Genomic DNA, 110,250 nt, shown 5'->3' with positions numbered 1-110,250 from the left:
GTGAGCCAGGGCCATCTCGGCGGCCACGATGTCGTCGCACGACACCTGGGGGAAGTCGAGATGGGCGACGGCCGCGTTGACCAGGACCGTGGGCAGCTTGCGCTCGTGCAGCAGCGCGTAATGGGCGTGCGAGGCGTCGGCCTGCGCGTAGTGGCCCCCGGCGAAGACCACACCGCTGACCTGCTGCTGGAGCAGCAGGTCGACGTAGTCGGCCTCGGAGACGCCGCCGACCGTCCTGGTGCAGAGCACCGAGGTGAAGCCCTGCTGGGCCAGCGCGCCGCCGACCACCTCGGCGAACGCGGGGAAGATGGGGTTCTGCAGCTCGGGCAGCACCAGGCCGACCAGCCGGGCCCGGTCGCCGCGCAGCTGGGTGGGGCGCTCGTAGCCGAGGACGTCGAGCGCGGTCAGCACGGCCTCGCGGGTCGCCTCGGACACGCCGGGCTTACCGTTGAGCACGCGGCTCACGGTCGCCTCGCTCACCCCGACCTTCTTGGCCACCTCTGCGAGTCGTCGTGTCATGCGCAAACTATAAGGCCGATCACGCAAGCACTTGCAACCGCTTACGTGGATCCGACGTACGCTGCTTGCGGCCGGTCGCCGCCGATATTCAGCGCTTCTAACGCTCTGACCAGCCGTCTCGGTGGGTAGAAGCCTGCACTTGTCAGTCAATTCTTTGCGAAATGTCGTCGAAATATTGCTGCTATCTGCTGGACATCTTATGGTTCGGCCATCGTCTTCCTCGAAGGGCCATCCCCCATGAGAGCTGTCCTAGCCGCCCTTGCGTTAGTCATCGGAGTCCTGGCCGCCCCCGCGTGGGCGGCCGACACCAACCTCTCCGCCGGCAAGACCGCCACCGCGAGCAGCTTCACCGACGTCTATCCCGCCCCCAACGTCACCGACGGCAACCAGGCGACCTACTGGGAGTCGGCCAACAACGCCTTCCCGCAGTGGGTGCAGGTGGACCTCGGCTCGGCCGCCACCGTGAACCAGCTGACGCTCAAGCTTCCGAGCGGCTGGCCCAGCCGTACGCAGACGCTCACCGTGCTGGGCAGCGCGAACGGGACCAGCTTCAGCACCATCAAGGACGCGGCCACCTACACCTTCAACCCCACGGCGACGATCCCCGTCAGCGCCTCGGCCACGCGCTACGTACGCCTCCAGATCACCGCGAACAGCGCCTGGCCCGCCGGTCAGCTCTCCGAGTTCGAGGTGTACGGCCAGGCAGGCGGCCAAGATCCCGGTGACGCGACGAACCTGGCGACCGGCAAGCCGATCACCGAGTCGTCGCATACCCACACCTACGTCGCGGCCAACGCCAACGACGGCAACGTCCAGACGTACTGGGAAGGCGCCGCCTACCCCGGCACGCTGACCGTGCAGCTCGGCGCGAACGCCGACCTCACCTCCATCGTGCTCAAGCTCAACCCCGACCCCGCCTGGGCCAGGCGTACGCAGACCATCCAGGTGCTCGGCCGCGAGCAGAGCGCCGGCGGCCTGTCGAGCCTGGTGGCGCAGGCCGTCTACACCTTCGACCCGGCCACCGGGAACTCCGTGACGATCCCGGTGACTGCCAAGGTCGCGGACGTGCAGCTCAAGATCACCGCGAACTCGGGGGCGCCCGGCGGACAGATCGCCGAGTTCCAGGTCTTCGGCACCCCGTCGACCAACCCCGACCTCACGGTCAGCGGGCTGACCGCGTCGCCGGCCTCTCCGGTCGAGACCGACGCGGTCACGTTGTCGGCCACCGTGAAGAACGCCGGCACCGCCCCCTCCGCCGCGACCTCCGTCAACTTCTACCTGGGCAGCGTCAAGGCGGGCACCGCGAACGTGGGCGCCCTGGCCGCCGGGGCCTCGGCCACCGTGTCGAGCGCCATCGGCGCGCGGGACGCGGGCACCTACCAGGTGAGCGCCAAGGTCGACGAGGACGGCAAGGTCGTCGAGCTGAACGAGGGCAACAACACGGCCACCGCCTCACTGACCGTGAAGCCCGTCGACACCGCCGACCTGATCGCGGCGCCGGTGGCCTGGACACCGGGCAATCCCGGCCAGGGCGACACCGTGACGTTCTCGGTGGGGATCAAGAACCAGGGCACCATCGCCTCCAGCGGCGGCTCCCACGGCATCACGCTGACCGTCTCCGACGAGTCCGGCACCGTCGTCAAGACGCTGACCGGCGCCACCAGCGGCGCGATCGCACCGGGCGCCACCGCCGGACCGGCCGGGCTCGGCACCTGGACCGCCGCCAACGGCAAGTACACGGTCAAGGTGGTGCTGGCCGACGACGCCAACGAACTGCCGGTCAAGCGGGCCAACAACACCAGCACGCAACAGCTGTTCGTCGGGCGCGGCGCGCACATGCCGTACGACACCTATGAGGCCGAGGACGCGGCCATCGGCGGCGGCGCCACCCGGATCGGCCCGAACAGGACCGTCGGCGACCTGGCCGGCGAGGCGTCCGGCCGCCGGGCGGTGACACTGGGGACGAACGGCTCCTACGTCGAGTTCACCACCAGGGCGGCCACGAACACGCTGGTCACCCGGTTCTCCATCCCGGACGCGGCGGGCGGCGGCGGGAACAGCTCGACGCTGAACGTCTACGTCGACGGCACCTTCCTCAAGACGATCGACCTGACCTCCCGCTACGCCTGGCTCTACGGCCCCGAGTCGAGCCCCGGCAACTCCCCCGGCTCCGGGGCGCCGAGGCACATCTACGACGAGGCCAACCTGCTGCTCGGCACCACGGTCCAGGCGGGACACAAGATCAAGCTGCAGAAGGACGCGGCCAACGGCTCGGCGTACACGATCGACTTCGTCGACCTGGAGCAGGTGACGCAGATCCCGAACCCGGACCCGGCGCACTATGCCGTACCGGCCGGTTTCACCCACCAGGACGTGCAGAACGCGCTCGACAAGGCGCGCCAGGACAGCACGCTCGTCGGCGTCTACCTGCCTGCCGGCGACTACCAGACGGCCAGTAAGTTCCAGGTGTACGGCAAGGCGGTCAAGGTCGTCGGGGCCGGGCCGTGGTTCACCAGGTTCCTCTCACCGGCGGGCCAGGAGAACACCGACACCGGCTTCCGCGCGGATGCCACGGCCAACGGGTCGACGTTCGCGAACTTCGCCTCCTTCGGCAACTACACCTCGCGCAACGACGGACCCGGCAAGGTCTTCGACCTGGCCAATGTGGCGAACATGGTGATCGACAACATCTGGGTGGAGCACCAGATGTGCCTGCTCTGGGGCACCAACACCGACAACATGACGATCAAGAACTCGCGCATCCGCGACACGTTCGCGGACGGCGTCAACATGACCAACGGCAGCACCGGCAACCTGGTCACGAACATCGAGGCCCGCTCGACGGGCGACGACAGCTTCGCGCTGTTCTCGGCCATCGACATCAACAACGGCGAGCAGCGGGACAACGTCTTCGAGAACCTGACCTCGCTGCTCACCTGGCGGGCGGCTGGTGTGGCGGTCTACGGCGGGTACGCCAACACGTTCCGGAACATCTACGTCGCCGACACGCTGGTCTACTCGGGCGTCACGATCAGCTCGCTGGACTTCGGCATCCAGATGCTCGGCTTCGGGGCCAGCCCGCCCACGAGCTTCGAGAACATCTCGCTGGTCAGGGCCGGCGGCCACTTCTGGGGGCAGCAGACCTTCCCGGCGATGTGGGTGTTCTCCGCTTCCAAGGTGTTCCAGGGGATCAGGGTCAGCAACCTGGACATCGTCGATCCGACCTACCACGGGATCATGTTCCAGACGAACTACGTGGGCAACCAGCCGCAGAACCCGGTCAAGGACACGATCTTCACGAATGTGTCGATCAGTGGGGCTCAGAAGAGTGGTGATGCCTTCGACGCCAAGTCCGGCTTCGGGGTCTGGGCCAACGAGCTGCCTGAGCCGGATCAGGGGCCGGCTGTGGGGGCTGTGACGTTCAACAATCTGCGGTTCGGTAACAACGCGCAGAACATCAAGAACACGACGTCTACCTTCACGATCACGGTCAACCCCTGACAACCCGGGGGTCCGCCACGCGACCGTCTCGATCCGTGTGACGGTCGCGTGGTGGCTGGGGTCCCTTGGGAGATACCCCCTTCGGGGGAGCGGGAGAAAACGGCCCGCTGTGACGAAGTCCCCAAGGACGGACACCCCCGCCAGGGGGAGCGGAACAAGACGGCCCGTCGTGGCAGCGGCCCCTAGAGAGGGGCGCCCTCTTCGGGGAGAGGATGTCGCGCTAGATGTCGGCCCTGATGGGGAGGCCCTGCCAGTCGCTGGCGCTGGTTACCGCGGCGGCGCCCAGCAGCGTGCCGCGGTGCAGGCGCTCCGGCGGGGTCAGGCCGTCCAGGGCCGCGCTGATGTAGCCGGCCACGAAGGCGTCGGCCGCGCCCGCGGTGTCCACGATCGGCACCTGCAGGCCGGGCGCGTCGTAGCGCATGCGGTCCGCCCGTACGCTCGCGCCCTTCAGGCCGCGGTTCACCACGACCTCGCGCTCCGGCGTGAGTGCGGGCTTGACCAGGTCGAGCTCGTCCTGGCCGAGGAAGAGCAGGTGGGAGGCGCAGGCCAGCTCGCCCAGCACCTCCTCGGCCTCGCGTACCGACGGCCAGAGCTCGGGTACGTAGTCGACGGCGAAGGAGATGGCCACCTCGGCGGTCTTGGCCGCGCTCACGGCCGTACGGACCGCCTCCAGGGTGTCCCTGCCGAGCCCTGCCGTCAGGCCGGTGACGTGCAGCATCTTCGCGGCGCCGATCCGGTCGATGGGCACGTTGCCGGGCTTCAGGCTCGTACCGGCTGATCCGGTGCGGTAGTGCGTGAGGCGCTGTTCGCGGCCCACGCGCGCCTCCCGGAGCAGCAGCCCGGTGTGCGCGCCCTCGATGACCCTGACGTCCGCCGCGTCGACGCCCTCGCCCCTCAGCACGGTGAGGACCCTGGCGCCCAGCTCGTCATTGCCGACTTTGCCCAGGTAGGCGACCTTATGGCCGAGCCGGGACAGGGCGATGGCGAGGTTGAACTCCGGGCCGGTGACGTCCAACCGGGCTTCGGTCTCATGACGCACCCGGCCACTGGACACGACCCCCAGCGCCTCGCCGAGCGTGTAGACGTCCGTCATGCGGCAGACTGTAGCCGGTCAGGCGATCACAAATCGGATTTTTTGGTAACGGTACTGGTCAGGACCGTGATCAAAGATTTTCTGTAACTTTAGCGAACTTTTTCCCCATCTTGTGCCTCAAAGTAGTAGAGGAGGTTGGCTATCCCGAGCCGGCCTCAGCGAAACGGGGAACGAGAGGAATCAGCACCCTCATGAAGAACATCGCTGTAGGACTCGTCTCTGCCCTTGTGGGCGGGACACTTCTGATTTCGGGCGCCGGGGCCGCGTCGGCTACGACGAAGGCTCCGACCGTCGATATCAGGGACATCTCACCGAACCCGGTCGTGGTCAAGGCCGGTAGCGAGACGGAGGCCTTCTTCAAGGTCGACGCCAGCTCGGACGTCGAGAAGGTCCAGCTCAGTGTGGAGCCGGTCAACCCGGTCGCCCGCACCCTGCGGGCCAAGGACGTCAACAAGGTCGAGAGCTGGCGCTTCTCCGTCCCGTTCAACGAGAACGACCAGGACGGCAAGTGGAAGGCCACCGCCCAGGCGTTCAACAAGGACGGCAAGGTCGTCGACACCGACACCGCGTTCTTCGCCGTCGAGATCGAGAAGGGCAAGGCGGAGACGCGCATCTCGCGCTTCAGCGCCGACCCCTCGAAGGTCCGCAAGGGCAGGACCATCTGGTTCTCCGGTCGTCTCCAGGTCAACGACGACGACCGCTGGAAGGGCGTCCGCGGTGAGCGGGTCAGCATCTTCTACAAGGCCAACGGCTCCAGCGGCTGGAAGTGGGTCGCCTCCGACCGTACCGGCTGGAACGGCAAGTTCGAGGCCCAGACGCGCGCCTACAAGAGCGGCGTGTTCAAGGCCGTGTACGCCGGCGACGACGAGCTCGAGGGCGCCACGAGCGGCACCGACTACGTGCGGGTCGTCCCGCGCTGGTTCCGCTGAACACACTGACTCCGCTGAGCGGAAGCTCGGCTAGTCACATCTGAGCGGAAGCCCGGTCCCCGTGTGGGGGCCGGGCTTCCGTCTTGTCCGGAGCTTGACCGTTCTGCGCCGCGCCTTTCGTGAGAGACGACAGCCGACGGGTAGCTTCGAGGTATGGCTGATGATCTGTTGAAAGAGTTCGATCCGTTCGACATCTTCGACGCGGAGGCGGCCAGACTCGACCGCTTCTTCGCCGGTCTCGACGACGCCGGATGGGCGCGGCCGTCGCGCTGCGAGGGATGGTCCGTCCGCGATGTCCTGGGCCACCTGGCAGGTGAGGAGCTGTACAACCACGCCTGTCTCGACGGCAACGTGCAGGATCTGCTGGCCCGCCTCGCCAGGGAGGGCGTCAACGGCTTCCACGACTTCAACGAGTGGAGCGTACGACAGCGCCGGGACATGCCCGTCGAACAGGTGCTGGCCGAATGGCGGACCGAGAACGCCGACACCCGGCGCCGCATGCGCGAGCTCGGCCGGGACGCCTCGCTCGACACGATGGCCGGCCCGTACCCGGTGGGGTTGCAGGCCTTCCACTACGACTCCGAGTACGCCACGCACGCCGACGACGTCGGCGCGCCGGTGACGGCGGAGGAGGCCGAGAACCGGACACGCTGGCGGGTGGCCGTCGGCCGGTTCGCCCTGTCGGAGCAGGAGGCGGAGGTTCAGGTGGAGCAGACGGCTGAGCGGGTGGTGGTGCGTACGGACGGGTTGAACGCGACGCTGTCGCCGCAGGAGTTCGTCGAGGCCACGGTGGGGCGCCTGCCGACCGGTCACGATCTCGACCCGCGGATCGCCTCGGCCCTGAGGTGCCTGGCCTGAGCTCACATGTGTGTTCGCTCAGGCGGTGATGACAGCTAGCACGAGCAAGAGTACGGCGATCACCCCGAGCAGCGCGATCAGCCAGAGGTGCGCCCCGGCCCACGACTGCATGCGCTCGCGGTACGCCCCCGCGTCCGACTCGATCTTGTTGATTGCGGCTACCCGCCGCGCCATGTCGGGGTCTTCCAGCTCAAGTGCCTGCTCGATTTCCCCGAGGATGCGGCGTTCCCTTCCAGATAGGCTCATTCTGACCACCATCACTCCACGCCGGTGAAAGCCATGTACCCACTAGTAACCGGCACATGCGGGCTTCCACCGGCGGAAGTAGCGATCAGACCTTGCCGTAGCGCTGCTTGAAGCGCTCGACGCGACCGGCGGTGTCGAGGACCCGTCCGCGCCCGGTGTAGAAGGGGTGGCTCGCCGAGGAGACGTCGACGTCGACGACCGGGTAGGTGTGGCCGTCCTCCCACTCGACGGTCCTGTCACTCGTCAGGGTCGAGCGGGTGAGGAAGGCGAACCCGACGCTCGGGTCGCGGAAGACGACGGGCTGGTACGAGGGGTGCAGGTTCTTTCTCATGCCCCCTGCAACCATACGACAATGGTTTTCATTCCCTCGACTCGGGATCGAGTCCGAGTGCCGCGCGGCCGCCGTCCACCGGGAGGGTCGCGCCCGTCACGAAGGCGGCGCCGTCCGAGAGGAGGTACGCCACCGCGTCGGCCACCTCGTCCGCCCTCGCGACCCTGCCGAGGGGGTGCAACCTGGCCATCTCCGCCTCGATTCCCGCCGCCACCTCGGGCGGCTGGGCGGCCAGGAACTCGGCGTACCTCTCCGTCGCCACCGAACCGGGCGCCACCGCGTTGACCCGGATGCCGCGTCTGCCGTACTCGACGGCTAGCGCCCTGGTCAGGCCCTCGATGGCGGCCTTCGCGGTGGAGTACGGCAGGCTGCCGGGCACCGCCCTGCGCGCCTGGTGGGAGGTGATGTTGACGATGGCGCCGCCCGTACCGGACCGGAGGAAGCGCCGCACGGCGGTGGCGCAGCCGACGACGGCGAGGTCCAGGTTGACGGCGATCAGGGCGCGGATCTCCGCGGTCGTGGCGGTGTGCACGGAGGCGTCCCTGAAGACGGCGGCGTTGTTCACCCAGCCGGACAGCCGGCCCGCGCCCTGCGCGAGGTCGGCGGCCCGCTCGGTGACCGTCTCGTCCGCCGCGTCGCCGACGACCGGGATCACCCGGGGGCCCGCCCAGTCCAGCGCGGCGGAATCGCGTTCGACAGCGACCACGGTGGCCTCGTCCTTGAGCAGCCGTTCCACCACGGCCCGGCCGATGCCCCGCCCGCCACCTGTGACGACATAGCTGCGATTCATGTCACAGTGTCCATAGATTGATGAACGGGAACGAAACCATTCGTGATCGCCTCGTCTGCTCGCTTGGTCGGTGCGCTGGCGATCACCCAGACCGCCGGATACGGCATCCTTTACTACGCTTTCTCGGTCTTCATCACCCCGATGGCTCGCGATATGCACGCGGGGGTCGCCGAACTCACCGGCGCGATAACGCTGGCCGTACTCGTGTCGGCGATCGTGGCGCCGCCCATCGGCCGCTGGCTCGACCGGCACGGCGGACGGGCTCTGATGACGGCGGGCTCGGCGCTCGGCGCGCTGGCCGTGCTCGCCTGGTCCCAGGTGCACACTCTGCCCCAGCTCTACCTGGTCTGCGTGGTGCTCGGCGTCGCCTCCGGAATGGTGCTGTACGAGGCCGCGTTCGCGGTGATCGTCGCCTGGTTCGACGCGGCGCGACGCTCGCGGGCCCTGCTCGCCGTGACCGTCGTGGCCGGCTTCGCCTCCAGCATCTTCCTGCCCTTGACCGGCTTCCTCGTCGATCGGTACGGCTGGCGGCAGGCCCTGGTCATCCTGGCCGTCGGATACGCCTTGACGGCCGTACCCCTGCATTTCCTGGCGGTGCGGAGCCGTCCCTCTTCCAAGGTCGTGGACCGGGGCGTCGTCGGGGCGGCGCTTCGGGAGCGGCCGTTCTGGCTGCTGGCGGCGGCGTTCCTGACGCAGACGGGCGCCGTGTCGGTCATGGGCGTGCTGCTGGTGACGTACCTGATCGCGCTCGGCCACTCGCCCCTCTTCGCGGCGACCGTGGCGGGCCTGCTCGGCGTGCTGTCGGTGACCGGACGCCTGGTGACCACCGGCCTGCAGGGGCGGTGGCCGGTCGCGCTGATCACCGCGAGCGTGTTCGGGCTGCAGGGCGCCGCCGCGCTGCTGCTGCCGGTGGCCGGGCGGAGCGTGGCGGGCGCGGTCTGCGGGGTGGTGCTGTTCGGGCTGGGGTTCGGGGTGGCGACGATCGCCCGTCCCGCGCTGCTCACCGAGCGGTACGGCACCAGCGCGTACGCGACGCTGAGCGGGGCCCTGGCCCTGCCGATCACCGTGGCCAAGGCCGTCGCCCCGCTGCTCGCGGCGGGCGTGGCGCAGCTGGCCGGGTACCCGGCGGTGATGGTGGCGCTGGCGGCGGCCTGTGGGCTCGGCGCCCTCTCCCTGGTGGCCTACGATCGCCGTGGGCGAAAAGAGCGAACGGCCTCCGGCGAACACGTAAGGTAGCCGCATGGATACCCCCACCGAGGCTCTCCACCGCGTGTTCGGCTACGACTCGTTCCGGGCCGGGCAGCAGGAGATCATCGATCACGTCGTCGACGGCGGCGACGCGCTGGTGCTCATGCCGACCGGCGGCGGCAAGTCGCTGTGCTACCAGATCCCCGCGCTGGTCCGCGCCGGGGTCGGGGTGGTCATCTCACCGCTGATCGCGCTGATGCAGGACCAGGTCGACGCGCTGACGGCGCTCGGTGTGCGCGCGGGGTTCCTCAACTCCACCCAGGACTTCGACGAGCGACAACGGGTCGAGGCGGCCTTCCTCGCCGGCGAGCTCGACCTGCTCTATCTGGCGCCGGAGCGGCTGCGGGTCGAGGCGACGCTGCGGCTGCTGGCCAAGGGCGAGATCTCGCTGTTCGCCATCGACGAGGCGCACTGCGTGTCGCAGTGGGGACACGACTTCCGCCCCGACTACCTGGCGCTGTCGGAGCTGCACGAGCGCTGGCCGGAGGTGCCGCGCATCGCGCTGACCGCGACCGCCACCCCGGCCACCCACGCCGAGATCGCCTCGCGGCTCCGGCTGGAGCAGGCCCGGCATTTCGTGGCCAGCTTCGACCGGCCCAACATCCACTACCGCATCGCCACCAAGAGCGAGCCGAAGCGCCAGCTCCTCGACTTCCTGCGCACCGAACACGACGGCGACGCGGGCATCGTCTACTGCCTGTCGCGCTCCTCGGTCGAGAAGATCGCGGCCTTCCTGGTCGACAACGGCATCGCCGCCGTGCCCTACCACGCGGGCCTCGACAACCGCACCCGCGCCGCGCACCAGGCGCGCTTCCTGCGTGAGGATGGGCTGGTCGTGGTGGCCACGATCGCGTTCGGCATGGGCATCGACAAGCCCGACGTACGCTTCGTCGCCCATCTCGACCTGCCCAAGTCCGTCGAGGGCTACTACCAGGAGACCGGCCGGGCCGGGCGCGACGGGCTGCCCGCGTCCGCCTGGATGGCCTACGGGCTGCAGGACGTGGTCCAGCACCGGCGGCTGGCCATGGAGGGCGACGAGGCCCACCGCCGCCGCCAGGTGCTCCACCTCGACGCGATGCTGGCGCTGTGCGAGACGGTCGAGTGCCGCCGGGTGATGCTGCTCGACTACTTCGGGCAGAAGGACTCCAAGCCGTGCGGCAACTGCGACACCTGCCAGGCGCCGCCCGAGTCGTGGGACGGCACGGTCCCCGCCCAGAAGGTGCTCTCCACGGTGCTGCGGCTGCGCCGCGAGCGGGGGCAGAAGTTCGGCGTCGGGCAGATCGCCGACATCCTGCTCGGCAAGAAGACGGCCAAGGTGCTGCAGCACGGCCACGACTCGCTGAGCGTGTTCGGGGTGGGCGCCGATCTGGGCAACACCGAGTGGCACGGGGTGGTGCGCCAGTTGCTGGCGCAGGGGCTGCTGGCCGTGGAGTCCGACTACGGCGCGCTGGTGCTCACCGACGCGAGCGCCGATGTGCTGCGTGGGCAGCGCGAGGTGCGGCTGCGCCGCGACCCCGAGCGGGCCGCGCGGGCGAAGACCGCCAAGACCTCCGGCAAGGACCGTCCTGTGGTGGAGCTGCCGGCCGATGCCGCGCCGGTCTTCGAACGGCTGCGCGCGTGGCGGGCGGCGACGGCCAAGGAGCAGGGGGTGCCGGCTTACGTGATCTTCCATGACGCGACACTGCGGGAGATCGCGACACTGTCGCCGTCGACGCTGGCGGAGCTGGGGACGGTCAACGGGGTAGGCGAGAACAAACTGGCCAAGTATGGCGAACAGGTTTTGGAGACGCTCGCGTCGTGACGTGGTGCGCTCGTGACGGGGTTCGCTCGCTCGTGACGGGTGGCGGCTTGTGGCGGGGGTGACGGCTTGTGGCGGGGGTGACGGTCTGCTCGTGGGCGGCCGTTAGTGGGGGCGACGGCCGCACGAAGATCGGCCGTCGCCACCACGCTGCTCGCCCTGGTCTCGGCGCTGGGCTTCACCGCCGCGTCGACAGGGCCGCACATGCACTCATCGGTCTGGTACGGCCTGGGGTACAGGGCCGCCCTCGCACTCATGCGCCGCTATCCGTACCCGCATCTCGGCCGGATCATCCGTCGGTGAACCCCCTGATTAACGAACAGATCACCCATCAGTGCTCTGTTTCCCCACAGATGGGTGGATAGCGATGACCAGACGGTGGGGCCGACCACCCTCGGCCTGTTCGTCGTGATACTTGCTGACCAGCGCAGTCACCACTCCGGACAGCTCCTCGGCGAAGGCGGCACGGTCGGCGGCCGAGGCGAAGCGGACCTCGCCGTCGATGCCGAACGTCGCCACCCGCCTCTTGGCCTTCGTGGCACCGGTGATGAGGGCGCCCACGTCACGTACCAGGCGAGCGGCCAGGGCGAGCAGCCAGCGGGCCGAGAGCTGATCGGGGGAACGGGACGGGTCGGGCTGGACCGCCGACAGGGCCGTCGGCGAGATGACGTAGGAGGCGGCCGATGCTTGCATGACGCGTTCGGTGCAGTTGCCCTTGCGCCGCTCTTCGACGAGTTCGACCAGACCATGGCTTTCCAGGGCTCGCAGGTGGTAGTTCACCTTCTGCCTGGCCAGACCGACCTTGGCGGCCAGCATGGTGGCCGAGCCCGGCTCGGCGAGTTCGGCCAGCAGCCGGGCGCGTACCGGATCCAGCGACGCCTCGGCGGCGGCCGGGTCCTCGATCACCGCGACTTCGTACATGGCTCCACGCTGACACCGACAATTAATGCTGTCAAGCTACTTCCAGTTGTCAGTCCAGTGGGGGTCGCGGCCCAGGTAGGCGAGCAGACGATCCTGAGCCGGGGCTCGGGGGGCGACGTCCAGGGGTACGGCGAATCGGGCCGGCCGGTCGGCGTCCGTGACGAAGAGCCGGGCCAGCGGGAGGAGCTCGGCCGCCACGTCCTCCGGGATGGGACGAGGGTGGCCGCATGTTTGGGCCACATCCCAGGCGTGCACGGCCACCTCGACGGCGCCGACGGCGGACACCATCGCGGCCGTCAACGGGCAACCACCGACGGAGACCATCACGTCCTTGGACCCAGCCCAGACGCGAAGGAGGCTGGTGGTACGGTTTCGCAAGCCGCCATCGTCATCACCGTGACCGTCGCGTCCACCGTCGCCGCCATGTCCGCCGCGACCGTCGTGTCCACCGTCGCCGCCGAGGGCGTCGCCGTCGCCAAGGCCGCAGTCGCCAAGGCCGCAGTCGCCATGGCGGTCACCGCCGTCGTCGCTCAGCGGAGGGACTAGGGCGACGTGTCCTAACGCTGCGGCTTCTGTCAGTGCCGCGAACGAGTCGTTCGTGTGTGCGAACAGTGTCCGTAGGTCCCAGCCGTGGCACGGGGTTGGACGGTCCAGATCGGCGGATGTGACGAGGCGCAGGCAGGCCAGTGCGTAGTCGGCGGCCCGGCCCAGCAGGGCGACCCCACCGAGCCAGGCGTCACCGGCGGTGTCGGCGCGAGTCGTGGGTGGGAGCTTTCGCATCTTCGCCGCCTTCTCGTCGGTCCTCGTCTGTCTCGTCTGTGCAGACAAGGCAGCGAGGAGAAAATCACCGGTCTCACGAGGTGACGGTCCCTGCGGCCGTTGGTCGGCTCCGTGCGTGCGCGTGCGAGCTCGATGACCCCACTGACCTCCCGCAGGCGCCTTGGTTCCGTTAAGGCAACATCCTTCTCACCGTCAGCGACCGTGCCTTCCGCCCCAGAGCTCTACTCTGGAGGTCGAGCGGGAGGACTTCTCATGAGCGTGCTCGGCAGGCTGTTCGACAGGTTCCTCGGGCTGCCGGAGGCGGTGGTCGATGATGTGGCGGTCACTCGTGATCTGCGGGTCTCGATGCCCGACGGCGTGGTGCTGCTCGCCGATCGCTACCGGCCGCGCGGTGCCGGGCCGCTGCCCGTGGTGTTGATGCGCACCCCGTACGGAAAGCACCGGATCGACGCGAAGGCGTTCGCGAGCGTGCTGGTCAGGCGCGGGATGCAGGTCGTCGTCCAGAACACGCGGGGGTGTCTTCGGCTCCGGTGGCCGCTTCCACGCCTTTCACCAGGAGAAGGACGACGGCCTGGCCACGGCGGCCTGGTTGCGTGCGCAGCCGTGGTGTGACGGGCGGCTGGCCATGGCGGGGGCCAGCTATCTCGGGTACACGCAGTGGGCGGTCGGGCCCTACCTGGATCCGCCGCTGGAGGCGATGGGGCTCGGGATCACGACCAGCGAGTTCGTCAGCACGTTCTATCCGGGTGGCGTGATGGGCCTGCACAACACGCTGACCTGGTCGGCGCTGATCGGCACCCAGGAGGAGGCGCCCCTGGGCGGGCTGCTGCCCGACCCCCGCAAGCAGCGGCGCGTACGGCGGGCCATGGCGCACGTCCCCATCGGCACGTCCGACCTGGCAGCGATCGGCAAGCCCGTACCGTTCCTGCGCGAGGTGGCCGCGCACGCGGAGCCGGGCGACGACTTCTGGGCGGCTACCGACCACCGCGCGGCGGCGGCCGGGATGACCACGCCGACGAGCATGGTGACCGGTTGGTGGGACCTGTTCCTGCCCGCGCAGCTGCGTGACTTCGCCGCGCTGCGGGAGGCGGGGCGGCGCAGCCGGATCACGATCGGCCCATGGGGTCATGATCCGGGCGCGCTGCGTGCCGTGCTGATCGACCAGGTGTCGTGGCTGTCGGCGCACCTGCTCGGCGACACCGCCCAACTGCACCAGGCACCGGTACGCCTCTACCTGCAGAAGGCCAACCGCTGGCTGGACTTCGACCAGTGGCCGCCCGCGGAGTCCACTCCCACTCCGCTCTACCTGGGCCACGGCCGGGGGCTCGGCTGGGAGGTGCCGGACAAGAGCTCTTCCGACACGTTCGTCTACGATCCGGCGCACCCCACGCGGTCACCCGGCGGTCCGATGCTGTCCGCCCAAGAGACCGGCCAGCGTGACAACCGGGAGGTGGAGCGCCGGTCCGACGTGCTCGTCCACACCACCGCACCGCTCCCCCGCGATCTCGACCTGATCGGTCCGGTCTCGGCGGTCGTGCACGTACGCACCGACACGGGACATGCCGACCTGTTCGTACGGCTCTGCGACGTCGATCCTACGGGCGTCTCCCGGAACGTCACGGATGGCATCGTGCGCCTGCCCCAGGACTCGCAGAGTGTGACCCGGGCGGAGGTCGAACTCCACCCGACCGGCTACCGCTTCCGCAAGGGCCACCGCCTGCGGATACAGGTGGCGGGGGGCACGTTCCCGAGGTTCGCGCGCAACCATGGGACCGGAGAGCCGGCGGCTGAGGCCGTGCGGACCCGGCGTACCCGGTTCGAGATCTTTCATGGTCAGGAATATCCCTCCGCATTGATCCTTCCCATCTTCGGAAATACATAAAAGCCACAAATGCCCCTTCAGTACGGCCATGGTCAATTAGCCGGGGCGGGAAAGAAGTAGCCTCTTAGCATGGATCCAGATCGTGGTCGTCACGAATGGGGCGATCGAGGCAGAAAACGAACAGTCATCACAGGCTGCCTGGTGGTCTGCGGCATCGGCGCCATTATCTGGCTGATCGCCCTGGGCCTGATCTGGTATTTCTTTTTACGATCATAAAGCTCTCCCGGGGCCTTGGGGCGGACTGGGTGGAGGGATCTTCATGCTTACGGTGGGGCAGATGTCCCCGTGGGCGGACGTCGCTGCCCGTTATGCTCATGGACACAGGGCGACGACTGCGGGCACCCGCATGATCAGTACGGCGGCCCGGCGGAAAAGGCGCTGGGGATGCCTCAACGATGGCGACGCGAGCGGCTCACATCTCATGCATGCGGCATTTGCGCCGGAAAAGCACTGGTCCGGGGAGCGGCCTTGAAGCCGAAAACCTATGTCGCCGCTGGTTTAGCAGTGCTGTCCGCCACCTCATTAGGCCTGCTCTATCCGGCGATCGGCGAGTTCACTGGCTTCTACTGCGTTCCCCGCAAGCTTCACGACATACGGCCGCCGGCGGAAAACGCCTCTCCCGAAGACACGGTAAGGGCCTACCTGCAGGCGGTCGTGGCGAGAGACATCGACGTCGCCCGCCGCTTGTCCACCCCAGAATTCGCCGATCGTGAGGAGTCCTTCGCCGACAGTGCTTTCTGCGACTGGACCGATATCACGGCCATGACGATCTGGCCGGGGCATCCGGATTCGGATGGCACGGGCAGGTACACCACGGTAATACAGGTGTCCGTGAAACTCGAGCTAAAGAAAGCGCGGTCGAGAAGCGCCAGATGATTTCAGCTGGGGTTACTGGCTCGAAAGAGAGCCGCCCACGGAGAGATGGCGCATTTTTGAATCGGGAGAGGAATAGGACCTTGACCGCTTCCGCGAGACGAGGCGCCGGCTCCGGCCACTGATCGCGAAGGCATCCGGTGGAACGGGATGGAACGCCTCTCAGACGTAAGCCCCAACGATCGAAGCTCGGGGAGATCCTATGAAGTACCTGACCAAAAAGCTGCTGGTCGCGCTGGCTGCGACGACGCTGGCCGGTTCCGGCATCGTCGCGGGTGCCCTCGTCGCCGCTCTGCCCGCCTCCGCCGACACCTCCACCACCATCAACGCCGGGATCGGCGCGCTGTTCGACGGGTTCGGCAAGGGCATCGAGGAGGACGCCGCGCTCGCCAGCGCCGAGGCCGCCGCAAGGCAGAACGCGCTGAACCACGGGTTCACGTCGTGCGAGGTGTTCGAGTCGGTGACGTCCCAGGACGCGCGTTCGCATGTGTGGTTCGCGATCGTCACGGTCCGCTGCGAGGACGCGTCGTAGGGCGCCAGCTGAGTACAGGTGCCAGCCGACTACGGGTGCCAGCTGGGTGCGGGCGTCAGCCGAGTACGGGCGCCAGCTGGGTACGGGCCTCTCGCTCCATGGGCGGGAGGCCTGTTGGCCTTCTCCAGACCTACGCCGCGCCGAACCTGAACCAGGAACCTCTTGCCGCTCTCCGGAGTACGTGTCGTGAGTGCGAAGGAGGTTCGATGAGGCGGATGACAATCGGAGCGGTGCTCGTAGTGGTCGCGGGGTGCGCCACGAGCGGCCCAGCGACCCAGGCCCAACCGCCATCGGCGACCATGGCGCCCGCCGCCACCGGCGGGACCGGGACGCCGACCGGAGACGAGACACCGGCAGTGTCGCAGAAGCCGACGCCCGCAACCACCCGGGTGGCGTGCCATGGGACGCCGCTGATCACCCATCCGGACGGGTTTCCCGAGGTGCGCGGCGTCTCGCGGGACGCTGAGGTGTGGGGGCTGCTGTTCGCTCCGGTTCCGTTCAAGCGGGGCAAGGAGGTCAAGATCGTGTGGCGGATGACGGGTGAAGGGCCGCTGAAGGTCACGGCCGCGCTGCCCGACGGCACCCGCGCGAAGCCCACGTTCGGTCCCGAACAACACACCGGCTCGAACTGGCAGCGTCCGGGTGAGGAGTGGGGCACGGGCTTCGTCTTTCCCAAGGCCGGCTGTTACCGGGTGGACCTGACGCGGACTCGCGGATCCGGGCACCTGTGGTTGCCCGTGAAATGACCCCCGGTGCCGTCAGTGGCCGAGGACGCGGTCGATGAACGTCGTGACGTCCGTCAGGACCTCGTCCCGGTTCGTCTCGTTGAACACCTCGTGCCGGGCATCGGGATAGATCCGCTCCGTCAGGTCGTCGCCGCGGATCGTCTCGATCCCCGTACGGCTGGAGGCCAGCGGCACGAGCTGGTCGTCGGCGCCGTGGATCCAGAGCGTCGGCAGGCTGCCGAGCGAGCCGCCCTTGGCGATCGTGGCGATCGTCGTGGCGAACGCCTCCAGCGTGGGCCGCTTGAACGGTCCGTGCCAGACCAGCGGATCCTCGGCATAGGCGACGCCCACGGCCGGGTCGCGGGAGAGCGTGGCCGGGTCGATGGGGATGTCGGGCAGTTCGTCGAGGGCGAGCAGGGCGGGGATGACCTCCCATTCGCCGATGACCGGGCCCGACAGTACGAGCGCGGCCAGCCCGTCGCCGTAGCGCTGGGCGTAGCGGGCGGCGATCATGCCGCCCATCGAGTGGCCGATCAGTACGACCGGTACGCGCGGGTGATCGGCTCGGGCCTGTTCCTCCACGGCGTGTACGTCGGTCACCACGTCCTCGAAGTCGATGACGAGCACCCGGTCGCCTTCCGACTTGCCGTGGCCGACATGGTCGAGCCCGTACACCGCGGCGCCGTGCCGGACCAGGGTGTCGGCCACATACTCGTAACGGCCGATGTGCTCGCCGTACCCATGGACCAGGATGGCGACGTAGCGCGGCTGCTCGTGAGGCCATTCGCGCACCACGTTCGCGGCGCGGGTGCCGGTGAAGGTGCGTTCCCTCGACGTGGCCATGTCACTCCCTGTGCCCGAATTGCGGCGAGCGTACGCCCGATCCGGCTGATCGGTCCAGGAAGCCTGCGCCAAACCATGAAAACTTGTGCCATGCGTGACAAGCGTGGCGAAAACTGTTTTAATCCCACGCTAGGTGCCACCGGGGCGGCACAGGCCCCGAGTGACCGTTTTTCCTCGAAATCACGGCTTCGTGGGAAAGGCAGGCCCGTGGGAGCTCCAAGTGGCGAAGTCATCGTCACGGGCGGTCTCGGTTTCATCGGCTCACATCTGGTGGACGCGTATCTCGCCGCGGGCCACCGAGTAACGATCATCGACTCCAACGCGGGTGCGGTGATCGACGGCGAGGACTACGACGCCGACCCTCGCTGCACGGTCGTCCGGCAGCGGGTGGAGGACTATCTGGCGGCGGGCGGCGACTTCGCGGGGGCCGACCGCGTCATCCATGCGGCCTCGTACGTCGGCCCCGCGAGCATCCTGTCCAGGGCGGGCCGGCTCGGCCACGACATCATCGGCAGCACCGCCCCGGTCATCGACGCCTGTATCCGGGCGGACGCGCCGTTGTGCCTGTTCAGCTCGGCCGAGGTGTACGGCCGCAGCGGCGTGCTCGACGAGAAGGACGACATCGTCGTACCGACGCAGTACAACACCCGCATCGAGTACGCGATCGCCAAGACGCTGGCCGAGGCGATGGTCTCCAACAGCCGCCAGCACGGGCTGCGCGGGATGGTCATCCGGCCGTTCAACGTGGCGGGTGCGCGGCAGTCGCGGGCGGGCGGGTTCGTCATGCCCACGTTCGTCCAGCAGGCGCTGGCCGAGAAGCCGATCACCGTGTTCGCGGGCGGCGAGCAGGTCAGGGCGTTCATCGCGGCGAGCGACCTGACCGGGTTCCTCATCGACTACATGGACGCGGCGCTGAACTGCGACGACATCATCATCAACGTCGGCAACCCGGCGAACGCCGTCACCATCATGGAGCTGGCCCAGCGGGTGAAGGAGTTACTCGGCAGCCCCTCGCCGATCGTCAGCGTCGACGGCAGGACCGTGCACGGGCCGTACTACGCCGAGGCCGAGTCGTTCCACAAGATCCCGGCGCTGCGGGCGGCGACCGACCTGGGCTGGCGGCCCCGGATCGCGCTCGACGAGCTGATCCTGAGCACCGCCGAGTACTATCGCGCCCGCGAAGACCGGAGGGCAGTGAATGCGCCGCTTTGACCGAGTGCTGGTGATCTCCCCGCACGCCGACGACGAGGTACTCGGCTGCGGCGGCCTGATCGCCGCGCAGGTCGAGGCGGGGGCCGAGGTCCACGTCCTGTATCTGGCGGTCGACGGCATGCGGCACTACGGCCTCGACGGCGCCACCAGCTATCGGCAGCGGCTGGAGGAGATCGAGGCCGTACAGGCCACGCTGGGCTTCTCGTACGACATCGCGTACGGCGACATGGACCTGACCGAGCGGCTGGACACGCTGCCGCGCAGGGAGCTGGTCGACCTGTTCGAGCGGGCGCTGAACGAGCGGCGGCCCGACCTGCTCCTGCTGCCCAGCTTCGCCGACTACGACCAGGACCATCTGGCGGTGTTCGGCGCCGGGTTCGCGGCGGCCCGGCCCATCGCCCAGCAGTTCGGCAAGTGGCTGGTGCCGACCGTACTCCTGTACGAGATGTCGAAGATCCAGTGGGCGGCCGAGCCGATGCCGCGCTCGACGGCCTTCTGCGACATAAGCCACCATATGGAACGCAAACTGGAAGCATTGCGCGGCTATAAGAGCCAGCACCGGCCCTCCCCGCACATCAGGAGCGAGGAGTCGGTGACGGCACTGGCGACACTGCGCGGCGCGGAGATCGGTGTCACGCACGCCGAAGCGTTCGGGGTGCTGAGGGAGGTCTTGTGAAGACGTTCGCGTTCGCCACGGGCATGGAGTTCGCCGCACCCGCCGTGGACGTACTGGCCGCGCAGGGCACTCCCCCGTCGCTGCTCATCGGCTATCCGCCGAAGCTGCAGCACCGTTCGGGGTACGCGCCGCTGCGGGAGGCGTCCGAGAAGCACGGCATCCCGCTGCTGGAGACCGCCGACATTAACGACGGCGAGGCGTACGAGCGGGTCAAGGAGATGGACCTGTTCGTGATCGCCGGGTGGTCGCAGCTCGTACGCGAGCCGCTGCTGTCGGTCTGCCCGCTCGGCTCCATCGGCCTGCACCCCACCCGCCTGCCGGAGGGCCGGGGACGCGCCGCGCTGCCGTGGACCATCATCAAGCGGCTGACGACGAGCGCGGTGAGCCTGTTCTTCCTCGACGAGGGCGCCGACACCGGGGACCTCATCGCGCAGCGGGAGTTCACGATCAGCCGCCGCGACGACGTCACCGAGGTGTACCGCAAGGTCACCGAGATCAACATCGAGCTGCTCGCCAAGTACGTGCCGCTGCTGCTGGCGGGACAAGTGGTGGCACGACCACAGCCCCCGGGCGGCTCGTGGTGGGACAAGCGCCGTCCGGAGGACGGGGTGATCGACTGGTCCAAGCCGGCCGACGACCTCTACGACTGGATCCGCGCGCTGGCCGCGCCGTACCCGGGGGCCTTCACCTTCGTCGATGGCCGCAAGCTGTTCGTGCACAGCGCCGACCTGATCGAATACGGCGGCCAAGAACCGCCCGGCACCGTACTCGCGCCCGTCTGGTCCACCGGCGTCGCCGGGATGCTGGTGGCGTGCGGCTCGGGGCTGCTGGTCGTCCGCGAGGTCCAGTGGGACGGAGGCGACCGGCGCGACGCCCTCGACCTGCTGGAGTCGGGCGAGCTCGCGGTAGGCGCATGCCTGGGCGCGTGAAGCTGACCGGGGCTGTGATGGCGCATCCCCAGCGCAGGGAGGCGGCCATCCGGCTGGCCGGTGGCGTCTTCGACGTCGTCACCGATCCCGATCCGGCGGGGCGTCCGTCGGCGTTCCGTACCTCGCTGCTCGCCTGGTCCAGCATCCCTCCGGACGCCACGCATCATCTGCTGCTGCATGACGACATGGTGCTTTCGAGCACGTTCTTCGAACGCGCCGAAAGTGCCGCCCGCGCCATGCCGCACGCGGCGCTCGCCCTGTTCGCCTTCTGGAATTCGCGCAACGGCGCCGCCGTCCGGCAGGGCGCGCTCGCCGGGGCGCGGTGGGTGCCCGGGGCCGGCGAGTACACGCCGGTGGCGGCCCTGCTGCTGCCCAGACAGGTCGCGGGCGGGTACGTGGAATGGGCCCGCGACCGGGGCGACACCTGGCCCGACGACGTGCTCATGGGGCGGTACCTGCGCCAGGCGGGGGTGCCCGTGTTCGTGGCGGTGCCGAGCCTGGCCGAGCACGAGGACCTGGCGAGTCTGGTGGACAACGACTTCCAAGGGCTGCGGCGCTCTCCCTGCTTCTTTGCCGACGACCCGCAGGGCTTGTTCCCGGACGACCCGGACGGCTTCCCTCTCGACGACCCGCAGGCGGGCCGGTCCTCCGAGGAGAGGGTGCTCGTGGAGCTGCCGGTGATCCCGTTCTTCAAGCGTGGGGTGGCCCAGTGCGCCGTCCGCGTCCCTGGGACCGGGCGGTGGCGGGACATCCGCTGCGAGGACTACCTGGCGGGGCGGGGCATCGACGCCGAGTCGCTGCGGGCCGGGGCGGCGACCCGGCACTGGCCGCTCTGGCTCACGGCCTACACCATGGGCATCGTCCACGGCCAGACCGGTGGAGATGGTGTCCCGGATGACACTGGGGACGACGATCCGCGCGGGCTGGACCAGGCGGACGTGCGTGGCGGGTTCCGCGCTGATCCGCGCGTACTGGACCGGGCGCTCGCCACGATGGGTCCTGGCGGGCTCTGCCATGAGCTCGGGGCTCGGGAGCTCGCCCGGCTCGCGCCCGAATTGCACGAGGTGGCCCGTGCGGGCCTGGAGGCGGGCTTGACCGACCGGCCCGGACACCGTCCCCGGGCCAATGCCGACCGTCCCGTGGTGGCTCTGACGGGCGCCGGTACGTTCGTCCGCGACCACCTGGCGGGCGCGCTCGCCGACCATGGCTACCGAACAGTCGGTCCCGAGGCAAGCGCCGCCGTGGTGGTGCACGTCTGCGCACTCGGCTGGGACGAGGACGCCGACCCGGAGGAGGAGCTGCGCCTGGCGCGCGCGGCCTTCGCCGACGGACGCGGCGGCGTCCTGCTCAGCTCGTGCGCCGTCTACGGGGACGGGAAGCACGCGGCCTCCTCGCCACTCGCAGACGCTCCCGCCGCCCGATCGCCATTCACGGAGGACCCTGCCGGCCCACTGCTCGCGGACGCGTCCGCCGCCACGCCGCTGGTGCGGGCCATTCGTCAGGTGGAGGAAGCGGCAGGCGGCGCCGTGGTGTTGAGGCTCGGCGAACCCTATGGGCCCGGGATGCCGCAGCGGGGCGCGGTCGCGGAGCTGGTGCTGCGGTCCTCGCTCAACCGCCCCGCGCCCGTCACGGGCGCTCCCGTGCAGTTGGTGCACGTCCAGGACGTCGCACGCGCGGTGCTGGCGGCGCTGGCGGGGAATCCGGTGTCGCGGGTGTTCAACATCGCCAACCCGGAACGGCCAGGCATGCGGGAGTTGGCCGAGGCGGTGTCAGGGGCGGTGCGGCCGCTGAACGTCGAAACGTCCGACGGCCCGCCGAAGCCGCTGGTCGATGTCGAGCGGGCCGCCGCCGAGCTGGGCTGGCGGCCGAGCGTGACACTGGACTACGGGCTGCACACCTGCGCGCAGTGGCTGGCCTACGAAAGTGACCGTCCGTAGAAGCGGCCTCCGTGCGATCCCGGCGACACACCCGCCCAGGACCCACCCCTGCAGACGCTTGCCGCCTAACCTGCAGAAACAGAGTCGTACGAAGATCCACTGTTCGTGGGACGTGACCGGCCATCGCCGACCGACTGCAGGGAGAGACATGACCTACGAGGCCAACCTCGCCGCCCAGCAACGCTTCGCCACCGCGGTGATGGGCGGCGACTTCGCCATCTTCGACGAAGTGGTCGCGCCCGATGCCGTGGACCACGATCCCGCCCCCGGGCAGGGGCCGGGTCCCGACGGTTACAAGGCGATGTTCGGCGAGATGCGCGCCGCGTTCCCAGACCTGCGCGTCGAGGTCGAGCATCTGATCGCCACCGATGATGAGCTGGCCTTCGCCTACACCATCAGCGGCACGCACCTCGGCGACCTCATGGGCCATCCGGCCACCGGCAAGAAGGTGAGTTATCGCGGCATGCAGATCAGCCGCTTCGCCGACGGCAAGCTGGTGGAACGGTGGGGCAGCAGCGACCAGCTCGGCATGCTCCGACAACTCGGTCTCCTCTGACCCCTCTCACCGCCAGGAGAGGTCGGTCCCCGGTCCGGTGCCGATGAGTCGTCCGGCGGCGGCCGCGAGGACGGTGTGGCCTTCAGCCGGGCCCAGGTCCTGCCAGGCGGTCTCGTGCCGCTCGGCCGATCTGGTCAGGATCCGGTCGGCGGAGATGGCGAACAGGCGCCCGTTCATCGCGGTCAGGCTCACCGCGCCCCCGGCCGAGCCCGCTCGGGCCCAGTCGTGGGTGTCCAGCCGCCGGATCGGGAGGTGCCACAGCTCGCCCGCCGAGGTGACGGCGAACAGGCCCTCGTCCACGGCGGCCAGGCCGGTGGTGCCCTGTGGGGCCCGGCTCACGTCCTGCCAAGTGGACCTCGTCAGGACGGGTTCGCGGTAGCGGATCGTGCCGTCGGGTGCCACCCCATACAGGCCGGCGGGTGGGCCGCCGTGTGCCTCCCGAGGGGCCGCCAGAGCGATCACGTCGGTCTCGTCGATCATCTGCCATGGCAGGTTCTGTCCGGAGATGTCGCGGACGGCGAGTGTCCCGTCCGAGCAGGCGGCGAAGAGCCGGTTGTCGCAGGCGACAAGAGCACCAGGAGGCGGGCAGGTCGGGGCGGGGCCGATCGGGTCCCAGGAGGGTGGGTGGCTTGGGGGTTGGGACAGGCGGTCGAGGATGTTTCGGGTGATTCTGTCCAGGACGGGGTCGTGGAGGGAGTTGCCCCAGTTGATGGTGCCGGCGTTGAAGACGGTCCCCGCGCCGAGGCGGTGTACGCCCATCGTGGCCGCGCCGCCCTTCCCGTACCGGCGCCAGTGGCTCAGGTCGGCCGTGGCGAGTACGACGAACGACGGTGGTGTGCCGTCGCGGCCCGTCGCCCTTGGCACCCCGTCCACCCATTCGAGGTCGGCGGCGTCCGTCTCGTAGCCGAGCGCGCCCCTGCCGAAGGTGTCGCCGTCGGCCAGTCCGGTGCCGTCGAACACCCAGTGGCCGGAGAAGCGGGCCGTGTACGACTCGTGGGCCATCACCCGTGAGTCGACCCAGCAGCCCGCGCCGTTCCGGAAGGTGAGGCCGGTCAGGGTGTTCTCCGGGCGGTTGACGGGTTCGCTGGGCCATTCGACGGTGGCGCGGCCGGGGTCGGTGGTGGCGAGGGGGTCGATGACGGCGTCGCGGTAGCAGACCATCGTGCGGAGGTCGTCCTCGAAGCGGACCTGCCACCAGCAGGTGTTGCCAGAGAATATGGCGATATTTCCACCGGCCCGCGCGAACGCCTCCACCGCGTCCCGCATCTCCCACGACCAGTACTCGTCGTGCCCGTTGATCACCAGCAGCCGGTAACGGCTCAGCAGGTCGAGACCGTCGTGCAGGTCCAGCCCCGAGCAGTAGTCGACCGGATGGCCCGAGGGCCCGAGCCACCGCAGCAGCCCCAGCTCCCATTCCTCGATCTGCGGCCCCGCGCCCGGCCGGTCGAAGCTGACCTTGACCGCCCGGTCGGGCTGCTCGGCCTGGTAGAGCCCTTCACCGGGTACGCCGGGCCGGTTGTACGCCTCCCAGGTGGGAAAGGGAATCGCCACCACAACCGGCGAAGCGGGCACAGCCGCACGTACGACGAAATATGCGGATGTGTCGCCCAAGATGGCGCGGTAGAGGGAGCTGGGCCAGTCCGTGCCCACCTTCAGCGTCCAGGTGTCGCCCTCGGCCGTGTCCTGAAGCACGACCCGACCCGACGGCACGTCCTCGATGGTGATCGGACCGCCGCCCCCGAGCAGGTGGAACCGGAGCGACTCGCCCTGCGCGCACGATGTGGCCGCCGCGTACAGGCTCATGCGAACGCCGCCTCGACCAGCGTCGACTCCATGTCGTACAGGAAGCGTTCGATCCCCGGCGGCGCGAGCAGCCCGGTGTCGGCGTACAGCGACACCTCCATCCGCCCCGGCTCGCCGCCGACGTGCAGCCGGAAGTCGCAGATGTTGCGGTCCATGGTGTCCGTCCAGACCAGGTCGGTCCGCTCCATCGAGGCGCGTACGGCCCGTTCGTCCAGACCTGTCGCCTCGTCGCGCTGCACCAGCCGCTGGTCGTTGAAGCAGCCGAACGACCTGATCCCCGGCCCCATGCCCGACACCGCCTCCTCCATCGCGTACGGGTCGAACTGGGCCTGCCGGTAGGCCCGTAAGGCCACCTGCCAGCCCTGCCGTACCAACTGCCCGAAGTCCGGCGTATCCAGGTCGAGCAGGACGAGCCCCTCCTGCGAGATCGTGGAGACCACGTCGCGGCGCTCAGCCGCGAACCGGTTGTTGACGATCACCCGCATGCCGCAGAACCGCTGGCCCGTGAGCCGTCCGGCGAGCCGGATCGCGGCCGTGAGCAGCACCGTCGAGGAGCTCACCCGCTCGCGGGCGGCCACGGCCTGCGCCGCCGCGGCGATGGCCGCAGAGGTCATCGTGGCCTCCCAGAACCGGGGGCGGCGCGGGACGTCCGCCAGGGTCACCGGATCCATCCGCCGGTATTCGGCCGTCCAGAAGGCCAGAGCCTCGTCGGACGTGCGCTTGCCCTCGGCCGAGCGCTGCCACTCGGCCAGTTCGCGCGGCGTGGCGCTCTCCGGCGGTGGCAGCGAGTCGCGCAGCAGGAGCAGCCGGAAGTCCTTCACCAGGAGATCGGCCGCGTGCCCGTCGGCGGCCAGATGGCAGAGCACCAGCACGACATGCCGGACATAGTCGCCGGTCACGAGGAACGCCACCCGCAGCGGCCACTCCTCCCAGTAGTCGAACGGCTCACCCGACAGCCGGTCGCACACCACCTGAGCGGATTCGTCCGTCACCTCGACGTACGGCCGGGCGATCGGCGAGATTCGCTGCCGGGGGCAGTCGCGCGGCCCGCTGAGCCGGGTGCGCAGTGCCTCGTGCCGGGCGACGAGGTCGTCCAGGGCCTTGACGGCGCGTTCGACGGTGACGGGCCGCTTCGGCGCGGCGAAGATCCGGCCGATGTTGAGATAGTGCTCCTGGGGCCGCGCCGCCACCACGGCCCGCCAGATGTCCTGCTGCCCCCAGGTCAGCGGCGACTCAAGCATGGAGCCGTAAGTAGTCCACCAGCTCGTCCAGGCTGTCGGCCGAGGTCATGTCGAGCTCGATGCCGAACTCCGCCTCCACCGCGTCGATCAGCCTGAGATAGCCGAGCGAGGTGACGCCGAGATCGGCCAGCCTGGCCTCCCCGGCCAGCACCTCGGCGGCCTCGACCGCGCCGTCGGTGGCCTCGGCCACCATGTCCGCGAGGCGTCCGCGTAGATCCCCGTCCGTCTGCACCTGGCGAAGCCCTCCCGTTTCCAGGGAAATCCGGGGCGAGTGTGTCACGCGGGGCCTGACGGCGGCAAGCGTCTGGCGGTAAGGGGTTGACGCAATTGTGCATTTTTTCTAGCGTCTTGCGACATCCCGATAATAATTTTGGGGGTGGTTCAGTCGGCCCGTCCTGTCCCTGTTCTGCTGAGCTCACGAGCCGCCACCGACCCCGACCACGAGGCCCTCATCGTCGCCGGAACGGGCGGCCTGACACTCGGCGAGTGGGACGAGCGCTCTGACGCCGCCGCCCACCGCCTGCTCGACCAGGGAGTACGGCCAGGAGACAGAGTCGCGCTGGTGTTCGGCGGCCGTGACTGGCTCGACTACGCGGTGAGCTGGATGGCGGTGTTGAAGGCGGGCGCGGTCGCGGTCCCGCTGTCGGACCGCTTGGCCGAGCCCGAGTTGGCCCGCCTGATCAAGCACTGCGGGGCGACGACGATGATCCGGAGCGGCGACGAGCTCAGCGGCCCGACCGGCCCGGTCCCGGTCCAGGTCGATCCGCTCGGCTACGCCCAGATCCTCTACACCTCCGGCACCACCGGGCAGCCCAAGGGCGTGGCGGCCAGCCACGCGAACCTCACCTCCCCGCCCGTACACCCCAAACGCCGCCCGTTCGCTCACTCCAGGCATCTCGTGCACGCCTTCCCCATCGGCACGAACGCCGGCCAGGTCATGCTGCTCCACGCGCTGAGCGCCGCGCCCACCGTGGTCACGCTGCCGCTGTTCACGCCGGCCCGCTTCGCGGCGCTCATCGAGTCGTACGCGGCCGGGACCGTGTTCGTGGTGCCCGCGATGGCCATCGAACTGCTCGGCGCGCGCGTCCAGGACCGTCACGACCTGTCGAGCGTGCTGCTGCTCGGCTCGGCCGCCGCCGCGCTACCGCCGAGGGTCGCCGCCGAGCTGACCGAGGCGTTCCCGAACGCGACGGTCGCGAACTACTACACCTCGACCGAGGCGGCCCCCGCCCAGACCGTCATGATCTACGACCCCGACCGGCCGGGCGCGCTCGGGCACGCCGCCGGCAGCCTGCGGATCGTGACCGCCGACGGCGACCCGGCCCCGCCCGGCGAGACCGGCGAGGTGTGGCTGCGCGCCGCCGCGCACTCCCGCTCCTACTACCGCGAGCAGCGGCAGGACACCTTCCAGGACGGCTGGGTACGCATGGGCGACCTCGGCTACCTGGACGACGACGGCTACCTGTACCTGGTCGACCGGGAGAGCGACGTGATCAAGTCGGGCGCCTTCAAGGTCTCGACGCTCCAGGTCGAGGCCGCGCTGCACGAGCATCCGGCCGTCTCCGAGGCGGCGGCGTTCGGCGTGCCGCACCCGGTCATGGGCATGGTGGTGGCGGCGGCGGTGGTGTCCCGCGAGCCGGTGACGCTGGCCGGCGTACGCGCCTTCCTGGCCGAGCGGCTCGCCCAGCACGAGCTCCCCACCCGGCTGCTGTGCGTGAACGCGCTGCCCAGGAACGCCGCCGGAAAAGTGATCAAGCGAGAACTGCGCAGTATGGCAGAGGAGTGAGCATGGTCCTGGCCTCACAGGCCCAGCACGGGATGTGGATCACCGAGGTGCTGCACGGCACCGGCACGGCGTACCACATGCCGTTCGCCATGTGGTTCGACGGACCGCTGGAGCGGGAGGCGATGCTGGCGGCGTGCCGGGCGGTGCTCGCGCGGCACCCGGTGCTGGGCCGCGCCTTCGAGGAGCGCGACGGCGTGCTGCACCTGGTGCCCGCCAGGGAGCTTCCGCCGGTGGCGTTCGTCGTGGAGCCGGACCCGGAGGCGCTGATCGAGCGGGAGATCGCGCGGCCCTTCGAGCTGTCCGCCGGGCCGCTGGCCCGGTTCACGCTGGCGGAGGTCTCGTCGTCGCGGCATCTGCTGCTGTTCGTGGCTCATCACCTGGTCTTCGATGGCATGTCCAAGGATCTGCTCGTACGAGATCTCGCGGCCGCCTACTCCGGGGCGCCGCTTCCGCCGCTGCCCATGCCGTACGGGGCGGAGGAGAAGCCGTCGCCGGAGGCGGAGGCGTACTGGCGGGCGCGCTGGCGCGAGGTGCCGCAGGTGGTGATCAACGGGGTGACGCGATCGCCGCGGCTGGCCGAGCGCGGTGAGACCGTCCTGCTCACCCTGACCGATGACATGCCCGACTTATCCGGCCTGACGAGATTCGAGGTCTTCCTCGCCGCCGTGCACGCCCTCCTTCACCGATACGGCAACGCCGAGACGGCTGTGGCCGTGGCCATGTCGACCCGGACCGATGAGACCCGCGACGACATCGGCCTGTTCGCCACCGAGCTGCCGGTGTTCGCGTCGTTCTCGGCCGAGGGCTCCTTCCGTGAGCTGGCCCTGGGCGTCCGGAGCGAGCTGCGCGAGCTGAACGCCTTCCGCGAGGTGCCCGTGGCCAGGGCGGTGGGCGGGATCAAGCCGAGAGTGGCGCTGGCGCCGGTGTCCATCAGCTTCCGGCGGCGCGCGCCCGAACAGGTCTTCCCCGGGCTGAAGCTGTCGGTGGAGTGGAAGATGTCCAGCCATACGGTCAGGAACGCGCTCCACCTCCAGGCCGTCGACGGCGACGACGGGCTGCACCTGACGCTGCACTACAGCCCGGACGTCATTCCCCGGCGGGATGTCGAGCTGGCCGGGGACCACCTCAGGGCTGTACTGCGCGCGGTCGCCGCTGATCCGGACGTACGGCTCGCCGATCTGCTCCCGGCCGTCCCCCAGGTCATTCCCCAGATCGCTCTGGAGGCGCCGCCGGATGCCGGGCCCGCGCATGACGAGGTCGACGCGGAGTTGGTCGAGCAGGTGCGGCTGATCTGGATGGAGGTCCTGCGGATGGACCACATCGCGCCGGACGAGGACCTCTACGACCTCGGCGGGCACTCGCTGACCATCACGCAGATCAGCGCGCGGATCAGGAAACGGCTCGGGGTGGAGGTGCCGTTCGACGTGTTCCTCGACGATCCGACGATCGCCGGGGTGGCGGCGGCCATCGGCGGGCTGCGGCCATGATCTCCCTGGGCCAGGAGCGGCTCTGGTTCCTGCAGCGGCTCGATCCGTCGGACGCGGCCTATCGGGTGGCGGCGGTGCGGCGGTTGCGGGGGGCGCTCGACGTCGGGGCGCTGACCGGGGCGTTCGGGGATGTGGTGGCGCGGCATGAGTCGCTGCGTACGAGGTTTCCCGACCAGGACGGGCTGCCGATCGCGGTGATCGACCCGCCGGGGGCGGAGGTGCCGGTGGAGTTCGTGGTCCTCGATCCGGTAGTCCCCGGCAACCCCTCAGGCGTCGAGCCGGACGAGTCTGAGGTCGTGCGGTTGCTGGAGGAGCGGGTCAACACGCCCTTCGACCTGGCCGCCGCCCCGCCCTTGCGGATCACGCTGGTCCGGCTGGCGGACGACCACCACGTGCTGTGCGTGGTGCTGCACCACATCATCGGCGACGGCTGGTCCCTGAACGTGCTGTTGAGCGACCTGGCCGCCTACTACCTCGCCCGCACGGAGGGCGAACCGGCCGCGCTGCCCGACCTGCCCGTCAGCTACGCCGAGTACGCCGGCACCCAGCGGGTCTCCCACACCGACGCCGACTACTGGACGGCCAAGCTGGCCGGGGCGACGCCGCTGGAGCTGCCCACGGACCGGCCGCGTCCCGCGCAGCGCGGCAGCGCGGGCGGCGAAGTGCACTTCGACCTGCCGCCCGAACTCGCCGGCGCGCTGTCCCGGCTGGCCAGGGCCGAGCGTTCGACGGTGTTCATGGTGCTGCTGGCCGCCTACCAGGTGCTGCTGGCCCGGCATGCCGGGCAGGACGACATCGTGGTCGGCTCGCCCACCGCCGGACGCGACCGGCCGGAGCTGGAGCCGATGGTCGGGCTGTTCGCCTCCACGCTGGTGCTCCGGGGGGATCTGTCGGGGGATCCGCCGTTCAGCGAGCTGCTGCGCCGTACCCGCCGGACCGTCCTGGAGGCGATGGCGCACCGCGAGGTGCCGATCGAGCGGGTGCTGTCCGCGCTCGACATCGAGCGGGACCTGTCGCGTACGCCGCTGTTCCAGGCGATGCTGGCGCTGCACAACTCGGCTGTCGGATACGCGGAGGCGGAGTCGTTCGCCGGGATGGAGAGCCTGCCGTTCCCGCACGGGGCGCCGCCGGCCATGGTGGATGTGCGGATGGATCTCTGGCCGTCGGGCAGGGGCTGGCACGGGGCACTCTTCTACAGCGCCGAGCTGTTCGGCCGGGAGACGGTGACCCGGCTCGTGGCCCGCTTCCAGACTCTGCTCGCCTCGATCGTCGCCGCTCCCGAGGCTCGTCTGTCGGAACTGGACCTGCTACCCGCCGCCGAACGCGAGCTGCTCGACCGGACCTGGAACAGCACCGCCCTGGACGTGCCGGCCGCGACCGTGGTGGACCTGGTCATGCGGCGGGCGGAGCTGCGGCCGGACGCGATCGCCGTCTCGTGCGGCGACCGCCGCCTGTCCTACGCGGAGCTCGTCGCCCAGGCCGTACGGGTGGCGGGGGAACTGCGGGAGCGCGGCGCGGGGCCCGGATCCGTGGTCGCGGTCCGTGGACGGCGGTCGGTGGAGCTGCCCGGGACCCTGCTCGGTGTGTTGTTGGCGGGGGCCGCCTACCTGCCGATCGACCCGGCGCTGCCGGCCGACCGGGTGGCCTACATGCTGGCGGACTCGGGCGCCCGGTTCACGCTGGACAATTCCCGGCTCCCGACTGCCGACCCCGGCCCCGTCGCCGCCGGGCCCGATGGCGGGTCGGCCGCCTATGTGCTCTACACCTCCGGCTCGACCGGCCGCCCGAAAGGGGTGGTCGTGCCTCACTCGGCGCTGGTGAACCTGCTGGCCGGGATGGAGCACCTGCTCGGCTCCGGCCCGGCGGACGTGTGGCTGGGCAGCACCTCGTTGTCCTTCGACATCGCGGGCCTGGAGCTGTACCTGCCGCTGGTGACCGGCGGTCGGCTGGTGCTGGCCGACGACGAGACCGTACGGGACGGCGCCGCGCTCGCCGACCTGATCTCCGCGTCGGGCGTCACGCACGTCCAGGCCACCCCCTCGGGCTGGAACATGCTGCTCACCGCCGGGCTCGACGCCTCCGGGCTGGTGGCGCTGGCGGGCGGCGAGGCGCTGCCGCTCGCCCTGGCCAGGCGGCTGCGGCGGCGGGTGGCGCGGTTGTTCAACATGTACGGGCCGACGGAGACCACGATCTGGTCCACCGCCTGGGAGGTCCCCGCCGAGCCCGGCCGGGTGAGCATCGGGCGGCCGATCGCCAACACCCGCGTCCACGTGCTCGACGGCTCCGGCCGACCGGTGCCGATCGGCGTACCCGGTGACCTCGCGATCGGCGGGGCCGGGCTCGCGCTCGGCTACCTGGGCCGGCCGGAAGCGACCGCCGAGCGCTTCGCGGACGGGCTCTACCGGACCGGCGACCGGGTCAGGTGGCTCGGGGACGGCACCCTGGAGTTCCTGGGCCGGGGCGACGGACAGGTGAAGCTGCGCGGGCACCGGATCGAGCTGGGCGAGATCGAGGCCGCGCTGGAGTCACATCCGGGCGTACGGCGGGCGGCCGTCGTCGTCCGCGGGGACGAACTGGTCGCCTACGTGGAGACCACGCCGGACCAGGCGACCACGCCGGAGGTGGCGACCACCCCGGACCGCCCCACCGACTTGCTCGAACACGCGGCCGGGTGGTTGCCCGCCTACATGGTCCCCGGCGTCGTGGTGGTGCTGGACGCGTTGCCGATGACGCCCAACGGCAAGGTCGATCGGCTGTCGCTGCCCGAGCCGGCCGGGCCGGTGGGCGGGCGGGGCGGCCCGCCGCGTACCGCGCGGGAGCGGCAGGTGGCCAGGATCTTCGGCGACGTGCTCAGGATCGGCGACGTCGGCGCGGACGACGACTTCTTCGCCCTGGGCGGGCACTCGCTGCTGGCCACCCAGGTCATCGCCAAGCTGGCGGCGGCGGGGACGACGGTGCCGTTGCGGACGTTGTTCGGGCAGCCGACGGTGGCCGGGTTCGCGGCGACGCTGGAGGGGCTGCCGGAGGCCCCTGGCCTCTCGCTCGCCCCGCGCCCGCCCGGAACGCTGCCCCCGCTGTCGGCGGGCCAGGAACGGCTGTGGTTCCTGCACCGGCTGGATCCGGATGACGCCTCGTACAACATGTACATCGTGCGCCGGCTTCGCGGCCCCCTCGATCCCGAGGCGCTGCGGCGGGCGCTGACCGCGTTGCTCGCCCGGCACGAGTCGCTGCGCACACGCTTTCCCGAGGTGGACGGGCGCCCGGTCGCCGTCGTGGAGCACGCCGGACGGCCCGCCGACGTCGAACTGCTCGACGCGGGTGACGAGGCGGAGGCCAGCGCGCTGGTCGCCGCCCGCACCAACGCTCCCCTGGACCTCGGTGTGGCACCGCCGCTCCGGATCACGCTGATCCGCCTGGGCGGGGACGACCACGTGCTGTGCGTGGTGCTGCACCACATCATCGCCGACGGCTGGTCGATCACCGTCCTCCTGGACGACCTGGCCAGGCTGTACGCCGGGTCGGAGGGCCTGGCGCCGCTGGCCGTACAGCATGGGGACGTCGCGCGCTGGCAGCGGGAGCAGGACGGGAGCGCGGCACTGGAGTACTGGCGGGAACGCCTCGCCGACCCGCCCACGCTGGCGCTGCACACCGACCGCCCGCGCACGCCGGGGCCGGCGCGCGGCGACTTCCACCTGCTGGACATCCCCGACGACCTGGCCAAGGCGCTGGACGCGACGGCGCGGCGGCAGCGGAGCACGCTGTTCATGGTGCTGCTGGCGGCCTACCAGGTGCTGCTGGCGCGGCACACCGGGCAGACGGACATCATGGTCGGCTCGCCCACCGCCGGGCGGGATCGGGTGGAGCTGGGGCCGATCGTCGGCTACCTCAGCACCACGCTGGTGCTGCGCGGCGACCTGTCGGGCGATCCGACGCTGGACGAGCTGCTGACCAGGACGCGGCGGACGGTGCTGGAGGCGATGGCGCATCAGGACGTGCCGTTCGAGCGGCTGCTGGCGGAGCTGGACATCGAGCGGGACATCACCAGGAAGCCGATGTTCCAGACCATGCTGACGCTGAACAGCCAGCCGGCCGACGGGGAGCGGGATCGGCTCGCCGACGGTCTGGAAATGTCGTACTTCGACGATGGGTATCGGCAGGCCAAGTTCGACCTGGTGGTGGAGGCGTGGCAGGCGCCGGGGCGGCTGCGGGTGGCGTTCGGGTACGATGCGGGGCTGTTCGACGCGGAGACGGTGGCGGGGCTGGCGGAGCGGTTCGCGGTGCTGTTACGCGGGATCGCCGACCCGGACAACCGGCACGCCCCCGTGTCGGCCCTGCCGACGCTCACTGTGGCCGATTCGGCGCTGATCGCCTCGGCTGGGGGCGACGTTGGCAACGGGATGATCGAAGCGGGTGGCGAGGGGGCCATCGAGCCGGGCGTGCCGGAGATGATCGCGGCGGCCGTCGCCGCACATTCCGGTGAGACGGCCGTCGTCTGCGGGTCCGAGAGCGTGACCTACGGCGAGCTGGCCGAGCGGGTGGCCCGGCTGTCCACCGAACTGGCCCAGCGCGGCGCGGGCCCTGGCGACATAGTCGGGCTCCGTCTCGGCCGGTCGGTCGACGCGGTGGTGGCGATGCTGGCGATCTGGCGCGTGGGAGCCGCCTACCTGCCGCTCGACCCCGCCTATCCGTCCGTCCGTCTGCAGCACATGATCGCCATGAGCGGCGCCCGCCTGATCGTCCCGGACGACCTGACCACCACGAGCAGCACCGGGCCGGTCGTCTCGGACGCCCGGAGAGCCGCGGACGACCTGGCAGCCGCATACGGCCTGACCGCCGTGGACGACCCCCGCGCCCAGGCGCCGGGCCTCGCCTACGTCATCTACACCTCCGGCTCCACCGGCACCCCCAAGGGCGTGGCGGTCGAGCACGCCGGGCTGGCCGTCCGGGTCCGGTGGATGCGTGACGAGTACGGCCTGGGCCCCGGCGACCAGGTCGTCCAGCTGGCCTCCCTCAGCTTCGACACCCACGCCGAGGAGCTCTACCCCGCCCTGACCACCGGCGCCACAGTCGTGCTGGTGCCCGACGGCGGCGCCACCCTCCCCGACCTGCTCGCCGAACGGCCCGACGTCACCGTGCTCGACCTGCCGACGGCGTACTTCCACCACCTCGTGGACCTGATCGACGAGATCGCCTGGCCGACTGCCCTCCGCCTGGTCGTCATCGGCGGCGAGCAGGTGCACGCCACCGCCGTGGCCCGCTGGCGGCGGCGGTTCGGCGACCGGGTACGCCTGGTCAACACCTACGGCCCCACCGAGACCACGATCGTCGCGACCGCCGCCGACCTGACCGGCGACGAGCCGCACCCGCCGATCGGCCGCCCCATCCAGGCCACCACGGTCCGGATCCTCGACCCGCACGGCACGCCCACTCCCCCCGGCGCCCCCGGCGAGCTGTACATCGGCGGACCCGGCGTCGCCCGTGGCTACCTCGGCGCGCCCGAGCTGACGGCCCAGCGCTTCGTCCGGCTGCCCGACGGTGGCCGGTACTTCCGTACCGGAGACCGGGTGCGGCTGCGTCCCGACGGGCTGCTGGAGTTCCTCGGGCGCGTCGACGAGCAGGTCAAGGTGCGGGGCTTCCGCATCGAGCCGGGCGAGGTGGAGCACTGCCTGCGTACGCATCCGGACGTACGGCAGGCCGTGGTGGTCGCCAGGGACGGCGAGCTCGTCGCCTATGTCGTGGGCGAGACGGCCGAGCTGGCCGACCACGTGGCCGGGCGGCTCCCGCCGTACATGGTCCCCGCTCATTGGGTGGTGCTCGACGCGCTGCCGCTCACCGCGAACGGCAAGCTCGACCGGGGCGCGCTGCCGGATCCGGGCCGCGCAGCGGCCACCGACGCCACGCCACCGCGTTCGGACGCTGAAGAGCTGGTCGCCGATGTCTGGGCCGAGGTGCTCGGCGCGGACAAGGTCGGCGCGTTCGACGACTTCTTCGCGCTCGGCGGGCACTCGCTGCTCGCCATCAGGGTGGCGGCCCGGCTGCGGGCGATCGCGGGTGTGGAGTTGCCGATCCGTACGCTGTTCGCCCGCCGTACCGTCGCCGAGCTGGCGCGCGCCGTCGAGGAGGCGCTGGTGGCGGAGGTGGCCGGGCTGTCCGACGAACAGGCGCGCAGCATGCTCGACCCGGAGGACGCGTTGTGACCGAGCTGACCGAGGCCCAGCGGGCGCTGCTGACCCAGCGGTTACGGCGGCGCAAGAGCGGGCCGACGATTCCGGCGCTGCCGGACGGTCAGGCGCCGCCGCTGTCGTACGCGCAGGAGCGGCTGTGGTTCATGGAGCAGTACGCGCCGGGGAACCCCGCGCACACGGTCCCGTTCGTGCGGCGGCTGCGCGGCCCGCTCGTCGCCTCCCTGCTGGCCGGTGCGCTGAACCAGGTCGCCGCCCGGCACCAGGCGTTGCGGACCCGCTTCCCGGTCGGCGACGACGGACAGCCCACGGTGACGGTCTCGGCCTCCGACGTCCCGCTCACTGTGGCCGCCGCCGACGACGTGGACGAGGCACGGGCGTTGGTCGACAGCTTCCTCGCCGAGCCGTTCGACCTGGTGACCGGGCCGGTGATCAGGGCTCTGCTGGTACGGCTGAGCGCCGACGACCACGTGCTGGCCATCGCCGTCCACCACATCGCCGCCGACGGCTGGTCGGCGAACATCCTGCTCCGCGAGCTCCTGACCGGCTACGACCGGAACCCCCTGCCCGACCTGCCCGTCACCTACGGCGACTTCGCCGCCTGGCAGCGCGAGCGGCCCGGCGAGGCGGCCGACGTGGCCTACTGGCGGGAACGGCTGGCCGGGCTGTCGCCGCTGGAGCTGCCCACGGACTTCCCCCGACCGCCCGAGCTGACCTACCTCGGCGCGGCGCACTCGTTCACCATCGACCCCGCGCTGGTCGCGCGGCTGGAGCGGCTGGGGCGGGAGCATGGCGCCACGCCGTACATGGTGCTGCTGGCCGCCTTCGCGGCACTTCTCGGCCGGTACGCCGGGCAGGAGGACGTGGCCATCGGCTCCCCCGTGGCCGGTCGGTCGCTGCCGGAGCTGGACGGGCTGATCGGTTGCTTCATCAACATGCTCGCGATGCGGGTGGATCTGTCGGGGGATCCGTCGTTCCTGGGGTTGCTGCACCGGGTGCGTGACCTGGCCATGGACGCGTACGCGCATCAGGAGCTGCCGTTCGAGCGGCTGGTGTCGGAGCTGAACGTGCCTCGGGAGGTGTCGCGGTCGCCGCTGTTCCAGGTCCTGTTCGCGATGCAGAACTACGGCGGCGAGCCGTCGTCCGGTGGGCTGGCCGTGGAGGGGTTCTCGCCGGGGGTGTGGGCCACCCGGTTCGATCTGGAGCTGTACACCGGGGGCGATGGTTCGTTCCTGTTCGTGTACAACGTCGCGTTGTTCGGGGCCGAGCGGATCTCGCGCATGGCCGGGCATTTCGCCGCCCTGCTCGACGGGATCGTGGCCGACCCGTCGGCCCCCGTCTCCACGATCGAGCTGCTCACCGCGCCGGAGCGAGAGGAGCGGGAGCGGTGGAACGACACCGGGCTCGACCTCGGCGACCCCGGTCTCCTGCACCGCCCGTTCGAGGAGCGGGTGCCGCATTCACCCGACGCCGTCGCGGTGGCCCATCCCGGCGGCGAGATCAGCTACGCGGAGCTGGCCCGCCGGGCCGGGCTGCTGGCCGCCGAGCTGACGTCGGCGGGCGTCGGGCGCGGGGAGCTGGTCGCGGTCGTGATGGAGCGGGGGTGGGAGCAGGTCGTGGCGGTGCTGGGCATCAACATGGCCGGGGCGGCGTACCTGCCGATCGACGCCGATCTGCCGGACCAGCGGCGCTTCGAGCTGATGGCACGCGGCGAGTGCCGGGTCGCGGTGACCCAGCCGTGGCTGGACCTGACCCAGCCGGGGCTGGGCCTGACCTGGCCCGCCGACGTGACCCGCCTTTCGGTGACTCCCCTGCCTTCCCCTTCGTCGGCCCTCCTGACTCGCCCGCCTACCCCCCTGACGCTTCCCGACTGCCCGGCCGCGCCCGACGACCTCGCGTACGTGATCTTCACCTCGGGCTCGACCGGCGCCCCGAAGGGCGTGATGATCGAGCACCAGGCCGCCCTGAACACCGTCCGCGACCTCAACCACCGCTTCCACGTCGGCCCGCACGACCGGATCCTCGCCCTGTCGGCCCTCAGCTTCGACCTGTCCGTGTACGACGTCTACGGCGCCCTGGCCACCGGCGCCACCCTCGTCATGGGCGAGCCGTCGGCCGACAAGGACCCCGCCGCGTGGGCCCGCCTGGTCACCGAGCACCGCGTCACCGTCTGGAACTCGGTCCCCGCCCTCATGGAGCTCCTGGTCGACCACGCCGAGCACGAAGGCACCGACCTGAGCTCGCTGCGCCTGGTGCTGCTGTCCGGCGACTGGATCCCGCTGACGCTCCCCGACCGGATCCGCGCCCTCGCCCCGGCGGCCGAGATCATCAGCCTGGGCGGCGCCACCGAAGGCTCGATCTGGTCCATCAGCTATCCGATCGGCGAGGTGGAGCCGGGCTGGTCGTCCATCCCGTACGGCCGTCCGCTGGCCAACCAGTCCTTCCACATCCTGGACCGCGGCCGGTGTGACGTGCCCATCGGCGTACCCGGTGACCTGTACATCGGCGGCGTCGGCGTGGCCACCGGCTACTGGCGTGACCCGGAACGCACCGCCGCCGCCTTCATCAGCCACCCCCGCACCGGCGAGCGCCTCTACCGAACGGGCGACCTGGGCCGCTACACCGCGGACGGCACGATCGAGTTCCTCGGCCGCGCCGACGCGCAGGTGAAGATCCGCGGCTACCGCATCGAACTGGGCGAGATCGAGAACCACCTCGCCCGCCACCCGGACGTGACCGAGTGCGTGGTCACCACCCACGGCTCGGGCACGCAGGCGCAGCTGGTGGCGTACGTGGTGGGCCAGGCGGATCCGACCCGCCTGCGCGGCCACCTCGCCGAGACCCTGCCCGCGTACATGATCCCCACCCGTTTCGTCCCCCTCCCCCAGCTGCCCCTGACCGCCAACGGCAAGGTGGACCGGCGCCGCCTGCCCGCCCCCACGTCATCGGCGGACGGCGCGGAACCGGGCCGGCGCGTCCCCCCGGCCACAGAGGCGGAGCGCCTGGTCGCCGCGGTCTGGGCCGAGGCGCTCGACATGGCCGATCTCGGAGTGGACGACGACTTCTTCGACATGGGTGGGCACTCGCTGCTGGCGATCAAGGTGGTGGCCAGGCTGCGCAGGGCGCTGCCGCCCGGTGCCACGCCGATCGCCGTGGTGGACCTGTTCAAGCACCCGACCGTCCGCGAGCTGGCCACGCTCGTCGACGGCACCGCCACCGCCTCGCGCGGGCTCCTGCACGAGCTGACGCCGCGCCGTACCTCTCCCGCCGAGCTCACCTACGTGTGCGTGCCGTACGGCGGCGGCGCGGCGGTGGTCTACCAGCCGCTCGCCGACGCCCTGCCCGCGACCTACGCCCTGTGGTCGGTGGCCATCCCCGGGCACGATGTCGGCCTGGACGAGGAGCGGCTGCCCCTGGACGAGGTGGCGGCCCGGTGCGTGAGCGAGATCCAGGAGAAGGTACGCGGACCGGTGGCGCTGTACGGGCACTGCGGCGTGGGGTCGGCCCTGGTCGTCGAGATCGCGCGACGGCTGGAGGCGGCGGGCCGCGAGCTCGAAGCGGTGTACATCGGGGCGATCTACCCCTTCGCCCGCCCTGGTAAGGGGCCCATGGCGCTGCTGTCCAAGCTGGCCAGGCGCGAGTTCCTCCGTAGCGACCGGAGCTACGCCAACTGGCTGATGTCCATGGGGCTCGACATGGGCGACCTGGAGCCGGGGCAGGCTCGGCACATCATCAGGAACATGCGGCGCGACAGCGAGGCCGCGGAGGAGTACTTCACCGGGCTGTTCGCGAGCTCGGTGGAGCGGCTGCGGGCGCCGATCGTCAGCGTGGCGGGAGAGCACGATCCGGCGACCGAGTACTTCGAGGAGCGATACCGCGAGTGGCACTTCCTCGCGCCCACGGCCGCCGTGGTGGAGCTGGACGAGGCCGGACACTTTTTCCTGAAATATCGGGCGGCGGAGCTCGCCGAGATCGTCACCCGAACCCACGTCGCCATCGCGTCAGGCGGTGCGGAGGCAGCGAGTTCAGGCGACGCGGAGGCAGCGAGCCCGGGTGATGCGGAGGCGGTGAGCTCAGGCGGCGCGGCGGCGGTGAGTGGGGCCAGTTGGCGGGTGCGGGAGGTGTCGCGGGGCGGGGTGTCGGCCGTCGCGACCGGCCCGCAGCCGAGCATGAAGCGGTTCACGGCCGTCGCCAGTGGTCAGCTGGTGTCCCTTCTGGGGTCGGCGCTGACCGGGTTCGCCATCCCCATCTGGATCTATCTGACCACGGGCTCGCTGGCGCAGTTCGCCCTGCTGTCGGTGGTCGGGCTGGTCCCGGGGATGGTGGTGGCGCCGCTGGCGGGGGCGATCGTCGATCGCGGGAACCGGCGGGCCGTCATGCTCGGCGGTGACGCCGCCGCCGTCGGCACCCAGCTCGTCTTCGGAACACTGCTCTGGACCGGGAACCTGCAGACCTGGCACGTCTATCCGCTCCTCGCGCTGCTGTCGGTGGCGCTGACGTTCCAGCGGCTGGCCTACACCTCGGCGGTGCCGCAACTGGTCCCCAAGCGGTACCTCGGGCACGCCAACGGCATCGTCCAGATGGCCGGTGGCATGACACAGCTGCTCGTCCCCCTCGCGGCCGTCGGGCTGATGGCCGTGATCGGGCTGGAGGGGATCCTGGTGCTCGACGTGGCCAGTTACGTGTTCGCGATCGGGGTGACACTGCTGGTGCGCTTCCCCGCCGCGATGGCCTGGCGCCGGAAGGAGCCGGTCCTGGCGGAGATGGCGGCCGGGTTCCGCTACTCCTGGGGCAACCTGGGCTTCCGTCAGATGCTCCTCTACTTCGCGGTGCTGAACGTCTTCCTGTCCCCCCTGTTCCTGCTGATCTCGCCGCTGGTGCTCTCCTTCGGCACGCTGCAGGACGTGGGCCGGATCTCGTTCGTGTCCGGGCTGGGGGTCTTCCTCGGCGGTCTGACCATGACGGCCTGGGGCGGGCCGAGCCGGGGGCGGATGCGAGCGGTGCTGTGGTGCACGCTGGCGCTGGCGGCGTTCTGCCTGGTCACGGGGTTGCGGGCGGATCTGGTGACGATCGGGATCGGGGCGTTCGGGATGTCGCTGTGGCTGACGCTGCTGAACGGTGTCTACGCCACGATCGTGCAGGTGAAGGTGCCGCAGCGGTTCCACGGGCGGGTGTTCGCGCTGAACACACTGATCGCCTGGTCCACACTGCCGCTCGGCTTCGGGCTCGTGGCACCGTACGGGGCGGCGGTGTTCGACCCGCTGCTCGCCCCCCACGGCCCGCTCGCCTCCACCGTCGGCGCGCTCATCGGCACCGGCGCCGGACGTGGGGTGGGGCTGATGTACGTGCTGTTCGCCGTGGCGATGGCGGCGCTCGCGGCGGTGTCGCTGCGGTCGCGGCTGCCGGGCCTGCTCGACCGGAGCGCCGACGCGACCCCGGACGACCTGGTCGGACTACAGGCTCTCGGGCGCAGTCTCTAGGATCTCCTTCAACGCCTGCAGGAACAGGACGACGTCCCTGCCGTTGATCAGCCGGTGGTCGTAGGCCAGGCCGATCGCCGCTGCCATCCGCTCGCCGTCCGACTGCGGTGAGGTGAGGGCGATGGCGCAGGTCTGGCCGGGGAAGATGATCGGAATGGCCATGATGATGTCGGCGTCGTGGTGGAGGGTGACGACGATGTTCCCGCCGGTGAGGTGGGCCTCGGTGAAACCGCCGTGCTGGGCGAGTCCGCGGAATTCGGCCAGGCGGTCGGCGATGTCCGGTACGGCCAGACGGTCGCGGATCACCGGCACGTAGAGGCCGGCGCCCATGTCGATCGTGACGCCTACGCGTGGCTGGTCAGGGATGCGGGCAGTCCTGTCGTCGATGAGTTCGGCGAAGAACATCGGGAAGTCGGCGTGCAGCCGGGCGACGGCGGCGACGAGCAGGTCGGGCAGGCCGATCAGCTTGCGTAGCCGTCTGGTCAGGGCCCGGGCCGTCTTCTGGGCCGGGGTCACGTCTACTTTTATCGCGGTGTATCCGGCGGGGATGGTCTGGTGCGACAGGGTCACGGTCCTGGCGACTGCGCGCTGGTGGTTGGAGAGCGTGTGGGCCTGGCCGCTTTTGGGAGGTGCTGCCGCGAGCCGTTCCACGTCGGCTCGGCGTACCACCTTGACCTCCAGCCCGGCCACCAGCGCGGGGTCGAGGCCGAGTTCGTCCAGCAGCGCGCGGGCCGGTGCCGTGATGATCGGCCCGCCTTCGACGGCGGGCACCGGCTCCTCCGCCTCGGGCAGGGTCGGCTTCGGGCCGATTCGGGCGATCAGCTGGCCGGGGGCGCATGACGCGCCGGCCCCTACGAGTTGGGTGAGCACCCCGTCCTGCTCGCTGACCAGCTCCTCCACCGCCTTGGACGTCTCCAGCGTCACCAGCGGGTCATTTCGCCACACCCGCGCGCCGTCGGCCGCCAGCCACTCCAGCAGCGTGTACTCCGAGTCGTTGTTGTTCAGTTTCGGGACCCGGATCTCATCCATCGAGCGCCTCCAGTACGGCCCTGCTGATCGTGCTGTCCTGCAGTACCACGGCACGCTCCAGGTGCGAGGCGGTGGGGATCACGCTGTCGGCCGAGCTGACCAGGCGGATCGGCCGCCGGAGCGAGCCCCACAGCCTGGTGTGCAGGTCGGCGGCCAGGTGGCTGCCCCAGGTGCCGCCCGCGCTGCCGTCCTCCGCCACACAGACCAGCCCCACCTGTCCGAGCAGCGGCAGCACGGCGGTGGGGTCGAACGGGTACAGGCGCGACGGGACGAGCAGCGCCCCGGCGAGGTCGTGGGAGAGCAGCAGCGTACGCATGGCGGCGATGGCCCGGTGCGCCACGCCGCCGGGGGCGATCACCGCGTAGTCGAGGTCGCCGTCGAATCGCACCACGGCCACGTCCTCGACCAGGTCCCAGGAGAACAGCTCGTCCACCTCGTACATCCGGCGGGTGTAGAGGACCTTGTCCTCGAAGAGCAGGCAGGGCTCTTCCAGGGCGAGCATGCGGTCGAGAACGGCGCGGTTGTCGTGGAACGGCGACATCTCGAACAGCGAGAGGCCGGGCACGCCGATGAAGTGCTTCTGGAGGTTCTGGCTGTGGGTGGGACCGTAGCCGCGGTTGCCGCCCGAGGGGCAGCGGATGACCAGCGGCAGCGGGACGCGGTGGCCGTACATGGAGACCGATTTGCCGGCGAAGTTCACGATCTGGTCGAAGGCGAGCGCGGCGAAGTCGCCGAACATCATCTCGACGACGGCCTTCTCCCCCGCCAGCGCGAGGCCGGAGGCGGCGCCGACGATCGCGCCCTCGCTCAGCGGCGTCGTCAGGACGCGGTCGGGGAAGCGGGTGGACAGGCCACGGGTGATCTTGAAGGCGCCGCCGTAGGGGTCCAGAAGGTCCTCGCCAAGCATGTAGACGGCGGGGTCGTCGCCGAGCAGACCGTGCAGGGCCTGGTTGAGGTTCTCACCGACCCTCACGCGGACGTCCAGACGGCTGGGGGTCTGGCAGCCACTTCGTCGGCGATCACGTCGATGCGGGCGCGGGCCGCCGCTTCGAGGCGGGCCGACTGGTCGGCGTGTTCGGTCTGGTAGGCGGCGTACCAGTCGGGGCGTACGGCGTCCGGCGGGCGGGTGTCGTCGCCCTTGCTGTGCGGTCCGAGGCGGTGCGTGGCGAACTCCACCACCAACGGTGCACCACCCCTGACCGTCTCCACCAACGGTGCTAGATGACGCCTTATTTCGGAAATATCCAAGCTAGTCACCCGGGTGTGCTCGATCCCGAAGGCCGCCGCCCGCCCCGCGATGGTTCCCGCCATCTGGAGCTCCGTCGGCGTGGACTGGGCGATGCCGTTGTGCTCGACCACCACGAGCAGCGGCAGCCGCCAGAGCTGCGCCATGTTCAGCGCCTCGTACACCGCCCCCTCGCCCCACGTACCGTCACCGATGTAGACGCAGGCGAGCCCGCCGGGCTCGCGCCGCTTCAGGTGCAGGGCGACCCCGGTGGCCACCGGCATGCTCTGCCCCTGTACGCCGGTCGACAGGTAGCGGTCGCGGCGCAGATGCTGGCTGCCGCCCACCCCATCGCACACGGCGCCCTTCCGGCCCATGATCTCGGCCAGCAGCCCTTCGGGATCCTCGAACCGGGCCAGATAGTGGCCGTGACCGCGATGGTTGCTGAAGACCCAGTCACCGTCACGGAGCAACGGGCGCAGGGAGACGGGGACGTACTCCTGCCCGAGGCAGGTGTGGGTGGTGCCGTTGAGCTCGCCCCGCTCGAAGAGCGCGAGCAGCTTCCGTTCGAAGGACCGGATCAGCAGCAGCAGCGCCAAGTCCTCGTCAGCCAGCCTGTTCATAGGCCCCTTGAGTCCCGGGAGAACCTCCAGAAAGGCTATACAACACCGACATATCACGTCTACGGCTACTCAGTGGCGAACCGAAAGGCCGTAGACGTCAAAGCTCGGGCATATCCCCGATGACGGCGGCCGGCGCGCCCTGGGCCGCCAGGCCGGCCCGACCGCAGCCACACCACCTAGCGGGCTGGGGCGTACTCCGGCAGAGGCCGGGCGTTCCTGGCCTGCACCCGGCGCTCCACCGCGCCGATCGCCTTCATCAACGGCAGGCGGGCGACGACGTCGCGGACGCACCGGCCGCCTTCGGTCTTGGGCACCATGAGGCGGACGTTAGGACCGATCTGCTGCTTCTTGACGACCAGCGGACGGTGGGCGAGGTCGTAGCGGGTGAAGGCGATGCGGTGGTCGCCGCCTGCGGCGGCGAGTTCTCCGGCGAGGCGGTAGGCACCGACCAGAGCCAGTTCCGCGCCCGCGCCCGAGGCGGGGGACGCGCACCAGGCGGCGTCGCCGACGAGCGTGATGCGGCCGCTGGACCAGGAGTCCATCCGCACCTGGCCAAGGGCGTCGAAGTAGAAGTCGGGGTCGGCCAGGGCCGTGTCGAGCAGTTCCGCGGCCCGCCAGGACGGGTCGTCCCCGAACGCCTCGCCGATCAGTCGCTTGTGCTCGGCGACGTCCCGGTGGTCGAACTTCAGCGGCGCGGAGCGGAAGATGAAGTACGCCTTGGCCTGAGCGTGGTTGCCGGATCGGTAGATTCCGGTCATCTTGCCCGGCGTGTTGAACATCGTCACCCAGCGGTCCTCACCGAGCGAGGCGTCGGCATCGGCGAAGGCGAAGTAGTGGTCCTTGAACTGGACGAACTGCTCTTCGGTGCCGAAGGCGAGACGGCGGACGTTGGAGTGCATGCCGTCGGCGCCGACGACCAGGTCGAAGCGGCGGGCAGGCGCGTGCTCGAAGGTGACCGTCACCCCGTCGTCGTCCTGCCGCAGGCCGAGGATGGAGTCGCCGAACAAGTACTCGGCGTCGGTCACCTCGTGCAGCAGGGCCACCAGGTCACCGCGCATGATCTCGACGGAGGCCGGGTCCCGGGTGTCGATCCGGGCGACGGCCCGGTCGTCGGCGTCGACGAACTTCATGCCGTGTACATCGGTGGCGAGCTCGCGGACCCGTGACAGGAGTCCCATCCGCTCGATCACCTCGACGGCGTTGTCGCGCACGTCCACCCCGTTGCCGCCGGAACGCAGCGCCGGGGCGCGCTCGACCACGGTGGGCTTGAAGCCGTGCCGGGCCAGCCAGTGGGCCAGGGTCAGGCCGGCGATGCTCGCGCCGGAGATCAGGATCCGCTCGTTCATGGGGACTCCTTCGCGCTACGATAACTGAAATGGACGTTCCAGTTGATTATGTGAAATGAGCATTCCAGTTGTCAACATCCGCTGAACCCCCGCGCCGGGCCGACGCCGTTCGCAATCGCCGGCTCGCCCTGGACGCGGCCACCGCGCTACTGACCGAGCCGGGCGTATCCCTTACTGTCGAGGCCATCGCCAAGAAGGCGGGCCTGGGGGCGGCGACTGTCGTGCGCGCCTTCGGCGGCAAGGACGCACTCCTGGACGCCGCTGTGTCCCGGCTCCTTGAACCGGTGGTGCAGCATGCCCGCGACCTCCTCGCCGAGACCACGCCCACGCAGGCCCTGCGGATCTTCCTCCGCGAGCTGATCGCCTTCCAGGCCGCGCACTACGCCATCAACGACCAGCTAGGCGGCCTGGACCTACCCGCCACCACGGCCCTGCGCGCCGACCTCGTCCGCGCCGTCGAGGAGATGATCGACGGGGCACGCCGCGACGGCGCGGTCCGCACCGACATCGACCCCGCCATCATCACGACTCTGATCGGCCAGACCGCCCTAGCGGTCGCTCGTATTCAGCCGCCGTCCCGGGAACTCACCGACGCCTACCTCACCGTCCTGCTGGACGGACTCCGCCCTTGACGGCCTCGCCCTCACCGTTCACGACCGCCATCATCAACAGCGCCGTGAACGCGAGCGTTTGAGACGAGCCACCGCCAGCGCGGCAGCTCCAGCACCACGGTTACCACGGCCAGCACGGACACCAGCACGGCGGCGAACACGTGCCAGGCGGCCCACGCCGCCACCACGGCGGCCACGACCTGCAGAACGACCAGCGCGATCGTCACCGCCCCAGGCACCGCGACGATCACATTCCGCTTGTCACCCGGAGTGGAGAACAGCGTCGGCAACCCGATCAGCACCACCACCGACAGCACGGCCAGCGGCACGGAATGGGCGGCCAGGGCCCACGGAGTCGCGACCCAGGCGACCAGCTCGGTGGCGAATCGGAAGGCGGATGCGACGCGGTCGTCCGGACGCGGTGTGGAGAGCACGCGCGTAACATACCGTCCCCGTCCATGCCTGCGAACGTGCGGGCATCGGTATGCCCAAAGGTCCGAAAACCGCTGACTTTCTGGCTGGTGGCGGTGTTGTAGAGAGTATGAGCATCTACACAACGATCGACAGCCCACTGGGCGAGATCCTGCTCGTAGGCGACCCCGTACTGACCCGTGTGGCGTTCGGTGGTGCCGTGCGCCCCGAGTGGCGGCGGGACCCTGGCGCGTTCGCCGAGGCCGAGCGTCAGCTCCGCGAGTACTTCGCGGGCGAGCGGACGGCCTTCGACCTGGACCGCGTCTCGGGCGGCACCGCCTTCCAGGAGCGGGTCTGGGCCGCCGTGGACGCCGTCCCGTACGGGACCACCACGACGTACGGCGAGCTCGCCGCGAGCATCGGCGTGGCACGCGACCGGATCCGCGCGGTCGGCGCGGCCATCGGCGCGAACCCGCTGCTCGTCATCCGCGCCTGCCACCGCGTCGTCGGCGCGAACGGCTCCCTGACCGGCTACGCGGCCGGCGTCGAACGCAAGCACGCGCTGCTCACGCTCGAAGGCGCGCTGCAGCCGCAGCTCATCTGATGGAGGACATCATGAAGGCCGACTGGACGGCCCTGACCGAGGAGGTCAACGCGTACGGCTGCGCGCTGACGCCGCCGGTCCTCTCTCCGGCCGACTGCAAGGAGATCGCGAACCTGTACGGCGAGGTCGGCCGGTTCCGTTCCACGATCGACATGGAGCGCTACCGGTTCGGCCGCGGGCAGTACCGCTACTTCCGCGAGCCCTTCCCGCCGCTGGTGGCGGAGCTGCGGGCGGCGTTCTACCCGCACCTGCTGCCCATCGCCCGCGACTGGGCCGCCCGCCTGGGGCAGCCCGCGCCCTGGCCGGACGACTTCGCCGAGTGGCTGGACATGTGCCACGAAGCCGGGCAGACCAAGCCGACGCCCATCCTGCTGCGTTACCAGGAGGGCGACTGGAACGCCCTGCACCGCGACCTGTACGGGGACCTGGTGTTCCCGCTGCAGGTGGTCATCGGGCTCGACAAGCCGGGCGACGACTACACCGGGGGCGAGTTCCTGCTGGTGGAACAGCGCCCTCGGGCGCAGTCGCGCGGGACGGTGACCCTGCTGCCGCAGGGGCACGGGCTGATCTTCACCACCCGGGACCGGCCCGTGCGGTCCTCGCGCGGGTGGTCGGCGTCGCCGGTGCGGCACGGGGTCAGCACGGTCCGCTCGGGGTTGCGGCACACGCTGGGCCTCGTCTTCCACGACGCCTCGTGACGTACACGCTGATCGGGGCCGACGGCTGGCCGTACGTCAGCGTGCTGCCCGGGACACTGGGCGGGCATCGGCGGGCACGGCTGTACGGGCGGCTGGACTGCCCGTCGGCCCGGCGGGCGATCTCGCGTGGGGGGTATGTGCGGGAACGGGTGTTCTTCGCGGACGAGGTGACGGCCATCGCGGCTGGATACCGGCCGTGCGCGGTGTGTTTGCCGCAGGCGTACCAGATATGGAAGACGGAACAGGCGGCGGCCGAACGGGCGATGGCTGGGCATACGGCGGCTGAGCTGGGCGGACTGCTCGGCCTGCTGGCCGCGGCCCGGCCGCGCGTGACGGCTGTCGTGATCGGTCACGGCCGCGACGCCGCCCTCTCCGCGAAGGCGTTCGCCGCCGCGTGGGAAAGCGGCCCTCAGGCGGACAGCGCGTGGGAAGGGATTGTGCTGGGCGTTGTCGACTGGCCGGAGGAGGCGGCGTCGTGGCTCCGGCAGGCCAGGCGGTTCGTGGCGGGCCCGCCGGACGCGTGGGTGGTGGCGGGGGCGCCACTGGGCTGGGCCCGGATGAGCGAACGCCTCCGGCAGAGCACCGACTGGGACCCCGGCCGTACGTTCGGCTTCGCCTCCACCGCGCAAGCCGTCGCCCTGGCCCCGCCTGGAACACTGGAGGGCATGCGCGGAGCGGACATCGACGGCACCACCTGGCGAATCAGCCGCAACCTGATCCATCGGGACCCGGCATGATCCCACTCCCGACACGAGAGATCGCTCCAGGCGCCGTGCACGCGCCGAGCTGGCTGACGCTCGACGAGCAGCGTCATCTGGTACGGGCGTGCCGCGAGTGGGCGGCGGGCCCGGTGCCGATCCGGCACACCGTACTGCCCCGAGGCGGCGTCATGTCAGTGCAGACGGTGTGCGTCGGCTGGCACTGGCACCAGTACTGGACACTTACCCGCGTGTAGTCTACCACGCAAGATCCGTCAGCGGGAAGATCCACGTTGCCACCCGCGAGGGCGGAAGCCCAGCTCAGGTCATGTGACGAAGGTCACAGCCCGGAAACCCGGCGGGATCTGGGATCCGCCGGGGGATATACACATAGGGAAGGGGAAAGAGGGAGCAGCGCAGATACCAAGCGTGCTCTCCTCCCTTCCCCCCCGTGGGGGGACTACAAGGGGGTACTTACCTACTCCTTAAAGAGGCCCCCTTAAAGGGGCCTACTTACTTAGTTACCCCTTACTACTGGTCGGGCCTTGAAGCCCGACCTAGGGAGTTCTTTCTTCTTCATCACCTCCAGTTCTGAGTCCGATCTCCTGGAGGTGATCTCCCTGCCACGAGCACCCTCCAAGTGCCTTGAGAAGGGCTGCCGGAAGGCAGCCACCAAGAAGGGTCGATGTGAAGCCTGTTACCAGCCATGGGCTCACCAGAGTCCACGGAACAGGGACCGGCCATCCAACGCCGCGACGCTAGTACGTCGTGTCAGACGGCGAGACAGAGACCGGTGCTACCTCTGCGGATCCCACGGCCAGATCGTTGACCACATCCGCTCAGTCGCCGAAGGCGGCTCCTGGGACCTTTCCAACCTGGCCTGCATCTGCGGGCCATGCCACCACGAGAAGACCCAGGGGGAGGCAGCGCGAGGGAGGGCGCGACGCACATGACCTATGACAACTTCACCGAGAGCTGTAGCCCAGGAAGCTGGTGTGGCTCATGTCCCACTCCTTGCTTCCTTGACGGTGAAGGCGACACCGCCTTCGACACCCTTGCCGATCGCGGCCCAGACCCCGAGCCCGAGTACCCGGACCTCGCCGAGGCCGTCGGCGACACCGACACCTTCGCCCTCGGCTGTGGCCGATGGGACGACTCGGCCGCCCCGTGCAACTCATGCGCCGGCAACTACTTCTGCTTCTACTCCTTCCAAGCATCGGCCTAAGCCGAGGAAGGATCCCGTCAACTCGTCGGCTACGGCTACTGGGCCTGAGGGCCCATCTCGGGACGCCAGCAACGATCCGGCTAAGGGCTGGGGGGCTGGCAGGCATGCGGACGGTGGGGGCCCATGCCAACCTCTTTACTTCTTTCTTCTACATGGAGGGTGATGCACATGGCAGCTCCGAGGCGTACGCCGGCCAAGGCTGGCAAGCCCGTCGAGACCAAGCCGACCACCAAGGCTGCACAGAAGCCTGGCGCCAAGGGTGCCAAGCCGGTCCCTCCGGGCCAGGACAACCCCCAGCGCGGTGCCCGCGCTCGTAACTCCCGAGGTAAGTGAGCGTGGCGGGACGAGGTCCCGCCCCCAAGGAGAACGCCGTCCGTCGCAACGCGGTGGACTTAAGCCACCTTGAGGGCGACGAGGACGTACCAGACAAGCTGAAGAAGCTGTTCAAGAGGGACTCCTACAGCGTGGCCACCCTTCGCTGGTGGGACACCTGGGCTGAGTCCGAGCAGTCGGAGAGCTTCAAGGCGACCGACTGGCAGCGCTTGCAGATGCTGGCCCCGCTCGTCGAGGCGTACTACCGCCGGCCAGGCCACAACGCCCTGGCCGAGATCAGACAGAACGAGAGCCTCCTCGGTGCCACCGTCACTGACCGCATGCGCCTGCGGATGGGCAAGCCCGAGAAGAAGGGCGATGACAAGCCCGATTCGCAGCCTGAGAACGTCGCCGACTTCGAGCTGTACCGGCAGCTAGGGGGCGCGTGACCCCGGAATTCTTACCGACCCGCGTGGTACTCGGTCGAGTGATCTTCGGACCCGCAAAGCTGGCATGCCCAAGCAAAACGACCAATGAGGTAAGGGTTCACGGGCTTGTCGGGTTTATCGGGTTTGTCCGATATCGCATTCACCCAGATGGCCGAGATGATGTTGAACAGCAATAGCCAGACCCAGGAGCCATCGGGCAAGTGTGGCAGTAGGAATCCGGTGCCCTTGAAGCCCCACAGGCACAGTTCGATGAGTCCCCAGATCCAGGCCAAGATGCTTATAAGCATGAAGATGATGCCGACGGTCGCTCTGAGACATCCCATGATGGCGCCTCTCCATCGCAGCATCTGACCGCCTCCGCAGCCAACCGATGGCGCGGTAACCCACGCACAAGCGTCTTTACCCAGCGCATAGATCCTTACGACCTTCAACTTCATAACGCCAGGGGTGATGCCTGTGCAAACAGGCAAGCTCTGTTGCGACATGGAGCTGTGGAGACAACTCGGGGGCGCGTGAGCGGCCAAGCAGTCACCAAATCCAGATGTCGAACGCCTTGGCAACCATAGCTCCGGCCACTGCACCGAATAGCACTCCCAGCAGCCACAGCAATGCCTTCCACCCTGGCTGACGAAGCCCCACGACAAGCGATCGATGATGCTTCCCGCGCACGATCGGGCGTCGGAGTACCTCCCCGCCGAGAACCACAAAGCGTGTAAGCGCGCAAGCTGCGCAGACAAAAAAGAAGCCCGCCAGCCAACTATCAATTTGCGGTACAATTGGCCCTGTCATTGAGACGGTGCCACAGGTGGCCGCCCCGACGCCCCACATGCCGGTGAAAGCCCAGAGCTCCGCTCGCCTTCTCCTGCGCGTTTCCATGCGGCTCACGCATTCGCGCTCGTCATCGCGCTCGGCCTGGTCCGCGCTCGGGAGCGCTATGACGCCTACTCCAGGAATCACAACTTAATCGTAGCTCCCCAGGGGGCCGGGAGGTGATGCCGCATGCAAACCGGCAACCTCCCCGAGGGAGTCCCCCACCCGACACGGAGCCTGGGCTACCAGATCCTGCGCTGGGGTGAGCGCTACCTGGTCCAGCCGGACGGCGAGAACGCCGGCCAGCCGTGGCAGTTCAGCGTCGAGCAGAAGCGCTTCATCCTGTGGCTCTACGCCATCGACGACAAGGGCAAGTGGCTCTACGACACGGCAGCCCTCAGGCGGTCGAAGGGCTGGGGCAAGACCCCCGTCCTCGCTGCCCTGGCCATCATCGAGTTCATCGGCCCCTGTCGATTCAGCCACTTCGACGAGGCAGGCTTCCCCGTCGGCAAGGCCGTTGGCCTGCCGCTGGTGCAGATCGCTGCCACCTCGATCGACCAGACCGCGAACACGCGAGACATGATCCGCGGAATGCTGGCGAACTCGCCGGCAGAGGTCGAGTTCGATCTGGAGCTCGGCAAGGAGCGGATCCAGTTCCGCTCCGGTCGACCCGGTCGTATCGAGCCCGTCACGAGCTCCAGCCGTGGCTTGGAGGGCGCGAGGCCCACATTCGTGGTGGCCGACGAGACGCACCACTGGGTGCCGAACAACGGCGGCACCGCCGTGTTCGAGGTACTGGACCGCAACATCCGCAAGACAGCCGGCGCGGGCTCTCGCTTTGTCGAGAGCACGAATGCGTTCAATCCGAACGAAGACAGCGTGGCTCAGCGGACCTACGAGGCGTACCAGAAGAAGCCCAACGGCAAGCTGCTCTACGACTGCGTAGAGGCCGACTCCGATGAGATCGACCTCAAGGACGAGGACGCCGTCAGGCTCGGCCTGAAGCAGGCGTACGGCGACTCGCACTGGGTGGACATTGAGGGCCTGATCGAAGCGATTCAGGACCCGCGTACGAGCGTGGCCCAGGCGTACCGCTTCTACCTGAACAAGATCCAAGAATCGGCGGAGAACTGGATTGCCAAGCCCATCTGGGACGGGCTCCGGAACGATGATGACCCGATCAAGGCCGGCGATCAGATCGCGATTGGCTTCGACGGCTCGCTCTACAGCGACGCCACGGCGATCGTGGGCTGCCGTCTCCGTGACGGCAAGCTGTTCATCATCCACCTGGACGAGGACCCCAACGATCCTCTCCGTGAGTGGCAGGTGGACACGCTCCTGGTGGACAAGAGGATGCGCCAGGCGCGGGAGACCTTCAAAGTCGAGTGGGTCTACGCGGACCCCTCCTACTGGCAAAACGTCGTCGGCACCTGGGCCTTGGACTTCAAGGAGGCCGACCGCGACGGCCGGGACATCGTCTACGAGTTCTCACCGCAGCGAGCCCGCCAGATGGTCGAGGCCATCGAGCGCTTCCACTCTGCGGCTCATCTGGCCGAGGAGATCTGCCACGACGGCAACCCCGACCTCGGCCGACACATCACCAACGCGGTGACCTACGAGGTCCCTCAGGGGCTCCTGATCCGCAAGGAGTCGAAGAAGTCCCGGAAGAAGATCGACGCCGCGATTGCGGCAGTCCTGGCCTACGAAGCCCGAGGCGAGGCCATAGCTGACGGGCGCATGAAGGTTCGCCGACGCGCACGCATCCGCACCTACTAAGGGCGTAGATCGGCTCATCTCTCTTTTTTTGCCCAGATTCATGAGGTTGGCAATTAACTGCCCGCTTCTCTCTTTTTTTGCCTCGATATAAGAGGCTGGCAGTCAGGAGGATGGCAGTGCCAGGACGGCTTGGAGGCCGACCCCAGAGTCCGCTGGAATGGATCAACTACCTCGAAGGCAAGCTGAGCTCACAGCGCTCTGACGTGCGGAAGTACTCGACGTACTACGACTCCGAGAACAAGATCCTGAGCTATGCCCAGAAGAAGTTCTCCGAGATCTTCGGTGATCTCTTCGTCGGCTGGCGGGACAACTTCTGCCCGCTGGTCGTGGACAGCGTCAGCGAGCGTCTCCGCATCCAGGGCTTCCGCATGGAGGCCGAGGAGCCTGCGGACAAAGACGCCAACGAGATCTGGCAGCGGAACTACCTCGACGCCGAGAGCAACGGGGCCCACATCGACGCCCTGATGGGCGGCTCGGCCTACCTGACGGTGTGGGGTGACGACGAGGACAAGGCGCTCATCGTGCCTGAGTCCGCCGAGGAAGTCACCGTTCAGTACGAGCCTGGCTCGCGCCGCAAGCGCGCGGCTGCGCTGAAGTGGTACATCGACGACTGGGGCACCGAGCACTCCACGCTCTGGCTGCCTGACGGCGTCTGGAGATCCAATCGCGAAGGTGACGGTGAGGGCCGCTTCTGGACTGAGCCTGTAGGCGAGTCCAACCCCCTCGGCGTAGTCCCGGTCATCCCGCTGCTCAACAGGACCCGGCTGAAGCTGACTCCGTTCTCGGAGCTTGCGGCGATCATCCCGGTGCAGGACGCCATCAACAAGGTCGCCGCGGATGCCCTTGTGGCGAGTGAGTTCGCTGCCTTCCCACAGAGGGTCCTGAGCGGCGTCGAGCCGCTTCCGGAGAACCCCACGGCTGACGAGATTGAGGGCGCCCGCCAGGAAGCGATCAAGGCTTACATCGACCGCATCCTGACCTTGGACAACCCTGACGCCAAGTGGGGGCAGTTCGAGGCAGCGGACCTGTCGAACTACGTAGTGCTCATCGACATGCTGGTCCAGCACATGGCCAGCCAGTCGAGGGTGCCATTTCATTACTTCTTGTTGAACGGCGGTCAAGCGCCGTCCGGCGAGAGCATCACCGCAGCCGAGGCCGGCCTAGTGGCCAAGGCTCGCGAGCGGATGCTGCACTTCGGAGAGTCCTGGGAAGAGGCTCTGCGACTGGCTTTCCTGGTTGAGGGCGACACGTCCAAGGCCGAGGCGTACAGCGCAGAGGTCATCTGGGAGGACCCCGAGTACCGCAGCAAGGCGCAGCTAGCCGACTCCCTGCTGAAGATGAAGGAACTGGGCGTTCCTGACAAGCAGCTCCAGGAGGAGTACGGCTACACCCCCACGCAGATCGAGCGTTTCGACTCGATGCGTGAGGAGCAGATGAAGCGTCAGAAGGAGCTGGACGACAAGTACGGCCCTAAGGACGTGGACCCTCTCACCGGTAAGCCCATTCAACCGGGCTCGGCCGGCAGCAAGCCTCCCGCTCGTGGCGAGGCCAAGGCACCGACCGCTCAGGACAAGAGCGCCTCGGTCGAGCGCCAGAAGCGCGCCGCGTAATACCCGCACCACCCGAGCCCTAGCCGACATGGCGGGGGCTTCTTTTATGCCCCCGATCCGACATGGAGAAGGAACCTGATGGACACGAACACCCCTGCCAACGACCAGACCACTCCCCCGGCCGACGCCAATCCGCCTGTCCAAATTCAGGAGGATGGCAACTCGGGCGACCTCGACTACTGGAAGTCCGAGGCCGAGAAGTGGAAGGGATTCTCCCGCAAGCACGAGAGCAACTGGGAGAAGGCCACCAGGGAGTTGGACGGCCTTCGCAAGGCCGGTATGACCGACGCTGAGCGAGCCATTGAAGAGGCTCGTGAGCAGGGTCGTCAGGAAGTTCGCACGTCCAGCGTTACCGAGCGAGCGCAGCTCAAGCTGGAGGCCGCGGCAGCCCGAGCTGGCGTGGATCTCACGCCTGTTCAGGCGCTGCTCGACACCTCCAAGTTCATCGCGAACGGCGATGTGAACGACGCCGCGATCAACGAGTTCGTCACCGGTTATGCCGGCGGCCAGCCGAAGGCCCCCAAGTTCGCTCAGGGGCTCGGCATCGGTCCGCAGAGCGACTCGCGCACACCGGGCCAGCTCACCCGGGAGGAGTTCGCGCGGCTGAGCCCCCGTGAGCGTGTCCAGGCCCGCAAGGACGGCCGAGCGGACGCGCTGCTTCGCGGCGAAATCTGACACCCCCGCATACCAGGCCCTTGGCACTCGCCGAGGGCCTTTCGTATGTCCATAACGAAGGACTTCTCCATTGGCTACCACCTTCACTAACGGCCTCTACAAGGACTCCGGCGCACGTCTGACCGCCAACGTCCAGGGCACCTTCATCCCCGAGATGTGGTCTGCCCAGCTCCTGGTGGACACCGAGGACCAGCTTGTCCTCGGCAACCTCTTCGGGACGAGCGTCTACGAGGGCGAGTTCAAGAAGGAGGGGGACACCATCAGGATCCCCCACTTCGTTGACACCGTGACGGACAAGGGTGTCGTGCCGGCGTACGGCACTGTCGGCACGCGCGACCGCGCGCAGCTCGACTTCATCAAGATGCAGGTCGCGAAGGGTTCGAGCTTCAACTTCGAGGTTGACTCGCTCCACCAGATGCAGACCAAGCAGGGCATCAGCCTGATGGACGAGCTGGTCCGTCAGCGCGCCCGCAAGACCGCTCTGGCCCTCGACGCCCTGGTGGCTACGGCCATCGTTCAGGGTTCGATCGAGACCGCCGCGAACTCTGGCCTGGGCAAGGACGCCAACAGCGACGGCGGCACCGCGGCGCTGCATGGCCTGGTCGAGCGCGTCCCCCTGGTTGCCGGCGCGGCTGGTCGCTACAACCAGATCGTGGACATGATCGCCCTTCTGGACGACATCAACTCGGAGAAGGAGCGCTTCCTGGTCATCGGCACCTCGCTTCGTAGCGAGCTGCTGAAGATGAAGGAGTTCATCGACGCGTCTCACTGGGGTGGGTCGCCGATCATGGTGTCCGGCTTCATCGGCTCCGTTGCTGGTGTCCCGGTCATCGTGTCCAACACGGTCGGTCCGCGCGTGACCCGGCGAGGCAAGCAGGCGCTGGTGGGCCCGACCCACACCGCCGCGACGTCCATCGACATGGTCCTCGGTACTCGGGGTTCGGTGGCCGCGGTCATCCCGAACATCGACATGAAGACCTACGAGCCGGAGGACAGCTTCACCGAGGCCGTCAAGGCGCGTATCCACTACGACGCCAAGGTGATCGCCCCGCAGGAGATCGTCGTCGGCACGCCCGCTACCCCCTGATCCTCGCTCACCCGGTGAGCCCCCGGCTTCGGCCGGGGGCTTTGCCCTGCTCGAAAGGAGTCTGCGTGATCCTCACGGTCGCGGACATCGAGGCTCGTACAGGGCAGGTGTACGAGGACACACAACTGGATCAGGTCAACGCCTTCATCACTGACGTGACAGCGCTGGTGGAGGACTTCCTGGGGCGCGTGTTCACCCCTACCAGCCCTGCGCCCGCAGGTGTGCGGGGTATCACTGCTCGCGAGGTCATCCGCTATCTCAACGAGGACCCGGGTGTCGCTGCCGACCGAGTCGGTGACCTGTCCACCAGCTACGCCCACCAGGGCGCTGTGGTGGTGCTGTCGGCCGATACGGTGACCCAGCTTCGTCGCTATAAGCGCCGCAGCGGCATCGGTTCTATCCAGCTCGTCAGCCGCTACATCCCCGATACCACTGTGGACGACGGGAGTGGTGCCTGATGCTCCTGGACAGAGCCCCCGAGGTCGTCAAGATCTTCGACACCAAGTGGGTGGATGACGGCTACGGCGCGGGGCAATCGCCCGTGGCGGCCGAGACCGCCAAGGAGTACAAGGCGTTCATCCTGCCAACCGGTTTTGCCGGTGCCGGCTGGGCGATCAACATGAGGTTCGCTGGTCAGGGCTGGGCGGATGCCGCCCGAATCACCGTGATCATCAAGTGGACCCCCGCGCTGGATGAGGTTCGGCAGTGGACTCGGCTTGAGGCCCAGGGCCAGACCTGGACGGTGGTCCAGGCCCCACGGCAATGGAGGACTCGGCGAATCCGCTACGTCTGGCTCCTGGCCGAGCTGAAGGGGGACGCCGAGTGAGTGTCTGGGTGAATCCTGACGTCGAGGAGATCGTGGCTGGTCTGGAGGGTGTCACCGCTGAGGTGGTCAAGACCGCCAACCGAGGCGCACGCAAGCTGAAGGCCAACATCGCCAAGCGAACCGGCCGGATGGCCGGCAGCGTGTCTGCCGAACGTGTGGGATCCAAGGACGCCTTCTTCGGCATCTCCGACGAGGGAGCGCTGGGTTACAACTACGGCCACCACAACAGCTGGGCGGACGAGCAAGTTCAGGGCTCCTACGTGATCGAGCAGACCGTCAGGGAAATGTGATGATCCCTGATCCGGAGAAGGCGATCATGGCGGCCCTGACTCACTACATGCCCGAGCTGGTCACCAACGGCCGGTCTCGCATCTACAGCCAGGCGCCGCAGGGCTGGGACAGGCTGGACTTCCTGGTCGTGCGGGCAACTCCTGGTGGGGCTTCTCGACATCCGAACCTCTACAGCGTCTGCTTCTTCGAGATCGAGGCGTTTGCCTCCACTCGTGGCGATGCATCGACGCTGGGCCGGCGTGCAGCCGCGGCCATGACCACGGCGGGCCGTGAGAACTACCGCTACATCAGCGACAACGAAGCCGGATACCTGTTCGGCTTCCGCGAGGTGAACGCCCCCTCGCTGGTCTACGACGGCTTGAGCAGCAAGCACGGCGACACCTTCATGTTCCAGGGGACCTACCAGATCTCCGTGCGAGGGCTGCGCTAACTCCCCTCCCCTGTGACCTCCCTTCCTTTCCGCATGCCCTCAATCAAGAGGTTGGTAGCAATGGCTCCTACGTATCTGACCAAGGACCCGGTGCTGGTCCCGAACACCGGCTATGTCTTTTGCGCGCCCGAAGGCACGCCCAAGCCCACCCTGCCGCTGGACATCCGCAACCTGCGCACCCTGCGCGAGAGCGTCGGCTTCCCGTGGGAGTCGATCGGCAACACCTCGCTGGAGAACGGCATCGCCCACGAGAGTGAAGGCGACGACCCGGAGGTGTTGGGTACCTGGCAAAACCCGTCCCTGCGGACGACCAACCCGCCGAAGGTCTACACGGTCACGCTGAACCTGGCGGACTTCACGGTGGAGACCTACAAGCTCTACTACGGCGGTGGCCAGGTCGCCGCGGATGGCTCCTTCGTCATCCCGAACGTGCCGGCCGCGAGCACCAAGGCGATGCTCATCGTCGCCGTGGACGGCGACCGCCATGTGGTCGAGTACTACGAGCGAGTGGCTCTGATCGGTGCTGAGGGCGTCACCTACGACCCGTCGGCGCTGACGGAGATGCCGGTCAAGGCCACCGTCCTGGGCGGTGTGGCCGGTCTCGGTGAGATCTCGCCCGTCATGTGGGGCAAGGCCGTGGTCGTCACCCCGCCGACCGTGACCGCGATCAACCCCGCCTCCAGCGCCCCGGGCACTCGGGTCACGCTGACCGGTACCAACCTCCATGCTCCGGTGACCATCTGGTTCGGCATCTACGAGGGGACCGAGGTGACCACCACGCCGACCGGCACGCAGGTCACCGTCACCGTCCCCACGCCCGTGGAGACGGGCGACCTGTCCGTCCAGGTCAAGGCGGAGACCAACTTCGGCGAGAGCACGGGCCAGGCGTTCACGATCGACCAGGCCCCCTGATCCTTCTTCCTTCTTTCTCCAGCTCAGGCGTGGTGTCGAAGCCCGCCTGAGCACCGAGCCCTGCCGTGCGTCTGGGGATGGCCGCGCGGCGGGGCTTCGCCATCCCTACATCCCCAGAAGAAAGAAGAAAGGAAGCCTCATGGCTCTCAACTATGCGGACCTGGTCGCCGAGGCCGAGCTGGAGATGGCTGAGAAGTCTCTGGAGTTCATCGCCAAGGACGGCAAGACGGTCATGCTTCGCCCGCTGCTTCTGCTCAGCAAGGACGAGCTGAAGACCGTGCAGGTGCTGCTGAAGAAGGTGGCTGACCAGGAGGCGGACTCCCTCGATCGCCTGGCCGCGATCGACAACATCCTCGTGGCGGTCTCTGACCGGAAGGACTCGCTGAAGAAGTCCTTGGCCGACCTGCCCCCCGCCATGCACGCTCGCGTCTTCAACGAGTGGAACGCGGCTGGTAGCCCGGGGGAAGCCTCTGCCTGATCGAGCTCCTAGACAGCCACGGGGACGAGCTGGTCGCCGACTTCCGTCGGATCTACCAGATCGACTTGTGCGACCTGGCCCGCGGCCGGCTCTCCCCCAAGCTCGTCCTGGCGCTCATCAGGCAACTACCCCCAGAGTCCGCGTACATCTCGGCAGTGCGAGGCCCCGAGTACGCCGGCTGGGACCGTCACGCCTACATGGTCGCGGACCTCTTCGACGCCGTACAGCGACTCACCTTCCTCTTCGCGGCCTCCAAGGCGAAGGACCCGAAGAAGCTCAAGCCGCCTCCTCCGTACCCGAGGCCCGGCGTGGAGACCAAGCCCGAACCCACGAAGACCACACCACTGCTTTCCCGTCTACGGGGTGAGGGTGCTCCTGCGCACCTCGGACCAGGGTCGGCTATCCCTCTGCCTCCTCCTCGCCCCATTGAGCGGGCCTAGGAGGATCTCATGGCGGCCAGTCCCGCACGCAAGGAAGTCGCACGAGTTGGCGTCAAGGTCGTCCCGGACACCTCCGGGTTCGGCTCCGATCTCAAGTCGGAGCTGGCCCGGTACGCCAACGAGTCACTGGACATCAAGATCGAGGCGGACTTCGCGAAGTTCGAGGCCGATCTCAAGCGGATCACCTCGGGCAAGCACTCGGTCAACATCGAGGTCAATGCCGACGTTGCCGCCGCCGAGGCGGCCATCGCTCGCGCAGCTCAGGATCGGACCGCGAAGCTGCGGCTCGATGTCGAAACCAGCGCTATCGACGGTGCCATTGCCAAGGCGCAGGAGCGGCTTGCCGGCCTGAACGGGCGCAAGCTCACGATCAATGTGGATCTGGACGCCGCGGCGGCCGAGGCCAAGCTGAAGCTGCTGACGCGGACCGAGACCAAGAAGATCAAGGTCGATATCGACGTCAGCTCCTTCGATAAGGCCAAGCAGGTACTCGGTGACTTCGGGGCTCTGCTTACCAACGCACTGTCGGGGGCTACCTCGATGCTGTCGGGGCTGACTAGCGCGTTCAGCGCGGTTGGCAGTGCGGCCGGAAGTGCGGCCTCCAGTGTCTCCACGGCTGGGTCAGGGATGTCCTCGGTGCTCAGCAGCGTTGGCTCCACAGCCCTGTCTGTCGTCGGCACCGTCGCCCAACTGGGCGGCACGGCAATCGTGATCACCGGCTTGGTCGCTCTGCTGGGTTCTGTGGTAGTCGCGGCTGGCGCAGCCGCCATCGCGATCGGTGGTGTGGCCGTTGCGGCACTGGCGCTGATCGCGCTGCCGGCCATCTTCGCAGGGCTGGTCTACAGCTTCATGCAGTCCTCGAAGGAGCTGCGTGAGGAGTGGGACGCCACCGTCAGCGCGTTCACGGATCGCTTCCGTGAGTCCCTTCAGCCGATGCTGGAGAAGTTCGCCGAAATGGCCACGAAGGCAGCCGACGCGATGCGCGAAGGCCAGCCCTTCTACGACGCCTTCGTCCTGGCGCTCCAAGCATCCGCAGAGGCCATTGAGCCCCTGGCCAAGGCCATGGCCGACTTCGCTACAAATGCGTTGGTCGGCATGGCCAACGCCATGGAGGACCTGGCGGCCTCCGGGTTCTGGGATCAGATCCAGTCCGGGATGGCGACCCTCGGTCAGGCGATAGGCGACTTCTTCACCAGCATGTCGGCCTGGGCGCCAGAGATCGGCGCGGGGTTCCAGGCCATCGCCGATGCGGCACTCCTTCTGCTGCCCTCGATCGGCAACCTGGCGGGAGCGTTTTCCTCTTTTGCTCCTGACGTGATCATGGGCATCGCTGAGGCGTTCAAGAGCCTTTTCGATGCTTTCGCCGCCAACAAGGAGATCTACGGCACCGCGGCCAAGGCACTCGCCGACGGCCTGGCGGCCATGGCCCCCGCCCTGGAGCAGGTCGCAGCCGCCTTCGCCCAGATGGCACCGGCAGTGATCACCGCATTCGCTTCAGGGGTAGACCAGCTCGCCAAGGCGCTCTCTGACCCCGGCACGATCGAGGGGCTGACCAACTTCGCCGTGGCCCTCGTTGACCTGGGCACGAAGGCCGCCGAGGTGGCCGTGTCGATGACGTCGAGCATCGGCAACGCGGTGGAGAACACCGTCAACTTCATGGACCTGCTGAGCGGCAAGATCACCGACTCAGTCACCGTCTCCAATGAGCACCTGAAGGGGCTCATGGACCAGGCCGACAACACGGCCGAGAAGGCGTCCAACCTGGCCAAGCAGCTCTCAGCATCACTGGCGGCTGCGGTCGGTGAGGCCGCAAGCCAGATGACTCAGATCAAGCAGGCGTGGTCCTCCGGCCTCGACCAGATGATTGCCGACGGCGACAGCAAGGGAGCCCAGCTCAGCCAGGGTTTCTACACCCGGTTCCTTGAGCTGAAGAACACGATTTCCGTGGAAGGCGGACAAATCTCGCAGTCCTGGGTCGATCAGATGCAGAAGCTGATCGACGAGACCAGGACTGCCGGCGGCGGATTGAACACCGCCATGGCCGACAACATGCAGAAGGTCCTCAGCGCGGTCACGTCAGCCGGCCCTAAGAACATCGAGCAGATCAGGGCCATGCTCCAGGGCATGGAGAACCAGGTCCAGGCGTCTCAGATCGCCTCGATGCTGGGCATCAAGATGGACGAATCCGCCTCCAAGGTTTCCACCAGCGGTCAGGCGATCCAGTCCAGCTTCGCAGCGGTGATGAACGCGCTGCCGGAGATGGTCCGCAACGCCAAGACCCCTGAGGAGCTCCAGACCAAGCTCGACCAGATGTCCACCATCGTCTCGGCGGCGGCCCCAAAGATGGGCGAGGCGTTCACCCAGCTCGGGCAGAGCATGACCAAGGGTCTCGAAAGCGCCGACGTGTCCAAGTCGGTCACCACGCTGATGACGGCCATCGCCACGGCGGTGACAGCCGGCGTGCCGGCCATCGTGACAGCTTTCCAGCAACTCCCCACACAGCTCGCGTCAGCGATGGCCACCGGATCGACCGGGGTGACAGCCGCCGTCACCACCCAGATGACCAACATCGCTCAGGCAGTGACGACGGGCGTGACCAACGCGGTCACCGCGTACAAGAAGCTCCCGACCGACATGGCCGCGGCCTCCGACTTCTCGGGCACGACCAAGAAGGTCGAAGAGGCCATGAAGGACGCGCAGCAGAAGGTCACCGACGGCTGCAAGAAGATGATCGACGAGTTCAACAAGCTCCCGCCGGCCGCTGAGAAGGCCGGCAAGCTCGGTGGATTCGCCGCGAACATCAAGTCGGAGATGAACGAGGCCGAGCAGGCGGTTTCTGGCGCGGTATCGCGCATCATCAGCCAGCTTGAGCAGCTCGACCGGACATTCACGACGAACATCGTGGTGAACATCCAGGAGAACCATTCGAGCGACGGCGAGGGTGACGGCGGCGGCAACTTCGGCCCTGAGCCGTCGCTGATGAGTGCGGAGACGGCCGAGCCCATGGCGCTGGTCACTCCCTTCGAGCAACAGGCCGAGGCCGCCGAGGCGATCAGGTCCTACGCGCGGGCGCTCGGAGGCAGGCCGGCGTCTGTGGAGGCCGGCGGCTCTGAGCCCCAGCGGGTCTACCACATCACCATCAACGCGGCTCCGAACGTCCCGACCGAGGAGCAGCTTCGGCGACAGCTCGCCTACGCCGACGCCCTCTACGAGTAATCCGCCCTTCGAGCTAGGCCCCGGCCCTTTGGTCGGGGCCTTCTTGCTGTGCCCCAAGGAGTGTGAGTGGAGATCTTCAAGCCCACAGTCGTACAACTACGCGGCGTGGACGGCCGGCTCTACACCTTGGCTGGCGAGGGTGCGACCTCGGCAGCGGTGCTACTCCAGCCGGGCGCGAAGGGCCTCGACGCCCCCAGCTACACCATCTACGCCGACGAGTATCCCGCCATCGACGGCGGCTTCGTGAGATCCGCCCGAGCAGGCATCCGCGAAGTGTTCCTCCCCCTCAAGATCATCGCACCCACCAGGCCCGCGATGATGAAGCTCAAGCGGGAGCTCATCACCTCCCTCAACCCCACCAAGGGCTTCGTCCAGCTCCTCGTGACCGAATACGGGCAGCCGGCCTCTGGAGGTCCACTCGAAGCCGAGCCCACCAAGCAGCTCACCTGCTACTACGTCTCAGGCGTGGAAGGTGGCGATGGATCTTCACAGGGCGTGACCTGGTCAAGCTACGGCCTCATTCTGCGGGCCCCCGACCCGTACTTCCGCAGCCTGTTCCGGACCGAGGCATCCTTCGTCCAGTACGACGTGCTGCGCCCGTTCATCCCAGCCGAGGGAGCCAACCCCTTCCTCAGTGTCGATGGAGTGGCCCCGGGCCAGGGCCTGACGCTCTCGTCCAATCCTGAGTGGATCACTACCCAGCTCCTGTCCAGCGTCGGCGACGCTGCGGTCCAGCCTCGCTGGACGATCCAGGGCCCTCTGAACTCAACCTTCAGCCTTCGCCTCCATGACGCAGACGGCGAAGTGGTCAAGAGCCTGCGCTTCAACAGGGCCGTCAGCTTGCCCCATGGCCAGACCCTCACCATCGAGACGACCCGCGGCGAGCCCGACATCTACCAGCAGGCCAGTGACGGCACCGGCCCCCGCACCCCGATGTGGAGCCGCTTCGACATCACATCCGACATGTGGGCGCTTGAGCCCGGCCCGAACCAGATCTCGTTGCAGATCGATCAGCCTGCCGGCCTCACTCCTGAGGAGTTGGAGGCATGGCTTGCCGACAACAGGCCCGTGATTGGCCTGTCTTACCTTCCGGCCTACCTAGGGATCTGATCCGTGGACAGCTTCAGAATCTTCATCCGCGAGTCACCCTTTCCGCAGAACAGCCTGATCGAGCCGCTGGCCATCCTCGGAGAGGTGACCGCCTTCACCAACTTCGAGGCCATCGTCAGGCACAACGAGGTCGGGTCCTGGACGCTGGACGTTCCAGCTCAGCATCCGCAGGCCCGGCTACTTCAGCCGGGCCGTGGGTTCGTCGTGTTCCGCGACGACAGCGAGGTACCAGTCACGTCTGGCCCCATTCAGAAGATCGTCCGCAAGTGGAGCGCCACCGCGGACTCCGGGGCCGGAACGATCACAGTGACCGGCGTTGACGACAACAACATCCTTGCCGAGCGCCTTGCCTGGACCCGGCCGGATGCCGACATCCGGCTCCAGGGCGCAACGACCTACTGGCCGGCAGACCGAGCGTGGAAGAACGCGGGAGAGCTGCTGCACCACCTGATCACGCAGAATACGCAGTACGCCGGTCCGCGGCGCCTGCCGTACCTGTTCGTCGCCCCGCCATCACCGGACCTGCGGCCCGACGACTCAGCGCATGGCGCTCGACTCAAGTTCGACCGCATTGACGAGCTGACCAGGCTGCTGGCTTCCGTCCATGGTCTAGTCGTGCGCTGCCTGTGGCACCCCAACCCGGCCAGCGTGGGCAGCAACGGTGACCCCGAGGCGAGCGGCCCCGGCCTACTCGTGACCTTCGCACCGGCCCGTGACCGCAGTGACGCGGTCCACTTCTCCGTGGAGTCCGGCAACCTCCAGAGCTACGACTACACGCTGGCAGCGCCGGACGCTACGCGCCTGGTGATCGGCACCCAGAACCGCACCTGGCAGGAGCTTGAGCACCGCGACACCTTTGACGATCTGGGCAACGTGAATGGCTTCACCCGAGACTTCGTCGAGAAGCAGGGCCCAGAGCGCTGGTTCGGCCTCTACAGCAACCGCTCCCGCGACCCCTGGTGGTGGGGTAATGAGGCCACGACCCCCGCTGAGTTCGCCTACACGATTCCGCTCGCCCAGCAGGGCCTGAGCTCTATCGAAGTCGAATGGGGCAGTACCCGCGAAGCATTCAAGGATCGCCGAGACATCCCGTGGCAGTGGGCTCAGGACACCATCCAGCCCGCCGGCTGGCAGCTCGACCCACCCAGTTGGTCGGCTTACTACCGGGCCCTGGCCGACGAGGTGGACTCTTTCAACCGCACAGCCGGACCCAAGGCAGCGATCACCATTGATCCGGTGGAGTCTCCGAGGCTGCGCTACCACACCCACTATCAGGTGGGCGACTTCATCAGCGCCCACATCGATGGTGCGACCCGCCGAGAGCTGGTGAGCGAAGTCCGTCTGTCGCTGACCGTCAGCGACGGCCCCAAGGTCACACCGACCCTGGGCTCCTACGGAACCTCGGAATCGCCGTACCTCTACAAGGCGGTCAAGGGCCTGTGGGACAGAGTCAACACCTTGTCCTCTCGTGAGATGCCGGAGATCTCGGCTGATGAGGTCCCCACGGTTCCTTTCGTCTTGAGAAAGGCGGCGTAAGTATGTCGATCAGCATCAAGAACGTCGAGTTCTTGAACGCCTGCGCGATCTTGCAGGATCTGGACACCGGACTGAACTACCCGATCCCCTCCGGGGATTGCTGGATCGACTACTCGGCTTCCGGAACGGCGCACAACACGAGGGTGCATCTGGACGGTGTCGCCATCACAGTCAGCGACCCCATAGACGCGGACACCCCGGCGGGTGAACGGCTCTACTGGATTCCCAACGACGGCCTCAAGCACACGGTCACCGTCATCGACGACGGCACCAAGGGAACGACGGCTGCCCGCTCAACCGAGACGATCGTCCCGATCATCCCCTGTGATGGGCTTCTGGCCTTCGACGTGCTGGGTGAGTCCACGCATCCGATCACGCGGGAGAAGTACGTCCACGTCTCGGTGACTCACACGCAGATGGCCAACAAGCCACTGTGGGTGGAGTTCTACCGCACGCTGGACTACTCCTCGGGCCCGCAGGTCGAGATCATGGACTTTTGGATCTCTCCGGGTGAGCGCAGGATCGTCAAGGTTGTCATTCCGGCAGACGCCAAGAGGCACGCCGTCTATACCAAGTTCCGGTTCGGCAACAGCTACGACGGCCAGGGCCTTTGGTACACCACACAGGCCAACTACCCGCCGCCGCCCGTTGAGGACCCCAGCAAGATTCCGGCTGTCTTCCTGCCCGGCGAGACGATCGTCGTGGATAGCTCCCCGACAGGGACGCCGCTGGCGACGGACGGCTCGGAGTGGGTCATGCTGGAGATCTCGTCCCGGGACGCCGACACCTGGACCCCGGTAGGTACCGAGGGCGGGTTCATCACTCCGCAGCAGGACGGCACCTGGACGGCGTCCATCCCTACCGACTCCGTGACCTTCCCGAAGGGCTCGAAGTGGGATCTGCGAGCCCGGCGATTCCGGGAGTTCCGTCCATCGGAAGAGGTCATCCGCCAGTTCGACATAGACACCTCGGACGTACCCACTCCGCCACCGCCGGCCAGGCCGCTGATTCTCGGCGAATCCGACCTTCCCAAGCTGGGGACGTGGCTGAATCTCGTCGGCACGGGAACGCCCAGCTCGGTCATCGAGTTCGAGGCCGTCTCCACCGATCCTGGCGGTAGCGAGGCTCAAATCTCCGTTCCGCCATCAACCACCGTGGGCCCGGACGGCACGTGGAAGACACGCATCCGGCAGTCAACGCCGACCAACTCGCTGGGTTCAGCGCCAGTTGCATACCGTGCGCGAGCCAGGCTCAACGGCGCGACCTCGGAGTGGTCCCCGGCATACGGGGTTACCTGGCAGAACGCCGACTGGTGAACATAAGGAGAGACAGACTTGGCCACCTACGATCTTGCACCCAACCCATCTGAGCATGGCTGGCCGTTCGCCACTGGCCCCGGCCAGGTCGTCACTCAGGGCCACTGGCAGACCATGACCAAGACCTGGCAGTCCAACGGCGTAATCGCCATGCCGGAGCAAGGTCCGCCCTCGGCCGGCAACGCCGGCCTGACGGCAGTCCGGGCTTCCGAGGCGGTTGTCACCGTCCAGCCCGGCTCTGCCACCATCAACGGCTTTTACTACGACCTCAAGAGCCCGAAGGACTTCTCACTCGACATCACCGGCGCCGACTTCACAGATGACGGCACAGGCAAGATGATCCGCCGGGACCTGGTTGTGCTCAAGGTGGACGCCGGCCTCGGCGAATTCCGGTTCGTGCAGATCAAGAACGGGGTGAACAACCTCTCAGGCTCGTGGAGGGTCAACCTCACCGACCCGGGAACCGAGATCCCGCTTGTCCAGGTGGACATCGAGCAGGGCGTAGGAGTCGCCCAAGTGGTGGATCGGCGCTGGTTCATCAGCCGGAGCGTCAAGCCGCTCAAGTTCGAGCAGCCGGGCTATGAGCCCGTTCCCCGCGATGGGGAGCTGGGCGTGGACGTCACCGGCTCCCGGCTGGTCATCGGCAAGAACGGCGCATGGGTGTCGGCCCGTGAGGTGTTCACCAACGACATCCCCACCGAGCTGACCACTCGCCTGAGCACCGTGGAGACCACGGTTGCCAGCCATACCACGCAGCTCTCTACGATCACGACCAACTACACCAGCGCTGACACCGCGATCAAGGCCAAGCTCACCAGTACGCCCGTAACTCTGGCCGCTCCGGTGGACAACTCCTGGATCAACACCGGAACGACCGCGTACGTGTTCGGCCCCACCCTCTACATCAACCTCGTGATCACTAGGAAGAACTCCGACTTTGCCGGCAACTCAAGCGCAGGCACGAAGCTGGCCACGTTCTCGGACTTCTTCACCCTGCCCAGCGGGCTGACCATCGCAGCGGACACCTACGCACACGCCTACGTGTCCACCGTCGTGACCGTCGCCAACCAGCACGACATCTGGGTCAGGCTGGACACCCTCAAAGAGCTTGTGCTGTGGAAGTGCCCGCCCGGTATCAAGCTCAACGGTGTCCTGCGAGCGTCGCTGGCAGTTCCTCTCGCCGGATTCACCTGGTGAGCACAGATAACCCACACGGAGGGGGAGGCACTGCACGAATGAGCGACAAGACCGACCCCAACCTCGGCGGAGTCTTCATCAGCACTGGCCAGATCTACAGCCTCCTGCTGGAGCTGAAGTACGACGTGAGGGACATGGCAGTGAAGATCGATCGCTCGGCCGAGGCCAGCGATGACCACGAGACCCGCATCAGGGGTCTGGAGAAGTGGAAGTACGCCATCTCAGCGTCGGTCATCTCCTCGATCGCCGCTCTCATCATGGCGGCGATCAAGGTGTTCAGCCCTTGAGCAAGAAGTAAGAAGTCCATCCCCTCGGGGCCCTGCCGTAAGGCGGGGCCCTTTCCTTTGGGAGGTCCTTTGACGACCCCTACACGGGTAATTGCCGAAGCCACTGCCGATCTGGGCATGCGCGAGAACCCTTCCGGCTCCAACGTCACGCCCATCACCAAGGAGTTCGGGAAGATCCCCGGCTACCCCCACGGCGGCTACGGGTACCCCTGGTGCGCAGCCTCCACCTCCGTCTGGCTCAAGGCCGCCGGCCTACGGCCCGGGACCGACTACCCGCACACCGCCTCGACCATCACCCAGTACAACTGGGCCAAGTCCAAGGGTCGCTGGTACAAGACGCCCAAGGTCGGGGACCTGGTGCTCTACAGCTCCAACAGCACCAGCGGCGGCATCTACCACGTCGAGCTCGTCACCAAGGTCAGCGTCACCTCGATCTCCACCATCGGCGGCAACACTTCCGGCTCGGACAAGAACGGCATCCAGGGCAACGGCGACGGCTGTTACAAGAAGACGATCAGCCGCGGTACCAGCCGAATCTACGGCTACGTCAGGCCGAAGTACTCGGGGACCTCCGACGAGCCTGAGAAGCCTTGGGACGGTAAGTCCTACCCGGGCCACCTGATCCGGCTCGGGGACCACGGTCCCGAGGTCAAGAAGGTCCAGCAGATGCTCCGAGCCTTCGGCTGGGACATCGCCGCGGATGCGGACTTCGGACCCTCGACCCACCACGCGGTCATGGTGTTCCAGCAGAACCGCGGCCTGGAGAACGATGGCGTCGTTGGCAAGGACACCTGGGCCAAGCTCGTCGCCCCCAAGCCCCCCGCCGCGCCGCCCAAGGCGGCCACCAAGCCCGCCGCCCGAGCGATGAAGCTCGGGGACGAGGGAGCCGACGTCAAGCGCCTTCGAGACCGGCTAATCGCCAAGGGCTACACCTACCTCAAGCCCGGCTCGAAGTGGGGCTCGTACATGACGGTCGCCGTCATGGACACCCAGGCCCGCCACAAGCTCAAGGTCGATGGCGTGGCCGGTGAAGACACCCTCAAGGCCCTCGGCCTGTAAGGAGCCATCCCTTGGACACCTCCGAGTTCGCCGCATCCTTCCAGCGGCTGATGGACGAGCAGAGCAAGCCGTCCACCCCAGATCCCCAGCAGGACGTGCTGCTGGTATCGGCTCCCCCGGAGCCTGAGCCCGACCCGTTCTTCGACCGGTACTTCGTGCCCGAGAACCGCACAGCCGACCTTCCCACCTACACCCCCGAACCCGAGGACCCGTACGGGGTCTTCGACGATCACCTGCTCGACGAGACAGAGGAGACCAAAGACGTGGCTGTTACCAACCCCGCCAACGCCAAGTACCGCGCCACCCGCACCGGCTACCAGGGCCTGATCGCGTCCGTGCTGATCGCCGTCGGTGGAGTCCTGGCCTCGCTGACCGTTGGCGCGGCCATTGACTGGCGCCTGCTCGGCCTGTCCGTGGGCCAGGCGGTCCTGACCGCTGTCGTGTCCTACCTCCACAACGACAAGAGCGCCGAGACCAGCGAGTAACCGTCCCAGCAGCAAGAGACAACCGGCCCCCGCTTCGGCGGGGGCCTTCTCACGTCCGAGGGAGTATGGATGGCAGGCGTCTACCGCTTGAAGATCGACCAGGGCACGACCGTACGCCGCGGCTTCCGGTGGCTGCGCAACACCACACCTGTGGACCTCACGGGCTGCCGAGCCCGGATGGAGATCCGTACCGCCGTCGGCGGAGCGCTCATACACCGCCTCGACACCGACGAGGGAGACGGCCTGACCATCGACGGCCCCGCAGGCATGATCACCCTTTCCATCCCGCCATCGGTCTCCTCGGCCTGGACCTCCCTCACGGGGGTCTACGACCTGGAGGTGGTCTTCCCCGACGGCACGGTGACGCGGCTCGTCCAGGGTCCGATCTCGGTCTCTGCGGAGGTGACCACGGGTGAGTGACACCATCGAGATCACAGCAGACGGCAGCGTCGTCCAGATCAACGAAGACGCCGCAGTTGTCTCGATCGCTGAGGCCAGCGATGTCGAGGTCATCGAGGCCGGCTACCTAACCGGAGGAGAGTCTGGAGGGCCTGGCCCTCAGGGTCCGCGTGGTTACAGCGCCTACGAGGTGGCCGTCCAGGCGGGATACCCGGGCACCGAGGCGCAGTGGCTTGCCTCCCTGACCGGACTTCAAGGCCCTAAGGGCGACACGGGCAGCGCTGGACCTCCTGGCGCTACCGGCGCCACCGGTCCGAAGGGCGACCAGGGGCCAACCGGTCCCAAGGGTGATACCGGCGCGTCAGGTCCTACTGGCGCCCAAGGCCCCAAGGGAGATCCCGGTGCCGTGGGTCCCGCTGGTGAGACTGGCCCGCAGGGCGTGCAGGGTGTCCCGGGAACCAATGGCGCAAACGGTGCTAGCGCCTACGAGCGGGCCGTTGCTGGTGGGTTCGTGGGGACCGAGCCTCAGTGGCTCGCATCCCTAGTCGGCCCTAAAGGGCCACGAGGTCCGGAAGGTCCTCAGGGTCCGCAGGGCCTACAGGGCTCACCCGGCACGCCCGGCAATACTGGACCCGAGGGTCTCCAAGGCATTCAGGGAGTGCAGGGGCCTCAAGGCCCGAAGGGTGACCAGGGTATTCAGGGGCCTGCCGGAAACCCAGGCGGCACCGGCCCTACCGGACCCATGGGGCCCGGCACCCTGCCGTACTCCATCGGTGGCAATGTGACTGTGGGCGTCGGGACGTTCCGCATCTACAACGACACGGCTACCGCGTGGACCATTACCGGGGTCCGAGCGACCGTTGGCACGGCACCCACAGGCGCGGCTCTAACAATCGACGTGAACAAGAGCGGAACCACGATCTTCGGCACGCAGGCCAACCGCCCGTCGATCCCTGCCGGACAGAACACGTCGGGCAGGGCAACCGGCATGACGGTTACGAGCGTCGCGCCTGGCGAGTACCTCACGGTTGATGTGGACACGATCGGCTCGACCGTTGCGGGAGCAAATCTGACCGTCCAAATCACGATTGCCTAGGCGGGTCTGATGCTCTCGATTCATCCATCGACGCCGGCCATGGTCATGGCAGCCAATGTGCCCGACGCGACTACAGCCCCCTTCTCACCCCCTGCTGGTTCCCTGCTGGTGGCATGCACCGGGCGAGACACTACAGACACGTTCTCCATGCGTAGTAACGTTGCCGGACTCATCTGGACAGAGCAGGCCATCAACTGGAATGAGAGCAGCGGTGCTGCTCTGGGAACTGCTGCGATCTTCACGACATACCTCGCCACGGCACAAACCGACATGACGGTCAACGCCCGGTCCGGATATTTCGATAGTGGCGGCTTGCAGGTGTACGTAGTCACCGGAGCCGATCCGACAACACCTGTGGGGAAGGTGGCCACAGGCAGTACCCAGCAGACCGGCACCACAGTTCACAACGCGTTCACGACAACCAAGGCCGGGACGCTCACAATTGGCGTGGTGAATGACTGGAACGCCCGGAGCACGCCAGCCGTAGATAGCTCGGCGACGAGCTCCCCGTGGTTCATGCAGCTCAAGGACTCCGGATCGGCGTTCTACAAGAACGCGCTTGCGGCAGCTCCTAACCAAGCGATCAGCTTTGAGCTGACGACCGGCGCAAACCCTGCGCACCTGCGTTGGGCCGCGGTTGAAATTCTGCCAGGCCCTGACGTTCTCCCGTTCTCCGGATGGGGTATCCCCATCTTCTGACGCGACGACGTAGAGAGATGTAAGAAGCCCCCGCCTCACGGTGGGGGCTTTTTTTGTGCCTCTACGGCCGGCTCAACGACGGCGTACTCGCCGCCGCAGCCAGCGCAGGCCGTTGGAAAGAGGCTCGGTGCATAAGACCCCTGCGACGATGGCCAGCAGGGAGCCGACGATGAAGCTCCCCCAGATCAGCACTTGTGCACCCATGAAGTCTCCAGATAGTGGATGGGCCCCGCACCAAGTTTCCCTCCAAGGTGCGAGGCCCGGTGGTGCCCGGCGCGCTGTTATAACACCGGGACTTGAGGGCCCGGCTTCCGCGACCAATGCCGAGGGAAGTGGAAGCCGGGCTGTCTATGGGGCCCGCTCGGGCCGCAGATCCCGCACGTGGACGATGAGAGCCCTGGCGAGGGTGTACTCCAGCGTGAATGGGTCGTTCAGCTGGACGTCCTGGCGAGTCGGCTGGCTGCCAGGGGAGAGGACGATCCCTTTTACGCCCCACGGCTCGTAGCCGCCCGAGGAGTACACGCGGGCGTCCTGCTGGAGATGCGGGCACGAGGCTAGAGCCTCCGGGATGCACCTCAGGCACGTCGGCGGCTTGCTGACCCGGCCGGATGCGGCGGGTTGCTCCTCGTGGAACACCCAGGAGATGCGCCCGGTGCCGGGGTTCAGCGCGGGACCCTCGCACACCTGGCAGAGCCGGTGCAGCATGCACTTCCGCTGCCGGAGGGTGTGCATCTCCTTGTAGCTGACCTTCCCGCGCCGATCGCACTTCTGCCGGGCCCACAGCACGCCCATAACCCAGTCACTCGCCACGGGGTCGGTGTAGGACAGCCGACGCCCGCTCAGCGCCCACACGTCATGGATGGTGGCAAGGTTGAGCGCGACGGTTTCGACCTCGTAGGCGACGACGTACGGCACCCGGACGGCGGTCGTGGTCACGTCGGCTCCCCCGTCCGGAACGGCAGCTCCCTCGGGGACGTGATCCATGGCAGAGGCAGCGGCTTCGGTCTGCTGCTGTGCCGCTGAGCCTCATCTCCGTCCTCCACCGCCCCTACCAGCCCTGCATGGTCAGTCCGCACTTGTCGCATGTCGAGATGGTGACGCCGTTGACGATCTTTTGGGTGAATGGGCCGCACGGCGGACAGTCGTCCGGCGGTGGGTCTTCTGGCACGGCTCTCCTTACGGTCGAGGGCCGGGGTCCCGTGCGGTGGATACGGGCCCCGGCCAGTCCCTGCCGGTCCGGAACGGGCAGGGACGCATCCGGCAACGAGCCATGCGGTCCAGGCGGGCCCGCTGTACCGGAAGCCTTGATGGTGGTCCCGCGCCGTCCCTCCGACCGCCGCCATCTGGGCTGCGGACCAATGAGTCGCGGGACCACCCACCCGGCGCACCGTGACAGAGGCGACGCGGCAGGCCGGGGAGTTCTTAAGCTCGATCGTCATCAGAGTGCCGCCCCGGATGTGTGCAACGAGTAAAGGATGCGCACCTTCAGGGCCTCGATGTACTCCAGGCGCCTGAGACTCGGGGCAGTGATCACCCGGCCGCTGTCGTGGACGGCGATCCAAATCCCGTCATCGCGCTGGCGGATGTCGTGGAACTCAGCGATCTCGACAGGACCAGAGACACGTCGGGGAGGCGGGGGCAGGTGGTCGGCCTGCCGACGCCGCGTCACGTCGCCGTCGGCAGACCTGCTCGTGGCGCCCGAGACGGGCGATGGTGTGGGGGCTGCGGACCCGTGACTGTCCATGCCCAGGACGGTAAAGACGACCGATCTACATGGGAAGCAAATTGCTCAATATTTCTTCAAGATCGTTAGCTCAAAGTTGCGGCTAGGTCGCTCAAAGCCTTTGTGATGATCTGCCTGGCGTCGCTGCCGTAGTGAGCAACTCCTGAGACGGCGTCAAAAACGCGCCGATAATGCTCGATCTCGTCCGGCTGGGTGAGATGCAACTCGGCGGTCACCGTCTCCGCCGTGGCGAGCCGGTCATCGTAGATCCAGAACCCATGCTTCGGGCTGATCGGCAGAACCGTGGTGAAGGGGATGATGCCCACCTTCAACGTCTGCGACAGCGACAAGGCGATCAGCCGTTCGAGCTGGCCAGCCATCACCTGCGGGGGGCACAGCAGTGTCCGCAGTGCCGCCTCCGACAGGACGAAATAGAACCGGCGGCTGGAGTCGTAGAGGATCTCCTGTCGGCGCATACGCTGCCGTACACCCTCGTCCAGATCGTTGACGCCGCCCCATAGCTCGATGTTCTCGGCCAGGCGGACCCGCGCATAATCTGGCGTCTGTAGCAGGCCAGGGATCAGCAGCGACTCGAAGACCCGCAGCGTGCGGGTACTCGCCTCGATCTCCTGGTAGGTCTGCTGCCGCTTGCCGGTGCCGGCGCGGAGGATCCGTTGCCATTCGGCGTACAGCGTTTCCAGGTTGCCGAGCAGGCTCAGCAGTTCGCTCGGGCTATCCTCTGCGCCGCAGGCCCGCGCCCAGGCAGTGATGTCCTCGGCAGTCGGGGTCTGCTTTCCGTGCTCGATCTTGGAGACCTTCGACGATGGCCAGCCCAACGACTCCGCGAGACTCTTTCCGGACAAACCGGCGCCGGTACGGAGACCGCGGAGTCGTTGGCCTAGGGCTGTACGGACCTGGTGGACGTCGGACACGTGCTGCTTTCTATCGGATGTAGTCGTCATACGGAGTGGCATGCTGCCACGCCGTCACCTGCCACTGCATGTGCTGCTCCACAATGTCAGGGTCTTCCACCAGTTCAGCGCCCAGCAACGCGTCTTCGTCGTCGAAGTGCAACCAGGCGACGAGCCTTTCGTCGAACAGCCAGAAGTCGTGCTCCGGCAGACCGAGCGAGACCGCCCGGTCGCGCCCCATGTAGCGGATGTCTTCCCCGCCGTCGATGTTGATGCGGGCTCCGGCCAGCGCGTATCGGCTGTAGTCGCCGAGCGGTTCGGTCACTACACGGACCCGTTGGACACGTTTGCCGCCTGCGGTGGCGTCACGGATCATCTGCCACCAAGGGGCGGCCAGCCGTGAGGCAACATCGTAGCCTTCCCCTGCGAGGAACTTCCTGAGCCGCTCCCGCTCATCAGGCGCGTAGTACCTGTCCCGGCCCTCCAACCGGAACGCCGAACGCTTGAACTCGGCGAACAGGGCGTGGAAGTCGGATCCCGTGACGAGATTCATGCTCCGCTCTCGCCAGGCGTCGCGAAGCGGAGTAGCTCTTTCGGGATCTCCACGAAGCTTTCGCCCGGGAGCACATTGCGCAGCTCGGCCAGCGCCTCCGGGTCGGTGACCTCGTCCCCCTGGACAACGAATGTGCCGCGATCGGTTTCGTACAGCGTCGGGCATGCGCCGCCGTCCGAGGTACTGCCGAGGAAACGTAGCTTCATTTGCTTGATCCCTTCGGAAAATTTCTTGGATTTCTCGATGGTCTGCCGGATGTGGGGCTTTGGTCAAGGGGGGATGAAGAAGAAAGAAGCCCCCAGCCTTCGCCGGCTGGGGGCTTCTCGTCGTTTCTGAGGTCAGCCGTACGCCAGGTGCTCGAAGCACTTCGTGGCCGTACGACGGTTCGGGAAGTACCGGGTTCGATGAGGCTCCGGGCTGGAGCCGAAGTGAGACCTCTGGACGAACCATCGGCCGGCACCGCCGGCCACAGTGAAAGTCACGTCCCCGGCCCCCTCGATGAAGCGGTCGGCCTGCTCGTAGTGGCGGACTCGGGCACCCCTGCGGTCCTTCGGGATGTCCCGCTTCCAGGCCAGGCCGTCGGGCACGTACTCGCTCAATCGAGCCGGTACTTCGTGGTGTCCACGACGCCCGCGTCCACCCACCCGTTGTAGGTGTAGATCAGGAAGTCGATGAGCTGTGTCAGCTCCTCGGGGGCGACCTCCACCGAGGCCACCGACGTGATCCCGGGCGCCGTCTTACGCATCACGAGCTCGACGTACTTGGAGAAGCCGAAGACCGTCAAAGCGGTCGCCACCTCGACGCCCGTGTCCTGCGTTCGGATGGTGTGCATCTTCCTCCTTGCAGAGAGAAGGGCCCGTGGGGACATCCCACGGACCCCAGGCCGGCCGACCCAGCTAGGCCAGGTCCACCTCCGTACCGATGGGCACGACCAACCAGGCCCACTCGACTTCTTCGGACTTGATTCGGACCTCGCCGTCCTTCTCGCGAACATCGATCTCGCGCACCTTGACGTCGTTGCTGCCCCAGAGACTGGACCACAGCGTGATCCACGTACCGGGTCCCAGCTTCTCGGCCTCCATCAGCCGTTCCTCCGAACCGCGATCTCACGGGTAGCGATGGGGTTCTCGACGCCGGTCTCCTCGCCGTGCGGCGTCACCAGAACGTCGCCGCTCACACCGCCGCCGAGTGTGTGCGAGTCCACCCATGCCCACATGCCCTTAGGCTCTGGGACACCCCAGAGCGGGCAACTCTCAGCAAAGATCCACTTCCCGTTCCAGCCCTCGGGCATCGGCTCGTCTGCCGACTCTCGGGGGACAACCGTCAGCGTGTAGCGATCCAGACCCTCGTACAGATCGAAGGAGAACCCCAGGGCCGTGCCGTCCACAAGGTAAGGAACGCCGTTGGGGGTGTCGTAGTCGTAGTTGTGCCAGCGCACGTGGACGGTCTCGTCGTCGTGCTCGTTGGCCTCCAGCCCGACCAATACCAGGTCGGTGGAGCCTGCCTCCTTGATGTAGAACTCCGTACCGGACCAGTCGGCGAACTCAGGGTCGAGCCGACCTTCGGCGATGCCCCGATGAACGCTGATGAAGTTCTTCACCCAGTGGTCGTAGTCGTGGACGCTCATCCCGTTCTCGTAGACCTCGACGACCGCGCGCCCCTTCAGGCCACACCCGGACATGTGTCTCCTTCTCAGATGGAAGCCCCGGCCGAGGCCGGCCGGGGCGGAGTCCTACGGCTGGGTCAGGCGTTGACGACGTTCTTCTTGAAGTCCTCCCAGACGTCCATCGGGATGGATACGGTCACCTGCTCGAACAGACCATCGGCGTAGCCTTCGAACTCGATCTCGTAGCTGTCCGAGACCTTGAACGGCTCGGGGATCGAAGTATCGTCCTGATCGATGTACACGCGCTCTCCTTGGGGATGGCCAGGTCCTCCAGACGGAGGCCCCACCCACCGGACAGAGCCCGGTGAGCAGAGTCAGCGTCAGGCGGCGATGTCGGCCAGCTCGTCCTCGGAGACCTCGTCCGAGGCGCTCTCAACCCAGACGTAGAGCGTCGCCGGGCGCCCACCCTCGGACCGCATACGACGGGCCTGGATCGATGGGCAGCTATCAACGATCGCCTTGACCTCGGCCGCAGGCGTCCGCTGGAACTTCCGCTTGACCTCGGACGAGGTCACACCCTCGTCTCCGGCTTCCTGGATGAACGCGATGACCCGGGCGGGGATGTCGTTGCCGGTGGCCTCGGCCTCGGGCAATGTGTAGGTGACCGTCTCGACCATGTACTGCACCAGGGCCAGAGCGGCATCGAAGTCCTGGACCTTGAGGACCTCGCGCTTGTCCGCGAGGCAGTACAACCCCGCGATCCGGATCATGTACGCCATGGCCCTCTCGGTGTACTGGCCGAGTTCCTCCGAGCCAGTGGTCAACGCATCACAGATCTCGCGGTGCTTGGCCTCGAAGATCTTGGCTACGTCATCCGGGACCGTGAGGTCCGAAACCTCGCTGGCGTAGTTGACGATCTGCCGGAGGCGGTTGCCCAGCTTCTCGATCAGCTCGCTGGGGTCTACCAGGGCAAAGACGGGCAGCTTCTTCGACTGCTCGACCCAGACCGGGAAGAAACGGTTGTACGTGCCGCCCGTGGCGTCCTTAGATCCGCTGATGGCCCCCCAGTTCTTGGGCTGGATGTGGCCGACGATGGCCACGTGGGGCTTCTTGACCATGAGGTCCGTCTGGCTGGTGCGGTGGCTGATGTTCGCGCCATCCCATGCCTTGCGGAGGTAGACACCTACCTTGGTGTCCCTCTTCGCATTGGTGACGAAGGTGTCCATCTCCTCTTCGACGAACATCGTCGGCAAGGCCACGCCGCGGACGCTCCGCTCGTGCAACTCGTTGGCGAAACCCAGGCCAGTGGCGGGCAGCCCGTAGACCAAGCTGTGCTCAGCGAAGTCCCCAAGCCCAGACTCAATGACCTTCATGGCAATCGCCGTGGCGGTGCCCTTACGGCCCCGGCCGGTAGCCCCGACGAGCACCGGCCAGAAGCTCATAGGCATCTTCCTGGTGCCCGTGCCAACGCGCGGCAAGGTGCCTACCGCTGCCGAGAGGCCAGCGAACAGTGTCACCAGGACACCGACCTTCGAGCCCTCGGTGTACTGGTCCAGCTCGTCAACCATCTTGCCGATCGGGCCGGTGAACATCACCGGATCGGCGACCGGTGCCCGGTTACTCATGACTTCAGACATGGTGAATAGACCTCCGTGCTTGTATGAAGAAGAAAGAAGTAGAAGCTCGGCAGAGGGCCCCGAAGGGCCCCGAACCCAACCGCTACCTAGCCGAGTTCTGAATGGTCGAGCTGGTGAAAGTGCATCTCCTCCTTGATCTTCCGCTTGAACTCAGGCGCCGCATCGAGGATGTCCCAGACCTTGACCTCGTCTCTGCGCTGGATGTATTCGATTCGGTGAGTAGTGCGCGGTACGTTGTGCTCGCGGGCGAGCCGGATCTGATCCACAGTCCAGTACTCATACGAGCCGTAGTAGAGGCTGTTCGCGATGATGTACGGGTAGTCCTGGCGGTCCTTCTCAGTGATAGTCATGCGCCCCTCATCCATCTCGGCGATCGTTGGGTAAACCGGCTCGTCATACGAGGCGTACGTCCCGTCATCGAGATCTCGTTGGATCACAGCTCTCTCTCCTCCTCGACGCCGGAATCGGCGCACAGCGCAGGGCAGGCGAAATCCTCGTCGTGCAGGTCGTCCTCGGTGGCCGCTGTACCGGACCAGGGACACCAGTCCCCGATGTCGTTGCTGTGCTCGTTGATCTTGATGCTGAAGGGCATACCTCTCCCTTGGTCGCCGGCTGATTTGTAGAAGCTCGGTAAGGCCCTCCGAAGAGGGCCAGGCCCAACCGCTACTGGGTCCGCATGTCATTCCAGTGGTAGCCGCAGTTTTCAGGCGGTAGGCCCATCAAGAGCTCCTCGACCACGAGGTTCTCCAATTCCTCTTCCTGACTGTCCGCGTGAATCTCCTTGGCCTTGCACAGGGCCTGCCAAGGCGTCTCCGCACTCACGGCCCAGACGTAAGGCGCTTCTCCGTCTTCACGCTCGGACCCGGAAACCGTCACCGTGAACGTCTTGAGCTCACCCTGCATTGCGATCTCCTATTCGCTCTCAGGCCACGAGGGCATCGACGTACGCGGGGATGTCGATATCCACGCCCTCGTCTACGTCCAAGTGCAGGTCGTCCGCCTCATCGGCTATCACGTGGCCCTCAAGCCACGTGATAGCCGCATCCCGATACCCGGCAGCCACAAGCACTGCCGCCAGGGAGTCAGCCTCATTGCAGGTGAAGCGACAGCCGGTGTCGTGGGCGACGTGGACGTTACCGAATACGTTGGCCAGGCCCGCCAGGGCCGAGGGGAGCTCGTTCAGGTTGGTGGTGGTGATGGTCATGTCGCACATTCCCTTTCCGTCACAGCGGTTGTTGTCATCAGCCTTGGAGCACTTACTGAACCCGCAGTAGTCGCAGGTGCCGGGGCAGTCCGTCTTGTCGCAGCATTCGATGTCGAGGAAGTCAGGCTCGTCGAATGGGTAGCCTTCGATCATGCCGCCACCACGTAGTCGGACCAGAATTCGATAGCGACCGTCTTGGTGTTGTCGAGGAGCTCGTACAGTTCACGACACTCGGCCAGCACGGCGCGGATGTACTCGTCCTCCTGGTTCAGGCTCTCCAGGTGATTGATACGCGCCTTCAGAGCCAGGCTCAGCGAGATCTTCTGGTTAACCGTGAGTTCCATTCAGACAGCCTTTCCAGGGGTGTAATTGAGGTCAAAGTCGGCAACGTACAACTCGGAGGCGCAATCCTCGGCAAAGAGAGCTTGGCCGTTCTTGCCGACGCGAACGGCCTCGCGGGCTACGTCGTACACGTAGATGCGGAAACCGCACTCGTGAAGGTCCTCGGTGAAGTGCTCGAACCAGCGGTAAAGGTTGTCGAGGGAGTCGAATCCGCAGCGCTCCCAGGAGAAGATCGTGTATTGCAGGAGCGGGTCATTTTGGGGCCCAGAATGGCTGCTGCCCGCGTGGAGGTCATACATCCACTCCAGACGCTTCACGATGTCCGCGCCGAGAATGGCGTAGCGCCTGACGTACGGACCGGCGGGAAGCTTCCCGTTCATGTGCGTCTTGTGCGCCACTCTGTAAATGTGCATGGTGAGTCCTTGGAGATGTAGAAGGAAGTAACTAGCCAGGCTCGATAGGACGGGCAGACGAGCTGCCCGCCGTATCCAAACGGACTAGCTGCTGAATACGTGGCCGTTATCAGAGCGCCAGTGGTCGCACTCCCATGCGACGGTGTCGATTTCAACCCTGAAGCCCGGAGGCACCTTCGCAAGGTCGGGATATGCGTCCTCGGCGTAATCCCAGGCGTAATCCTCGATGGAATCCCACCGCCCGCAGTAGTGGTCATCGAAATCCCGCATAGCCTGGTCTAGATAATCCAGACCGCCGTAGTAAGCGAGATAGTCACCGAATGCCTCACGATTGTTCTCGCCGATTTCGGAGAGCATCTGATGCGCATACCAGATATCAGCAAGGCTCATGAACTGGGGAATTTTGATCCCGAAATCCGACTCCTGCTCGGAGACCATCACCTCCTCGGCGTTCAGCGTGACCTTGTCCACTTGCTGAGTGAATTCGTCGTAGTCGGCGCATGCGTCCAGGTCAACCCAGTCGCCAACCAGGCGTCCGTTGACGTACGCCGCGAGGTTCCAGAAGTGAACCGTGAGAGTGGATTCCTTGAGAATGGTCGCAGTGGTCATTCATAGCCCCTTCTCGTGCGAGCAGAATTGCTCGGTAAGACACCCCGAAGGGCGCCAAGCCCAACCTTTCCGATCAGAAAATGTCTCCGGCTGCGAGTGCCTCTAGCACGGCTTTCGCTAGTTTCTCGCTCTTGAATGAGTTGGTGATGCAGACGTTTCCGCTCGGGTGGCTCCGACGCAGGAAGTAATACGCCGCCTTCTCAATCTCGAATAATGGGAGCGCCTCAACGGTGTACGTACGCAGAGAGTATGTGTAGTCGCCGTTCCGGCTCCGTCCGAGCTCGTCGATTGCGATCGACGGGTTCTGATCTCCGTCGATCCATTCGATTTTCGCCAGCTTCATTTCGACTCCGCGCACTTGTGATCGAACGCCTTTGCGACCATGCATTCAAGCCAGTCTTGGTCCTCGATTTCGTAGAGCACCGCGCTGCATATGGCGCAGCGCATTTCGTTTCCGCAGGCGTATGTGCTGCATTCCTCACGGAATACGACGTCTTGAATGCGGTTGAGCACCAGACAAAGCGCCTCGTCGGGGAATTGCTTAATGAGAATCCTGGCGATACGCGAGATAAGTTTGCGCATTTTCACTTCACTCCGATCATGCTCTTGAGCTCGGCCTTGATTTCCTTGGCACGTGGGCCACGGAAAGTGGCCGCGTTGGACAGGAAATAGCGGATGATGGAATCCGCATCGTCGGCGTAGTACATATCCGTGACCTCCTTCAGCTCCGACATGGCGTCCAGGTAGGGCGCCGCGCCGAAGTAGACCTTTTTCCACTCGGCCCGAATGTCCGACGCGATCTCGTAAATGGGGCGTACGGTGGTGGTAGCCATTTCAGTTCTCCCTGCTTTCGATCCAGGTAACCCAGGTCACGGCCTGTATCTCTTGCGGGAGATACCCGACCCAATCGGCGGCCTTGCGATAAACGCTCGCGAGCATGGCGTAGCGGTTGCGCGAGGAAAGGCCACGGGCGCTGTCCCCATACCGCATACCAACCGCGATGTCATGGGCGTGCCGGTCAATGCAAACCGCCCACGAATCACGCGGATTGGCGATGCACTTGAAGAACTGGCCAGTCTTGATATCCATCGGGAGAACCGATTCCGGATCCTCACCGGCCATGATGCGATCGGCCTTATCAAGCGCATCGTTGAAGTGCCCCGACGGCTTACCCGATTCGAATGCCCTCGTGGCCAGAGCCACATTCGTGGACCAGCGCTTATTCGCGCTGAGTGCGGCGATGACACCTGCACCCTTACGGACGTGACCGTCTGAGATCATGTAAGCGAGTTGGTTCGCTGAGCGATACCAGTGCAAGCCTTGGTTGAGCTGTTCCGAAGTCGCAGAATCCCAGACCGCGACCACATTGCGTACGTATCGCTGGAAGGTCTCAGGATCAGGGTTGATGGAAATGAGCACGGCAACGCCGCCTTTCGTGCTGTGAATGTGGAGACGAATGCGAGTGCCCCTAGTCGCGTTTGAAGCGCTACTCCCCTGTCAAAGCGGGCTAGGAGCTACCAACCTCTTGAATCTGGGCAGCGTTAAGCCGTCACAGCGGCGAAGATGATTCCCCGAGTGATGTCGTCGGTGTCGTGGATACGGACCGTGGTCTCCAGTTCGGTGTTCTCGTAGGGGTGCTCGTACCGGCCCGTGAGCCAGTCCCATTCCCTTACGTGAGTTGACACGGGGTGAATGGACGACTCGAAGCTCTCCATTCGCCGCAAGTGCTGAATGGCGTCGATCATCCCTCGGTCGTCATCCACGAGCGTGAAGTCTGGGACGCACTCTTCCTCGATCAGACGGGAATCCCCGTCCATCCATTCGCCGTTCTCGTCGTAGTAGCTGATGGTGCGCTTGTTGGCCTCGATCAGCATGGCTAGACCCTCTCGCTCAGTAGCTCGCAGAAGATGCACTCTGTGTCCCATGGACGGCCGGTGCAGAAGCATTCCGATTCGCATCGGAAGCAGTCGTAGAGCCGACCAGCCTCGTGTGGGTAGTCGGCGTGGGGAATCTCGTCCAGCGGCGTACCGTTCAGCATGTCCGTACCTCTCAGACGGTCCACGAGATGAGGTAGTCGGACGCGAGAGCCCTGGACTTGAAGCCGGGGAGCCACTCGATGTCCCCGGCCGGGGACATCTCCCAACCGTCCTCACCCTTGGCCACGGATCCGATGTGCTCCCATCGGATGACCTTGCGGCTCTCGCCACTACGCACGGCCTGCTGGACCTCGTACAGGCCCGAGTCGATGTGCTGGTAGCGGATGTTGCTGTGGTCGAAGAGGCAGCCCTTGGGCTTGATACCGAGCATGGATGTCTCCTTGTGCTTGTGGTTGTTGGTGAATCCGCGGTGGGTGCCCCTAGGTTCCTTCGATGGGTACGGACACAGCTCGTGGAGCTGTACCGGCCTAGAGGCTGGTGGTGTTAGAGGCCCAGCCCGTCAAGCTCAGCCAGGATGAACAGGGCTTCCGTGATCGTGTGGACCTCGTACCGGGCGGGGATCTCCAACGGCTGGCCCAGGTCCTCACGCCAGCGCCTGTCAATCTCGGCGCACAGCTCGGGGAGGTCTGCGGGCAGGTACCTCGTGATCATCAGATCGAGCGTCCTCGTGGAGATCTGGAACAGACCCCGGTTCGGGATCTGAGCCTTCAGGACGACGTCTGTACTCGTACCGATCATTGCCAACCTCCTAGATGTGGGCAGCCTAAACCGCGTGACGACGGGCCATGATCTTGCTGACTGCCTGCTTGTTCGTGTCGAACGTCCCGATGCCCGTCCAGTTCTTGCCCTTGACCTTGTACGCCGCGTAGTAACGCCCAGCCTTCACCGTGAACCCGATGATGACCTCGCCCTCGGTGATGGTCGTCCCACGCATGGCGTTGCTACCGAACCCGATCACGCCTACCCCTTTCAGTTACCAACCTCATGGATGAGGGCACACCTCACCCATGGGCGCCGGCCGATTGACCCGGTTGCGATCCAAGGGCTCGCCAGATGCGAACCCCAGGACCACCGCCGAAGCGGTGTCCTACCTAGCTCTTGATCTCTCCGCACTCACGCCAGCGCTTGAACGCGATGGGAATGCTGACCCGGCAGTGGTGCTTTTCGGTGGCGAAGTTCAGAGCGTGCTCCCAGTACGCCAGTCCGAAGAGCCATGACTCGTTAGTGTCCTGAGCCTCACCTGCACCGTCCTGGAAGCCCCAGACGTAGGTGGTCGCACCTTCCCAGAGCTGCTCTACCGCGTGCTTGGATGCCTGGGGCAGCGCCTGGTGGACCTTGTCCAGCTCCACATAGCTGATCACCTTGGCCTTAGCGTTGTCCATCGAACCTCCCGTTGCGATCAAGGGGCCACACCCACGTGTGACCCTGTGACCACCGCCGGGCGGCGGTGTTACCAACCTCATTAATCTGGTCAGGCGAACGCCTTGTAGTAGTTCTCCTGCGAGTCGTACCAGCGCTCGATCAGGGAGAACGCGGCCCACTTGTCCTCGGCGTTGCCCACGAACTTGTACTCGTCGCCGAGGATCGCAAAGGCTACGTGCGACCCTTCGATCACCACGGTCTTGCCTCGCATTGAACCCAGCCCGTCGAGCATCAGCAGCCCTTCACCATCTGGGTATGCGTTGTAGCTGAAGTCGAGCATGTGTACCTCCAGTTGTGACCCAGGGGCCCGCCCACTTGCGGGCCCCAAGGCCACCGCCTGGTGGCGGTGTTGGTGCTCTACCGGTTGCAGAGCTTGTCGTACTTCGTGTCGGCCGAACCGCCCCAGTAGTAGCCCAGCTTGCGATGAGCCTTGGCGTACTTCGCGATCTTGTAGACCGCCTCGGACTTGTCGCCCTTCTTGACGCAGATGATCACGTGGGGGTGGTTGTAGCTCTTGGCCCAGAACGCCTCTTGCTTGACCTTGCCATGAGCGGCGTAGGCCACCTTGAGACTGCCAACCTCTTGAATCTGGGCAGTCGAATCCGCAGATGACTTATCCGCGTGGCCCCCGAACAGCAGGCCCGCAAACCCCAGCACCATGACAGCCATCGTCTTGCGCATACCTACCTCCTTGGTTGTGACCCAAGGACCACGTTCCCGTGATCCCAGAGCCACCGCCGAAGCGGTGGTGTGTCCATTTCGAGATCTCTTGCCATTAGCTGGGGGTAGCATCCCCCATATCCCCTCTTGCTCGGACCTAAGGCGACGTATCTTTCAGCGCAGCCGTACCCGGCCCAAGGTGAGATCCATGCTGGGCAGGTCGCAAGTACCCCCAGACCTTGATCAGGATCCCACCGGCCTTTTTGTGTTGCCGGGCTTGGCCTCTCTCGGTTTCCGAACCGTTGAGTCAGGCTCAATCTCCACTATTGAGTTCTCAAGCAACGCTGACGAGCGGCCTCTGTGTCGAGGGCCTACCGTCGCCCCCTCCCGTCGCATTCGGGTGAGGCCGTGAGGGTCACCGGCGGGCAACTCTCGCCCGCCTGCCCCCCGTGAGGAGGGTCTTGGGTGGTGCTCCCCGCCCGGTTGTGCTGGGCGGTCCGTGCTGTGCTCCAGCCTGCCACACTCTTATGAGGTTGGCAATTTCCGCTTGTCGGGAACTTTGGGCCACTCCCCCACACTCTGGCAGGTTCGTCGTAGTCCGCCCCGGTGCTGCGGTGTTGCCAGCCCACAGGAGGTTGGCAGCTCTCGCAACGCCCCCCGCTCGGTTGGCCCGGTAGTGCGGCCCCTCTTGCGGTGCGTCCCCGCTGGTCGGGCCCCCCGTACTGGCGGTCCGTCCTGCGGTGTGCCACCAGTAGAACACGAGGTTGGCAGCTACGTCAAACACGAGGTTGGCAGAGACTGTAAATGGCGCTCTGAACTGGGCTTATGGCCCACTGGCACTACCCCTCACTGCCCTGCCAGATCGGGCAAGGACTGGTCTGCGTTAGTGCAGGTCAGGATAGGTAGGCACACACAACAGTGCTGGTCACAGGGCTAGGGCCTAGGGCACAGAGTGAGGCACAGTGCTGAGGCATTAGTGCAGGTCAAAGGCACAATGACTGGTGTTAGTGCAGGTCAAGGGCATGATGAGTGAGAGCGCGCGACATGTGCTGTGTAGTGAGAAAGAAGTAAGAACCCCCTGTGAGCTGGGCTTTCTTACTTCTTGCATTGGTGGCTCACATTTGGCCTGGTCACGGGCGTTTGCCCAGGTCAGGCAGGGGTGGGGGGATGCATACATGTGCCTGCGCGCGAGCCCGGGGGGTCTGGCTCCTCCGAGTAAGTACGAGTCTGAGACACCGTTAAGAGCCCTTCTAAGCCTATCGCGACCAGGTTGGCAGTTCCGGTCTTAGACGCCAAAAACCCCGCTCACAGGGCCCCTCTGGGGCCCCGGAACGGGGTCATGTGACGCTCCAGCCGGGGTCTTCACCGCGGACCCCGAAATTGCCCTCGAATTTTCAGCAGATCAGGCGACGAGAGAGCTTCGGCCAGCCCACTCAGTCGGCACCCAGACGCTGATGAAACTGATATTGCCCTCTTCATAGGCCCTGAGAACCCTTGCGCTGACGAATGGCGCGTCAGCCTGGATCCCTGATAGCCCCACGACGGCCCCTCTGGGCAGCCTGTACTCGTAGATGTAGCCGTCGGCGTACTGCTGACGCACCAACTCGATCCCTGGCGCGGGATCAGTCAAGGTTTCGATCTCCCCAAGAGGGTTGAGAGGGTCTTGTGGCCCGTGATGCTGCGGGCCACCCAAGGGGCTCATAGGCATACTTAGGAAGTTACAACGTTCCACCGACAGGATGAGCGAATCGCGTAGGTTTCTTCCCATTTTCTGCACAATTACCCCGGGAATGGACGGGTCAGCGCTCGACGGGGGCGTACTGGCTGCTATTGGAGACCCAGAACTTGCTCAGGAAGGCCGTGCCCGAGGACTCGATCGAGACAATCGGCGCCGTTCTGGTGGGCGTCAGAGAGGGAACCAGGAAGAAGCTCGGCCATGGGAAGCCAAGCTGTAGCTCGACGAGGTATACCCAGCCGCTGGAGTAACGCTCTCGGGCGACTCGTACGTGTGCATCCTCGTGGAGCACCTCAAGGTCGCCCGTTGGGCCGGCGTCGTACTCGAAATCAGGTAAGCCTACGGCCTTCTGGTATGCCTTCTCGTACACGCCGGCCTCCCTGTTGGGTACCCAGACAGCGATGAAGGTGAAGTCACCCTCTTCATAGGTCCTGAGGATTTTCGCAGTGGCGAATGGGATGGTGTGCTGCTCCCGAGGATCCAGTTCGAGGCCCTTGGGCATCATGTACTCGTAGATGTATCCATCCGAGTACTCCTGACGAATCACGTGAACGCCCGAGGAGGGGTGCGTCAGGACCTCAAGGTCTCCGGTGGGTCGGAGGGGGTCCCCTGGGCCGTGCTTTGACGGACCCTTCGGCATGTGCTTGGGGGTTTTGGTCATGTCCGTTTTTATACCTGGTTTAACACCTATCCCATATATCAGTTCGATCACAGATCGTTGGTGACCGATCACGCTGAGCGGCGACTCAGGATACGGGCGGCGCCTGCGGGTCCTCCAGGACGTTGGGACGTCCGGCGTTCTTCCACTCCAGCTCGATGTTGAACGGCACCCGGCCACCCGTGGCCACTTTGTACCCCTGCTGCTTGGCCCAAGCTTTGATGATCTGCTGCTCGCTCGGGCCGGCCTTGGCCTTGACCCTGACCGAGGGCCTCTTGCGAGGAGCCCTCGTGGAGATCTCTTCGACCTCGACTGGCCTGGAACCCCGCTCGACGGCTTCCCAAGCCGCGAGGAACTTCCTCTGGTGGTCGTCACAGAGGTCGTTCTTCCGACGCTTGCCGAGGTGGTTGGTCCACTCGTTGTGGTTGCCGGCCTCGACATCCTTACCGTCGTGCCAATCGCAGACGGTGATCACCTTCTCGGCCATCCAAGATCCCCTTTCGTGCCCCGGTGGAGTGTAACAACCACGCCGTGCAGCAGAAAGAAGAGAAAGCCCCCGCCACGAGGGCGGGGGCTTTCTCTTTTTACGAGGTGTAGAGGACGGTCACGGGGCCAGCCGCGTGGAGCAGCTCGCGCCAGGTGTAGTCCTGGAAGGTCGAGTCGATGCCGTCCCAGCCGTCTTCGCGGCTCTGCCACGCCTCCTTGTCGCGATCCAGAACGACGCTCTCCAAGGGAGGCTCTGCCGGGAAGGTCTCCTGCTTGCACGTGGGGCAGGTGCCCAGGGCAGTCGCGATTGCCATGCTCAGACCTCCTGGTCTTCGTCGAGGCCGGGGTAAATGAGCCTGAGAGGGCTCAGGCTCGGGTCAGAGACAAGGTCGTCCCAGACCCAGGCGCTCCCGTTATCTCCGTCGATGGCGCAGTGCCACGTGTCGCCGTCACCGCGCGCCCAGATGTCCCCCATGGAGTCGAGGACGACGGCCCTACTTCTCCGGCAAGCACCGGGTGCACGGCATGAACGTGCAGGTCATCGCTTCCCCGGACGGCACCATCCTGTGGACATCCGGAGCCTTGCCCGGCAAAGCCCATGATCTGAGTGCCGCCCGCATCTGGGGCATCCTGCGGGCGTTGGAGCAGGTGGGCATCGTCACCTTGGCGGATAAGGCGTATCAAGGGGCCGGTTCTCACCCCCCGTACAAGGGCAAGGACAAGCCCGAGTCCCAGAAGCGGGCCCACCGCGCCCACGCCAAGCTTCGCGGACCCGGCGAACGCGCGAACGCCCAGCTGAAGGACTGGAAGATTCTCCGCAAGCTACGCTGCAGCCCGTCCAAGGCCGGCCACCTCTGTAAGGCCATTGCCGTCCTTCAGAACCATCGCATCGTCCAGCCCGCACGAGGCTACATTGAGTTAGCAATACCGTACGGTATTGTTAACTCGAGTTTTGCACCAGTTGCACCTTTTTGCACCTTTTTTTCAACCGTTATGGGGCGTTTTTAGCCAACTGCGACCTTTGCGGTATTGGCCATCCCGGTTCCGACCTGTGAGGCTTTGAACTCGCAGCGCGCGCTAACCCAGAATCTCGCTCGTTCACTCGCTGACCTGCTGGTTCACGCAATCCTTCAGGCAGCCTCAACCGGGGCTTGCATCCATAGTTGGGCTCAGCTCTATGGTCGAGCCTCCTGAACGGCATGGATCTCAACGGAGGTAGAAGATGGGCGCGCTGATTGCAGGGCTGGCGGTTGCTGTGGGGCTCATCGCAGCCCTGGTTACGGGAATCGTGCTGGACCTGCTGGGGGCCGATGGGGTAACGGTCTTCTCCGCCAGCAGCCTTGCGCTGTTCAGCGCAGGAGGTGCCGTGATCGGCCTCGTTCAGTTCGTGAGGGAATTCGGGAAGAAGTCCTAGCCCAAGACGGGCAAGTAGCCGTCATCCACCTTGGGACTGATCGAGCGGCATGGGCCGCGGGAGAGGCTGTAGAAGTAGAGATTCACATTTCTCCTGGTTGCGGGCATGAAAAAGCCTCCGGCTAGCGGAGGCTCTGATTGGCGACTCAGGATTTCCAGGGATCGCCCAGCTTGACGACTCGGATGTCTTTCCATCCGGCAGCCTCGGCGGCCTTAGCACATACTCTGCTGGTGCAGATGACCTCCCATAAGGGAGCCTCACTGCCGCCGAGTGCTTCCGGAGTCCTGTTGCCGTAGTGCGGGTACTGGGCGAACTCCCGGGTGGTGTCTAACCAGCTCTGCTGGTAGTCCAGGACGTGGTCCCAGGTCTTGAAGTAGGCTGCGTGCGCCTCTCCGCAGCTAGCGGAGTACACCGTCTTCGACGGCTGATCCTGGCACTCGTAGCCCTCACTCTTCAGCGCCTCGATGAAGTCCTGCGCGCTAGACGGAGTAGAGGGCCAGGCGATGAACACAGCCACCCCGAGGACCAGCAGCGCGATTGCGCTGCCGGCCAGGGAGAGAAGCTTCTTCCGGGACATTTGACACCTTTCACGGAGTTTGTCCAAGAAAGGTACCGATCGTCCTGTCCGGAGTACAACTCCGGTCAGAAGACTGTCCTCAAGAAGAAAGCAATGCCGGCGACGAGGCCCGCAGTAATGAGGAGGAAGATGAGGAGGAGGGCGACCAGGGCTCCGACGGCCTTCGAGACTTTCTCCATGCGGCTGAACTCCTTCTCGTTGAAGAGGCTGGGGTACTGAGGAGGCTTCAAGTGGGGCCTTTCAGACTTCGAGCAGGGCTTCCAGCGCCTTGATGCGCTGGTCCATCACGGCCGCGGAGCTCCGGTCTCCCTTCCCCTCCGCCTGGAGGAGCTTCTTGCGGTAACGCTCCAGGTGACGCTTGGCCTTGGCATGGAGATCCCGCCTGTTGGTCAGTGCCGCCCTCGACTTCAGCTCTGCGTTCTCCAAATCCAGGGTCCTCACCTGGTTGACCAAGAGATCGAGGTGACCCTTGGCCTCGGCGGCGTTCTTCTTGGCCAGCTCAGCAGCCGTCGTCGGCTCCAACATGGGGCGGTATCCGTAGTAGGTCTGCACGAAGGGCTCCTCCTCGACGATGACGTATTTGGGGTATTCCGAGAGCAGCTCAAGCAGCGGCACGCCTGATCTCCTCGTTGCCGATCGGCTCGCGGTCGAAGTCCTGGAAGGAGAAGGGGGCCAGGGACTTGAGCCAGTTGAGCAGCTCGTGCGCCAGCTCCTGGATCTCGGCATCGGCCGCCACGTGATGGCGCTTGGCGATGATCTCTCGCCACGTTCGCATGTTGCCGGTGACGATCATGTCAACCGGCTGGGAGTTGAGCAGGAAGGCCCTGGCCGCTTCACGGGCCTTCTTACGGGGCATACCTTGCTCGGCCAGGTCGTTGCGCACCTGGACGTACAGCTCCTCGGCCTGTCTGTGGAAGTCCTCCAGGGCCTGTCGGTGGACGGTTCCCCGCAGGGCGGGCGGGATGACTACCTCGCGCCCCTCCTGGTGCACATAGCGCTGACTCTGAACGGAGCGGGACAAGAGCCGGTGAGTGTTCAACTCGGTCAGAAGTGTCCGGCTGACACCTCTAATGAGGAAGGTCGCACTCGCGTGCTCCAGCACGGAGTAGTGCTGGTGGTCGATGATGTTGGCCAGGTAGCCCTGGTTGGTGGACGTGGCCGGGTTTCTCCGCCCCCATGCTTCGTAACACTGACGGCCTGCGGCCTCAGCTAGGGCGTCCACGGACGTGGCCGCGGCCTCGGTCTGGAAGCCGGTCAGCCACTCGAACAGCTTGTCGTTGAACTTGGTGTACGCGATGAGATGGACGTCCAAGCGATTCTCCTAGTAGTCCGCCCCGTACAGAGAGCCCCATGAGCGGCCTCCGACTTCGGGGTCCGTGGGGATGTCCAGACCGTTGATGGTCTGGGTCATGAGCCGGCCTGCCTCATGGGCCAGCCTGTGCGCTTCCTTCTCGGGGAAGCTGAAGAGGATCTCGTCGTGGATGGGGAGTCGCATCGACGGTGTGAATCCGGCCTTGTCGAGCCGGATCATGGCGGCCCCTGTGATGTCCCGGGAGCTGCTCTGCACCACGTAGTTGAGCGCCGAGTAGGGGCGCTCCTTGTCCACGTAGAGCCGCCGGCCGGTGGCCGTCTCGATGTAGCCCCGCTCACGGGCCTGCTTCTGGAGCTTCTTCGAGAATTTCGTGACGCCCTTGTAGGTGTCGTCGAATGCCTTGACCACCGCTTCCGCGGCCTTCTGAGGGAGCCCGAACTGCTCGACGATGGCGTTTACTCCCCCGCCGAATGCCTTGGCAAAGTTGGCCCCCTTGCCGTACTTCCTCTCCTTGTCGTCCTTCGTAATGTGGCTGCCGAAGGCGGCCTGGGCCGTGAGGAGGTGGAGATCCAGACCCCGCTTGAATGCGTCGATCATGACCGGGTCGGGGGCCAGGGCCCCCATGACGCGGAGTTCCATGTTCGAGTAGTCCACGCTGGCGTTGACCTCGCCCTCGTCGGCGAGGAAGCATCTGCGGATCATCCAGTCCGAGGACGGGAGGGTCTGTGCTGGGATTCCGGTGATGCTCATGCGAGCCGTTCGGGCTTGCATGGTGTTGATCACAGCGTGGCAGCGGCCGTCCTCGTCGGCGTTGGCCAGGAACGCTTCAGGCCAGGTGGAGGACCACTTGATCGCCTTCTTGTACTCCTTGATGCCCCGGGCGAAGTCCATGCCCTTGTCGGCCAGGTACTCCAGGAGGGCATCGTCCACCTTGTCCTTGCCCGAGGGGGTCTTCTTGAACTCGGTGTGGCCTAGCCTGCGAAGGACCTCGGCCACCTGGTCATTCGAGCTGGGATTGAAGTCGTCGGGGTCGAGATCGAGAGCTTCGACCTCTGCCTCGATCGTCTGGAGAGCCTCCTCGGCATCGAGGCTCAGGTTGAAAATCAGCTCCTTGGTGTACTCCCTGTCCAGCAGGAAGCCCTTCTTGCTGATCTCCGTGCAGATGCGTGCCAGCTCGTGCTCGTAGCGGATGAGCTTGCGTGCAGAGCTGGGAATCTTCTTGTCGAGCGTCTTGGCCAGGACCCAGCCCAGTACCGGGTCCATGAGCGAGTACATCTGGAAGATCTCGTCGTCGAGTGAGACCTTCTCGAAGTACTCGGCCTTCTTGAGCTTGAGGTCCTTGCACTGCTGGCGGACCGAGCCCTTGATCTGCTCGGCCGCGACAGGGTCGATGTAGATCTCGACCAGCTCCTCCAGGGTGTGACCTGTCCCGCCCTCGCGGCGGGCCCTGGAGTCCACGAGCCGGCTCAAGACGCCGGTGTCGGTGGTCTTGGGGAACGTCTCCCCGAGGGGGACCCCAAGGCAGCGGTCAGCTACCTGGAGGTCGAACGGCGCGTTGTGGATGTAGAGCCTGTCGGCCCAGCGGAGCGTCTTTTCGGCGTACCAGGCAAACCGCGGATGCCTCTCCACCGGGAGGAACCAGCTCTCGGCTCCCGCCGAGAACTGGCTGACCCGGAGCCGGAAGCCCGGCTTATAGATGTCGAGACTCGTGGTCTCGTTATCGAAGCCGAACTCCTTGTGCTGGCTCGCCCAGTCGGCGAAGGCAGGCAGGTCCGCCTCAGTCTCGACGACGTGGCCAGTGACCTGCCTACCGGCGAGCTTCATGTGACGGACCTGCACTACCAACCTCCTGTATCAGGGCATGGCAAAGGGAGTAGAGGTCACTTCACCCAGACCGGCTTGCAGGCATTCGGGTCGCCCTTGTCCAGGGAGCAGAAGTACGCCTGCCACGGGCCCTTCTGGCTGTTGCCGGTGCGGTAGACCATCTCGCCGTGAGCGCAGGACTTGCTGGCAACGCCGGGCGGGGTGGGCTGCTGCTGGCGCTGGCCCCCGCCGTTGCCGTTGCTCCGCTGCCCAGCCGGCGCGGGGCCCGAGTCGAGCGTCTTGGCGTACTTGGCGACCTTCGCGGTCAGCTCCAGCAGGTCCTTGGCCTCGTTCAGCGTGTTCTTGGCGTCCTCGACGGAGTCCGAGTGGATCACGGTCCAAGGGGCGTCAAAGCCCGCGCCGTACTTGATGGTGGTGACGACCTTGCCCTCGGTGCCGTTGCTCACGTTGCTGGTCTCCTTCTTCGGGGGGGTGTTGGGGGTGTGGGTCTGGGCCTCATCGGCATCGGCCCAACCATGGGCGGTGTCGCGAGGGTCTTCCCGGCGGTTGTCGCCGATGTTGTCCACGGCCCAGGGGTCGTTGGAGTAGGGATCAGCCATGAGTTACCATCCTCTTGAATATGGGCATGAAGAAGTAAGAAGGGTCAGCGGATGGGGCAGGCGCCCGAGGCGCAGTCCTCATCGATACCGTCCTCGACATGAACCAGGCCGGTGGCCTTGACCCAGTCCTCGTAGTCCTGCTGGGTGATCCGCTCATAGGGTGCGAGCGCGTAGCCCCTTTCCGGGAAGATCGTGCTGCCCTTGAGCCGGGGCAGGTAATCCGCCAGGCCGTCAGCCAAGCTCCTGAAGTCGTAGAGGCTCGGGTCGATGTTCGCGGTGAAGGACACCGCGTTGTCGGCGAACTCCTCCTGGACCATGGCCTGGAAGTTCAGGAGCTGCTCCAGCGAGAGCTCATCGGCGGACTCCACGATGTCGGTTGACCAGCCGGCCGCCTCGACTCGCTCGACTACGGCTTCTTTCGTGGGGATCTCCACAACCCAGGTGTTGGCGGCCTGGGGATCAGGGACGGCGTTGTACCCCGCCTGCATGTAGGCGTCGATCTGCATGGCCTGGGCTGGATCAACGGTGGAGAACCTGATCCTCCTGATGTAGTAGCGGGCGAAGATCGGGTGGATGCCCTCCGTGGTGCCTGGGAGCTTGGCGATCGTCCCGGTGGGTGCCACGGTGGTCACCTTGACGGGCTCCGGGATCCTGAGCTGGAAGGCGTACTCCCGCGCCTCATCCCGGATGACCTCCTTCAGCTTGCGGAGGATGTCTCGGACGAAGGGCATGTCCGGGGCCAAGCTGTAGGGGATGCCGAGGAGGGCCAGGGCCTCCTGGACCCCGAACAGCCCGACGCCGATCCTCCTGTTCTTGGCGAGAATCGCGGCCTGCTTGGGGTCGTTGACGTCGCCGAAGGTTGCCCTGATCAGGAATCTGGTCATCAACCGCGCGGCCTTCTCCGCTTCGGCGTACATGAACTTGCGGTCGGAGTTGACGAAGCTCGCCAGGTTGAGGTGGCCGAGGTTGCAGTTCTCGAAGGGCTCCAGGGCGATCTCACCGCAGGGGTTCGTCGCGAAGACCTCTCCCACCTCGCCTACCTGGGACAGGCTCTGGTTCCAGACGCCGGGCTCCCCGTTGGCGAGCATGCCCTTGGCGATCAGCTCCAGGAGGTCCCACGCGATCTTGTGCATGGCGCCCGTGCGATGACCGTTCAGGGCTCTGATGAACTCGTCGTCGATGATGACCGAGATGTTGGTCGTCCAGTGATCATCCTCGGCCTTGCACTGGATGAAGTCCTGGATGAAGGGGTCATTCCAGGGCAGCATCGCCATCCTGGCCGAGCGCCGGTTGCCGCCGGCCACCACGCACTGGGCGATGGCGTGGTCAATCGCCATGGCGTCCAGCGGAGTGAGCCAGGCGTCACCATCCACGGGGTTGCCTGCCGACCGCCGCTTGTTCAGGACCTCGGCGACCTGCTGGAGCATTCGGGCCAACGGCGCCGGCCCTGAGGCCGTGCCCCCGAAAGTCTTCAACCGGCTGCCAGCGCAGCGCACGTTGGAGACGTCGAAGACGCGGTCGGCGTGTGCCGTGTCCAGGCGCTGGTAGGCGTCGAGTAGGTCCGAAAGGGCGTCGGCCCAGCCCTCCCGGGAATCGTCCACGACGAGGGGCCAGTCCCACTCATGGCTGAACTCCTCGGACAGGAGGCCCTCGGCCTTCATCGTCTCGTAGTCCGGGTGGCTTGGGTCGCACACGATGTGGACGGCCAGCTTGTGCTTCACCGGCCCGTACTGCCAGAGGTTCTCGGAGGCATAGTTCGAGCCAACTCCCCCGCCCTCCATGAGGCGGAGGAACGTGAACTCGAAGTGCTCGCTGAAGCGCTCCGTCCAGCCCGAGGTGTGGCAGTTGAAGAGGTACTGCCGCCCCTTCACACCCGAGGCCCAGAGGTGCCGGCCTGCCGGGAGGATGGAAAGGTTTCCCATCAGCTCGGTCAGCCCGTATAGCTCGCTGAGGTAGGCGTGGTGGTCTCGATCCTCCCACGGGATGAGGTTGAGGTTCCCTGCCACCACCCGATCTACGGTCTCGGACCAGACCTCCTTGGTGCCGTCGGCCTTGGTGCGGCTGTACGTGCGCTCGTACACGGTCTGGCCAGTGGGTCCGAAGGTGAAGTCGGTCAAGTCAGTGCCCCTCGTTCTTGATGGACTGGGAAGTGCTGTTGGTCATGGCTCGACGAGAGCCGGGGCCCTCGTTCGCGGACCGGCCTCGGTTGAGGTGGCGGTTGAGCTGCTCGGTTACCTTGTCCACCGCCTCGCCGACGCGGCGGTGATCGGGCTCAGGGAGTCCCAGGTCTTCCGGGCCGAAGGCGGCGAGGATGATGTCGTGGACCTTCGGCTTGACCTTGCTCAGGGCGTCCTTGAGGTCGCGCAGGTTCACCCAGACGCTCTTGGCCTCGACGCCCGTGCCGAAGTTTTCGTCCTTGCTGGGGGTCTCGTACGCCTCGGGGTTGTAGTAGAACTCCTTCAGCAATGCCCGGACTTCCATGGGCGTGTAGACGACCTCGGAGCTGGTGATCATGTAGGCGTAGCTCTCGCGTTCGCAGTACTCACTGGCCCTCTCAGAAAGAAGGAAGTGGAGTACGTCGTACTCGCTGCGGCCATGATCGGGCGCCTGGTCGAGCTTCTTGTTGAAGTGCTCCCAGCGCTCCATGGCCTTGGCGGTGACCTCGGATGCGAGGTTCTCCGCATCCACGACGGCGTAGGTCCGGGCGAACTTCTTGCCGACCGCCGCAGCGGCCTCCATCAGGAGGTCGATGCGCTCGGGCGTGATATCGATGTCGTTCACTACCATCCTCATAGATCTGGGCATGCTTAAGCCGTCGGGGCGAACTTGCCGTTCGGCCCTCGCTTGATGACGCCGTGCGTCTGCCCCTCAACCACGAAGGAGCCGTCCGGCCAGACATCGATGGCGACAGGGCTGACCATGTACTTGTCCACGTACAAGAGCCCGAAGCCCTGCTGCCAGTTGGCTACGCCGCCGGGGCCGAGGTACTGGGTCTGCTTGTTGTCCATGAGGCAGCCAACCTCGAAGCCCCAGCGCCTGGTGGGCTTACCCCCGATGTACTGGGAGGTGTGCCGCCTGATCCCGAGTCGATGGGTGTGTCCCATGACCACGTTGGTGCCCGCCTTCATGGCGTGGTTGAAGGCACTGGTGCCGGCGATCTGGGACATGCCCTTGATCTCGTGGCCGTGGATTAGGACGGTCTCCGGACCGATCTGGTGGAAGGGCTTGATGTGCTCGACGCCGAATCCGTCGAAGTCCAGCAGCTTCGAGAAGTGGAAGTCGTCCGAGAACTCGGCCAGGGCCGGGGCATTCTGCGCGAGGTAGACCCGCGGCCTCTCGTCGTGATTTCCCTCCAGGATGCCGATGGGCCCGCTGTAGACAGCTCGGAGGGGTTCAAGGAAGTTCTTCTTCCCGTACTCGGAGTGCTTCGTGACGAGCTGCTCGAACTCAAAGCGAGTGCCCCTGGACCACCTCGATGGCGTCGGGTAGTCCATGAGGTCGCCGATCTGGTAGACGGCGTCCGGCTGGTACTCACCGATGAACTGGATGACGTTCTTGAGGGCTCGCTTGTCCTCGAACGGCAGTTGCACGTCCGATATCACGCATATTCGTTGTGTCAGTCCCACAGGCCCTCCTTGGCCAGCTTGTCCACGGTGTCCACGTACATGAAGGTCCAGCCCCCGATGTGCGTAGCCCAGTGGGTCTCGGCCGTCTTCTGACGGTGGAAGGGGCAGCCCTTCTCGCACCACAAGCCGTGGCGCTGCCTCTTCTTGTGGAGCCTGAGCAGCGCCTGCTTGAGCTGAGGTGACAGGGTGGTGCTCATGCCGCCACGGATCCTTCGTCGTCCAGGGCGTCGTCATCCCAGACGAAGCCGATGTTCAGAAACAGGTCGTAGGAGTTGGGGAGCTCGGGGTCTTTCCAGACCATGAGGCGCCCGCCCTGGATGCCGATGGCCTCGCCATCGTCCAGAACTTCCGCGACCAGCCGAGTGAGAATGACCTCGATCTCTCCCTCGGTAGGGACCGTCAGCCCCCTGTCGGTGTGGTACTTCCAGCCTTTGGCCTCGAAGAGGCCGGACAGTTCCTCCGGGGTCAGGGCGAACTCGCCGGTGATCCTCACTTGAATGCCTTCCGGTTGGTGTGCATCAGGGCAATTCCGACGAGCTTGATGGCCTGGTCCTCGTCGAAGCCGAGGCCCCTCAGTTCGGAGAAGGCATCCCAGACGTCCTGGGCACTCTCAGCGATGTCGAGGTTCTTGATGATCAACGAAGCCCCCTGGCGGCGTCACGGATCGAGGTCCAGTCCGTAGGCGCGAAGTAGTCCGCGGGGGCGTTGGCTACAGGCGGGTCCACGAGAACCTGCTCAGGCTTGGAGTGCCGGCCTGCGTCCTGCTCGTATCCGGTGAAGGCCGCGTTCAGGGCCTTCTCCATGAGCCCGAGCTTGTAGCGCAGCATCACGTTGTAGGCGATGCCGTCCTCGACCTCCTCCCGGGCGTACTGGATCAGCTCCCGGAAGGACATCCGCTCGAACTTCTGCTCCGAGCCCTGGTCGTACTGCTCCTTGCCGACGCCCAGGATGCGGCTCTGGACCGCGACCACGGCTGCCATAACTTCCTTGGCGAGGTCCTCGCTGGTCATGCAGTTACCATCCTCTTGTATGTGGGCATGGCTAGGCCCCGAGCTTTGCTCGGAGTCCATCTCTGCCATGCAGGCTGAAGTAAGAAGTAACGTCCCCGCCCGTCATCGGGATCGGGCGGACATTGTCCAGGCCGCTGTTGGCGACCTTGGCCACCAGCTCGCGGCCGGCCTCGTCGTCATCGTGCAGGATGAAGACGGCGTCGAACTGAACGACGAGCCGGCGCCAGATCGGGTCCCAGGCGTTGGCACCGGGGATGCCTACGGCTGGTAGGCCGCACTGGATCGCCATGGCCCGATCGAACTCGCCTTCCGTGATGACGATGTTGCGTGTGCCCCACTCCAAGGCGTCCGTTCCGTACGGCCGGGGGATGTCCCCCGCGACGGATAGGTACTTGGGTCCGTTACCGTCCCCGAGCCTGCGGAAGCGGATGCTGATGCACTCTCCCGACGGGGTGAGATACGGGATCGAGAGATAGCCCCTCAGGTGCTCATGGCCGGGTTCAGGAGAACGGACGACGCCGAACCGGTGGCTTGCGATCGTCTCCTCGGTGAGGAGCCTCTCGGGCCCCGTCAGATACGCCAAAGCCTCGTCGTCGAGCTGGTCGGCGTACAGCCGTGATGTCATCTCCGTAAACGTCCTGGAGGACAGACTGGGGACTATCGCCTTCATCGAGATCTACCCTCCTTACCAGGGTGATTGCATTGCCCTTGACGCCGCACCCGTTGCAGTTGAACGCGCCGTAGCAGACCGAGGCCGATGCGTGTGAGTCGTCATGGAAAGGGGCAGCGCATCTTGCGCCACCTGCCGTTCTCCTCGACGTGGGGGACGTCCCCGCCGAAGTGCTCCAGGAGCGGGGTGATGGGGATCTCTTCCAGCGCTGCCAACCTCCTGTATTTGGGCGTGCGAAATCAACGCCTCTTCCTGCGCTGACGAGAGTTGTTGTTCGCCTCCTCCGATGCGTAGCGCCTGCCAATGGCGGTGATGGCGGGAGGATTCTCCAGGTAGTCGGCGGCCCGACGAAGGATGTCTGGGTTGTCCCGGGCAGCCGTTAGGAGCCTGGAGTTGCAGAGACGACACAGCAGGCCGCGGACGACGCTGTCTCGGTGGTCGTGATCGACGCTGAGGCGCTGACGCCGTGTGCCCTCGCAGATGGCACAGGCACCGGCCTGGTACGAGAAGAGGGTGTCGTACTCGCCAGGCAGCAGGCCGTACGTCTTGCCAACCCGCCTGCGGTGGGTGGCGTCGCTACGGGACTTCTTGCTACAGGTGGTGCAGATCTTCCCGCGAGGCCCGGAGAAGAACTTGGCCTGGCGCCTCTTCCCGCACTTACTGCATGGTCTCGACGAAGTCGCGCTGGAAGTCGTCCCAGACGTCATCAGATACTCCATAGGTTGACGCCGGCATCGGCTTCTCATCAAGATCGGTGATCAGCATGCGGTCCAGGTCAGCCTGGAGAGTGACGCTCAGGCCGCCCGAGGCGTCCGCTCTACCCGAGCGGTTCTTCAGCACGTAGGCCCCGAGGGGTCGTCCCGTGGTGAGGTAATCGTCGGTGTAGGCCAGCCCAATCACGAGCGTCTGGAGCTTGGTGATCTTTCCCCGGGTGTCCTTCAGCTTAAGTGGCTGATCACCGCTCTCTGCGTCCCCCACGACGTGGTGGAGGACTGTCACCTGAGCCTCTGTCTTCCTGGCCATATCGACCAGGAAGCTCATGGTGTTCTCCTGACCAGCGAAGCCCTCTCCCCCGCTCTCGTCGAAGACGTTGACCAGGTTGTCCAGAACGAGGATTTCCGGCCACTCTCCGTACATGTATGCGTACGCAAGTACCTCCTCCTCAATGTGCTGGAGGCTCGGCGAAGCGTCGAAGTCGAACCATACGTTGGTGAATTCACGCAGCGCGCGGTCGTACTTCTCGCCCTTTCCGGCCTTGTAGGCGTTCTCGATTTCCGCCACTGGGTCGCCAGTCAGGATGGCCGCAGCGCGGAATGCCTGCGTGACCTCGTCGCTGTCGGCGCTCATGTAGATGCCCTTGGCTCCAGAGCGGATGGCCAGGTTCAGCGTGAAGGCGCTCTTACCGACGCCCGGGGCGGCGACCACCATGGCGACCTGGCTGCGTCTGAAGTGGACGCCTAGGTCGGCCAGGGACTGCCAGACCGTGGGAATAGGCACGCCCGCGTCCTTGGCCTTACGCTTTGCGTGGCTAAGCAGCAGCAGAGCGGCCACCTCCCGTCAGCGGGCAGTAGGGAGACACGCCGCAGGTGCGGCAGGCGTCCCCAGGGTTGGGTAGGAAGTGCCTCCGCTCCTCCATCTCGACTGCTCGACGGAACCACCGACCAATCCACACCAGATCGAGAGTGGTTAGGTCGATGGGACTCGTCGGCTTGGCTTCCTTCGTCATGAAGAAGTCGCCCCAGGTGACGTCCTCACCGAAGATCTCGTTCACCGCCTGGCGGTAGACGATCAACTGGAAGGGAACCTGTGGCGCCTTGCTGCCGGTCTTGATGTCCCGTACGAGAATCTGGCCGGTCTCGACGTCTCTCAGGACCAGATCGATGTAGCCCCGGACGGTAACGCCCTCGAACTCGATCTCGAAGCCGACCTCGGCGGCCGGTGAGCCGTCGGGCAGTTCGTAGGGCACCAGGCGCTTGTCCAGCAGGTTGTGCCTGATGTAGTCGGCGACCTGTCCGATGCCTCCTTCGTAACGGTCCTCCAGGTCCTTCTGAACCTTCTTTCGACCTCCCACGAGCCACCTGGTGCGGTCGGGGAACTTCTCGTCGGCCTTGGCGATCTCGTGCCGCCAGCTCTCCTTGAAGACCTCGACGGCGTCCATGACGCCCATGGTCCGTCCGGACTTCTCCCAGGCATCGGCCGCCTCATGGACCGCGATGCCTCCGATGGTCCAGCCGGCCGGGAGGGAAGGGAGCTTCTCGATCCTCTCCAGCTCGAAGGCCGTTCCACATCGAGCGATGCTCGTGAGCCTCGACACGGATGTTCGTCTCACGTTGCCAACCTCCTATATGTAGGCATGCGTCAAGCCGCTTCCTTCCAGATGTTGATGTAGCAGTTCTCCTCGTCCTCGTCACCGAGGAAGACGTCCCTGAGCCGGGCGTCTTCCGGCAGGCGCTGGAGGGCTTTGATCAGTCCGGCCACGGTAGCCCGGCCCTGGTTGGCCTGAATCTCGTAGTAGTCCCCGTCCTGGTGGTTGGCCTGCGAGATGGTGATGTCCTCCGAGCCCCAGAGGGTCCTGGGCTCGCCGAGGGTGAGAAGGTTAGGGCCGATCAGCATGCAGTTACCATCCTCATGTTGAAGGGGATAGAAAAAGCGGCCTCCCCATTGAGGCCGCCACCAGGTACTACTTGTTGTTCTGTAGAGCCACTCGAACTTCCGCGAGAACCATGCCGATGTGCGAATCGCCATCGGCCGGCTTCTCGAAGAAGCCTTTGTCTCGGTCGTAGTCGATGTCTAGGTTGGCTTCGTCGAGGCGGGTGGCCCATCGCAGCGCAGTGTTGAGCTTGGCAAGCGGGATCGACTGGCCTTGGACGACCTTGGAGAGGTTCCTCAGGGCCGTGATGGGCCCCGTCTGGGAGTGCTCTCTCAGGACGGTCCATGGGACGTACTTCTTGTGGCTGAGGGTCTTCTTCTGCAAGCCGATCGCCTCGACGGCCTGCTGCACACCACCCACGGAGACTCTGAAGTGCGTCGCGATCGCTTGGTAGGTCTCGCCTGCCTCGATCATCTGCCTCAGGACCTGTCGATCGATCTGCCTATCCGCCATTTCATCTCCTCCATGCAGGTGAACAGAGTTAGCTAGTCAGCTTACCAACCTAGTATAACTTTCACTGCCACATACTGCAACGGATCCGGTGCTCGCGCCAGTACGTGGGCTACCACACTCCATGTACTCGAACAGAACCGGATCCCATGTGAGGTTCCAACCCAGTGCCGGTCTTGCCTGCGGGTGCAGGCCCACGGTTTTCGGTTGCATGTTCCACAGAACCTTGGGACGTGTTGACTGGGGCGCGGCGAATGACAGCCGTCTTTATATCTCCACCTCACGAGGACTAGACTCTCCCACCTTTCGATGAGAGCTACCTGCCCCGGACCGTTCTTCTGGCGACGGTGCCCACAGTTATCTGAAGTTACGTGCGCGTCTCCACCCTGAGTCCCGGGCTAGCCGTTCCTCGGTGGTGCGCTTACAGTTTACCATCCTCTTACGAGGATGGTAATTCAGTTCCTTCGGAGGCTGCGATGCCCCTCAGGGGGCTTACAACCGTCCGTCCCTCCCCGAATACCCAAGGAGGGACGTTCGTCCGTCTCCGTCGATCTCAGCCCCTTCTAGAGGCGTCCCTCGGTGGCGACATGGAAGAGACTACCAGACTCATGGACGAGCTGCCAACCTAGTACAAGCGACTACTTTCTGTGATCGAACGCAAGACAGCCCCCGGCCTGGGGGCGACCGGGGGCTATGGCGGCGAGATCAGGTGTGTGACTAGCTCTCGCTAGCTTGCTCGTCCACGAGGGCCGAGAGCTCCTTCGCCGGGATTCCCATGGCTTTGCTCACCAGCTCGGGCAAGATGCCGAGGTGAAGATGGAAGAAGGATTCGCCTTCCCTGCTGCGCGTGGGCGGGGGGTTCGCCGGCGGCTCGTACCGGACGATGGGAAGCCTGTTTGGATCTGAGGCGTCCACCCAGGCGCGACCGCCCGGCAGGACCTTGACGAACCGAGCGACGACCCCGGAGTCCCGGAGGAAGGCATTCCTCTCCACAACTTCCAGGCTGTCCCAGTACTCCCGCCACGTCTCGCCCGTGGGCACCCATTCGGTACGCGTGGGCAGTATGGGAAGTTGTTCGAGCTCTGCGATGCGCTCGTCCAACGCCTCCAGGCTGCGCTGGGCCGCCGTTCTGGCTGCACTTGACCGTGCGGTAGCCAGTTGGGCCGAGACAGCTTCGTAGTTGGCTTGGAGGTCCTTTAGCTCCTCGGTGTGATCCTCACCAGGGAGCCGCCTTTCTACCAAGCGTGGAAAATCCTCAAGCACTCCTAGCAGTTGGTCGATGACCAGGGGTTCGGCCTCTCGCGCCTTGACCATCCGGTTTCCGCAGGCCCGTGTTTGGATGGAGCCACACTTGTAATAGCTCACTCCACTGGAGTTGGCGTTCTCGTACATGGGTTGGCCACATATCGCGCAGAACAGCACCCTGAGCAGTAGGGAGGCGTTGGATCTGCTGCCGGACCTCTTCATTGAGCGACCGTCTAGAGCCTCCTGAAGCTGGTCCCAGTCGGACTGGGAGACAAGGGGCTGAGCTCGTCTGACCGGTAGGCCGTCTGCGCCTCTCACGACCTCCTCGGGACCTCTCCCGTCGCCTCCCTTGAAGACCTGCTGTCCCAGAAGATTCCGGGACCGGAGAATCTCGGTTAGGCCCGCAGGGTTCCAGGGGCGGAATGCCATTGGCGGGTGCCATTTGCCGTTCCGCATCCGGAGGAGGTCTTTGGAAGTGGGAACTCCCTGCATGGTGAGGTCGCGCGCTTGTGAGCGGATTGAGTGCCCTGCTAACACTCGACGGACAACACTCTGAATGATCGGAGCGTATACAGGATCGTGGGTCAGCCACCAGCCGGTGGGTGTCTCCACTGCCATGTAGCCAAAGGGTACGGGGCCGCCTGGATGGCGGCCGAGTTGGCGCATGTACTTCTTGGCCTCGGAGGTTCGATCGGAGATGGATTGCGCCTCCATCTGCGCAGCGAAGGCGAAGATCATCATGATCAGCTCCGACACGATGTCGGACGACAGATCGAAGGTGACTGGCCCGCCGCCAGGCCCCTCTACGAATGCCAGTACTTTGCGGTTCTGCTTGGCCCATTTCGCCAGTTCGGCCATGTCCGCCATGGAGCGGACAGCCCTGTCTTGCTTGGGCCAGAGGACGACGTCGAACTCGTGGGACCTCTCGTTGAGCCACGCGCCGAGGACCGGCCGCTCGAACGGACTGGTCTTGGTCGCAGATACGTCTAGGTCGATGGCCTCGCCTACGACGGTCCAACCTCGGCGTTCGGCCTCGATCCGGTCGGCGAGGAGTTGTCGTTCTGGGCTGGTCGTCTCGTCGGTGAGCACCGACAGGCGGACGGCGAGCAGCGCACGCATTGAACTACCCTTCGTAACAGGCTGCCTCGCAGGCAGCGTCCTATGCTACGGGTATCTGTCAAGTACTGGCAGCCGTACAAGTACACGCGCGTGGCGGGCGACGTGAACGGCCTCCCGGTCGCCGACTTCCCCGACTGGATGGTCGCCCTGGGCCGCCGCGCCTTCACAGCGGCGTACGGCGAGCCCGGCGACGACTACACACCCGACACGGCGTTGATCAACTTCTATGACGACCAGGCCAGAATGGGCATGCACCAGGACAAGGACGAACGATCCGCCGCCCCGGTGGTGTCGTTGAGCATCGGCGACGACTGCCTGTTCCGCTTCGGCAACACGGAGACGCGCGGCAGGCCGTACACCGACGTGCGACTCGGCAGCGGCGACCTGTTCGTCTTCGGCGGCCCTTCCCGCTTCGCCTACCACGGCGTCCCCAAGGTCTACCCGGGCACCGGAGACCCCGCCACCGGCCTGACCTCGGGCCGCCTCAACATCACCATGCGGGTGACCGGTCTGTGACGTAGTGTCGCCATAACCCGTCAGCGTCCTGTCAGTGGCAGCGCATGTCGAACCCGGCTTCGTGATATCCGTCGAAGAACTCCACGATGACGCCCTTATACCCGTCCCGCCATGATCCGCTCGGGTTGACGTACACGGTGCCGGAGAGCTCGCGACCCTCGACACCCTCGACCACAGCGGACTCGTAGTAGCGCGCGATCTCGGCGTCCGGCAGCTTGGTGAGCAGAGACATGCGGACCAGATAGTCGCAATGATTGCTGTTGCCGGACTGAATACCCACTGTGCCCTGCACGCTGGGATCGCCTTGCTCCGTGTCTGTTGGGAGCGGGAGCATGCTCACCCGCTCCTCCAGCCGGGCCAGCCTCTCGTCGTTGCGCCACTCGGGGACCTTGAACACCAGGGCGTAGGCGACGACGGAGGCGAGGAGCGCCAGGCACACGAAGAACGGCCACCTGCTTCGCTGTTTCGGTAACGCCTCTGGGGCCGCCTCGATCAGCACCATGCCATCCTCCAGAACGCTCGTCGGGTGATCACCATTCAACAACCCGCACCGGTGGTTGCGCGGATGCCGCAAGGACACGGCCGAGCCGGGGCGCCTGCCGACCACTGTCAATGAGTTCAACGGCGACGGCGAGCCGATCGAGACCGAGGAGCCCTGCGGCCAGCGACCCCAACCCGGCTATCGCCTGGCCGGGGTGCCGGACAGCCCGGCGGCGTAGTCGGGATGTCGTCGAGAAGCGCGCGATGAGCCGCTGAACCGAGCCTGAGCTGGGCTTTCGGAAGGGCTGAACCTGCTGGTCATCCAGGCCGACCTAAGCGCGTGCGTACCGGGGCGGCACGGGCGCGTACGGGTTCAAAGGGCGATGGGGCCGAGGTCACGGGCGGTCTCGGCGAAGTCCCTGATCAGGGTGGTCTCGGTGGCGGTGCGCCAGATGAGTGCCCAGCGGGCCAGGGGGGCGTCGCGGATGGGCACGTAGATGTGGTCGGGCCGGGCGTAGTAGCGAATGGAGTGTGCGAAACACGGTGAGACGGCCTCGCCGTTCGAGAGGAGGGGGATCATCTCGGCAGAGGTGGTGACGGTGGGGCCGACCCGAATCGGACGCCCACTGGGCGTGTGGGTGGGGACAAGCCAGTCGCGCCAGTAGTCCGGCCGGGCTCCGCCGAAGACGATCTCGTCGCCGAGGTCTTCGTACGACACCGATTCCCGCTCGGCCAGCCGGTGGCCGGGGCCGACCACGAGCACGACCGGTTCGGTGCAGACGACGGGGCCTACGGTGAGGTCGCTCTCCCGGACGGGTAACCAGGCGATCAGCAGGTCGATGTCTCCGGAGCGCAGCAGTCTGAAGGGATCGGCGAAGCCGGCGTAGCGGAGTTGGAGGTCGCATTCGGGGTTGCGGCTCTTGAAGGCGTCGAACAGCGGGCGCAGGTCCTGGGGGTTTTCGTTGACCATGCCCAGGCACAGCACGTTCGACTTGCCGCGGGCGGTCAGGGCGGCGCGTTCGATGCCGTCTAGCAGCCCGCGGTACATCGGCTTGATGTCGTCGAAGAGCTGCTGTCCGATGGGGGTGAGCGCCACGCGGCGGTTGTCGCGTTCGAACAGGGCGGCGCCGACGCGGCGTTCCTGCTTCTTGATCGCCTGGCTCACGCGGGCCGGCGTCACGTGCAACCGTTCCGCCGTACGGCCGAAGTGCAGCTCTTCGCAGAGGGTCAGGAAGATCTCGATATCGCGAAGTTCCACACGGCCCCGTTCGTTGTTTAGTGAGAGGTTAAGGCACGGTACCGAATCCGGCGTTGTCGTCGCGGATGGCCTGGCGGCACGCTGGTCGCGTGAACATCATCGCTTCCGCGGTGACGCTGAACGTTGACGACGTGGCGGCGTCCAGTGCTTTCTTCACCGCCCACCTGGGCTTTCACGAGTCGGTGGCGAATGGGGCATATGCCTGTCTTGTCCGGCCGGACACCACCGCCGACATCGTGCTGCAACTGCGAGAAGCCGGAGAGCGGCCCGCGACCGGGGTCGTGGTGACCTTCACCGTCACCGACGTCGCCGCCGAGCACGACCGGCTCGTGCGTGAGGGGGCCGCCGTCAGCGTGCCGCTGCGCAAGGAGCCCTGGGCGGAGCGGCTGTTCGAGTTGACCGACCCCAACGGCATCGTGGTCCGGCTCGTCGAATGGACGGCGCCGGCCGGCGCCTGAGCGCCATGGCCAGGCATGCGGCAGAGCCCGGCAAGACCAGTAGAGCAATCCACACCGGACTGAGTGCCATGTGCGCAGAGCAAGAACACATACCCGAAAGGACGTTGAGACATGTCAAAGATCGCCAGCTGGGACATGAAAGGCAACTGGCAAAGCACGGGCGCTTGGGAGACCCAGGGACGCTGGGAAGAGCACCAGCGCGCCCAGCTGTCCAAGGCGGGGCTGCAACGGATGCGTGAGGTGCTGAGCGGCCACGTCGCGTCCGGCGCGGTTCCCGGCCTGGTCGCGCTGGTCAGCCTCGGAGACGACACGCACATCGAGGCGATGGGCACGATGCACGTGGGCGGCGCCGAGCCGATGCGGCGGGACACGCTCTTCCGGATGGCGTCGCTGACCAAGCCGGTCACGGCCACGGCGGTGATGATCCTCGTCGAGGAATGCCGGCTGCGGCTGGACGACCCGGTCGACGAGTGGCTGCCCGAGCTCGCGAACCGCCAGGTGCTCGCCCGGATCGACGCCCCGCTGGACGAGACGGTGCCCGTGGCCCGGCCGATCACCGTACGCGATCTGCTGACCTTCACCTTCGGCTTCGGGGTCGTGCTGGCGCCGCCGGACACGTACCCGATCCAGACCGCGATCCGCGAGCTCGGCCTGGACACCACCTCGCCGGACTTCGGGCCGGAGGAGTGGATCCGGCGGCTCGGGACACTGCCGCTGATGCGTCAGCCGGGCGAGCTGTGGCAGTACCACGTCGGGTCCGACGTGCTCGGCGTGCTCGTCGGCAGGGTGACCGGGCAGTCATTGGAGGAGTTCGCGCGCGAGCGGCTGTTCGGGCCGCTCGGTATGAAGGACACCGGCTTCCATGTGCCCGCCGACCAGATCCACCGGCTGCCCACCAGCTACGCGCACGACCCCGAGACCGGCGAACCGGTGGTCTGGGACGAGGCCGCAGGCGGGAAGTACAGCCGCCCGCCGGTTTTCCAGGCCGGCGGCGACGGGCTGGTGTCGACCGTCGAGGATTACCACGCGCTTTACCGGATGCTGCTCAACAAGGGGACCTTGAACGGCGAGCGGATCCTTTCCCCGGCCTCGGTCGCGCTCATGACGATGGACCACCTGACGCCGGAACAGAAGGCTGAGAAGGACGCCTTCGGCGACCACTTCGGCCGGCACGGCGGCTTCGGCTTCGGCATGGCGGTCCGCACCCACCGCCGCGACCTGGCCTCGCCGGGCCAGTTCGGCTGGGACGGCGGCCTCGGCACCACCGCGTACGCCGACCCTGCCGAGGACCTCGTCGGCATCCTGCTGACGCAGAGCGCGATGGACTCCGTCCACACGCCCCGCCTCCACCGCGACTTCTGGACCACCGCCTACCAGACAACCGGGTAAAGCCCCGAATGTGATTCAGGTCATGGAATGAGTGTGCACTTCGGCCAGGAGCGTTATCGGCACGGTTCCTATCGTTGGTCCATCAGAGCAGTCATGACCATCGAAAAGGAAAACGTCATGTCGATTAAGCGCCGGATGTTAATCCTGGCCGCAGGCGCTGCCGCCGCCGGTACGATTCTCGCCGGATCTGCCACCGCCGCCAATGCCGCACCCTCGCACACCATTAAAACGTTGGCGAACATCTGCGTCAGCGCTCCCGTCATCGGGACCACGTGCGCCCCTCTCAGCCCGCCGCCGGTCAATGTGCTGGACTCCGGCCGACCCACTGCGGTCAATGTGCTCCAAGTAACGTCCGGCGCGTTCACCGGAAAGATCGAGCTCAAGGCCCAGATCGACGCGGCAGGCGTCGTCCGCCATCAGCTCGTTTCCGCGCGGCTGCTCCAGAACGGCAGCCTGGTGGCCAGCCCGCTCTCCACCTCGCCTACGATCGTCCAGCCCATCGGCGGCCCCACCAACCTTGCCGGAGGGACCATCAGCGGGTCGGGAGGCAGCATGGTTTTCGGGGCCAGCACCGAGATCCTCAATTGAAGCCCAGCCATACCGGCTGACGCAAAGGCTTGTCGGACGCGGTTCGACCCTCGCCGTCTGACCCTGGAAACGCCCGTGCGTCAGCGGGCGGCGAAGTCCTGCGTCCAGTAGAGCTGTCCCTGCGCGTCCTTGGCCGCGCCCACCCCGATGAGGGTGTACGAGCAGTTCATGATGTTCTGCCGGTGGCCAGCGCTGTTCATCCAGGTTTTGACCACCTCGGCCGCCGATCGCTGACCCATGGCGATGTTCTCGGCCCAGGCCGAGCCGGTGAAGCCGGTCGCGCGCATGCGGTCGACCATGTCGCGGCCGTCCTGAGAGTCGTGGTCGAAGTAGTCGTTCTTCGCCATGTCGGCTGAGTGCCCGAACGCGGCCTTGCGCAGCCGCGCGTCATGCTTGAGGGGGTGGCAGCCGCCCTTGGCCCGCTCGGCGTTGGCCAGCCGGACGACGTCGTTCTCCAGTGCCGTGCCGACGGACGTGATGGACGCCTTCCTCTCAGGAACCGTCGGCGCCTTCGTCTCCCGCGTTGCGCGGCTGGGGGTGACGCACGTCAGCCGTACGGCCTTGGACCTGGCGGTGCCGCCCCGGTAGTCCGTGGCGACCGCGTAGTACGTGCCCGGCGCGCAGGGCAGTTGCAGGGCGATGCGGCCCTTCCTGGTGGCGCCGCTCTTGACCACCGGATCGGCGCCGGGGACGGCGCGCATGACTCGGATGCGCAACAGCGCCGGGTGCACACAGCCTTGGCGGGTGGCCGAGGTCCGGATCCTGAGCGCGGAGACGTCCGGCCTGACCGCGTTCACGTGGCACTCGTCCGATCCAGGGGTCGGCCGGGGAGCCGGCTGTGCCGGCGTCGACGCCGGTGCCGCGCCGTCCGCAGGCGCGGTCGCCTCGGGCACCGCTCCGGCCGCTCCGCCCGGCGGCAGGTCGGCGGACGGGGTGCAGGCGGCGAGGCTGGCGACGGCGGCGAGTACCCCCAGGGGTCTCAGCATGGGTTCCTCCAGTGGCGGAGCGGCTGGTGGTCCCGCATTCTGTCGCCCCATTACCGGAC

The 110,250-nt window shown here is 66.6% G+C and carries 129 protein-coding genes and 1 pseudogene (1 of these 130 cut by a window edge); 58 read left to right on the top strand and 72 right to left on the bottom strand.

Annotation, left to right across the window (positions count from 1 at the left end):
- A protein-coding gene (locus tag AB0B64_RS15385; protein ID WP_357942400.1) for a LacI family DNA-binding transcriptional regulator crosses the window boundary here: on the bottom strand, positions 1-519 show its 5' portion. Its footprint begins 468 nt before the window's first position; the window shows 519 of its 987 coding nt (coding positions 1-519); the start codon lies at positions 517-519; its stop codon lies off the left edge, out of view.
- Positions 520-756: 237 nt separating this feature from the next.
- On the opposite strand from AB0B64_RS15385, the gene AB0B64_RS15380 reads away from it, so the two are divergent.
- Positions 757-4,020, top strand: coding sequence for a discoidin domain-containing protein (locus AB0B64_RS15380; protein WP_358177868.1), 3,264 nt, complete (start codon positions 757-759; stop codon positions 4,018-4,020).
- Between the two features lie 220 nt (positions 4,021-4,240).
- Here the strand turns inward: AB0B64_RS15380 and AB0B64_RS15375 are convergent, their stop codons facing one another.
- Positions 4,241-5,113, bottom strand: a complete 873-nt coding sequence (locus AB0B64_RS15375) for a sugar kinase (protein ID WP_357942396.1) — start codon at positions 5,111-5,113, stop codon at positions 4,241-4,243.
- A gap of 191 nt (positions 5,114-5,304) precedes the next feature.
- On the opposite strand from AB0B64_RS15375, the gene AB0B64_RS15370 reads away from it, so the two are divergent.
- Together AB0B64_RS15370 and AB0B64_RS15365 are read left to right on the top strand one after the other, a co-directional pair.
- A complete protein-coding gene (locus tag AB0B64_RS15370) occupies positions 5,305-6,042 on the top strand; it encodes a hypothetical protein (protein WP_357942394.1) in 738 nt (245 codons plus the stop codon).
- A gap of 153 nt (positions 6,043-6,195) precedes the next feature.
- Positions 6,196-6,900: a maleylpyruvate isomerase family mycothiol-dependent enzyme gene (locus tag AB0B64_RS15365; protein ID WP_357942392.1), complete on the top strand. Its 705-nt coding sequence runs from the start codon at positions 6,196-6,198 to the stop codon at positions 6,898-6,900.
- A gap of 18 nt (positions 6,901-6,918) precedes the next feature.
- On the opposite strand, the gene AB0B64_RS15360 is transcribed toward AB0B64_RS15365, so the two are convergent.
- From AB0B64_RS15360 to AB0B64_RS15350, 3 genes are all read right to left on the bottom strand, one after another.
- The gene (locus AB0B64_RS15360) at positions 6,919-7,146 is read right to left on the bottom strand and encodes a DUF3040 domain-containing protein (RefSeq protein WP_357942390.1); all 228 of its coding nucleotides are present in this window, start codon (positions 7,144-7,146) and stop codon (positions 6,919-6,921) included.
- Between the two features lie 85 nt (positions 7,147-7,231).
- A complete protein-coding gene (locus AB0B64_RS15355; protein ID WP_219526926.1) occupies positions 7,232-7,477 on the bottom strand; it encodes a type B 50S ribosomal protein L31 in 246 nt (81 codons plus the stop codon).
- A gap of 28 nt (positions 7,478-7,505) precedes the next feature.
- Entirely contained in the window at positions 7,506-8,267 is a 762-nt protein-coding gene (locus tag AB0B64_RS15350; RefSeq protein WP_358177863.1) for an SDR family oxidoreductase, read from the bottom strand.
- 42 nt (positions 8,268-8,309) lie between these two features.
- Here AB0B64_RS15350 and AB0B64_RS15345 point away from each other — a divergent pair, with 42 nt between their 5' ends.
- The 3 genes from AB0B64_RS15345 to AB0B64_RS15335 all read left to right on the top strand — a co-directional run bounded on the left by AB0B64_RS15345 (position 8,310) and on the right by AB0B64_RS15335 (position 11,616).
- On the top strand, positions 8,310-9,503 hold the full coding sequence (locus tag AB0B64_RS15345) for an MFS transporter (RefSeq protein ID WP_358177860.1): 1,194 nt from the start codon (positions 8,310-8,312) through the stop codon (positions 9,501-9,503).
- Between the two features lie 4 nt (positions 9,504-9,507).
- Entirely contained in the window at positions 9,508-11,316 is a 1,809-nt protein-coding gene (gene recQ / locus AB0B64_RS15340) for a DNA helicase RecQ (RefSeq protein WP_358177857.1), read from the top strand.
- 105 nt (positions 11,317-11,421) lie between these two features.
- Positions 11,422-11,616: a hypothetical protein gene (locus tag AB0B64_RS15335; RefSeq protein WP_357942382.1), complete on the top strand. Its 195-nt coding sequence runs from the start codon at positions 11,422-11,424 to the stop codon at positions 11,614-11,616.
- Positions 11,617-11,637: 21 nt separating this feature from the next.
- Here AB0B64_RS15335 and AB0B64_RS15330 read toward each other — a convergent pair whose 3' ends face one another.
- Complete coding sequence (locus AB0B64_RS15330) at positions 11,638-12,234, bottom strand: helix-turn-helix domain-containing protein (RefSeq protein WP_357942381.1); 597 nt, start codon at positions 12,232-12,234, stop codon at positions 11,638-11,640.
- 36 nt (positions 12,235-12,270) lie between these two features.
- On the bottom strand, positions 12,271-13,014 hold the full coding sequence (locus AB0B64_RS15325) for a maleylpyruvate isomerase N-terminal domain-containing protein (protein WP_358177854.1): 744 nt from the start codon (positions 13,012-13,014) through the stop codon (positions 12,271-12,273).
- 252 nt (positions 13,015-13,266) lie between these two features.
- On the opposite strand from AB0B64_RS15325, the gene AB0B64_RS15320 reads away from it, so the two are divergent.
- The 6 genes from AB0B64_RS15320 (at position 13,267) to AB0B64_RS15295 (ending at position 17,047) form a co-directional block, all read left to right on the top strand.
- Positions 13,267-13,626 carry a CocE/NonD family hydrolase gene (locus AB0B64_RS15320; RefSeq protein WP_358177851.1) on the top strand — a complete coding sequence of 120 codons (360 nt, stop codon included), beginning with the start codon at positions 13,267-13,269 and terminating at the stop codon, positions 13,624-13,626.
- Positions 13,586-14,896 carry a CocE/NonD family hydrolase gene (locus AB0B64_RS15315; RefSeq protein ID WP_358178030.1) on the top strand — a complete coding sequence of 437 codons (1,311 nt, stop codon included), beginning with the start codon at positions 13,586-13,588 and terminating at the stop codon, positions 14,894-14,896. The genes AB0B64_RS15320 and AB0B64_RS15315 overlap by 41 nt, the downstream gene beginning before the upstream one ends.
- A gap of 69 nt (positions 14,897-14,965) precedes the next feature.
- Complete coding sequence (locus tag AB0B64_RS15310) at positions 14,966-15,112, top strand: hypothetical protein (protein ID WP_357942377.1); 147 nt, start codon at positions 14,966-14,968, stop codon at positions 15,110-15,112.
- 252 nt (positions 15,113-15,364) lie between these two features.
- Positions 15,365-15,772: a hypothetical protein gene (locus tag AB0B64_RS15305; RefSeq protein ID WP_358177848.1), complete on the top strand. Its 408-nt coding sequence runs from the start codon at positions 15,365-15,367 to the stop codon at positions 15,770-15,772.
- Between the two features lie 199 nt (positions 15,773-15,971).
- Entirely contained in the window at positions 15,972-16,301 is a 330-nt protein-coding gene (locus tag AB0B64_RS15300; protein WP_357942373.1) for a hypothetical protein, read from the top strand.
- A 206-nt stretch (positions 16,302-16,507) separates the two neighbouring features.
- Positions 16,508-17,047: a hypothetical protein gene (locus AB0B64_RS15295; RefSeq protein WP_357942371.1), complete on the top strand. Its 540-nt coding sequence runs from the start codon at positions 16,508-16,510 to the stop codon at positions 17,045-17,047.
- Positions 17,048-17,059: 12 nt separating this feature from the next.
- Here AB0B64_RS15295 and AB0B64_RS15290 read toward each other — a convergent pair whose 3' ends face one another.
- A complete protein-coding gene (locus AB0B64_RS15290; RefSeq protein ID WP_358177845.1) occupies positions 17,060-17,869 on the bottom strand; it encodes a lysophospholipase in 810 nt (269 codons plus the stop codon).
- A gap of 207 nt (positions 17,870-18,076) precedes the next feature.
- On the opposite strand from AB0B64_RS15290, the gene AB0B64_RS15285 reads away from it, so the two are divergent.
- The 5 genes from AB0B64_RS15285 to AB0B64_RS15265 all read left to right on the top strand — a co-directional run bounded on the left by AB0B64_RS15285 (position 18,077) and on the right by AB0B64_RS15265 (position 23,179).
- Positions 18,077-19,081 (top strand): NAD-dependent epimerase/dehydratase family protein, encoded by a 1,005-nt coding sequence (locus AB0B64_RS15285; RefSeq protein WP_358177842.1) that lies wholly within the window; start codon positions 18,077-18,079, stop codon positions 19,079-19,081.
- Positions 19,068-19,757, top strand: coding sequence for a PIG-L family deacetylase (locus tag AB0B64_RS15280; RefSeq protein ID WP_358177839.1), 690 nt, complete (start codon positions 19,068-19,070; stop codon positions 19,755-19,757). The genes AB0B64_RS15285 and AB0B64_RS15280 overlap by 14 nt, the downstream gene beginning before the upstream one ends.
- Positions 19,754-20,686 carry a methionyl-tRNA formyltransferase gene (locus AB0B64_RS15275; protein ID WP_357942363.1) on the top strand — a complete coding sequence of 311 codons (933 nt, stop codon included), beginning with the start codon at positions 19,754-19,756 and terminating at the stop codon, positions 20,684-20,686. Before AB0B64_RS15280 ends, AB0B64_RS15275 begins: the two co-directional genes overlap by 4 nt.
- On the top strand, positions 20,671-22,623 hold the full coding sequence (locus AB0B64_RS15270) for an NAD(P)-dependent oxidoreductase (RefSeq protein ID WP_357942361.1): 1,953 nt from the start codon (positions 20,671-20,673) through the stop codon (positions 22,621-22,623). Before AB0B64_RS15275 ends, AB0B64_RS15270 begins: the two co-directional genes overlap by 16 nt.
- A 148-nt stretch (positions 22,624-22,771) precedes the next feature.
- On the top strand, positions 22,772-23,179 hold the full coding sequence (locus AB0B64_RS15265; RefSeq protein WP_357942358.1) for an ester cyclase: 408 nt from the start codon (positions 22,772-22,774) through the stop codon (positions 23,177-23,179).
- Between the two features lie 6 nt (positions 23,180-23,185).
- Here the strand turns inward: AB0B64_RS15265 and AB0B64_RS15260 are convergent, their stop codons facing one another.
- From AB0B64_RS15260 to AB0B64_RS15250, 3 genes are read right to left on the bottom strand one after another with little or no spacing between them, the layout of a single operon-like run.
- Positions 23,186-24,982, bottom strand: coding sequence for a N,N-dimethylformamidase beta subunit family domain-containing protein (locus AB0B64_RS15260; protein WP_358177836.1), 1,797 nt, complete (start codon positions 24,980-24,982; stop codon positions 23,186-23,188).
- Entirely contained in the window at positions 24,979-26,223 is a 1,245-nt protein-coding gene (locus AB0B64_RS15255; RefSeq protein ID WP_358177834.1) for a condensation domain-containing protein, read from the bottom strand. The genes AB0B64_RS15260 and AB0B64_RS15255 overlap by 4 nt, the downstream gene beginning before the upstream one ends.
- Entirely contained in the window at positions 26,216-26,455 is a 240-nt protein-coding gene (locus AB0B64_RS15250; protein WP_357942352.1) for an acyl carrier protein, read from the bottom strand. The genes AB0B64_RS15255 and AB0B64_RS15250 overlap by 8 nt, the downstream gene beginning before the upstream one ends.
- 144 nt (positions 26,456-26,599) lie before the next feature.
- On the opposite strand from AB0B64_RS15250, the gene AB0B64_RS15245 reads away from it, so the two are divergent.
- From AB0B64_RS15245 to AB0B64_RS15230, 4 genes are read left to right on the top strand one after another with little or no spacing between them, the layout of a single operon-like run.
- Complete coding sequence (locus AB0B64_RS15245; RefSeq protein WP_358177831.1) at positions 26,600-28,009, top strand: AMP-binding protein; 1,410 nt, start codon at positions 26,600-26,602, stop codon at positions 28,007-28,009.
- Positions 28,010-28,011: 2 nt separating this feature from the next.
- Entirely contained in the window at positions 28,012-29,496 is a 1,485-nt protein-coding gene (locus AB0B64_RS15240; protein WP_358177828.1) for a condensation domain-containing protein, read from the top strand.
- Entirely contained in the window at positions 29,493-35,693 is a 6,201-nt protein-coding gene (locus AB0B64_RS15235) for an amino acid adenylation domain-containing protein (protein WP_358177825.1), read from the top strand. Before AB0B64_RS15240 ends, AB0B64_RS15235 begins: the two co-directional genes overlap by 4 nt.
- Complete coding sequence (locus AB0B64_RS15230; RefSeq protein ID WP_358177822.1) at positions 35,690-41,158, top strand: amino acid adenylation domain-containing protein; 5,469 nt, start codon at positions 35,690-35,692, stop codon at positions 41,156-41,158. The genes AB0B64_RS15235 and AB0B64_RS15230 overlap by 4 nt, the downstream gene beginning before the upstream one ends.
- Here AB0B64_RS15230 and AB0B64_RS15225 read toward each other — a convergent pair.
- The 4 genes from AB0B64_RS15225 to AB0B64_RS15210 all read right to left on the bottom strand — a co-directional run bounded on the left by AB0B64_RS15225 (position 41,132) and on the right by AB0B64_RS15210 (position 45,381).
- A complete protein-coding gene (locus AB0B64_RS15225; protein WP_358177819.1) occupies positions 41,132-42,187 on the bottom strand; it encodes a 2-oxo acid dehydrogenase subunit E2 in 1,056 nt (351 codons plus the stop codon). The genes AB0B64_RS15230 and AB0B64_RS15225 overlap by 27 nt on opposite strands.
- Positions 42,180-43,160: a transketolase C-terminal domain-containing protein gene (locus AB0B64_RS15220; RefSeq protein WP_358177816.1), complete on the bottom strand. Its 981-nt coding sequence runs from the start codon at positions 43,158-43,160 to the stop codon at positions 42,180-42,182. The genes AB0B64_RS15225 and AB0B64_RS15220 overlap by 8 nt, the downstream gene beginning before the upstream one ends.
- Entirely contained in the window at positions 43,157-44,035 is an 879-nt protein-coding gene (locus AB0B64_RS15215) for a thiamine pyrophosphate-dependent dehydrogenase E1 component subunit alpha (RefSeq protein ID WP_358177813.1), read from the bottom strand. Before AB0B64_RS15215 ends, AB0B64_RS15220 begins: the two co-directional genes overlap by 4 nt.
- A gap of 176 nt (positions 44,036-44,211) precedes the next feature.
- Positions 44,212-45,381, bottom strand: a complete 1,170-nt coding sequence (locus tag AB0B64_RS15210; RefSeq protein ID WP_358177810.1) for an FAD-dependent monooxygenase — start codon at positions 45,379-45,381, stop codon at positions 44,212-44,214.
- A 68-nt stretch (positions 45,382-45,449) separates the two neighbouring features.
- Between AB0B64_RS15210 and AB0B64_RS15205 the strand changes: the two genes are divergently transcribed.
- Positions 45,450-46,013: a TetR/AcrR family transcriptional regulator gene (locus AB0B64_RS15205; protein ID WP_357942333.1), complete on the top strand. Its 564-nt coding sequence runs from the start codon at positions 45,450-45,452 to the stop codon at positions 46,011-46,013.
- An 11-nt stretch (positions 46,014-46,024) separates the two neighbouring features.
- Here the strand turns inward: AB0B64_RS15205 and AB0B64_RS15200 are convergent, their stop codons facing one another.
- Positions 46,025-46,426, bottom strand: coding sequence for a hypothetical protein (locus AB0B64_RS15200; RefSeq protein ID WP_357942331.1), 402 nt, complete (start codon positions 46,424-46,426; stop codon positions 46,025-46,027).
- A 107-nt stretch (positions 46,427-46,533) separates the two neighbouring features.
- Here AB0B64_RS15200 and AB0B64_RS15195 point away from each other — a divergent pair, with 107 nt between their 5' ends.
- From AB0B64_RS15195 to AB0B64_RS15165, 7 genes are all read left to right on the top strand, one after another.
- On the top strand, positions 46,534-47,007 hold the full coding sequence (locus tag AB0B64_RS15195) for a methylated-DNA--[protein]-cysteine S-methyltransferase (protein ID WP_357942329.1): 474 nt from the start codon (positions 46,534-46,536) through the stop codon (positions 47,005-47,007).
- 11 nt (positions 47,008-47,018) lie between these two features.
- Positions 47,019-47,705, top strand: a complete 687-nt coding sequence (locus AB0B64_RS15190) for a 2OG-Fe(II) oxygenase (protein ID WP_358177807.1) — start codon at positions 47,019-47,021, stop codon at positions 47,703-47,705.
- Positions 47,702-48,442, top strand: a complete 741-nt coding sequence (locus AB0B64_RS15185; protein ID WP_358177804.1) for an Ada metal-binding domain-containing protein — start codon at positions 47,702-47,704, stop codon at positions 48,440-48,442. Before AB0B64_RS15190 ends, AB0B64_RS15185 begins: the two co-directional genes overlap by 4 nt.
- A complete protein-coding gene (locus AB0B64_RS15180) occupies positions 48,439-48,660 on the top strand; it encodes a hypothetical protein (protein WP_358177801.1) in 222 nt (73 codons plus the stop codon). The genes AB0B64_RS15185 and AB0B64_RS15180 overlap by 4 nt, the downstream gene beginning before the upstream one ends.
- Positions 48,661-49,014: 354 nt before the next feature.
- Positions 49,015-49,356 carry an HNH endonuclease signature motif containing protein gene (locus AB0B64_RS15175; protein WP_358178027.1) on the top strand — a complete coding sequence of 114 codons (342 nt, stop codon included), beginning with the start codon at positions 49,015-49,017 and terminating at the stop codon, positions 49,354-49,356.
- A complete protein-coding gene (locus AB0B64_RS15170; protein ID WP_358177798.1) occupies positions 49,353-49,628 on the top strand; it encodes a hypothetical protein in 276 nt (91 codons plus the stop codon). The genes AB0B64_RS15175 and AB0B64_RS15170 overlap by 4 nt, the downstream gene beginning before the upstream one ends.
- A 335-nt stretch (positions 49,629-49,963) precedes the next feature.
- Positions 49,964-50,389 (top strand): hypothetical protein, encoded by a 426-nt coding sequence (locus tag AB0B64_RS15165; protein WP_358177796.1) that lies wholly within the window; start codon positions 49,964-49,966, stop codon positions 50,387-50,389.
- Between the two features lie 11 nt (positions 50,390-50,400).
- Here AB0B64_RS15165 and AB0B64_RS15160 read toward each other — a convergent pair whose 3' ends face one another.
- A complete protein-coding gene (locus tag AB0B64_RS15160; protein WP_358177793.1) occupies positions 50,401-50,826 on the bottom strand; it encodes a hypothetical protein in 426 nt (141 codons plus the stop codon).
- 562 nt (positions 50,827-51,388) lie between these two features.
- Between AB0B64_RS15160 and AB0B64_RS15155 the strand changes: the two genes are divergently transcribed.
- From AB0B64_RS15155 to AB0B64_RS15050, 22 genes are all read left to right on the top strand, one after another.
- The gene (locus AB0B64_RS15155) at positions 51,389-52,975 is read left to right on the top strand and encodes a hypothetical protein (RefSeq protein WP_358177790.1); all 1,587 of its coding nucleotides are present in this window, start codon (positions 51,389-51,391) and stop codon (positions 52,973-52,975) included.
- 110 nt (positions 52,976-53,085) lie between these two features.
- Positions 53,086-54,585: a phage portal protein gene (locus AB0B64_RS15150; RefSeq protein WP_358178024.1), complete on the top strand. Its 1,500-nt coding sequence runs from the start codon at positions 53,086-53,088 to the stop codon at positions 54,583-54,585.
- A 78-nt stretch (positions 54,586-54,663) separates the two neighbouring features.
- Positions 54,664-55,260 (top strand): hypothetical protein, encoded by a 597-nt coding sequence (locus AB0B64_RS15145; protein ID WP_358177787.1) that lies wholly within the window; start codon positions 54,664-54,666, stop codon positions 55,258-55,260.
- A 70-nt stretch (positions 55,261-55,330) separates the two neighbouring features.
- Positions 55,331-56,347 (top strand): hypothetical protein, encoded by a 1,017-nt coding sequence (locus AB0B64_RS15140; RefSeq protein WP_358177784.1) that lies wholly within the window; start codon positions 55,331-55,333, stop codon positions 56,345-56,347.
- A 65-nt stretch (positions 56,348-56,412) separates the two neighbouring features.
- Positions 56,413-56,805 (top strand): hypothetical protein, encoded by a 393-nt coding sequence (locus AB0B64_RS15135; RefSeq protein WP_358177782.1) that lies wholly within the window; start codon positions 56,413-56,415, stop codon positions 56,803-56,805.
- Positions 56,805-57,173 (top strand): hypothetical protein, encoded by a 369-nt coding sequence (locus AB0B64_RS15130; RefSeq protein WP_358177779.1) that lies wholly within the window; start codon positions 56,805-56,807, stop codon positions 57,171-57,173. Before AB0B64_RS15135 ends, AB0B64_RS15130 begins: the two co-directional genes overlap by 1 nt.
- The gene (locus AB0B64_RS15125; protein WP_358177777.1) at positions 57,170-57,463 is read left to right on the top strand and encodes a DUF5403 family protein; all 294 of its coding nucleotides are present in this window, start codon (positions 57,170-57,172) and stop codon (positions 57,461-57,463) included. Before AB0B64_RS15130 ends, AB0B64_RS15125 begins: the two co-directional genes overlap by 4 nt.
- Entirely contained in the window at positions 57,463-57,894 is a 432-nt protein-coding gene (locus AB0B64_RS15120; RefSeq protein ID WP_358177774.1) for a hypothetical protein, read from the top strand. Before AB0B64_RS15125 ends, AB0B64_RS15120 begins: the two co-directional genes overlap by 1 nt.
- A gap of 60 nt (positions 57,895-57,954) precedes the next feature.
- Positions 57,955-58,806, top strand: coding sequence for an IPT/TIG domain-containing protein (locus tag AB0B64_RS15115; protein ID WP_358177771.1), 852 nt, complete (start codon positions 57,955-57,957; stop codon positions 58,804-58,806).
- Positions 58,807-58,945: 139 nt separating this feature from the next.
- Positions 58,946-59,284 (top strand): hypothetical protein, encoded by a 339-nt coding sequence (locus AB0B64_RS15110; protein ID WP_358177768.1) that lies wholly within the window; start codon positions 58,946-58,948, stop codon positions 59,282-59,284.
- A 65-nt stretch (positions 59,285-59,349) separates the two neighbouring features.
- Complete coding sequence (locus AB0B64_RS15105) at positions 59,350-59,724, top strand: hypothetical protein (protein ID WP_358177763.1); 375 nt, start codon at positions 59,350-59,352, stop codon at positions 59,722-59,724.
- 9 nt (positions 59,725-59,733) lie between these two features.
- Entirely contained in the window at positions 59,734-62,940 is a 3,207-nt protein-coding gene (locus tag AB0B64_RS15100) for a hypothetical protein (RefSeq protein ID WP_358177760.1), read from the top strand.
- Between the two features lie 105 nt (positions 62,941-63,045).
- Positions 63,046-64,050, top strand: a complete 1,005-nt coding sequence (locus tag AB0B64_RS15095) for a hypothetical protein (protein ID WP_358177757.1) — start codon at positions 63,046-63,048, stop codon at positions 64,048-64,050.
- Positions 64,051-64,053: 3 nt separating this feature from the next.
- The gene (locus AB0B64_RS15090) at positions 64,054-65,586 is read left to right on the top strand and encodes a hypothetical protein (RefSeq protein WP_358177754.1); all 1,533 of its coding nucleotides are present in this window, start codon (positions 64,054-64,056) and stop codon (positions 65,584-65,586) included.
- 2 nt (positions 65,587-65,588) lie between these two features.
- On the top strand, positions 65,589-66,902 hold the full coding sequence (locus tag AB0B64_RS15085) for a hypothetical protein (RefSeq protein WP_358177751.1): 1,314 nt from the start codon (positions 65,589-65,591) through the stop codon (positions 66,900-66,902).
- A gap of 18 nt (positions 66,903-66,920) precedes the next feature.
- Positions 66,921-68,099, top strand: a complete 1,179-nt coding sequence (locus tag AB0B64_RS15080; protein WP_358177748.1) for a hypothetical protein — start codon at positions 66,921-66,923, stop codon at positions 68,097-68,099.
- A gap of 38 nt (positions 68,100-68,137) precedes the next feature.
- On the top strand, positions 68,138-68,386 hold the full coding sequence (locus AB0B64_RS15075; protein ID WP_358177745.1) for a hypothetical protein: 249 nt from the start codon (positions 68,138-68,140) through the stop codon (positions 68,384-68,386).
- 117 nt (positions 68,387-68,503) lie between these two features.
- Positions 68,504-69,445 carry a peptidoglycan-binding protein gene (locus tag AB0B64_RS15070; protein WP_358177742.1) on the top strand — a complete coding sequence of 314 codons (942 nt, stop codon included), beginning with the start codon at positions 68,504-68,506 and terminating at the stop codon, positions 69,443-69,445.
- An 11-nt stretch (positions 69,446-69,456) separates the two neighbouring features.
- Positions 69,457-69,930, top strand: a complete 474-nt coding sequence (locus AB0B64_RS15065) for a hypothetical protein (RefSeq protein WP_358177739.1) — start codon at positions 69,457-69,459, stop codon at positions 69,928-69,930.
- Between the two features lie 69 nt (positions 69,931-69,999).
- The gene (locus AB0B64_RS15060; protein WP_358177736.1) at positions 70,000-70,350 is read left to right on the top strand and encodes a hypothetical protein; all 351 of its coding nucleotides are present in this window, start codon (positions 70,000-70,002) and stop codon (positions 70,348-70,350) included.
- A gap of 721 nt (positions 70,351-71,071) precedes the next feature.
- Entirely contained in the window at positions 71,072-71,425 is a 354-nt protein-coding gene (locus tag AB0B64_RS15055; protein WP_358177733.1) for a hypothetical protein, read from the top strand.
- A 147-nt stretch (positions 71,426-71,572) separates the two neighbouring features.
- Positions 71,573-72,124, top strand: a complete 552-nt coding sequence (locus AB0B64_RS15050; RefSeq protein WP_358177731.1) for a hypothetical protein — start codon at positions 71,573-71,575, stop codon at positions 72,122-72,124.
- A gap of 72 nt (positions 72,125-72,196) precedes the next feature.
- Here the strand turns inward: AB0B64_RS15050 and AB0B64_RS15045 are convergent, their stop codons facing one another.
- The 33 genes from AB0B64_RS15045 to AB0B64_RS14885 form a co-directional block, all read right to left on the bottom strand.
- Positions 72,197-72,328 (bottom strand): hypothetical protein, encoded by a 132-nt coding sequence (locus tag AB0B64_RS15045; RefSeq protein ID WP_358177728.1) that lies wholly within the window; start codon positions 72,326-72,328, stop codon positions 72,197-72,199.
- Between the two features lie 144 nt (positions 72,329-72,472).
- Complete coding sequence (locus AB0B64_RS15040) at positions 72,473-73,060, bottom strand: hypothetical protein (protein WP_358177725.1); 588 nt, start codon at positions 73,058-73,060, stop codon at positions 72,473-72,475.
- A gap of 502 nt (positions 73,061-73,562) precedes the next feature.
- Positions 73,563-73,868, bottom strand: a complete 306-nt coding sequence (locus tag AB0B64_RS15035) for a hypothetical protein (RefSeq protein ID WP_358177722.1) — start codon at positions 73,866-73,868, stop codon at positions 73,563-73,565.
- A gap of 65 nt (positions 73,869-73,933) precedes the next feature.
- Entirely contained in the window at positions 73,934-74,779 is an 846-nt protein-coding gene (locus tag AB0B64_RS15030; RefSeq protein WP_358177719.1) for a helix-turn-helix transcriptional regulator, read from the bottom strand.
- Between the two features lie 10 nt (positions 74,780-74,789).
- Positions 74,790-75,311, bottom strand: a complete 522-nt coding sequence (locus tag AB0B64_RS15025) for a DUF6879 family protein (RefSeq protein WP_358177716.1) — start codon at positions 75,309-75,311, stop codon at positions 74,790-74,792.
- Positions 75,308-75,517, bottom strand: coding sequence for a hypothetical protein (locus AB0B64_RS15020; protein WP_358177713.1), 210 nt, complete (start codon positions 75,515-75,517; stop codon positions 75,308-75,310). The genes AB0B64_RS15025 and AB0B64_RS15020 overlap by 4 nt, the downstream gene beginning before the upstream one ends.
- Before the next feature lie 132 nt (positions 75,518-75,649).
- Positions 75,650-75,910, bottom strand: a complete 261-nt coding sequence (locus tag AB0B64_RS15015; RefSeq protein ID WP_358177710.1) for a hypothetical protein — start codon at positions 75,908-75,910, stop codon at positions 75,650-75,652.
- Positions 75,907-76,143, bottom strand: a complete 237-nt coding sequence (locus AB0B64_RS15010) for a hypothetical protein (RefSeq protein ID WP_358177707.1) — start codon at positions 76,141-76,143, stop codon at positions 75,907-75,909. The genes AB0B64_RS15015 and AB0B64_RS15010 overlap by 4 nt, the downstream gene beginning before the upstream one ends.
- A 64-nt stretch (positions 76,144-76,207) precedes the next feature.
- Positions 76,208-76,393, bottom strand: a complete 186-nt coding sequence (locus AB0B64_RS15005; RefSeq protein ID WP_358177704.1) for a hypothetical protein — start codon at positions 76,391-76,393, stop codon at positions 76,208-76,210.
- On the bottom strand, positions 76,393-76,992 hold the full coding sequence (locus AB0B64_RS15000) for a hypothetical protein (RefSeq protein ID WP_358177702.1): 600 nt from the start codon (positions 76,990-76,992) through the stop codon (positions 76,393-76,395). Before AB0B64_RS15000 ends, AB0B64_RS15005 begins: the two co-directional genes overlap by 1 nt.
- 62 nt (positions 76,993-77,054) lie before the next feature.
- Entirely contained in the window at positions 77,055-77,219 is a 165-nt protein-coding gene (locus AB0B64_RS14995; RefSeq protein WP_358177700.1) for a hypothetical protein, read from the bottom strand.
- 78 nt (positions 77,220-77,297) lie between these two features.
- Positions 77,298-78,542: a DUF3987 domain-containing protein gene (locus AB0B64_RS14990; RefSeq protein WP_358177697.1), complete on the bottom strand. Its 1,245-nt coding sequence runs from the start codon at positions 78,540-78,542 to the stop codon at positions 77,298-77,300.
- A gap of 98 nt (positions 78,543-78,640) precedes the next feature.
- Positions 78,641-78,904 (bottom strand): hypothetical protein, encoded by a 264-nt coding sequence (locus AB0B64_RS14985; protein ID WP_358177694.1) that lies wholly within the window; start codon positions 78,902-78,904, stop codon positions 78,641-78,643.
- Between the two features lie 83 nt (positions 78,905-78,987).
- Positions 78,988-79,146, bottom strand: coding sequence for a hypothetical protein (locus tag AB0B64_RS14980; RefSeq protein ID WP_358177691.1), 159 nt, complete (start codon positions 79,144-79,146; stop codon positions 78,988-78,990).
- Between the two features lie 71 nt (positions 79,147-79,217).
- Positions 79,218-79,457, bottom strand: coding sequence for a hypothetical protein (locus AB0B64_RS14975; RefSeq protein WP_358177688.1), 240 nt, complete (start codon positions 79,455-79,457; stop codon positions 79,218-79,220).
- A gap of 19 nt (positions 79,458-79,476) precedes the next feature.
- Positions 79,477-79,911 (bottom strand): hypothetical protein, encoded by a 435-nt coding sequence (locus tag AB0B64_RS14970; protein WP_358177686.1) that lies wholly within the window; start codon positions 79,909-79,911, stop codon positions 79,477-79,479.
- Positions 79,908-80,102: a hypothetical protein gene (locus AB0B64_RS14965; RefSeq protein ID WP_358177683.1), complete on the bottom strand. Its 195-nt coding sequence runs from the start codon at positions 80,100-80,102 to the stop codon at positions 79,908-79,910. Before AB0B64_RS14965 ends, AB0B64_RS14970 begins: the two co-directional genes overlap by 4 nt.
- On the bottom strand, positions 80,103-80,513 hold the full coding sequence (locus AB0B64_RS14960) for a hypothetical protein (RefSeq protein WP_358177680.1): 411 nt from the start codon (positions 80,511-80,513) through the stop codon (positions 80,103-80,105).
- Positions 80,514-80,597: 84 nt separating this feature from the next.
- A complete protein-coding gene (locus tag AB0B64_RS14955) occupies positions 80,598-81,122 on the bottom strand; it encodes an antirestriction protein ArdA (protein ID WP_358177677.1) in 525 nt (174 codons plus the stop codon).
- A gap of 73 nt (positions 81,123-81,195) precedes the next feature.
- Positions 81,196-81,465, bottom strand: a complete 270-nt coding sequence (locus AB0B64_RS14950) for a hypothetical protein (RefSeq protein WP_358177674.1) — start codon at positions 81,463-81,465, stop codon at positions 81,196-81,198.
- On the bottom strand, positions 81,462-81,704 hold the full coding sequence (locus AB0B64_RS14945; RefSeq protein WP_358177672.1) for a hypothetical protein: 243 nt from the start codon (positions 81,702-81,704) through the stop codon (positions 81,462-81,464). The genes AB0B64_RS14950 and AB0B64_RS14945 overlap by 4 nt, the downstream gene beginning before the upstream one ends.
- Before the next feature lie 2 nt (positions 81,705-81,706).
- On the bottom strand, positions 81,707-81,955 hold the full coding sequence (locus AB0B64_RS14940; RefSeq protein ID WP_358177669.1) for a hypothetical protein: 249 nt from the start codon (positions 81,953-81,955) through the stop codon (positions 81,707-81,709).
- A gap of 1 nt (position 81,956) precedes the next feature.
- Entirely contained in the window at positions 81,957-82,541 is a 585-nt protein-coding gene (locus tag AB0B64_RS14935) for a hypothetical protein (RefSeq protein WP_358177666.1), read from the bottom strand.
- A 122-nt stretch (positions 82,542-82,663) separates the two neighbouring features.
- The gene (locus AB0B64_RS14930; RefSeq protein WP_358177663.1) at positions 82,664-82,996 is read right to left on the bottom strand and encodes a hypothetical protein; all 333 of its coding nucleotides are present in this window, start codon (positions 82,994-82,996) and stop codon (positions 82,664-82,666) included.
- Between the two features lie 175 nt (positions 82,997-83,171).
- Entirely contained in the window at positions 83,172-83,429 is a 258-nt protein-coding gene (locus AB0B64_RS14925) for a hypothetical protein (protein WP_358177661.1), read from the bottom strand.
- A gap of 113 nt (positions 83,430-83,542) precedes the next feature.
- Positions 83,543-83,797, bottom strand: coding sequence for a hypothetical protein (locus AB0B64_RS14920; RefSeq protein WP_358177658.1), 255 nt, complete (start codon positions 83,795-83,797; stop codon positions 83,543-83,545).
- A gap of 25 nt (positions 83,798-83,822) precedes the next feature.
- On the bottom strand, positions 83,823-84,017 hold the full coding sequence (locus tag AB0B64_RS14915) for a hypothetical protein (protein ID WP_358177655.1): 195 nt from the start codon (positions 84,015-84,017) through the stop codon (positions 83,823-83,825).
- A gap of 133 nt (positions 84,018-84,150) precedes the next feature.
- On the bottom strand, positions 84,151-84,441 hold the full coding sequence (locus AB0B64_RS14910) for a hypothetical protein (RefSeq protein WP_358177652.1): 291 nt from the start codon (positions 84,439-84,441) through the stop codon (positions 84,151-84,153).
- A gap of 89 nt (positions 84,442-84,530) precedes the next feature.
- On the bottom strand, positions 84,531-84,761 hold the full coding sequence (locus AB0B64_RS14905; protein WP_358177649.1) for a hypothetical protein: 231 nt from the start codon (positions 84,759-84,761) through the stop codon (positions 84,531-84,533).
- Between the two features lie 77 nt (positions 84,762-84,838).
- Positions 84,839-85,162: a hypothetical protein gene (locus AB0B64_RS14900; protein ID WP_358177646.1), complete on the bottom strand. Its 324-nt coding sequence runs from the start codon at positions 85,160-85,162 to the stop codon at positions 84,839-84,841.
- A 1,778-nt stretch (positions 85,163-86,940) separates the two neighbouring features.
- Positions 86,941-87,588, bottom strand: coding sequence for a hypothetical protein (locus AB0B64_RS14895; RefSeq protein WP_358177643.1), 648 nt, complete (start codon positions 87,586-87,588; stop codon positions 86,941-86,943).
- A 34-nt stretch (positions 87,589-87,622) separates the two neighbouring features.
- Positions 87,623-88,021, bottom strand: a complete 399-nt coding sequence (locus AB0B64_RS14890; RefSeq protein ID WP_358177641.1) for a histone-like nucleoid-structuring protein Lsr2 — start codon at positions 88,019-88,021, stop codon at positions 87,623-87,625.
- A gap of 97 nt (positions 88,022-88,118) precedes the next feature.
- Entirely contained in the window at positions 88,119-88,334 is a 216-nt protein-coding gene (locus AB0B64_RS14885) for a hypothetical protein (protein WP_358177638.1), read from the bottom strand.
- 175 nt (positions 88,335-88,509) lie between these two features.
- On the opposite strand from AB0B64_RS14885, the pseudogene AB0B64_RS14880 reads away from it, so the two are divergent.
- Both AB0B64_RS14880 and AB0B64_RS14875 read left to right on the top strand, forming a co-directional pair.
- Positions 88,510-88,905 (top strand): annotated as a pseudogene (locus tag AB0B64_RS14880) (transposase family protein); the annotation flags it as partial.
- 337 nt (positions 88,906-89,242) lie between these two features.
- Complete coding sequence (locus AB0B64_RS14875; RefSeq protein ID WP_358177635.1) at positions 89,243-89,434, top strand: hypothetical protein; 192 nt, start codon at positions 89,243-89,245, stop codon at positions 89,432-89,434.
- A gap of 145 nt (positions 89,435-89,579) precedes the next feature.
- On the opposite strand, the gene AB0B64_RS14870 is transcribed toward AB0B64_RS14875, so the two are convergent.
- From AB0B64_RS14870 to AB0B64_RS14780, 19 genes are all read right to left on the bottom strand, one after another.
- Positions 89,580-90,011 (bottom strand): hypothetical protein, encoded by a 432-nt coding sequence (locus tag AB0B64_RS14870; RefSeq protein ID WP_358177632.1) that lies wholly within the window; start codon positions 90,009-90,011, stop codon positions 89,580-89,582.
- 240 nt (positions 90,012-90,251) lie between these two features.
- Positions 90,252-90,626 (bottom strand): hypothetical protein, encoded by a 375-nt coding sequence (locus tag AB0B64_RS14865; protein ID WP_358177629.1) that lies wholly within the window; start codon positions 90,624-90,626, stop codon positions 90,252-90,254.
- Positions 90,613-91,323 carry an FAD-dependent thymidylate synthase gene (gene thyX / locus AB0B64_RS14860; protein ID WP_358177626.1) on the bottom strand — a complete coding sequence of 237 codons (711 nt, stop codon included), beginning with the start codon at positions 91,321-91,323 and terminating at the stop codon, positions 90,613-90,615. Before thyX ends, AB0B64_RS14865 begins: the two co-directional genes overlap by 14 nt.
- A 9-nt stretch (positions 91,324-91,332) precedes the next feature.
- Positions 91,333-93,147 carry a DNA polymerase gene (locus AB0B64_RS14855; protein WP_358177625.1) on the bottom strand — a complete coding sequence of 605 codons (1,815 nt, stop codon included), beginning with the start codon at positions 93,145-93,147 and terminating at the stop codon, positions 91,333-91,335.
- A 56-nt stretch (positions 93,148-93,203) separates the two neighbouring features.
- Positions 93,204-93,746, bottom strand: a complete 543-nt coding sequence (locus AB0B64_RS14850) for a hypothetical protein (RefSeq protein ID WP_358177623.1) — start codon at positions 93,744-93,746, stop codon at positions 93,204-93,206.
- 44 nt (positions 93,747-93,790) lie between these two features.
- Positions 93,791-95,863: a ribonucleoside-triphosphate reductase, adenosylcobalamin-dependent gene (gene nrdJ, locus AB0B64_RS14845; protein WP_358177620.1), complete on the bottom strand. Its 2,073-nt coding sequence runs from the start codon at positions 95,861-95,863 to the stop codon at positions 93,791-93,793.
- A gap of 1 nt (position 95,864) precedes the next feature.
- Complete coding sequence (locus AB0B64_RS14840) at positions 95,865-96,527, bottom strand: hypothetical protein (RefSeq protein WP_358177617.1); 663 nt, start codon at positions 96,525-96,527, stop codon at positions 95,865-95,867.
- Positions 96,528-96,553: 26 nt separating this feature from the next.
- The gene (locus AB0B64_RS14835) at positions 96,554-97,348 is read right to left on the bottom strand and encodes a metallophosphoesterase (RefSeq protein WP_358177614.1); all 795 of its coding nucleotides are present in this window, start codon (positions 97,346-97,348) and stop codon (positions 96,554-96,556) included.
- A 14-nt stretch (positions 97,349-97,362) separates the two neighbouring features.
- The gene (locus AB0B64_RS14830; protein WP_358177611.1) at positions 97,363-97,569 is read right to left on the bottom strand and encodes a hypothetical protein; all 207 of its coding nucleotides are present in this window, start codon (positions 97,567-97,569) and stop codon (positions 97,363-97,365) included.
- Positions 97,566-97,865 carry a hypothetical protein gene (locus tag AB0B64_RS14825; protein WP_358177608.1) on the bottom strand — a complete coding sequence of 100 codons (300 nt, stop codon included), beginning with the start codon at positions 97,863-97,865 and terminating at the stop codon, positions 97,566-97,568. The genes AB0B64_RS14830 and AB0B64_RS14825 overlap by 4 nt, the downstream gene beginning before the upstream one ends.
- The gene (locus tag AB0B64_RS14820; RefSeq protein WP_358177605.1) at positions 97,862-98,011 is read right to left on the bottom strand and encodes a hypothetical protein; all 150 of its coding nucleotides are present in this window, start codon (positions 98,009-98,011) and stop codon (positions 97,862-97,864) included. Before AB0B64_RS14820 ends, AB0B64_RS14825 begins: the two co-directional genes overlap by 4 nt.
- Positions 98,008-98,382, bottom strand: coding sequence for a hypothetical protein (locus AB0B64_RS14815; protein WP_358177602.1), 375 nt, complete (start codon positions 98,380-98,382; stop codon positions 98,008-98,010). Before AB0B64_RS14815 ends, AB0B64_RS14820 begins: the two co-directional genes overlap by 4 nt.
- Before the next feature lie 31 nt (positions 98,383-98,413).
- Positions 98,414-99,052, bottom strand: a complete 639-nt coding sequence (locus AB0B64_RS14810; protein WP_358177599.1) for a hypothetical protein — start codon at positions 99,050-99,052, stop codon at positions 98,414-98,416.
- Between the two features lie 239 nt (positions 99,053-99,291).
- The gene (locus AB0B64_RS14805; protein WP_358177596.1) at positions 99,292-99,759 is read right to left on the bottom strand and encodes an endonuclease VII domain-containing protein; all 468 of its coding nucleotides are present in this window, start codon (positions 99,757-99,759) and stop codon (positions 99,292-99,294) included.
- Positions 99,710-100,603: a hypothetical protein gene (locus AB0B64_RS14800; RefSeq protein ID WP_358177593.1), complete on the bottom strand. Its 894-nt coding sequence runs from the start codon at positions 100,601-100,603 to the stop codon at positions 99,710-99,712. Before AB0B64_RS14800 ends, AB0B64_RS14805 begins: the two co-directional genes overlap by 50 nt.
- Positions 100,581-101,381: a PD-(D/E)XK nuclease family protein gene (locus AB0B64_RS14795; protein ID WP_358177590.1), complete on the bottom strand. Its 801-nt coding sequence runs from the start codon at positions 101,379-101,381 to the stop codon at positions 100,581-100,583. The genes AB0B64_RS14800 and AB0B64_RS14795 overlap by 23 nt, the downstream gene beginning before the upstream one ends.
- Before the next feature lie 29 nt (positions 101,382-101,410).
- On the bottom strand, positions 101,411-101,665 hold the full coding sequence (locus tag AB0B64_RS14790) for a hypothetical protein (protein ID WP_358177588.1): 255 nt from the start codon (positions 101,663-101,665) through the stop codon (positions 101,411-101,413).
- Between the two features lie 67 nt (positions 101,666-101,732).
- On the bottom strand, positions 101,733-102,155 hold the full coding sequence (locus tag AB0B64_RS14785) for a hypothetical protein (protein ID WP_358177585.1): 423 nt from the start codon (positions 102,153-102,155) through the stop codon (positions 101,733-101,735).
- 714 nt (positions 102,156-102,869) lie between these two features.
- Positions 102,870-104,516, bottom strand: a complete 1,647-nt coding sequence (locus tag AB0B64_RS14780) for a recombinase family protein (RefSeq protein ID WP_358177582.1) — start codon at positions 104,514-104,516, stop codon at positions 102,870-102,872.
- A gap of 42 nt (positions 104,517-104,558) precedes the next feature.
- Between AB0B64_RS14780 and AB0B64_RS14775 the strand changes: the two genes are divergently transcribed.
- On the top strand, positions 104,559-105,032 hold the full coding sequence (locus AB0B64_RS14775; protein ID WP_358177579.1) for an alpha-ketoglutarate-dependent dioxygenase AlkB: 474 nt from the start codon (positions 104,559-104,561) through the stop codon (positions 105,030-105,032).
- Between the two features lie 31 nt (positions 105,033-105,063).
- On the opposite strand, the gene AB0B64_RS14770 is transcribed toward AB0B64_RS14775, so the two are convergent.
- Positions 105,064-105,534 carry a hypothetical protein gene (locus AB0B64_RS14770; RefSeq protein ID WP_357942322.1) on the bottom strand — a complete coding sequence of 157 codons (471 nt, stop codon included), beginning with the start codon at positions 105,532-105,534 and terminating at the stop codon, positions 105,064-105,066.
- A gap of 55 nt (positions 105,535-105,589) precedes the next feature.
- On the opposite strand from AB0B64_RS14770, the gene AB0B64_RS14765 reads away from it, so the two are divergent.
- Positions 105,590-105,751 (top strand): hypothetical protein, encoded by a 162-nt coding sequence (locus AB0B64_RS14765; RefSeq protein ID WP_357942320.1) that lies wholly within the window; start codon positions 105,590-105,592, stop codon positions 105,749-105,751.
- A gap of 134 nt (positions 105,752-105,885) precedes the next feature.
- On the opposite strand, the gene AB0B64_RS14760 is transcribed toward AB0B64_RS14765, so the two are convergent.
- Positions 105,886-106,770, bottom strand: coding sequence for a LysR family transcriptional regulator (locus tag AB0B64_RS14760; protein WP_358177576.1), 885 nt, complete (start codon positions 106,768-106,770; stop codon positions 105,886-105,888).
- Between the two features lie 89 nt (positions 106,771-106,859).
- On the opposite strand from AB0B64_RS14760, the gene AB0B64_RS14755 reads away from it, so the two are divergent.
- From AB0B64_RS14755 to AB0B64_RS14745, 3 genes are all read left to right on the top strand, one after another.
- Positions 106,860-107,228, top strand: coding sequence for a VOC family protein (locus AB0B64_RS14755; protein ID WP_358177573.1), 369 nt, complete (start codon positions 106,860-106,862; stop codon positions 107,226-107,228).
- Between the two features lie 111 nt (positions 107,229-107,339).
- Entirely contained in the window at positions 107,340-108,617 is a 1,278-nt protein-coding gene (locus AB0B64_RS14750) for a serine hydrolase domain-containing protein (protein WP_357942316.1), read from the top strand.
- Positions 108,618-108,710: 93 nt separating this feature from the next.
- Positions 108,711-109,205 (top strand): hypothetical protein, encoded by a 495-nt coding sequence (locus AB0B64_RS14745; protein ID WP_357942314.1) that lies wholly within the window; start codon positions 108,711-108,713, stop codon positions 109,203-109,205.
- Between the two features lie 80 nt (positions 109,206-109,285).
- Here AB0B64_RS14745 and AB0B64_RS14740 read toward each other — a convergent pair whose 3' ends face one another.
- Complete coding sequence (locus AB0B64_RS14740) at positions 109,286-110,191, bottom strand: CAP domain-containing protein (protein WP_358177570.1); 906 nt, start codon at positions 110,189-110,191, stop codon at positions 109,286-109,288.
- Positions 110,192-110,250: the final 59 nt, after the last annotated feature.

This window comes from Nonomuraea sp. NPDC049129, assembly GCF_040648495.1.
Taxonomy (GTDB): Bacteria; Actinomycetota; Actinomycetes; order Streptosporangiales; family Streptosporangiaceae; genus Nonomuraea.
The sequence above is the reverse complement of the archived record's forward strand: the minus strand, read 5'-3'. Positions and strand labels throughout refer to the sequence as shown.

Coding starts and splice junctions, on each gene's coding strand:
- AB0B64_RS15005 (WP_358177704.1), bottom strand. CDS start 76,393: ATGGAGGCCGAGAAGCTGGGACCCGGTACGTGGATCACGCTGTGGTCC.
- AB0B64_RS15155 (WP_358177790.1), top strand. CDS start 51,389: ATGCAAACCGGCAACCTCCCCGAGGGAGTCCCCCACCCGACACGGAGC.
- AB0B64_RS15360 (WP_357942390.1), bottom strand. CDS start 7,146: ATGAGCCTATCTGGAAGGGAACGCCGCATCCTCGGGGAAATCGAGCAG.
- AB0B64_RS15270 (WP_357942361.1), top strand. CDS start 20,671: ATGCCTGGGCGCGTGAAGCTGACCGGGGCTGTGATGGCGCATCCCCAG.
- AB0B64_RS15265 (WP_357942358.1), top strand. CDS start 22,772: ATGACCTACGAGGCCAACCTCGCCGCCCAGCAACGCTTCGCCACCGCG.
- AB0B64_RS14810 (WP_358177599.1), bottom strand. CDS start 99,052: ATGAAGGCGATAGTCCCCAGTCTGTCCTCCAGGACGTTTACGGAGATG.
- AB0B64_RS15235 (WP_358177825.1), top strand. CDS start 29,493: ATGATCTCCCTGGGCCAGGAGCGGCTCTGGTTCCTGCAGCGGCTCGAT.
- AB0B64_RS15025 (WP_358177716.1), bottom strand. CDS start 75,311: ATGAATCTCGTCACGGGATCCGACTTCCACGCCCTGTTCGCCGAGTTC.
- AB0B64_RS14960 (WP_358177680.1), bottom strand. CDS start 80,513: ATGCACATTTACAGAGTGGCGCACAAGACGCACATGAACGGGAAGCTT.
- AB0B64_RS14990 (WP_358177697.1), bottom strand. CDS start 78,542: ATGAGTAACCGGGCACCGGTCGCCGATCCGGTGATGTTCACCGGCCCG.
- AB0B64_RS14815 (WP_358177602.1), bottom strand. CDS start 98,382: ATGACCAGCGAGGACCTCGCCAAGGAAGTTATGGCAGCCGTGGTCGCG.
- AB0B64_RS15180 (WP_358177801.1), top strand. CDS start 48,439: ATGATCCCACTCCCGACACGAGAGATCGCTCCAGGCGCCGTGCACGCG.
- AB0B64_RS14780 (WP_358177582.1), bottom strand. CDS start 104,516: ATGCGTGCGCTGCTCGCCGTCCGCCTGTCGGTGCTCACCGACGAGACG.
- AB0B64_RS15295 (WP_357942371.1), top strand. CDS start 16,508: ATGAGGCGGATGACAATCGGAGCGGTGCTCGTAGTGGTCGCGGGGTGC.
- AB0B64_RS15255 (WP_358177834.1), bottom strand. CDS start 26,223: ATGCTTGAGTCGCCGCTGACCTGGGGGCAGCAGGACATCTGGCGGGCC.
- AB0B64_RS15085 (WP_358177751.1), top strand. CDS start 65,589: ATGTCGATCAGCATCAAGAACGTCGAGTTCTTGAACGCCTGCGCGATC.
- AB0B64_RS14870 (WP_358177632.1), bottom strand. CDS start 90,011: ATGTCCCGGAAGAAGCTTCTCTCCCTGGCCGGCAGCGCAATCGCGCTG.
- AB0B64_RS14855 (WP_358177625.1), bottom strand. CDS start 93,147: ATGAAGCTCGCCGGTAGGCAGGTCACTGGCCACGTCGTCGAGACTGAG.
- AB0B64_RS15100 (WP_358177760.1), top strand. CDS start 59,734: ATGGCGGCCAGTCCCGCACGCAAGGAAGTCGCACGAGTTGGCGTCAAG.
- AB0B64_RS15370 (WP_357942394.1), top strand. CDS start 5,305: ATGAAGAACATCGCTGTAGGACTCGTCTCTGCCCTTGTGGGCGGGACA.
- AB0B64_RS15010 (WP_358177707.1), bottom strand. CDS start 76,143: ATGCACACCATCCGAACGCAGGACACGGGCGTCGAGGTGGCGACCGCT.
- AB0B64_RS14955 (WP_358177677.1), bottom strand. CDS start 81,122: ATGACCACTGCGACCATTCTCAAGGAATCCACTCTCACGGTTCACTTC.
- AB0B64_RS15120 (WP_358177774.1), top strand. CDS start 57,463: ATGATCCCTGATCCGGAGAAGGCGATCATGGCGGCCCTGACTCACTAC.
- AB0B64_RS14775 (WP_358177579.1), top strand. CDS start 104,559: ATGCTACGGGTATCTGTCAAGTACTGGCAGCCGTACAAGTACACGCGC.
- AB0B64_RS14920 (WP_358177658.1), bottom strand. CDS start 83,797: ATGATCGGTACGAGTACAGACGTCGTCCTGAAGGCTCAGATCCCGAAC.
- AB0B64_RS15350 (WP_358177863.1), bottom strand. CDS start 8,267: ATGAATCGCAGCTATGTCGTCACAGGTGGCGGGCGGGGCATCGGCCGG.
- AB0B64_RS14980 (WP_358177691.1), bottom strand. CDS start 79,146: ATGCCCTTCAGCATCAAGATCAACGAGCACAGCAACGACATCGGGGAC.
- AB0B64_RS15260 (WP_358177836.1), bottom strand. CDS start 24,982: ATGAGCCTGTACGCGGCGGCCACATCGTGCGCGCAGGGCGAGTCGCTC.
- AB0B64_RS15320 (WP_358177851.1), top strand. CDS start 13,267: ATGAGCGTGCTCGGCAGGCTGTTCGACAGGTTCCTCGGGCTGCCGGAG.
- AB0B64_RS14985 (WP_358177694.1), bottom strand. CDS start 78,904: ATGACTATCACTGAGAAGGACCGCCAGGACTACCCGTACATCATCGCG.
- AB0B64_RS15115 (WP_358177771.1), top strand. CDS start 57,955: ATGGCTCCTACGTATCTGACCAAGGACCCGGTGCTGGTCCCGAACACC.
- AB0B64_RS14930 (WP_358177663.1), bottom strand. CDS start 82,996: ATGCTGATCGAGGCCAACAAGCGCACCATCAGCTACTACGACGAGAAC.
- AB0B64_RS15325 (WP_358177854.1), bottom strand. CDS start 13,014: ATGCGAAAGCTCCCACCCACGACTCGCGCCGACACCGCCGGTGACGCC.
- AB0B64_RS14940 (WP_358177669.1), bottom strand. CDS start 81,955: ATGGCTACCACCACCGTACGCCCCATTTACGAGATCGCGTCGGACATT.
- AB0B64_RS14970 (WP_358177686.1), bottom strand. CDS start 79,911: ATGATCGAAGGCTACCCATTCGACGAGCCTGACTTCCTCGACATCGAA.
- AB0B64_RS15000 (WP_358177702.1), bottom strand. CDS start 76,992: ATGTCCGGGTGTGGCCTGAAGGGGCGCGCGGTCGTCGAGGTCTACGAG.
- AB0B64_RS14905 (WP_358177649.1), bottom strand. CDS start 84,761: ATGCTCGACTTCAGCTACAACGCATACCCAGATGGTGAAGGGCTGCTG.
- AB0B64_RS15045 (WP_358177728.1), bottom strand. CDS start 72,328: ATGGGTGCACAAGTGCTGATCTGGGGGAGCTTCATCGTCGGCTCCCTG.
- recQ (WP_358177857.1), top strand. CDS start 9,508: ATGGATACCCCCACCGAGGCTCTCCACCGCGTGTTCGGCTACGACTCG.
- AB0B64_RS15195 (WP_357942329.1), top strand. CDS start 46,534: ATGAGCATCTACACAACGATCGACAGCCCACTGGGCGAGATCCTGCTC.
- AB0B64_RS14950 (WP_358177674.1), bottom strand. CDS start 81,465: ATGAAGCTGGCGAAAATCGAATGGATCGACGGAGATCAGAACCCGTCG.
- AB0B64_RS15355 (WP_219526926.1), bottom strand. CDS start 7,477: ATGAGAAAGAACCTGCACCCCTCGTACCAGCCCGTCGTCTTCCGCGAC.
- AB0B64_RS15020 (WP_358177713.1), bottom strand. CDS start 75,517: ATGAAGCTACGTTTCCTCGGCAGTACCTCGGACGGCGGCGCATGCCCG.
- AB0B64_RS15130 (WP_358177779.1), top strand. CDS start 56,805: ATGCTCCTGGACAGAGCCCCCGAGGTCGTCAAGATCTTCGACACCAAG.
- AB0B64_RS15150 (WP_358178024.1), top strand. CDS start 53,086: ATGGCAGTGCCAGGACGGCTTGGAGGCCGACCCCAGAGTCCGCTGGAA.
- AB0B64_RS15210 (WP_358177810.1), bottom strand. CDS start 45,381: ATGAACGAGCGGATCCTGATCTCCGGCGCGAGCATCGCCGGCCTGACC.
- AB0B64_RS15035 (WP_358177722.1), bottom strand. CDS start 73,868: ATGGACAGTCACGGGTCCGCAGCCCCCACACCATCGCCCGTCTCGGGC.
- AB0B64_RS15380 (WP_358177868.1), top strand. CDS start 757: ATGAGAGCTGTCCTAGCCGCCCTTGCGTTAGTCATCGGAGTCCTGGCC.
- AB0B64_RS14830 (WP_358177611.1), bottom strand. CDS start 97,569: ATGAGCACCACCCTGTCACCTCAGCTCAAGCAGGCGCTGCTCAGGCTC.
- AB0B64_RS15070 (WP_358177742.1), top strand. CDS start 68,504: ATGCGCGAGAACCCTTCCGGCTCCAACGTCACGCCCATCACCAAGGAG.
- AB0B64_RS14850 (WP_358177623.1), bottom strand. CDS start 93,746: ATGGCTGATCCCTACTCCAACGACCCCTGGGCCGTGGACAACATCGGC.
- AB0B64_RS15075 (WP_358177745.1), top strand. CDS start 68,138: ATGAGCGACAAGACCGACCCCAACCTCGGCGGAGTCTTCATCAGCACT.
- AB0B64_RS14885 (WP_358177638.1), bottom strand. CDS start 88,334: ATGGCAATCGCGACTGCCCTGGGCACCTGCCCCACGTGCAAGCAGGAG.
- AB0B64_RS15110 (WP_358177768.1), top strand. CDS start 58,946: ATGGCTCTCAACTATGCGGACCTGGTCGCCGAGGCCGAGCTGGAGATG.
- AB0B64_RS15050 (WP_358177731.1), top strand. CDS start 71,573: ATGCGTAGTAACGTTGCCGGACTCATCTGGACAGAGCAGGCCATCAAC.
- AB0B64_RS14745 (WP_357942314.1), top strand. CDS start 108,711: ATGACCATCGAAAAGGAAAACGTCATGTCGATTAAGCGCCGGATGTTA.
- AB0B64_RS14890 (WP_358177641.1), bottom strand. CDS start 88,021: ATGGCCGAGAAGGTGATCACCGTCTGCGATTGGCACGACGGTAAGGAT.
- AB0B64_RS14785 (WP_358177585.1), bottom strand. CDS start 102,155: ATGGCGGATAGGCAGATCGATCGACAGGTCCTGAGGCAGATGATCGAG.
- AB0B64_RS14945 (WP_358177672.1), bottom strand. CDS start 81,704: ATGCGCAAACTTATCTCGCGTATCGCCAGGATTCTCATTAAGCAATTC.
- AB0B64_RS15145 (WP_358177787.1), top strand. CDS start 54,664: ATGGACACGAACACCCCTGCCAACGACCAGACCACTCCCCCGGCCGAC.
- AB0B64_RS14965 (WP_358177683.1), bottom strand. CDS start 80,102: ATGGAACTCACGGTTAACCAGAAGATCTCGCTGAGCCTGGCTCTGAAG.
- AB0B64_RS15240 (WP_358177828.1), top strand. CDS start 28,012: ATGGTCCTGGCCTCACAGGCCCAGCACGGGATGTGGATCACCGAGGTG.
- AB0B64_RS15280 (WP_358177839.1), top strand. CDS start 19,068: ATGCGCCGCTTTGACCGAGTGCTGGTGATCTCCCCGCACGCCGACGAC.
- AB0B64_RS15170 (WP_358177798.1), top strand. CDS start 49,353: ATGACCTATGACAACTTCACCGAGAGCTGTAGCCCAGGAAGCTGGTGT.
- AB0B64_RS15330 (WP_357942381.1), bottom strand. CDS start 12,234: ATGTACGAAGTCGCGGTGATCGAGGACCCGGCCGCCGCCGAGGCGTCG.
- AB0B64_RS15375 (WP_357942396.1), bottom strand. CDS start 5,113: ATGACGGACGTCTACACGCTCGGCGAGGCGCTGGGGGTCGTGTCCAGT.
- AB0B64_RS15190 (WP_358177807.1), top strand. CDS start 47,019: ATGAAGGCCGACTGGACGGCCCTGACCGAGGAGGTCAACGCGTACGGC.
- AB0B64_RS15300 (WP_357942373.1), top strand. CDS start 15,972: ATGAAGTACCTGACCAAAAAGCTGCTGGTCGCGCTGGCTGCGACGACG.
- AB0B64_RS15055 (WP_358177733.1), top strand. CDS start 71,072: ATGGGGCCCGGCACCCTGCCGTACTCCATCGGTGGCAATGTGACTGTG.
- AB0B64_RS14770 (WP_357942322.1), bottom strand. CDS start 105,534: ATGGTGCTGATCGAGGCGGCCCCAGAGGCGTTACCGAAACAGCGAAGC.
- AB0B64_RS15310 (WP_357942377.1), top strand. CDS start 14,966: ATGGATCCAGATCGTGGTCGTCACGAATGGGGCGATCGAGGCAGAAAA.
- AB0B64_RS14875 (WP_358177635.1), top strand. CDS start 89,243: ATGGGCGCGCTGATTGCAGGGCTGGCGGTTGCTGTGGGGCTCATCGCA.
- AB0B64_RS14740 (WP_358177570.1), bottom strand. CDS start 110,191: ATGCTGAGACCCCTGGGGGTACTCGCCGCCGTCGCCAGCCTCGCCGCC.
- AB0B64_RS15060 (WP_358177736.1), top strand. CDS start 70,000: ATGGCAGGCGTCTACCGCTTGAAGATCGACCAGGGCACGACCGTACGC.
- AB0B64_RS14750 (WP_357942316.1), top strand. CDS start 107,340: ATGTCAAAGATCGCCAGCTGGGACATGAAAGGCAACTGGCAAAGCACG.
- AB0B64_RS14975 (WP_358177688.1), bottom strand. CDS start 79,457: ATGCAGGGTGAGCTCAAGACGTTCACGGTGACGGTTTCCGGGTCCGAG.
- AB0B64_RS14790 (WP_358177588.1), bottom strand. CDS start 101,665: ATGCTGATCGGCCCTAACCTTCTCACCCTCGGCGAGCCCAGGACCCTC.
- AB0B64_RS15215 (WP_358177813.1), bottom strand. CDS start 44,035: ATGAACAGGCTGGCTGACGAGGACTTGGCGCTGCTGCTGCTGATCCGG.
- AB0B64_RS14900 (WP_358177646.1), bottom strand. CDS start 85,162: ATGCGCAAGACGATGGCTGTCATGGTGCTGGGGTTTGCGGGCCTGCTG.
- AB0B64_RS15290 (WP_358177845.1), bottom strand. CDS start 17,869: ATGGCCACGTCGAGGGAACGCACCTTCACCGGCACCCGCGCCGCGAAC.
- AB0B64_RS14910 (WP_358177652.1), bottom strand. CDS start 84,441: ATGGACAACGCTAAGGCCAAGGTGATCAGCTATGTGGAGCTGGACAAG.
- AB0B64_RS14805 (WP_358177596.1), bottom strand. CDS start 99,759: ATGACGTCTGGGACGACTTCCAGCGCGACTTCGTCGAGACCATGCAGT.
- AB0B64_RS14925 (WP_358177661.1), bottom strand. CDS start 83,429: ATGCTCGGTATCAAGCCCAAGGGCTGCCTCTTCGACCACAGCAACATC.
- AB0B64_RS15225 (WP_358177819.1), bottom strand. CDS start 42,187: ATGGATGAGATCCGGGTCCCGAAACTGAACAACAACGACTCGGAGTAC.
- AB0B64_RS15160 (WP_358177793.1), bottom strand. CDS start 50,826: ATGAAGTTGAAGGTCGTAAGGATCTATGCGCTGGGTAAAGACGCTTGT.
- AB0B64_RS15365 (WP_357942392.1), top strand. CDS start 6,196: ATGGCTGATGATCTGTTGAAAGAGTTCGATCCGTTCGACATCTTCGAC.